The sequence below is a fragment of the Glacieibacterium frigidum genome (assembly GCF_007097155.1).
GTDB lineage: Bacteria > Pseudomonadota > Alphaproteobacteria > Sphingomonadales > Sphingomonadaceae > Glacieibacterium > Glacieibacterium frigidum.
Window position 1 is genome coordinate 1,063,697 of sequence record NZ_VJWA01000002.1, and the last position, 113,339, is coordinate 1,177,035.

Annotated in this window: 110 protein-coding genes and 4 tRNA genes (2 of these 114 running past the window's edge); 49 read left to right on the top strand and 65 right to left on the bottom strand. The window is 69.1% G+C overall.

The window, feature by feature from the left end:
• The 4 genes from leuS to FMM06_RS14645 form a co-directional block, all read left to right on the top strand.
• Positions 1-2,387, top strand: the 3' portion of a protein-coding gene (gene leuS / locus FMM06_RS14630; RefSeq protein ID WP_144335069.1) for a leucine--tRNA ligase. The gene continues 163 nt to the left of window position 1, outside the view; the window shows 2,387 of its 2,550 coding nt (coding positions 164-2,550); its start codon lies off the left edge, out of view; it ends in the stop codon at positions 2,385-2,387.
• A gap of 89 nt (positions 2,388-2,476) precedes the next feature.
• Positions 2,477-3,010, top strand: coding sequence for an LPS assembly lipoprotein LptE (lptE, locus tag FMM06_RS14635; protein ID WP_144335070.1), 534 nt, complete (start codon positions 2,477-2,479; stop codon positions 3,008-3,010).
• The gene (holA, locus tag FMM06_RS14640) at positions 3,007-4,038 is read left to right on the top strand and encodes a DNA polymerase III subunit delta (RefSeq protein WP_144335071.1); all 1,032 of its coding nucleotides are present in this window, start codon (positions 3,007-3,009) and stop codon (positions 4,036-4,038) included. The genes lptE and holA overlap by 4 nt, the downstream gene beginning before the upstream one ends.
• A gap of 26 nt (positions 4,039-4,064) precedes the next feature.
• On the top strand, positions 4,065-4,700 hold the full coding sequence (locus FMM06_RS14645; protein WP_144335072.1) for a cupin domain-containing protein: 636 nt from the start codon (positions 4,065-4,067) through the stop codon (positions 4,698-4,700).
• Here FMM06_RS14645 and FMM06_RS14650 read toward each other — a convergent pair.
• Together FMM06_RS14650 and FMM06_RS14655 are read right to left on the bottom strand one after the other, a co-directional pair.
• A complete protein-coding gene (locus FMM06_RS14650) occupies positions 4,697-5,026 on the bottom strand; it encodes a 2Fe-2S iron-sulfur cluster-binding protein (protein ID WP_144335073.1) in 330 nt (109 codons plus the stop codon). The genes FMM06_RS14645 and FMM06_RS14650 overlap by 4 nt on opposite strands.
• On the bottom strand, positions 5,023-6,156 hold the full coding sequence (locus FMM06_RS14655; protein WP_144335074.1) for a cysteine desulfurase family protein: 1,134 nt from the start codon (positions 6,154-6,156) through the stop codon (positions 5,023-5,025). Before FMM06_RS14655 ends, FMM06_RS14650 begins: the two co-directional genes overlap by 4 nt.
• A 61-nt stretch (positions 6,157-6,217) precedes the next feature.
• Between FMM06_RS14655 and FMM06_RS14660 the strand changes: the two genes are divergently transcribed.
• Entirely contained in the window at positions 6,218-6,853 is a 636-nt protein-coding gene (locus FMM06_RS14660; protein ID WP_144335075.1) for an alpha/beta hydrolase, read from the top strand.
• 57 nt (positions 6,854-6,910) lie between these two features.
• Here the strand turns inward: FMM06_RS14660 and FMM06_RS17280 are convergent, their stop codons facing one another.
• Together FMM06_RS17280 and FMM06_RS14670 are read right to left on the bottom strand one after the other, a co-directional pair.
• The gene (locus FMM06_RS17280) at positions 6,911-7,507 is read right to left on the bottom strand and encodes a PEPxxWA-CTERM sorting domain-containing protein (protein WP_235889332.1); all 597 of its coding nucleotides are present in this window, start codon (positions 7,505-7,507) and stop codon (positions 6,911-6,913) included.
• Between the two features lie 116 nt (positions 7,508-7,623).
• Entirely contained in the window at positions 7,624-8,238 is a 615-nt protein-coding gene (locus FMM06_RS14670; protein WP_144335076.1) for an FMN-dependent NADH-azoreductase, read from the bottom strand.
• 80 nt (positions 8,239-8,318) lie between these two features.
• Between FMM06_RS14670 and FMM06_RS14675 the strand changes: the two genes are divergently transcribed.
• Positions 8,319-8,711, top strand: a complete 393-nt coding sequence (locus tag FMM06_RS14675; RefSeq protein ID WP_144335077.1) for a winged helix-turn-helix transcriptional regulator — start codon at positions 8,319-8,321, stop codon at positions 8,709-8,711.
• On the opposite strand, the gene FMM06_RS14680 is transcribed toward FMM06_RS14675, so the two are convergent.
• Together FMM06_RS14680 and FMM06_RS14685 are read right to left on the bottom strand one after the other, a co-directional pair.
• Positions 8,708-9,247 carry a dihydrofolate reductase family protein gene (locus tag FMM06_RS14680; RefSeq protein WP_144335078.1) on the bottom strand — a complete coding sequence of 180 codons (540 nt, stop codon included), beginning with the start codon at positions 9,245-9,247 and terminating at the stop codon, positions 8,708-8,710. The two genes, FMM06_RS14675 and FMM06_RS14680, sit on opposite strands and share 4 nt — an antisense overlap.
• Positions 9,248-9,252: 5 nt before the next feature.
• The gene (locus FMM06_RS14685) at positions 9,253-10,335 is read right to left on the bottom strand and encodes an anhydro-N-acetylmuramic acid kinase (RefSeq protein ID WP_144335079.1); all 1,083 of its coding nucleotides are present in this window, start codon (positions 10,333-10,335) and stop codon (positions 9,253-9,255) included.
• A 42-nt stretch (positions 10,336-10,377) separates the two neighbouring features.
• On the opposite strand from FMM06_RS14685, the gene tyrS reads away from it, so the two are divergent.
• Positions 10,378-11,583 (top strand): tyrosine--tRNA ligase, encoded by a 1,206-nt coding sequence (tyrS, locus tag FMM06_RS14690; RefSeq protein ID WP_144335080.1) that lies wholly within the window; start codon positions 10,378-10,380, stop codon positions 11,581-11,583.
• Positions 11,580-12,074 (top strand): DNA-deoxyinosine glycosylase, encoded by a 495-nt coding sequence (locus tag FMM06_RS14695; RefSeq protein WP_144335081.1) that lies wholly within the window; start codon positions 11,580-11,582, stop codon positions 12,072-12,074. The genes tyrS and FMM06_RS14695 overlap by 4 nt, the downstream gene beginning before the upstream one ends.
• On the opposite strand, the gene FMM06_RS14700 is transcribed toward FMM06_RS14695, so the two are convergent.
• A complete protein-coding gene (locus tag FMM06_RS14700; protein ID WP_144335082.1) occupies positions 12,063-12,563 on the bottom strand; it encodes a tetratricopeptide repeat protein in 501 nt (166 codons plus the stop codon). The genes FMM06_RS14695 and FMM06_RS14700 overlap by 12 nt on opposite strands.
• A 20-nt stretch (positions 12,564-12,583) precedes the next feature.
• Positions 12,584-14,647: an ATP-dependent DNA helicase RecG gene (gene recG / locus FMM06_RS14705; protein WP_144335083.1), complete on the bottom strand. Its 2,064-nt coding sequence runs from the start codon at positions 14,645-14,647 to the stop codon at positions 12,584-12,586.
• Positions 14,648-14,723: 76 nt separating this feature from the next.
• Between recG and FMM06_RS14710 the strand changes: the two genes are divergently transcribed.
• Both FMM06_RS14710 and mfd read left to right on the top strand, forming a co-directional pair.
• Positions 14,724-14,993 carry an FAD assembly factor SdhE gene (locus tag FMM06_RS14710; protein WP_144335084.1) on the top strand — a complete coding sequence of 90 codons (270 nt, stop codon included), beginning with the start codon at positions 14,724-14,726 and terminating at the stop codon, positions 14,991-14,993.
• Between the two features lie 10 nt (positions 14,994-15,003).
• Positions 15,004-18,570 (top strand): transcription-repair coupling factor, encoded by a 3,567-nt coding sequence (gene mfd / locus FMM06_RS14715; RefSeq protein ID WP_144335085.1) that lies wholly within the window; start codon positions 15,004-15,006, stop codon positions 18,568-18,570.
• Here mfd and FMM06_RS14720 read toward each other — a convergent pair.
• Positions 18,567-20,273 carry a putative bifunctional diguanylate cyclase/phosphodiesterase gene (locus tag FMM06_RS14720; protein ID WP_185965204.1) on the bottom strand — a complete coding sequence of 569 codons (1,707 nt, stop codon included), beginning with the start codon at positions 20,271-20,273 and terminating at the stop codon, positions 18,567-18,569. The two genes, mfd and FMM06_RS14720, sit on opposite strands and share 4 nt — an antisense overlap.
• Before the next feature lie 150 nt (positions 20,274-20,423).
• Between FMM06_RS14720 and moaA the strand changes: the two genes are divergently transcribed.
• The 3 genes from moaA (at position 20,424) to FMM06_RS14735 (ending at position 22,351) form a co-directional block, all read left to right on the top strand.
• Positions 20,424-21,461 (top strand): GTP 3',8-cyclase MoaA, encoded by a 1,038-nt coding sequence (gene moaA, locus FMM06_RS14725; RefSeq protein ID WP_144335087.1) that lies wholly within the window; start codon positions 20,424-20,426, stop codon positions 21,459-21,461.
• On the top strand, positions 21,458-22,222 hold the full coding sequence (locus FMM06_RS14730) for an NAD kinase (RefSeq protein ID WP_144335088.1): 765 nt from the start codon (positions 21,458-21,460) through the stop codon (positions 22,220-22,222). Before moaA ends, FMM06_RS14730 begins: the two co-directional genes overlap by 4 nt.
• A 54-nt stretch (positions 22,223-22,276) precedes the next feature.
• Positions 22,277-22,351, top strand: a tRNA-Asn gene (locus tag FMM06_RS14735).
• 56 nt (positions 22,352-22,407) lie between these two features.
• Here the strand turns inward: FMM06_RS14735 and FMM06_RS14740 are convergent.
• The 7 genes from FMM06_RS14740 to FMM06_RS14770 all read right to left on the bottom strand — a co-directional run bounded on the left by FMM06_RS14740 (position 22,408) and on the right by FMM06_RS14770 (position 28,321).
• A tRNA-Leu gene (locus tag FMM06_RS14740) sits at positions 22,408-22,494 on the bottom strand.
• 12 nt (positions 22,495-22,506) lie between these two features.
• The gene (locus FMM06_RS14745; protein ID WP_144335089.1) at positions 22,507-22,788 is read right to left on the bottom strand and encodes an integration host factor subunit beta; all 282 of its coding nucleotides are present in this window, start codon (positions 22,786-22,788) and stop codon (positions 22,507-22,509) included.
• 155 nt (positions 22,789-22,943) lie between these two features.
• Entirely contained in the window at positions 22,944-24,683 is a 1,740-nt protein-coding gene (gene rpsA, locus FMM06_RS14750) for a 30S ribosomal protein S1 (protein ID WP_144335090.1), read from the bottom strand.
• A 99-nt stretch (positions 24,684-24,782) separates the two neighbouring features.
• Entirely contained in the window at positions 24,783-25,415 is a 633-nt protein-coding gene (gene cmk / locus FMM06_RS14755) for a (d)CMP kinase (protein WP_144335500.1), read from the bottom strand.
• Between the two features lie 43 nt (positions 25,416-25,458).
• Entirely contained in the window at positions 25,459-26,559 is a 1,101-nt protein-coding gene (locus tag FMM06_RS14760) for an NAD(P)/FAD-dependent oxidoreductase (protein WP_144335091.1), read from the bottom strand.
• Complete coding sequence (locus tag FMM06_RS14765; RefSeq protein WP_144335092.1) at positions 26,556-27,236, bottom strand: methyltransferase domain-containing protein; 681 nt, start codon at positions 27,234-27,236, stop codon at positions 26,556-26,558. Before FMM06_RS14765 ends, FMM06_RS14760 begins: the two co-directional genes overlap by 4 nt.
• Positions 27,233-28,321: a type III polyketide synthase gene (locus FMM06_RS14770; RefSeq protein ID WP_144335093.1), complete on the bottom strand. Its 1,089-nt coding sequence runs from the start codon at positions 28,319-28,321 to the stop codon at positions 27,233-27,235. The genes FMM06_RS14765 and FMM06_RS14770 overlap by 4 nt, the downstream gene beginning before the upstream one ends.
• An 80-nt stretch (positions 28,322-28,401) precedes the next feature.
• Between FMM06_RS14770 and FMM06_RS14775 the strand changes: the two genes are divergently transcribed.
• Positions 28,402-29,274, top strand: coding sequence for a P1 family peptidase (locus FMM06_RS14775; protein ID WP_144335094.1), 873 nt, complete (start codon positions 28,402-28,404; stop codon positions 29,272-29,274).
• On the opposite strand, the gene FMM06_RS14780 is transcribed toward FMM06_RS14775, so the two are convergent.
• A complete protein-coding gene (locus tag FMM06_RS14780) occupies positions 29,271-29,768 on the bottom strand; it encodes a hypothetical protein (RefSeq protein ID WP_144335095.1) in 498 nt (165 codons plus the stop codon). The genes FMM06_RS14775 and FMM06_RS14780 overlap by 4 nt on opposite strands.
• A gap of 79 nt (positions 29,769-29,847) precedes the next feature.
• Here FMM06_RS14780 and FMM06_RS14785 point away from each other — a divergent pair.
• Positions 29,848-29,924, top strand: a tRNA-Arg gene (locus tag FMM06_RS14785).
• A gap of 63 nt (positions 29,925-29,987) precedes the next feature.
• Here the strand turns inward: FMM06_RS14785 and FMM06_RS14790 are convergent.
• The 4 genes from FMM06_RS14790 to FMM06_RS14805 all read right to left on the bottom strand — a co-directional run bounded on the left by FMM06_RS14790 (position 29,988) and on the right by FMM06_RS14805 (position 34,929).
• A complete protein-coding gene (locus FMM06_RS14790) occupies positions 29,988-30,461 on the bottom strand; it encodes a hypothetical protein (protein ID WP_144335096.1) in 474 nt (157 codons plus the stop codon).
• Positions 30,462-30,463: 2 nt separating this feature from the next.
• Positions 30,464-31,774 carry an MFS transporter gene (locus FMM06_RS14795; protein ID WP_328591566.1) on the bottom strand — a complete coding sequence of 437 codons (1,311 nt, stop codon included), beginning with the start codon at positions 31,772-31,774 and terminating at the stop codon, positions 30,464-30,466.
• Positions 31,771-33,918, bottom strand: coding sequence for a TonB-dependent receptor (locus tag FMM06_RS14800; protein ID WP_185965206.1), 2,148 nt, complete (start codon positions 33,916-33,918; stop codon positions 31,771-31,773). The genes FMM06_RS14795 and FMM06_RS14800 overlap by 4 nt, the downstream gene beginning before the upstream one ends.
• Positions 33,919-34,020: 102 nt before the next feature.
• Positions 34,021-34,929: a LysR family transcriptional regulator gene (locus FMM06_RS14805; protein WP_144335099.1), complete on the bottom strand. Its 909-nt coding sequence runs from the start codon at positions 34,927-34,929 to the stop codon at positions 34,021-34,023.
• Between the two features lie 109 nt (positions 34,930-35,038).
• Between FMM06_RS14805 and FMM06_RS14810 the strand changes: the two genes are divergently transcribed.
• Positions 35,039-35,494 (top strand): hypothetical protein, encoded by a 456-nt coding sequence (locus FMM06_RS14810; protein WP_235889333.1) that lies wholly within the window; start codon positions 35,039-35,041, stop codon positions 35,492-35,494.
• 69 nt (positions 35,495-35,563) lie between these two features.
• Here the strand turns inward: FMM06_RS14810 and FMM06_RS14815 are convergent, their stop codons facing one another.
• Genes FMM06_RS14815 through FMM06_RS14825 form a run of 3 tightly spaced genes read right to left on the bottom strand, consistent with a single transcriptional unit; the run spans position 35,564 to position 38,739 of the window.
• A complete protein-coding gene (locus FMM06_RS14815) occupies positions 35,564-36,484 on the bottom strand; it encodes an SDR family NAD(P)-dependent oxidoreductase (RefSeq protein ID WP_185965207.1) in 921 nt (306 codons plus the stop codon).
• Positions 36,485-36,520: 36 nt separating this feature from the next.
• Positions 36,521-37,537 carry an NAD-dependent epimerase/dehydratase family protein gene (locus FMM06_RS14820; protein ID WP_185965208.1) on the bottom strand — a complete coding sequence of 339 codons (1,017 nt, stop codon included), beginning with the start codon at positions 37,535-37,537 and terminating at the stop codon, positions 36,521-36,523.
• Positions 37,534-38,739: an acetyl-CoA C-acyltransferase gene (locus FMM06_RS14825; protein ID WP_144335102.1), complete on the bottom strand. Its 1,206-nt coding sequence runs from the start codon at positions 38,737-38,739 to the stop codon at positions 37,534-37,536. Before FMM06_RS14825 ends, FMM06_RS14820 begins: the two co-directional genes overlap by 4 nt.
• Positions 38,740-38,846: 107 nt before the next feature.
• On the opposite strand from FMM06_RS14825, the gene FMM06_RS14830 reads away from it, so the two are divergent.
• From FMM06_RS14830 to FMM06_RS14855, 6 genes are all read left to right on the top strand, one after another.
• Positions 38,847-39,491: a TetR/AcrR family transcriptional regulator gene (locus FMM06_RS14830; protein ID WP_144335103.1), complete on the top strand. Its 645-nt coding sequence runs from the start codon at positions 38,847-38,849 to the stop codon at positions 39,489-39,491.
• 67 nt (positions 39,492-39,558) lie between these two features.
• Positions 39,559-41,169, top strand: coding sequence for a class I adenylate-forming enzyme family protein (locus FMM06_RS14835; protein WP_144335104.1), 1,611 nt, complete (start codon positions 39,559-39,561; stop codon positions 41,167-41,169).
• Positions 41,166-41,951: an enoyl-CoA hydratase/isomerase family protein gene (locus tag FMM06_RS14840; RefSeq protein WP_144335105.1), complete on the top strand. Its 786-nt coding sequence runs from the start codon at positions 41,166-41,168 to the stop codon at positions 41,949-41,951. The genes FMM06_RS14835 and FMM06_RS14840 overlap by 4 nt, the downstream gene beginning before the upstream one ends.
• Positions 41,952-41,963: 12 nt before the next feature.
• On the top strand, positions 41,964-42,419 hold the full coding sequence (locus tag FMM06_RS14845; protein ID WP_144335106.1) for a MaoC family dehydratase: 456 nt from the start codon (positions 41,964-41,966) through the stop codon (positions 42,417-42,419).
• Between the two features lie 103 nt (positions 42,420-42,522).
• Positions 42,523-44,667, top strand: coding sequence for a TonB-dependent receptor (locus FMM06_RS14850; RefSeq protein WP_144335107.1), 2,145 nt, complete (start codon positions 42,523-42,525; stop codon positions 44,665-44,667).
• A gap of 7 nt (positions 44,668-44,674) precedes the next feature.
• On the top strand, positions 44,675-45,940 hold the full coding sequence (locus FMM06_RS14855) for a spinster family MFS transporter (protein WP_185965209.1): 1,266 nt from the start codon (positions 44,675-44,677) through the stop codon (positions 45,938-45,940).
• Positions 45,941-46,007: 67 nt separating this feature from the next.
• On the opposite strand, the gene FMM06_RS14860 is transcribed toward FMM06_RS14855, so the two are convergent.
• From FMM06_RS14860 to FMM06_RS14870, 3 genes are read right to left on the bottom strand one after another with little or no spacing between them, the layout of a single operon-like run.
• Complete coding sequence (locus FMM06_RS14860) at positions 46,008-46,892, bottom strand: alpha/beta fold hydrolase (RefSeq protein WP_144335109.1); 885 nt, start codon at positions 46,890-46,892, stop codon at positions 46,008-46,010.
• Entirely contained in the window at positions 46,889-47,920 is a 1,032-nt protein-coding gene (locus FMM06_RS14865; RefSeq protein ID WP_185965210.1) for a zinc-binding dehydrogenase, read from the bottom strand. The genes FMM06_RS14860 and FMM06_RS14865 overlap by 4 nt, the downstream gene beginning before the upstream one ends.
• Positions 47,921-47,922: 2 nt before the next feature.
• Complete coding sequence (locus FMM06_RS14870; RefSeq protein WP_144335111.1) at positions 47,923-48,468, bottom strand: 2,4'-dihydroxyacetophenone dioxygenase family protein; 546 nt, start codon at positions 48,466-48,468, stop codon at positions 47,923-47,925.
• Positions 48,469-48,569: 101 nt separating this feature from the next.
• Here FMM06_RS14870 and FMM06_RS14875 point away from each other — a divergent pair, with 101 nt between their 5' ends.
• Positions 48,570-49,958: an NAD(P)-binding protein gene (locus FMM06_RS14875; RefSeq protein ID WP_144335112.1), complete on the top strand. Its 1,389-nt coding sequence runs from the start codon at positions 48,570-48,572 to the stop codon at positions 49,956-49,958.
• Positions 49,959-50,183: 225 nt separating this feature from the next.
• Here FMM06_RS14875 and FMM06_RS14880 read toward each other — a convergent pair whose 3' ends face one another.
• The 10 genes from FMM06_RS14880 to FMM06_RS14925 form a co-directional block, all read right to left on the bottom strand.
• A complete protein-coding gene (locus FMM06_RS14880; RefSeq protein ID WP_144335113.1) occupies positions 50,184-51,581 on the bottom strand; it encodes an efflux transporter outer membrane subunit in 1,398 nt (465 codons plus the stop codon).
• 11 nt (positions 51,582-51,592) lie between these two features.
• The gene (locus tag FMM06_RS14885) at positions 51,593-54,766 is read right to left on the bottom strand and encodes an efflux RND transporter permease subunit (protein WP_144335114.1); all 3,174 of its coding nucleotides are present in this window, start codon (positions 54,764-54,766) and stop codon (positions 51,593-51,595) included.
• A gap of 52 nt (positions 54,767-54,818) precedes the next feature.
• Complete coding sequence (locus FMM06_RS14890) at positions 54,819-56,087, bottom strand: efflux RND transporter periplasmic adaptor subunit (RefSeq protein ID WP_144335115.1); 1,269 nt, start codon at positions 56,085-56,087, stop codon at positions 54,819-54,821.
• Complete coding sequence (locus tag FMM06_RS14895; protein ID WP_144335116.1) at positions 56,084-56,461, bottom strand: hypothetical protein; 378 nt, start codon at positions 56,459-56,461, stop codon at positions 56,084-56,086. The genes FMM06_RS14890 and FMM06_RS14895 overlap by 4 nt, the downstream gene beginning before the upstream one ends.
• 306 nt (positions 56,462-56,767) lie before the next feature.
• A complete protein-coding gene (locus FMM06_RS14900) occupies positions 56,768-57,382 on the bottom strand; it encodes a TetR/AcrR family transcriptional regulator (RefSeq protein ID WP_144335117.1) in 615 nt (204 codons plus the stop codon).
• A gap of 228 nt (positions 57,383-57,610) precedes the next feature.
• Positions 57,611-58,225, bottom strand: coding sequence for a nitroreductase family protein (locus FMM06_RS14905; protein ID WP_144335118.1), 615 nt, complete (start codon positions 58,223-58,225; stop codon positions 57,611-57,613).
• A gap of 60 nt (positions 58,226-58,285) precedes the next feature.
• Entirely contained in the window at positions 58,286-59,038 is a 753-nt protein-coding gene (locus FMM06_RS14910; protein ID WP_235889334.1) for an SDR family NAD(P)-dependent oxidoreductase, read from the bottom strand.
• Positions 59,039-59,204: 166 nt separating this feature from the next.
• A complete protein-coding gene (locus FMM06_RS14915; protein ID WP_144335119.1) occupies positions 59,205-60,101 on the bottom strand; it encodes a LysR family transcriptional regulator in 897 nt (298 codons plus the stop codon).
• A gap of 547 nt (positions 60,102-60,648) precedes the next feature.
• Entirely contained in the window at positions 60,649-61,890 is a 1,242-nt protein-coding gene (locus FMM06_RS14920; RefSeq protein WP_144335120.1) for a hypothetical protein, read from the bottom strand.
• A gap of 178 nt (positions 61,891-62,068) precedes the next feature.
• On the bottom strand, positions 62,069-62,365 hold the full coding sequence (locus FMM06_RS14925; protein ID WP_144335121.1) for a DUF6894 family protein: 297 nt from the start codon (positions 62,363-62,365) through the stop codon (positions 62,069-62,071).
• A gap of 347 nt (positions 62,366-62,712) precedes the next feature.
• Here FMM06_RS14925 and FMM06_RS14930 point away from each other — a divergent pair, with 347 nt between their 5' ends.
• The gene (locus FMM06_RS14930) at positions 62,713-63,576 is read left to right on the top strand and encodes an NmrA family NAD(P)-binding protein (protein WP_144335122.1); all 864 of its coding nucleotides are present in this window, start codon (positions 62,713-62,715) and stop codon (positions 63,574-63,576) included.
• A gap of 197 nt (positions 63,577-63,773) precedes the next feature.
• Here the strand turns inward: FMM06_RS14930 and FMM06_RS14935 are convergent, their stop codons facing one another.
• The 5 genes from FMM06_RS14935 to FMM06_RS14955 form a co-directional block, all read right to left on the bottom strand.
• Positions 63,774-67,043: an efflux RND transporter permease subunit gene (locus tag FMM06_RS14935; protein WP_144335123.1), complete on the bottom strand. Its 3,270-nt coding sequence runs from the start codon at positions 67,041-67,043 to the stop codon at positions 63,774-63,776.
• The gene (locus FMM06_RS14940; RefSeq protein WP_144335124.1) at positions 67,040-68,251 is read right to left on the bottom strand and encodes an efflux RND transporter periplasmic adaptor subunit; all 1,212 of its coding nucleotides are present in this window, start codon (positions 68,249-68,251) and stop codon (positions 67,040-67,042) included. The genes FMM06_RS14935 and FMM06_RS14940 overlap by 4 nt, the downstream gene beginning before the upstream one ends.
• Before the next feature lies 1 nt (position 68,252).
• On the bottom strand, positions 68,253-69,467 hold the full coding sequence (locus tag FMM06_RS14945; RefSeq protein WP_328591567.1) for a TolC family protein: 1,215 nt from the start codon (positions 69,465-69,467) through the stop codon (positions 68,253-68,255).
• Positions 69,468-69,527: 60 nt separating this feature from the next.
• Positions 69,528-69,857 carry a hypothetical protein gene (locus FMM06_RS14950; protein ID WP_144335126.1) on the bottom strand — a complete coding sequence of 110 codons (330 nt, stop codon included), beginning with the start codon at positions 69,855-69,857 and terminating at the stop codon, positions 69,528-69,530.
• Between the two features lie 124 nt (positions 69,858-69,981).
• Entirely contained in the window at positions 69,982-70,656 is a 675-nt protein-coding gene (locus FMM06_RS14955) for a PIG-L deacetylase family protein (RefSeq protein WP_185965212.1), read from the bottom strand.
• Positions 70,657-70,658: 2 nt separating this feature from the next.
• Between FMM06_RS14955 and FMM06_RS14960 the strand changes: the two genes are divergently transcribed.
• Together FMM06_RS14960 and FMM06_RS14965 are read left to right on the top strand one after the other, a co-directional pair.
• Entirely contained in the window at positions 70,659-71,732 is a 1,074-nt protein-coding gene (locus FMM06_RS14960; RefSeq protein WP_144335128.1) for an acyl-CoA dehydrogenase family protein, read from the top strand.
• Positions 71,729-72,319, top strand: coding sequence for an SAM-dependent methyltransferase (locus tag FMM06_RS14965; protein WP_144335129.1), 591 nt, complete (start codon positions 71,729-71,731; stop codon positions 72,317-72,319). The genes FMM06_RS14960 and FMM06_RS14965 overlap by 4 nt, the downstream gene beginning before the upstream one ends.
• Here the strand turns inward: FMM06_RS14965 and FMM06_RS14970 are convergent.
• Positions 72,255-73,286, bottom strand: a complete 1,032-nt coding sequence (locus FMM06_RS14970; protein ID WP_185965213.1) for a glycosyltransferase — start codon at positions 73,284-73,286, stop codon at positions 72,255-72,257. The two genes, FMM06_RS14965 and FMM06_RS14970, sit on opposite strands and share 65 nt — an antisense overlap.
• A gap of 174 nt (positions 73,287-73,460) precedes the next feature.
• On the bottom strand, positions 73,461-74,117 hold the full coding sequence (locus FMM06_RS14975; RefSeq protein ID WP_144335131.1) for a PEPxxWA-CTERM sorting domain-containing protein: 657 nt from the start codon (positions 74,115-74,117) through the stop codon (positions 73,461-73,463).
• 215 nt (positions 74,118-74,332) lie between these two features.
• Here FMM06_RS14975 and FMM06_RS14980 point away from each other — a divergent pair, with 215 nt between their 5' ends.
• A complete protein-coding gene (locus tag FMM06_RS14980; protein WP_144335132.1) occupies positions 74,333-74,923 on the top strand; it encodes a sigma-70 family RNA polymerase sigma factor in 591 nt (196 codons plus the stop codon).
• Positions 74,920-75,603: an anti-sigma factor domain-containing protein gene (locus FMM06_RS14985; protein ID WP_144335133.1), complete on the top strand. Its 684-nt coding sequence runs from the start codon at positions 74,920-74,922 to the stop codon at positions 75,601-75,603. The genes FMM06_RS14980 and FMM06_RS14985 overlap by 4 nt, the downstream gene beginning before the upstream one ends.
• 5 nt (positions 75,604-75,608) lie before the next feature.
• Here the strand turns inward: FMM06_RS14985 and FMM06_RS14990 are convergent, their stop codons facing one another.
• Both FMM06_RS14990 and FMM06_RS14995 read right to left on the bottom strand, forming a co-directional pair.
• Positions 75,609-77,066 carry an LLM class flavin-dependent oxidoreductase gene (locus tag FMM06_RS14990; protein ID WP_235889335.1) on the bottom strand — a complete coding sequence of 486 codons (1,458 nt, stop codon included), beginning with the start codon at positions 77,064-77,066 and terminating at the stop codon, positions 75,609-75,611.
• Positions 77,067-77,193: 127 nt separating this feature from the next.
• Positions 77,194-77,266: transfer RNA gene (locus FMM06_RS14995), tRNA-Thr, on the bottom strand.
• 89 nt (positions 77,267-77,355) lie between these two features.
• Between FMM06_RS14995 and FMM06_RS15000 the strand changes: the two genes are divergently transcribed.
• The 3 genes from FMM06_RS15000 to xth are packed head-to-tail and all read left to right on the top strand — an operon-like array spanning position 77,356 to position 83,439.
• Complete coding sequence (locus tag FMM06_RS15000; RefSeq protein WP_144335134.1) at positions 77,356-77,898, top strand: hypothetical protein; 543 nt, start codon at positions 77,356-77,358, stop codon at positions 77,896-77,898.
• Between the two features lie 31 nt (positions 77,899-77,929).
• The gene (locus tag FMM06_RS15005) at positions 77,930-82,669 is read left to right on the top strand and encodes an NAD-glutamate dehydrogenase (RefSeq protein ID WP_144335135.1); all 4,740 of its coding nucleotides are present in this window, start codon (positions 77,930-77,932) and stop codon (positions 82,667-82,669) included.
• Complete coding sequence (gene xth, locus FMM06_RS15010) at positions 82,669-83,439, top strand: exodeoxyribonuclease III (RefSeq protein ID WP_144335136.1); 771 nt, start codon at positions 82,669-82,671, stop codon at positions 83,437-83,439. Before FMM06_RS15005 ends, xth begins: the two co-directional genes overlap by 1 nt.
• Here the strand turns inward: xth and FMM06_RS15015 are convergent.
• Genes FMM06_RS15015 through FMM06_RS15030 form a run of 4 tightly spaced genes read right to left on the bottom strand, consistent with a single transcriptional unit; the run spans position 83,436 to position 88,352 of the window.
• A complete protein-coding gene (locus FMM06_RS15015) occupies positions 83,436-84,572 on the bottom strand; it encodes an N-acetyltransferase (protein WP_144335137.1) in 1,137 nt (378 codons plus the stop codon). The genes xth and FMM06_RS15015 overlap by 4 nt on opposite strands.
• An 8-nt stretch (positions 84,573-84,580) precedes the next feature.
• Complete coding sequence (locus tag FMM06_RS15020) at positions 84,581-86,101, bottom strand: lipopolysaccharide biosynthesis protein (RefSeq protein WP_144335138.1); 1,521 nt, start codon at positions 86,099-86,101, stop codon at positions 84,581-84,583.
• The gene (lptG, locus tag FMM06_RS15025; protein WP_144335139.1) at positions 86,098-87,186 is read right to left on the bottom strand and encodes an LPS export ABC transporter permease LptG; all 1,089 of its coding nucleotides are present in this window, start codon (positions 87,184-87,186) and stop codon (positions 86,098-86,100) included. Before lptG ends, FMM06_RS15020 begins: the two co-directional genes overlap by 4 nt.
• A complete protein-coding gene (locus FMM06_RS15030) occupies positions 87,183-88,352 on the bottom strand; it encodes an LptF/LptG family permease (protein WP_144335504.1) in 1,170 nt (389 codons plus the stop codon). The genes lptG and FMM06_RS15030 overlap by 4 nt, the downstream gene beginning before the upstream one ends.
• Before the next feature lie 149 nt (positions 88,353-88,501).
• Between FMM06_RS15030 and FMM06_RS15035 the strand changes: the two genes are divergently transcribed.
• Genes FMM06_RS15035 through FMM06_RS15045 form a run of 3 tightly spaced genes read left to right on the top strand, consistent with a single transcriptional unit; the run spans position 88,502 to position 90,853 of the window.
• Positions 88,502-88,969: a DUF2141 domain-containing protein gene (locus FMM06_RS15035; RefSeq protein WP_207790296.1), complete on the top strand. Its 468-nt coding sequence runs from the start codon at positions 88,502-88,504 to the stop codon at positions 88,967-88,969.
• The gene (locus tag FMM06_RS15040) at positions 88,966-89,937 is read left to right on the top strand and encodes a diacylglycerol/lipid kinase family protein (RefSeq protein WP_144335141.1); all 972 of its coding nucleotides are present in this window, start codon (positions 88,966-88,968) and stop codon (positions 89,935-89,937) included. Before FMM06_RS15035 ends, FMM06_RS15040 begins: the two co-directional genes overlap by 4 nt.
• Positions 89,927-90,853, top strand: a complete 927-nt coding sequence (locus tag FMM06_RS15045) for a hypothetical protein (RefSeq protein ID WP_144335142.1) — start codon at positions 89,927-89,929, stop codon at positions 90,851-90,853. The genes FMM06_RS15040 and FMM06_RS15045 overlap by 11 nt, the downstream gene beginning before the upstream one ends.
• Positions 90,854-90,947: 94 nt before the next feature.
• Here the strand turns inward: FMM06_RS15045 and FMM06_RS15050 are convergent, their stop codons facing one another.
• A complete protein-coding gene (locus FMM06_RS15050; protein WP_144335143.1) occupies positions 90,948-91,142 on the bottom strand; it encodes a hypothetical protein in 195 nt (64 codons plus the stop codon).
• A gap of 72 nt (positions 91,143-91,214) precedes the next feature.
• Between FMM06_RS15050 and FMM06_RS15055 the strand changes: the two genes are divergently transcribed.
• Genes FMM06_RS15055 through FMM06_RS15075 form a run of 5 tightly spaced genes read left to right on the top strand, consistent with a single transcriptional unit; the run spans position 91,215 to position 94,916 of the window.
• Entirely contained in the window at positions 91,215-91,514 is a 300-nt protein-coding gene (locus FMM06_RS15055) for a YggT family protein (RefSeq protein WP_144335144.1), read from the top strand.
• 1 nt (position 91,515) lies between these two features.
• On the top strand, positions 91,516-92,400 hold the full coding sequence (gene folD, locus FMM06_RS15060; protein ID WP_144335145.1) for a bifunctional methylenetetrahydrofolate dehydrogenase/methenyltetrahydrofolate cyclohydrolase FolD: 885 nt from the start codon (positions 91,516-91,518) through the stop codon (positions 92,398-92,400).
• On the top strand, positions 92,397-93,059 hold the full coding sequence (locus tag FMM06_RS15065; protein ID WP_144335146.1) for a hypothetical protein: 663 nt from the start codon (positions 92,397-92,399) through the stop codon (positions 93,057-93,059). The genes folD and FMM06_RS15065 overlap by 4 nt, the downstream gene beginning before the upstream one ends.
• Positions 93,056-93,691: a MarC family protein gene (locus tag FMM06_RS15070; protein ID WP_144335147.1), complete on the top strand. Its 636-nt coding sequence runs from the start codon at positions 93,056-93,058 to the stop codon at positions 93,689-93,691. The genes FMM06_RS15065 and FMM06_RS15070 overlap by 4 nt, the downstream gene beginning before the upstream one ends.
• Positions 93,692-93,731: 40 nt before the next feature.
• Positions 93,732-94,916 carry a glycosyltransferase family 2 protein gene (locus tag FMM06_RS15075; protein WP_144335148.1) on the top strand — a complete coding sequence of 395 codons (1,185 nt, stop codon included), beginning with the start codon at positions 93,732-93,734 and terminating at the stop codon, positions 94,914-94,916.
• Position 94,917: 1 nt separating this feature from the next.
• On the opposite strand, the gene FMM06_RS15080 is transcribed toward FMM06_RS15075, so the two are convergent.
• On the bottom strand, positions 94,918-95,532 hold the full coding sequence (locus FMM06_RS15080; RefSeq protein ID WP_144335149.1) for a superoxide dismutase: 615 nt from the start codon (positions 95,530-95,532) through the stop codon (positions 94,918-94,920).
• 37 nt (positions 95,533-95,569) lie between these two features.
• On the bottom strand, positions 95,570-96,601 hold the full coding sequence (pspF, locus tag FMM06_RS15085) for a phage shock protein operon transcriptional activator (protein WP_144335150.1): 1,032 nt from the start codon (positions 96,599-96,601) through the stop codon (positions 95,570-95,572).
• Positions 96,602-96,790: 189 nt separating this feature from the next.
• On the opposite strand from pspF, the gene FMM06_RS16875 reads away from it, so the two are divergent.
• From FMM06_RS16875 to FMM06_RS15130, 10 genes are all read left to right on the top strand, one after another.
• Positions 96,791-96,931 carry a hypothetical protein gene (locus FMM06_RS16875; RefSeq protein ID WP_185965214.1) on the top strand — a complete coding sequence of 47 codons (141 nt, stop codon included), beginning with the start codon at positions 96,791-96,793 and terminating at the stop codon, positions 96,929-96,931.
• 82 nt (positions 96,932-97,013) lie between these two features.
• On the top strand, positions 97,014-97,682 hold the full coding sequence (gene pspA, locus FMM06_RS15090) for a phage shock protein PspA (protein ID WP_144335151.1): 669 nt from the start codon (positions 97,014-97,016) through the stop codon (positions 97,680-97,682).
• Positions 97,683-97,686: 4 nt separating this feature from the next.
• The gene (pspB, locus tag FMM06_RS15095; RefSeq protein WP_268900732.1) at positions 97,687-97,965 is read left to right on the top strand and encodes an envelope stress response membrane protein PspB; all 279 of its coding nucleotides are present in this window, start codon (positions 97,687-97,689) and stop codon (positions 97,963-97,965) included.
• 22 nt (positions 97,966-97,987) lie between these two features.
• On the top strand, positions 97,988-98,365 hold the full coding sequence (gene pspC, locus FMM06_RS15100; RefSeq protein WP_144335152.1) for an envelope stress response membrane protein PspC: 378 nt from the start codon (positions 97,988-97,990) through the stop codon (positions 98,363-98,365).
• Positions 98,366-98,392: 27 nt separating this feature from the next.
• Positions 98,393-98,689 (top strand): hypothetical protein, encoded by a 297-nt coding sequence (locus FMM06_RS15105; protein WP_144335153.1) that lies wholly within the window; start codon positions 98,393-98,395, stop codon positions 98,687-98,689.
• A 25-nt stretch (positions 98,690-98,714) separates the two neighbouring features.
• On the top strand, positions 98,715-99,005 hold the full coding sequence (locus tag FMM06_RS15110) for a hypothetical protein (RefSeq protein ID WP_144335154.1): 291 nt from the start codon (positions 98,715-98,717) through the stop codon (positions 99,003-99,005).
• A gap of 14 nt (positions 99,006-99,019) precedes the next feature.
• Positions 99,020-99,361 carry a hypothetical protein gene (locus FMM06_RS15115; protein ID WP_144335155.1) on the top strand — a complete coding sequence of 114 codons (342 nt, stop codon included), beginning with the start codon at positions 99,020-99,022 and terminating at the stop codon, positions 99,359-99,361.
• 9 nt (positions 99,362-99,370) lie between these two features.
• Positions 99,371-99,691, top strand: a complete 321-nt coding sequence (locus FMM06_RS15120) for a hypothetical protein (protein WP_144335156.1) — start codon at positions 99,371-99,373, stop codon at positions 99,689-99,691.
• 1 nt (position 99,692) lies between these two features.
• Entirely contained in the window at positions 99,693-99,941 is a 249-nt protein-coding gene (locus FMM06_RS15125; protein WP_235889336.1) for a hypothetical protein, read from the top strand.
• 23 nt (positions 99,942-99,964) lie between these two features.
• Positions 99,965-100,207 (top strand): hypothetical protein, encoded by a 243-nt coding sequence (locus tag FMM06_RS15130; protein WP_144335157.1) that lies wholly within the window; start codon positions 99,965-99,967, stop codon positions 100,205-100,207.
• Between the two features lie 182 nt (positions 100,208-100,389).
• Here the strand turns inward: FMM06_RS15130 and hemA are convergent, their stop codons facing one another.
• The 12 genes in view from hemA to bchB are tightly spaced (at most 21 nt apart) and all read right to left on the bottom strand, a layout consistent with a single transcriptional unit that may run on beyond the window.
• A complete protein-coding gene (gene hemA, locus FMM06_RS15135) occupies positions 100,390-101,622 on the bottom strand; it encodes a 5-aminolevulinate synthase (RefSeq protein ID WP_144335158.1) in 1,233 nt (410 codons plus the stop codon).
• A gap of 9 nt (positions 101,623-101,631) precedes the next feature.
• On the bottom strand, positions 101,632-102,432 hold the full coding sequence (gene puhE, locus FMM06_RS15140; protein ID WP_144335159.1) for a putative photosynthetic complex assembly protein PuhE: 801 nt from the start codon (positions 102,430-102,432) through the stop codon (positions 101,632-101,634).
• Positions 102,426-103,478: a magnesium-protoporphyrin IX monomethyl ester (oxidative) cyclase gene (gene acsF / locus FMM06_RS15145; RefSeq protein WP_144335160.1), complete on the bottom strand. Its 1,053-nt coding sequence runs from the start codon at positions 103,476-103,478 to the stop codon at positions 102,426-102,428. The genes puhE and acsF overlap by 7 nt, the downstream gene beginning before the upstream one ends.
• Positions 103,475-103,750, bottom strand: coding sequence for a hypothetical protein (locus tag FMM06_RS15150; RefSeq protein ID WP_235889337.1), 276 nt, complete (start codon positions 103,748-103,750; stop codon positions 103,475-103,477). The genes acsF and FMM06_RS15150 overlap by 4 nt, the downstream gene beginning before the upstream one ends.
• A complete protein-coding gene (puhC, locus tag FMM06_RS15155; RefSeq protein WP_144335161.1) occupies positions 103,747-104,205 on the bottom strand; it encodes a photosynthetic complex assembly protein PuhC in 459 nt (152 codons plus the stop codon). The genes FMM06_RS15150 and puhC overlap by 4 nt, the downstream gene beginning before the upstream one ends.
• Entirely contained in the window at positions 104,202-104,834 is a 633-nt protein-coding gene (gene puhB, locus FMM06_RS15160) for a photosynthetic complex putative assembly protein PuhB (RefSeq protein WP_144335162.1), read from the bottom strand. Before puhB ends, puhC begins: the two co-directional genes overlap by 4 nt.
• Positions 104,831-105,601: a photosynthetic reaction center subunit H gene (gene puhA / locus FMM06_RS15165; RefSeq protein WP_144335163.1), complete on the bottom strand. Its 771-nt coding sequence runs from the start codon at positions 105,599-105,601 to the stop codon at positions 104,831-104,833. The genes puhB and puhA overlap by 4 nt, the downstream gene beginning before the upstream one ends.
• Positions 105,602-105,622: 21 nt before the next feature.
• Positions 105,623-107,005, bottom strand: a complete 1,383-nt coding sequence (locus tag FMM06_RS15170; protein ID WP_144335164.1) for a BCD family MFS transporter — start codon at positions 107,003-107,005, stop codon at positions 105,623-105,625.
• Entirely contained in the window at positions 107,005-107,685 is a 681-nt protein-coding gene (gene bchM / locus FMM06_RS15175; protein WP_144335165.1) for a magnesium protoporphyrin IX methyltransferase, read from the bottom strand. Before bchM ends, FMM06_RS15170 begins: the two co-directional genes overlap by 1 nt.
• Entirely contained in the window at positions 107,682-108,581 is a 900-nt protein-coding gene (gene bchL / locus FMM06_RS15180; protein WP_144335166.1) for a ferredoxin:protochlorophyllide reductase (ATP-dependent) iron-sulfur ATP-binding protein, read from the bottom strand. Before bchL ends, bchM begins: the two co-directional genes overlap by 4 nt.
• Positions 108,582-108,589: 8 nt before the next feature.
• A complete protein-coding gene (locus FMM06_RS15185; RefSeq protein WP_144335167.1) occupies positions 108,590-112,207 on the bottom strand; it encodes a magnesium chelatase subunit H in 3,618 nt (1,205 codons plus the stop codon).
• Positions 112,197-113,339: the 3' portion of a ferredoxin:protochlorophyllide reductase (ATP-dependent) subunit B gene (bchB, locus tag FMM06_RS15190; protein ID WP_144335168.1), read on the bottom strand. The gene runs 396 nt beyond the window's last position; the window shows 1,143 of its 1,539 coding nt (coding positions 397-1,539); its start codon lies off the right edge, out of view — the gene reads right to left on this strand; its stop codon occupies positions 112,197-112,199. The genes FMM06_RS15185 and bchB overlap by 11 nt, the downstream gene beginning before the upstream one ends.

Genomic DNA, 113,339 nt, shown 5'->3' on the forward strand with positions numbered 1-113,339 from the left:
ACTACACGATGGGCGACGTCGTCGCACGCGTGCGCCGGATGCAGGGCATGGAGGTCCTCCACCCGATGGGTTGGGACGCCTTCGGAATGCCCGCAGAGAATGCGGCGATCGAGCGCGGCGTGCACCCCGGCGACTGGACCCGCGCCAACATCGCCGCAATGAAGGCGCAGCTGAAGGGCCTGGGCTTCGCCTTCGACTGGAGCCGCGAACTCGCGACCTGCGAGCCCGACTATTACGGGCATGAGCAGGCGCTGTTCCTCGACCTGCTCGCCGCGGGCCTCGTCACGCGCAAGCTGAGCGCGGTCAACTGGGACCCCGTCGACATGACGGTGCTCGCCAACGAGCAGGTCGTCGACGGCAAGGGCTGGCGCTCCGGCGCGACGGTCGAGCGGCGCCAGCTGAGCCAGTGGTTCCTGAAGATCACCGACTTCGCCGACGAGCTGCTCGACGGGCTCGGCACCCTCGAGCATTGGCCCGACAAGGTCCGGCTGATGCAGGAGAACTGGATCGGCAAGAGCCAGGGTCTGCGCTTTACCTTCCAGCTCGAGGCGTCGCCCGCGGTCGACGGCGGCCTGTCGGCCGAAAGCGGCATCGTGCTGCATGACGACGCGACCCCGCCCTCGAGCTTCGACGTCTTCACGACGCGCCCCGACACATTGTTCGGCGCGAGCTTCGCCGCGGTCGCCGCCGACCATCCGCTGGCGGCCGCCTGCGCCGCGTCCGACCCGGCGCTTGCCGAGTTCATCGCCGAATGCCGCGCCGGGGGCACCGCGACCGCCGACATCGAGGGCGCCGAGAAGCGCGGCCACGACACCGGCCTGTCGGTGATCCACCCGCTCGACCCGACGATCCGCCTGCCCGTCTTCGTTGCCAATTTCGTGCTGATGGACTATGGCACCGGCGCGATCTTCGGCTGTCCGGCGCACGACCAGCGCGACCTCGACTTCGCGCGCAAATATGCGCTTCCGGTGCCGCGCGTCGTCGCGCCCGAGGGCGAGGCCGACGCCCCGATCCACGACGAGGCCTACACAGGTCCCGGCACACTGGTGCACAGCTTCTGGCTCGACGGCATGAGCGTCGACGAGGGCAAGCGTGCCGTCATCGCGCGCGCCGAGGCGGAAGGCTGGGGCAAGGGCGTCACCGTCTGGCGGCTGCGCGACTGGGGCGTGTCGCGCCAGCGCTATTGGGGCACGCCGATCCCGATCATCCACTGCCCGTCGTGCGGCGCGGTGCCGGTGCCGAAGCACCAGCTGCCCGTCGTGCTGCCCGACGACGTGACCTTCGACAGGCCGGGCAATCCGCTCGAGCATCACCCGACGTGGAAGCACGTCCGCTGCCCGTCGTGCGACGAGCCGGCGCTCCGCGAGACCGACACGCTCGACACGTTCGTCAATTCGTCGTGGTATTTCCTGCGCTTCGCCAGCGCGCCGGGCGATGCGCCGTTCGATGCGAAGGTTGCCGATCAATGGCTACCGGTCGCGCAGTATATCGGCGGGGTCGAGCATGCGATCCTGCACCTGCTCTACGCGCGTTTCTGGACGCGCGCGCTGCACCGCATCGGGCGGACCGCCACGACCGAGCCTTTCGCCGGTTTGTTCACGCAGGGGATGGTGACGCACGAGACCTATCGCGGCGCCGACGGCCGCTGGCTGTCACCTGAGGAAGTGCCCGCCATCATCGCATCGGGCGAGGCGGTCACCACCGGCCGCGTCGAGAAGATGTCGAAGTCGAAGAAGAACGTCGTCGACCCCGCCAGCTGGATCGAGCGCTACGGCGCCGATGCCGTGCGCTGGGTGATGCTCTCCGACTCACCCCCTGAGCGCGACCTGGCGTGGTCGGAGTCGGGCATCGAGGGCGCGTGGCGCTTCGTCCAGCGGGTGTGGAAGCTCGCACAGTCGACCGGCGGCGAAGGCTCAGACGACGCGCTCACCCGCCTGACTCACCGTACCGTCGCGGCGGTGACTGCCGACCTCGACAAGCTGCAGTTCAACAAGGCTGTCGCCCGCCTGTACGAGTTGGCCAACGCCCTTGAGCGCGCAGCCCCTAGCGCGGCGCGGACCGAGGCGGTGCGCATCTTCATCCTGCTGCTGTCGCCGATGGTCCCGCACCTTGCCGAGGAAGCCTGGGCTGCGACGGGCGGCGCGGGCCTGATCGCCGACGCGCCCTGGCCGGTCGCCGACCCGGCGCTGCTGGTCGAGGACTCGGTCACCATCGCGGTGCAGGTCAACGGCAAGCTGAAGGACACGATCCAGATCGCGAAGGGGCTCGACCGCGACGCCGTCGAGGCGATTGTGCTCGACCTCGACAAGATCCGCCGCGTCCTGAACGGCGCGCCGCCACGCAAGGTGATTGTGGTCCCCGACCGTTTGGTCAATCTGGTCGCATGATGTTTCTGCGCTCCCCTTCCGGTTCGTCATGCTGGCGCACGCCAGCACCCACGGCTGTGCGAACGCGGAAGCCCGGGTATGGGGCAGCCATGGGTGCTGGCGTTCGCCAGCATGACGGCGGGAAAGTGGTGGCACTCGCCCTCCTCTCCCTGGTCGCCGGTTGCGGTCTGCAGCCCGTCTATTCGGGCGGCGGCAGCGGGCCCGTTGCGATGGCACTGAGCGACATCGCCGTCGCGCCGATCCCCGATCGTGCGGGCTTCCTGGTCGGCAACGCGCTGCGCGACCGGCTCGGCAACCCGGGCGAGACGCCGCGCCTGCGGCTCGAGGTCGAGCTTGACGATGCGATCACCGGCTTCGGTATCCGCGGCGACAATTCGATCGCGCGCGAGCGGCGGACGCTGCGCGCGCGCTACCGTGTCGTGCAGGTCGCCACCGGCGCGGTGCTGCTCGACGCGACCGCGGGCTCCGACGCCGGAATCGACCGCGTCAGTTCGGACTTCGCCGTCGTCTCGGCCGAGAACAGCGCGCTCGACCGCCTGTCGGTCGAGGTCGCGCGCCAGATCGCGGCGCGCATCGCCGAGGTCGCGCGCACCGGGCAGTTGTACCCCGCCGCGCCAAAATGAAGGCCGAGCGGGCCCGCATCGTCGCGGCCGCCGCGAAGCTCGACCCGGCGGTCCGCGCCGTCCTCTTGCACGGCGGCGACGAGTCGGCCTCGCGCGATCTCGCCGACCGCTTCGCGCGGCAATTCGCGGACAGCGGCAACCCGCTCGCGGTCGAGACCATTCCCGCGCCCGAGCTCGACAAGGACCCCGCCCGCCTCGTCGCCGCTGCAGGCGCGGTGTCGATGTTCGGCGACCGCACGCTGATCCGCGTCGACGGGGCGGACGACGATACCCTCACGGCGCTGACCCAGCTGCTCGACGGCCCGCCGGGCAACCCGGTGGTGCTGGTCGCGGGCACGCTGCGCAAGGGCTCCAAGCTGCTGACCGCGTGCGAGGCGCACAAGGCGGTGCTGTCCCTCGCCAGCTACGCCCCTTCGGCGCGCGACGCGGGCGCCGCGATCGACGAGATCGGTGCCGAGTTCGGGCTGACCGCCGGGCGCGGTGCGGCCGCCAAGCTGTTCGAGGCGTGCGCCGGCGACCGCGGCGTCCTGCGCCGCGAGGTCGAGAAGCTCGCGCTGTTCCTCGACGCGAGCCCAGCCGCACCCCAGGTCTTCGAGCTCGCCGACCTCGTCAGCATCGGCGCCGACGTCGGCGACGGCGAGGCGCAGGCGCTCGTCGCGTCAATCGCGCGCGGCGATGCAGCCGAAGTCGAGCGTCAGCTCGCGCAGCTCGGGGGCGGCAGCGCCGGCATCACCCTCCTGCGCGCCATGACCCGTCGCCTGTGGCAGCTCCTCGACCTGCGCCAGGCGGTCGACGGCGGCGCGAGCCCCGAAAGCGCCGTCGACGGCGCGCGGCCTCCGGTGTTCTGGAAGGAAAAGGCCGCGATGACGCAGGAGGTCGCCCGCTGGCGCACCCCCATGCTCCGCGCCGCGCTCGCCCGCCTGCTCGCGACCGAGCGCGCGATCAAGTCACCGGGCGGCGCGGGCGACGTGCTGGCGATGCAGGCGCTGCTGGGGATCGCGGTTCAGGCGGCGGGGGCGCGGCGGTAGGGTTTTTCGTGGATGAGGATGTAGCTGTGCTTGCACCGATCTTCCTGTTGGCCGCGGCGATGGCGCAGCCCGACGTGCCGCCCGTTCCCGGCCTGTGCACCGCCCCGGTGCCGGCAAACCCCGAGACGCCGGGCTGTTACCGCACCGGCCAGATCGACCTGACAAGTGCACCGTCCGAGATCTACTGGCAGATTCACGAGTTTCCGACCGAGGCGGCTGCCAGTGCAGAGGCGCGGCGACATCGCTGGGCCTCGGTCGCGCAGGCACATTCCAGGTCCTGGCTCTACGTGCTCGGCGGACCGTCCGAAGCCGTCGGCGGCGGCACGAGGCGCGCAATGATCGGGCCGCTCAAGGTCCCCGCGGGTGCAGTGACGGCGCATTTCGCCGAGGCCATCTTTCCGCCGGGCATGCAGACCCGCGTTCACTCGCATCCCGGTCCCGAGGCGTTCTACGTCGTCGAGGGCGAGCAGTGCATGGAGTCGCCGACCGACAAGCGCCTGATCCAGGCCGGGGGCACCTATATCGTCGAGGGCGGGCCGCACCTGCAGGCGGCACCCAAGGGACGGCGGAACCTCGTCCTGATCCTCGCGCCTGCGGGCCAGCCCCAAATTATCCCTGGCGGGAACTGGCAACCGACGGGCTTCTGCCGAACCGGCCGCTAGCGCATATCCACGCTGCCGCCCGGCATCCGCACCTCGAGCGAGGCGAGGCTTTCGCTCAGCCAGATCTGGCACGCGAGGCGCGAGGTGCGGGTCACGCCCCAGGCGAAGTCGAGCATGTCCTCTTCCTCGGCGCTCGCCTTGGGGAGGGTGGCGAAGTCGGCGGCCGCAATGACGACGTGGCAGGTCGAGCAGGCCATCGCGCCTTCGCACGTGCCTTCGAGCGGCTGGTCGTTGGCCTGCGCCAGATCGAGCAGGCGGGTGCCGGGCTTGCCCTCGACCTCGACCGTGGTGCCGCCGTCGGCGGAGATGAAACGGACGCGAGTCATGCAGCTTTCAACCTCAGGCGCGAGACGACGGCGTTGAGTTCGGCCGCCGCGGCGTCGATCTCGGCGACTGTGGTGAAGCGCCCCCAGCCGAGGCGCAGGCTCGACCGTGCGGCAGCGGCGTCGAGGCCGAGGGCGGCGAGAACGTGGCTGGCGCGCCCGCCCGCGCTGGCGCACGCCGATCCGCTCGATACCGCGATGCCGCGCAGCGCCGGCAGCAGCCGCGCGCCGTCGACGCCGTCGAACGACAGGTTGAGGTTGCCCGGCCAGCGCGCGTCCATCGACCCGTTGACCTGGTAGCCGCCGTCGAGCGCCGCGAGCAGCCGGTCGCGCAGCAGCGTGGCGTGCGCGGCATCCTCCGCCATCCGCGCGCCCGCAATATTCGCGGCCTCCCCCAGCCCGATGCACAGCGCAGGGGGCAGCGTGCCCGACCGCCCGTCCTCCTGCCCGCCGCCGTGGAGCAGCGGGGTCAGCGCGACCCCCGCCCGCCGGTACAACGCGCCGATGCCCTTCGGCCCATAGATCTTGTGCGCGGTCAGGCTGAGCAGGTCGACGCCCAGATCGTCGACGGCGCAGGGCAGCTTGCCGAAGCCCTGTGCGGCGTCGCAGTGCATCAGCGCGCCGGCGGCATGGGCGAGGTCGGCGATGGCACGCACCGGCTGCACCACCCCGATCTCGTTATTGACCAGCATCGCCGACACGAGCGCGACATCGTCACCGAGCGCCGCCGCGAGCACGTCGAGATCGACCAGCCCATCGGGCTTCACCGGCAGGACGGTCACCGCGCCGCCGATGCTCGCCAGATACTCGGCGGTCGCCAGCACGCAGCTATGCTCGGTCGCCAGCGTGACGATGCGGCGGCGGGTCTGGCCGAGTGCGGTCACCACGCCCTTCAGCGCCCAGTTGACCGATTCGGTCGCGCCGCTGGTGAAGCTTACAGCGTCGTCGGCGCACCCGAGCAGCGCCGCGACCTGCCCGCGCGCCACCGCCACCGCGGCATTCGCCTCGAACCCCCAGCGGTGCGGCGAGTGCGGGTTGCCGTAGCGCTCCACCCCCCACGGCCGCATCGCCGCATCGACCGCCGGGTCGAGCGGCGTCGTCGCGCCATAGTCGAGGTAGATCGGACGTTCCATCATTGTCGTTCGTGCCTATATAGCGGCACAAGCCCGTCTTTCAGCAAAATCGCGAGAACCAATGCCCGACGTCATCTTTACCGGCCCCGAGGGTCGCCTCGAAGGCCGTTACCAGCCGGGCCCGCGCCCGCGTGCGCCCGTCGCCATCCTGCTGCAGCCGCATCCGCAGACCAGCACGATGAACCACCCGATCGTCATCGCGCTGTATAACAGCTTCGTGCGGCGCGGTTTTGCGACGCTGCGCTTCAACTTCCGCGGCGTCGGGCGCAGCCAGGGCGTGTTCGACCAGGGCATCGGCGAGCTGAGCGACGCGGCATCGGCGCTCGACTGGATGCAGCAGTTCAACCACGAGGCGTCGCAGACCTGGGTCGGCGGCTATGCCTTCGGCGCGTGGATCGGCATGCAGCTGCTGATGCGCCGGCCGGAAGTGAAGGGCTTTATCTCGATCGCGCCGCCCGCCAACATGTATGACTTCACGTTCCTCGCGCCGTGCCCGTCGAGCGGGATCATCATCGACGGCGCGGAGGACGAGGTGGTGACCGGCGCCAGCGTCCAGAAGCTCGTCGACAAGCTCAAGACCCAGCGCCACATCACCATCGACCACGAGACGATCCCCGGCGCGAATCACTTCTTCGAGCACGAGATGACCGAACTGATGGCGGTGGTCGACGCGTATCTGGATAAGCGGGGGGTTTGAACCCTGAGCCCTCTCAGCACAGGGTTCAGTCGATGATCCGGGCAGCCACGGTGAACGTCAGCTAGCGAGAACGGATCGGCGCCGCCGCAGCGCGGCGCCGGCAACGCCGAACCCACCAAGCATCATCGCCCAGCTCGCGGGCTCGGGAACGCTGGTCGCCATATCGTATGCGATGTCATCGATCTGGAAGGATGGATTATATTGCAGGCTGAACGACAGCAGGGCTGTGCGATTGATCACGAAGCGCTCGAGGCCAGGGTTCAGGTCGAGGCGCAACACTTCCGAAAAGGTGCCTGACGCGTCAGTGAAGGACGCGTTGATGTATCCGGCGACCCCTTGATTGTAGACGTCCCCCAGCCGAAACGACGCGAGGTCGAACACACCGCCGCCGGTCTTCGTGACCGTCAGCCGGTCTCCATAGTTTGGCAGCAGCGTCGCACCACCGCGGTCACCGTTATACTCGCTGTCTTGGCCCCAGCTGCCAAGGGCGTCGCTTTCCGTGCGCGCGACGCTGAAGGTCAGTCCTCCCTCCGAATACGGCGAGGCGACTGCACTGAAGGTCGGACTGATAAGGGCGTCGAAGCCGACGACAGCCGCGCTCGCCTGGGACGCGCACAAGACCAGCAACCCCGCACAGAAACCTGCAACTTTCACGCCTATGCCCCTTTATAACAACGGTTTGACCGTAGCTTGCAGGGCGGTCTTGTCGAGGGATTTCGCAGCCCATCGGCGCGGGTCGCCAACGGGCTGCTTGCCGTGATGGATCGACCTTAGGCCGCCAGTGCCGCGATCCGCTGCCCGGCATCGGCGAGGGCCGCGGCCTTCTGCTCGGGACCGACCGCGAGGCCGTCGGCGGCGATGACCTCGATGTCGGTGATGCCGATGAAGCCGAGGGCGGCGCGCAGATAGCTCTCGCCGTGTTCGAAGGCCTCGCTCGGCTGGCCGGGGCCGTAGAAGCCGCCGCGGGCGAGTGCCAGCACGACGCGCTTGCCGCCCGCCAGGCCTTCGGGGCGGCCGTCGGGGCCGTAGCGGAAGGTCTGGCCGGCGATCAGGATGCGGTCGATCCACGCCTTGAGCTGGCTGGGCACGCCGAAATTGTAGAGCGGCACGCCGATCACCACCGTGTCGGCGGCCAGGAACTCGGCGAGCACCGCCTGGCCGGTGGCGAGGTCGGCGGTTATCGCGGCGTCGTGGCCCGACGGACCCGCCTGCGCCGCTGCCAGATAGGCGCCGCTGAGGTGCGCCACCGGATCGGCGGCGAGGTCGCGGTAGGTCACGGTGGTGCCGGGCGCGGCGGCGACGAGGCGCGCGACGACGTCGGCGGACAGGGTGCGGCTGACCGAATTGCCGCCGAGGATACTCGAATCGAGGTGAAGCAGTTTCATGGCAGATCTCCTTGGGTGGTATCGCTTTGTGACCTGGGCTATATGCATACCCGCCCACACACCGCCAAGGAGGCACATTGTTGAGCCCCGCGCACACCGCTGTAACCGCCGCCACCGAGATCGGCCTGCCCGGCGAATGCCGCGCGGTGAACACCGTGCTGACGCGCATCGGCGACAAATGGACCGTGCTGATCGTCATGATGCTGGCCGACGGTCCGCGCCGCTTCAACGAGCTGAAGCGCGCCATCGGCGGCATCTCGCAGCGCATGCTGACGCTGACGCTGCGCGGGCTGGAGCGCGACGGGCTGGTGACACGGACGGTCTTCCCGACCATCCCGCCGCGGGTCGACTATGCGCTGACCGACCTCGGCCATTCGCTGCTGGTGCCCGTCCGCGCGCTCGGCGGCTGGGCGTTCGAGCATATCCCGACGATCGAGGCGGCGCGCGACGCCTTCGACAAGCGCGACGACTAGGCGCGCGGGCGGTAGATCAGATACTGCAGCCCCGCACGCGTCGTCTGCGCCGAGACGAGGTCGAGCTGGACCGGCGTGTCGTGACCCTCGAGCAGGCGGCGGCCGCTCCCGGCGACGACGGGGACGAGGCAGAACTGCAGCTCGTCGAGCAGTCCGGCGACGAGCAATGACTGGATCAGGCGGATGCCGCTGACCCCGACCGTGCCGCCGTCGCTGGTTTTCAGTCGCGCCATCTCGCCGTCGAACGGGCCCGGCAGGATCGTCGTGCCCGGCCAGCCGGCATGGGTCAGCGTCCGGGACACGACGAACTTCGGCACGGCGTTGATGAAGTCCGCGAAGGGCTGAATGTCGCTCCCCGGCCAGAACGCCGACCATTCCTCGTACATCGTGCGGCCGAGCAGCACGGCGTCCTGCCCGGCGATCGACGCGGCGATCAGCGGATCGAAATCCTCGTACAGGTTGGGCCGGACGAACAGGTTGGGTGCCTCGACGACGCCGTCGAGCGAGATGAACAGGAAGGCCGTAAACTTCCGCATACGCGTCACCCCTCGCTGACGATGCCGCCGCTGGTCGGCTGCGGCACGCCCGTCGTTTCCGGCCAGCTCGTCGGCTTGCCGTCCAGCACCCGCACCGCCATCCAGGCGAAGGCCTGCGCCTCCAGCTCGTCGCCCTGCCAGCCGACCGCCTCGACGGGTTCGCAAGGGATCCCGGTGCGGCGTTCGAGCATCGCCATCAGCGTCGGGTTGTGCCGCCCGCCGCCGGTGACGAGCAGTCTGCGGGGCGGCGCGGGCACATGGTTCAGCGCCAGCGCCACCGTCGCGGCGGAGAAAGCGGTCAGCGTCGCCGCGCCGTCCGCCGCACTGAGCCCGCGCACCGCCTGGACGTTCCATGCATCGCGGTCGAGCGACTTGGGCGGCGCGAGGTCGAACCACGGCGTGTCAAGCATGCTATCGAGGACGCTGTCGTGCACCGCGCCCGCCGCCGCCAGCGCGCCGCCCTCGTCACGGGTCGCCCCGGTCTGCTCGCGAACCCAATCGTCGATCGGGGCATTGGCCGGGCCGGTGTCGAAACTGAGCCAGGCGTCTTCACCGAACCACGTCAGATTGCCGACGCCGCCGAGGTTGAGCACCCCCAGCGGCCGCTCGAGCCCGCCCGCCAACGCGCGGTGATAGCCCGGCGCGAGCGGCGCGCCCTGGCCACCCGCCGCGACGTCGGCCCAGCGGAAGTCGTGAACCACGCGGATGCCCGTGACCTGCGCGAGCAGTGCGCCGTCGCCGATCTGCCACGTCCAGCCACGCTCGGGCCGGTGCGCAACGGTTTGCCCGTGGAAGCCGATCACCCCGACCTCGTCGGGTGCGGTGCCCGTCGCCGCGAGCAGCGCCGCCACGGCTTCGGCATGCGCCAGCGTCAGGTCGCGCGCGATGGGATCGATGACCATGTCGGGCCCGGGCCGCTCGACCCCCAGCGCCAGCGTGCAGGCGGCGCGCAGCCGGGCGCGCATCGCCTCGTCGTAGGGGGTGAAATGGAAGCCGATGCGCACGTTCGCGCCCTCGCCGTCGGTGTCGATCAGCGCGGCGTCGATCCCGTCCATCGAGGTCCCCGACATCAGGCCGATCGCGAGCATCTCTTTCTCCCCACCGGTCGGGATGCTAACCCCCGCACCGCCATGACCTACACATCCGACTTCCTGCGCGTGCTAGACGAGCGCGGCTATATCCACCAGATCACCGACGCCGCCGCGCTCGACGCCGCGGCGAGCGCCGGGGTCGTGACTGCGTACGTCGGCTACGACTGCACCGCGCCCAGCCTGCACATCGGCAATCTCGTTTCGATCATGATGCTGCGCGCGCTCCAGCAGACGGGGCACCGGCCGATCGTGCTGATGGGCGGCGGCACGACCAAGGTCGGCGACCCCAGCGGCAAGGACGATGCGCGCCAGCTGCTCGACGACGCGCGGATCGAGGCCAACAAGGCGAGCATCCGCCGCATCTTCGAACGCTTCCTGAGCTTCGACGGGCCGAACGCGGCGATCATGGTCGACAACGACGACTGGCTGTCGGGGCTGGCGTACATCCCCTTCCTGCGCGACATCGGCCGGCATTTCAGCGTTAACCGGATGCTGACCTTCGACAGCGTGAAGCTGCGCCTCGACCGCGAGCAGCCGCTAAGCTTCCTCGAATTCAACTACATGATCCTGCAGGCGTACGACTTTCTCGAGCTGTCGCGCCGCGCCGGGTGCGTGTTGCAGATGGGCGGCAGCGACCAGTGGGGGAATATCGTCAACGGCACCGACCTGATCCGCCGCGTCGATGCCAAGCCCGCCTTCGGCCTGACGACGCCGCTGATCACCACCGCCGACGGTGCCAAGATGGGCAAGACCGCGAACGGTGCGATCTGGCTGCACGAGGATGCGCTGCCCAATTGGGATTACTGGCAGTTCTGGCGCAACACCCACGACGCCGATGTCGGCAAGTTCCTGAAGCTGTTCACCGACCTGCCGCTGGACGAGATCGCGCGGCTCGAGGCGCTCGAGGGGGCGGAGATCAACGCCGCGAAGGTCGCGCTCGCCAATGCCGCGACGGCACTGTGCCGGGGGGCGGAGGCTGCGGCAGCTGCGGCCGAAACGGCGGCGGCGACCTTCGCGGGCGGTGCGGGCGACGACCTGCCGGGCTTTGCGGTGGCGGGCCCGACCAACATCCTCGACGCGCTGATCGGGCTCGGCTTCGCGGCGTCGAAGGGCGAGGCGCGACGGCTGGTGGCGGGCGGCGGCGCCCGCATCGACGGCGAGGCGGTGGGCGAGGACGCGCAGGCGGGCCCGGGCGCGCGCATCTCGGCGGGCAAGAAGCGCCACGGGGTGCTGACGCAGGCGTGACGCTCAAAGCCTCGTTCGGCGCGGTGACCGACGCGCGCACACAGGTGTTGATCCTCGGCAGCCTGCCCGGCGAGCGCAGCCTCGCGGCTCGCGAGTATTACGCGCACCCGCAGAACCGCTTCTGGGAGCTTGTCGGCGCGGTCATCGACCGCGACCTGCGCGCGCTCGCCTATGCCGAGCGACTGGCGGCGCTCGGCGCGGCGGGCATCGGCCTGTGGGACACGGTCGCGACGGCGCGGCGCACGGGCAGCCTCGACAGCGCGATCCGCGATGCGGCCGCCAACGACCTCGCCAGCCTCGTCGCAACGCTGCCCGCCCTGCGCGCGGTGGCGTTCAACGGCGCAACCGCGGCGCGCATCGGCCGCGCGCAACTGCCCCCGGCACCCCCATTCGCGCTGGTCGACCTGCCGTCGAGCAGTCCCGCCCATGCCCGCATGTCGTTCGACGCCAAGCGCGACCGCTGGCGCGTGCTGGCAGGCTTACTCGGCTAGGGTCGCCCAGGGCCGCCACGCCAGCCGCTTGCGGTCGAGCCGCGCCAGCGTCGCCGCGTCCATCCTCGCCGCGAGGCTGGTCGCGAGCGCGCCCGCACGCTTTGCGGTCGGCGTATCGCCGTGCGTCGCCGCAAGCCGCGCCCAGACCCATGCGCGTTCGGCGTCGCGGCCGACCCCGCGCCCCTCCGCAAACGCTTCGGCCAATGCGAACTGCGCCGGCGGATAGCCGCGGTTGGCGGCGCGCAGCCACCAGGTCGCGGCGGTCGCGGCGTCGCGCGGCACGCCCTGGCCGCGCGCGTGCATCACCCCCAGCATCGTCTCGGCAATCGCCGAGCCCTCGCCCGCGAGGCGGCGGAAGTCATGCCGCGCGCGGGCATAGTCCTGCGCCCGGTGCGCCGCGAGCCCGTCGTTCAGCGTCGCCATCGCCCAGTCGGGGGCAGCGGCGGCAACGGGCGAGGCGATCAACAGCAGGAGGAGGACGCGCAGCATTCGTCGCGCGGCCTAGACCCTCAACCCGACCGCAACAACCCCACCGCCGCATCGCGCTCGAACAGATACAGCAGGTGGCGCGCCGCCTGCCCCCGCGGACTGTCGAGCCCGCCGTCTCGGTCGAGCAGCAGCCGCGCATCGTCGCGCGCGACGGCGAGGAACTTCGTCATGCGGTCGGGGTCCGCGAGCTGGAAAACCGGCTCGCCCGACTGGCGGGTGCCGAGAATCTCGCCAGCGCCGCGCAGTTTCAGGTCGGCCTCGGCGATGCGGAAGCCGTCGTTGGTTTCGCGCATCAATTTGAGGCGCGCCGTCGCGGTTTCGGTCAGGTCCATCCCCCGCAGCAACAGGCAGACCGACTTCGCCGCCCCACGCCCCACGCGGCCGCGCAGCTGGTGGAGCTGCGCGAGGCCGAAGCGCTCGGCGGCCTCGATGATCATCAGCGCCGCCGCGGGCACGTCGACCCCGACCTCGATCACCGTCGTCGCGACGAGGATCGGCAGCGAACCACCCGCGAACGCCGCCATCACTGCGTCCTTTTCGGCAGGCTTCATGCGCCCGTGGACGAGCCCGACCTGCGCGTCGCCGAAGCGCCCGCGCAGGAACGCGGCGCGGGTCTCGGCCGCCGCCTCGTCGCCGTACTCGTTGCCCTCGACCAGCGGGCAGACCCAGTACGCCTGGCCGCCGCCGGCGACATGGCGCGCCAGGCCGTCGACGACCTCCCCCATGCGCTCGAGCGCGATCACCCGCGTCTCGACAAGCGTCCGCCCCGGCGGCAGCGCGTCGATCGCCGACACGTCCATCTCGCCGTACGCGGTCAGCGCCAGGGTGCGCGGGATCGGCGTCGCGGTCATCGCGAGCAGGTGCGGCGTGGCTCGCGCCTTGGCGCTGAGCTGCAGCCGCTGATTGACGCCGAAGCGGTGCTGCTCGTCGATCACCACGAGGCCCAGGTCGTGATAGGTCACGCTGTCCTGGAAAATCGCGTGGGTGCCGATCAAAATGTCGATTTCGCCCGCCGCGAGTTTAGCCAAATAGGTTTCACGTGAAACACCCTTGTCGCGCCCGGTCAGCACCGCGACGCGCACGCCGGTCGGTTCGAGCAGCTTGGCAAGCGTCGCGTGATGCTGGCGCGCGAGGATCTCGGTCGGTGCGAGCAGCGCCCCCTGCGCGCCGCTCTCGACCGCGGTCAGCAGCGCGAGCGCGGCGACGAGCGTCTTGCCCGACCCGACGTCGCCCTGCAGCAGCCGCAGCATCGGCGACGCCTGCGCGAGGTCGCCTGCGATCTCGGCACCGACGCGGCGCTGCGCATCGGTCAGCGGCCAGGGCAGCGCCGCCAGCAGCCTGCCCGTCAGCTCCCCCGTCCCCGCCAGCGCCCGCCCGCGCCGCCGCCGCGTATCGGCGCGCACGAGCAGCAGCGCGAGCTGGTTCGCCAGCAGCTCGTCGTACGCCAGCCGGTCGCGCGCCGGGCCGTCGAGCGCGTGCGCCGCGGCGACGCTCTCGCGCCAGCCGCGCCAGCCGTGGCGCGCCAGCACGCTCGGCTCGATCCATTCGGCGAGGTCGGGGGCACGCGACACCGCGCCTGCGGCGAGGCCCCCCATGCGCTTGTTGGTGACCCCCTCGGTCAGCCCGTAGACGGGCTCGCGCGTCGGGATCGACCCGGCATCGGCGGGCACGACGACGAAATCGGGGTGCGCGATCTGCAGCATGTCGCCGAAGCGTTCGAGCCGGCCCGACACGACACGGGGCTGGCCAAGCGGCAGCAGCTTCTGCGCATACGCGCCGCCGCCGCCGAAATAGGCGAGGCTGATCCACGTACCCTGACCGTCGCGGCACTGCACCTTGAACGGCCGCCGCAGTGCGCCGGGCTCGTACGTCATCGGCGTGATCTCGACCGTCACCGTCCGGTCGACGTACGCGGCGTCGAGGGCGGCCAGCCGCACCCGGTCGATCGCCATCACCGGCAGGTGCCAGATCAGGTCGACGACGCGCGTCAGTTTGAGCCGTCCGAGCTGGCGCGCCAGTGTCGCACCCACCCCCTTCACGGCGATGAGCTCGACGAACAGCGGGTTGAGGAGTTCAGGCCGCATGACTACACACATGGCCTAGCACGACCCCCGCGCGCCCGGATACGGGTCGGCGCGGGTATCGGCGTTTGGAGTGACGATGACCGACGACCTGCGCCGCCGCCGCATCAAGTTCCGCGCGTGGCATCGCGGTACGCGGGAGGCCGACCTGATGATCGGCGGGTTCGCCAACCGGCACCTCGACAGCTGCGACGAAGGGGGCGTCGCATGGTTCGAAGCGATGCTCGAGGAGAACGAGGTCGACGTCATGGCGTGGGCGCTGGGCACCCGCGACGCGCCGGCGCGTTTCCACGGCCCGCTCCTCGATGCGCTGCGCCGCCTCGACTATGTTGCAAAGGTTTCGCGTTGAAGTTCGCCCATTGATCGATCCCCGTCATGTCGTCGAGGCGCGTCGCTCGCTCACTTTGAGCAGCGCGCCGCAGGGGTATCTGCCGTGGCTGATGGCCGACCTCGCGCGTGCCGCGAAGGGCCGCGCGGTGTTCGTCGCGGCCGACGATGCGAGCGCGCGGGCGCTGCTCGACGCGGTGACCTTCTTCGCGCCCGAGCTCGAGACGATCTATCTGCCGGCGTGGGACTGCCTGCCCTACGACCGCGCTTCGCCCTCGCTGCGGGTCGCCAGCGACCGGCTCGCGGCGCTCGCGGCGCTGGTCCACCCGTCGGCCAAGGCGCAGCTGCTCGTCACCACGGTCAACGCGATGCTGCAGCGGACGCTGACCCCGGCGCGCATCCGTGACACCACCGCGATCATCAAGCCGGGCGCGCGCTTCGACCGCGACAAGCTCAGCGCGCTGCTCCAGGCCAACGGCTATGTCCGCACCGATACCGTGGCGGACGCGGGCGAATATGCGATCCGCGGCGGGCTGCTCGACCTGTATCCGGCGGGTGCCGCCGACGCGCTGCGCCTCGACTTCTTCGGCGACGAGATCGAGACGCTGCGCCGCTTCGACCCCGCGACGCAGCGCAGCACCGCGCAGTCGGAAGGCTTCACTTTGCTGCCGGTCAGCGAGGTGCTGCTGACCGAGGACAGCATCCGGTCGTTCCGCAAGAACTACCTCGATGCGTTCGGGGCCACCGCGACGGGCGACCCGCTGTACGAGGCGATCAGCGACGGCCGGCGGCTGGCGGGGATGGAGCATTGGCTGCCGCTGTTCGAGCCCGAACTCGCGACGGTGTTCGACTATCTCGGGCCCGACGCGCTGATCGTTCGCGAGAGCGGTGCGACCAAGGCCGCCGGTCAGCGCTTCGAGGCGGTCGCCGACTATTACGACAACCGCAAGGCGGCGATGACCGGCAAGTCGGGCAGCTACCGCCCGCTGCCGACGACCGCGCTGTACCTCGACGAGGCCGAGTGGACGCGCGACCTCGCCGCTGCCCACGCGCACATCACCGCGCCGTTCGACGTGCCGGAGGGAACGCGCGACACGATCGAGTGCGGCGGCACCGGTCCGCGCGACTTCGCGCCCGAGCGCACCGCGGGTACCAACGTCTACGAGGCGGTGCAGGCGCACGTCGACGCACTCAAGAAGGCCAAGACCCGCGTCGTCCTCGCGAGCTATTCGAACGGCGCGCGCGAGCGGCTGCGCGGCCTGCTCGACGATCACGGCGTCAAGAAGCTGGCACTCGCCGACTCGTGGCAGGAGGCGCTGGGCACCGCCGCCAAGGGCAATGTCGCGCTCACCGTCGTGCCCTTGGATCACGGCTTCACGCTGAGCGACCTCGCGGTGCTGACCGAGCAGGACATGCTGGGCGACCGCCTCGTCCGCCGCCGCAAGTCCGCCAAGAAGGCCGACGCCTTCCTCGCCGAGCTCGCGATGCTGACGCCGGGCGACTTGCTCGTCCACGCCGACCACGGCATCGGGCGCTACGAGGGGCTGGTCGCGGTCGACATCGGCAAGGCGCCGCACGACTGCGTGATGCTCTATTACGAGGGCGGCTCGAAGCTCTACGTGCCGGTCGAGAACATCGACGTGCTGAGCCGCTACGGCAGCGAGAGCGAGGGTGTCGGGCTCGACCGCTTGGGCGGCGTCGCCTGGGCGGCGCGCAAGGCCAAGATGAAGTCGCGCATCCGCGAGATCGCGGGCGAGCTGATGGCAACGGCTGCCGCAAGGGCGCTGCGGCAGGCCGAGGTCGCGATCCCAGACGGCCATGCCTATGCCGAATTCGCTGACCGCTTTCCGTACTCGGAGACCGAGGACCAGCAGCGCGCGATCGACGACGTGCTGGCGGACCTTGCCAGCGGCACGCCGATGGACCGGCTGGTCTGCGGCGACGTCGGCTTCGGCAAGACCGAGGTCGCGCTGCGCGCCGCCTTCGCCGCCGCGCTGCAGGGCATGCAGGTCGCCGTCGTCTGCCCGACGACGCTGCTCGCGCGCCAGCATTACGCGGGCTTCCGCGAGCGCTTCAACGGGCTGCCGGTGCAGGTCCGCCACATCTCGCGCCTCGTCACCGCCGCCGACGCGAAGAGCGCGCGCGACGGGCTGGCGGACGGTACGGTCGATATCGTCGTGGGCACCCACGCACTGCTGGCCAAGTCGATCGAGTTCAAGCGACTGGGGCTGGTCATCGTCGACGAGGAGCAGCGCTTCGGCGTCGTCCACAAGGAAAAGCTGAAGAATCTCAAGGCCGACGTCCACGTCCTGACGCTGACCGCCACCCCGATCCCGCGGACGCTTCAGATGGCGCTGACCGGCCTGCGCGAGCTGTCGATCATCGCTACGCCGCCGGTCGACCGGCTCGCGGTGCGCACCTACGTCATGCCGTGGGACCCCGTCGTCATCCGCGAGGCGCTGCTGCGCGAGCATTACCGTGGCGGGCAGAGCTTCTTCGTCACCCCCAAGATCGCCGACCTGGCCGATATCGAGGCGTTCCTGCGCGACCAGGTGCCCGAGGTGAAGGCGGTCACCGCGCACGGCCAGATGGCGCCGAGCGAGGTCGAGGAGCGGATGAGCGCCTTCTACGACCGCAAGTACGACGTGCTGCTGTCGACGACGATCATCGAGTCCGGGCTCGATATCCCGTCCGCGAACACGCTGATCGTCAACCGCGCCGACCGCTTCGGCCTCGCGCAGCTGTACCAGATCCGCGGCCGCGTCGGGCGCGCCAAGATCCGGGCGTATGCCTACATGACGACGCCCGCCGACATGCAGATCACCGAAACTGCCGAGAAGCGCCTGCACGTGCTGTCGACGCTCGACTCGCTCGGTGCCGGCTTCCAGCTGGCGAGCCACGACCTCGACATTCGCGGCGCGGGCAACCTGCTCGGCGACGAGCAGTCAGGACATTTCCGCGAGATCGGCTTCGAACTCTACCAGACGATGCTGGAGGAGGCGATCGTCGAGGCCCGCATGGGTGCGCAGGGGCTCAAACCCCCGCCCGAGACCTTCTCGCCGTCGATCAACGTCGATGCGCCGATCCTGATTCCGGAGGATTATGTCCCCGATCTCAACCTGCGCATGGCGCTGTACCGCCGCATGAACGACCTCGCGGACCGTGCGCAGGTCGACGGCTTCGCGGCGGAAATGATCGACCGCTTCGGGCCGCTGCCCGAGGAAGTGTCGAACCTCGTGCAGGTCATCGAGATCAAGCAGTTCTGCCTGAAGGCGCGAATCTCGAAGCTTGAGGCGGGTAGCAAGGGTGCGCTCGTCAGCTTCCAGAACGACCAGTTTGCCCAGCCCGAGGCGCTGCTCGACTATATCGCGCGGCTCGGCACGCGCGCGAAGCTGCGGCCCGATTCGAAGCTGTTCATCGGCGGCGACTGGGGCACGGTGCGCGCCCGGCTGAACGGCGCGCTGAGCCTCGCCAAGGCCCTGTCGCGCCTCGCCAGCGGGACCGCGCTCAAGCCCGCCGCGCCGTCGATCGCGCCCAAGGCCAAGCCGCTGCCGCCGCGTCCGTCGGTGTTCCGGTCGAAGGGCGCCGTTGGCCGCTAGAGCCGGCTGTTCCAGTCGATCGTGAACGCCGCGAGCGCCGCCGAGTCGAGCGCGGGCGCGCACAGATAGCCCTGATAGCAGTCGCACAGCGCCGCCTTGACGCGGTCGAGGTCGGTCTCGGTCTCCACCCCCTCCGCCGTCACACGGATGCCCAGCGCGCGGGCCATGTCGACGATGCCACGCACGATGATGCGGTCGCGCGCGTTCCCCGCGAGGTCGCGCGTCAGGCGCTTGTCGAGCTTCAGGCAGTCGAGCGGCAGCGACTTGAGATACGACAGGCTCGAATAGCCCGTGCCGAAATCGTCGAGCGCGATGCGGATGCCGCTCGCCTGCGCCGCGGCCAGGGTCGTGCCTGCCGCGTCGAGGTTCTCGATCAGGTCGCTCTCGGTGATCTCCAGCGTCAGGCGGCTGCGTTCGAAGCCGCTCTCGTTCAGCGCCGCGTCGAGGTCGCGGTTGAAATCGGGGGCGGCGAGGTCGCCTGCGGTTACGTTGACCGCAAGCTTGAGGTCGGCCAGCGCGGCGGGCCACTTCGCCGCCTCGGCGATGGCACGGGCGCGGATATGGACGCCGAGCCGCGTACCGTATTCGGATGCCGCCGCGACATCGAGCAGGGTCTCGACGGGCAGCGCGCCGAATTCAGGGTGGGTCCAGCGCACCAGCGCCTCGACCCCCGCGATCTTCCCGGTGTCGAGCGACACCTGCGGCTGGAAATGCACGTCGAGCCCGCCGTCGGCGATGGCGCGGCGCAGGTCGGCCTCCAGCGCAGCACGGTGCGCCAGCGGATCGGTGTCGAGGATGTCGGTGTTGATCTCGATCTCGCCGGGCGCCCCCGCACGCGCCCGCGACAGCGCCGCTGCTGCCCGGCGGAACAGCGCGTCGGCGCCGTCGCCCGCCCCACCGCTGGCGATGCCGACCCGGACGCCGAGATAGACGACGCGGCCGCCCGCGGCGAAGGGTGCCTCGCACGCCGCGACGATGCGGCTGGCGAGGCGGCCGGCGTCGGCAAGCGTCACCGGACCCGGCATGACGACGGCGAACTCCGCGCCGCCCATGCGCGACACCAGCCGCGCCCCCGCGTCGCCGCCTTCGGCGATCTCGTCCTCGGCGACGTGGCGCACCAGCCGCTCGGCGACCGCCTGCAGCAATGTGTCGGCGACGATCGCGCCATAGGCCGAATTGATCTGCCCGAAGCGCCCGACCGCGATGCGCATCACCACCGCCGCCGGCGATTCGGTGCCGTCGGCGAGCAAGGTCGCGACCCAGGCAAGCGCATGGTCGGCGGTGGCGAGCCCGGTCAGTGCGTCGCGCCGTGCGTCCGCGGGCAGCATCGAGACGCGCCCCGCCAGCGCCTCGTCGAGCCGGTCGACCGCGCGTGCCGCCAGCCGCAGTGCATCGGCCAGTTCGGCCGCCCCGAACGGGCTGGCGAGCACGTGCGTCGCACCGGCGGCAAGTGCCGCAGCAGTCGCGCCCGCCTCGCCGCGCCCGACCAGCGCGAGCATCGCGCCGCGCCGCTCGGCGACCTGCGCCCCGATCTCGTGCGCGGCGATTGACGCGGTGGCGAGCGCGCCGCGCAGGTCGATCAGTGCGACCCGCGCCTTGGTCCGCGCGAAAGTGGCCGCGGCAGCGTCGGCACGCACGACGAGTTCGTAGGTTACGGCGTTGGCGTCGAGCTGCGCGCGCAGGTCGCGCGCGTAGCGCGGCACGACCACGAAAAGTTCGGGAATCGAAATGACTTCAGCCTGTCTGACCTCAACCAAAGTCATAGACGGTCGCGCCGTACCGGGCCAGCCTTCGCAGGCGCGCGCCTGTGCACAATGGACTTTGACGCCGGGGGCAGCCATCGTCGGCACCGCATGATGATCGTCCCCCCGCCCGTCCGCCTGCCCGTCGCCGGCGCCGGCATGGCCGCGCCACTCGTCGACAATTATGGACGCACCATTAATTACTTACGTGTGTCGGTGACCGACCGATGCGACTTCCGCTGCGTTTATTGCATGTCCGAGACGATGACCTTCCTGCCGCGCAGCGAAGTGCTGAGTTTGGAAGAAATCGACACGCTTGCTACCGCCTTCGTGCGTCGCGGCACGCGCAAACTGCGGCTGACCGGCGGCGAGCCGCTGGTCCGGCGCGGCATCATCGACCTGGTGCGCAGCCTGACACGGCATCTCGGCAACGGCCTCGACGAACTGACCCTGACGACCAACGGCTCGCAGCTGGCGCGCCACGCCGCCGACCTGCACGCGGCCGGCGTCCGGCGGATCAACGTCAGCCTCGATACGCTGTGTCCGGACAAGTTCGCGGCCATCACCCGCTGGGGCAAGCTGGCGCCCGTGCTGGAGGGGATAGCCGCCGCGACGCGCGCGGGCCTGCACATCAAGATCAACATGGTCGCGCTGAAGGGCGTCAACGACGGCGAGATCGGCGACATGCTGGCGTGGTGTGCCGCCGCGGGCCACGACCTCGTGCTGATCGAGACGATGCCGCTGGGCGACGTCGAGGGCGACCGGCTCGACCGCTATCTGCCGCTTAAGACCGTGCGTCGCGATCTGGAGCGCCGCCTGACTTTGGTCGACCTGCCCGATTCGACCGGCGGCCCGGCGCGCTATGTCCGCATCGCCGAGACCGGGCAGCGGCTGGGCTTCATCACGCCGCTGACGCACAATTTCTGCGAGACCTGCAACCGCGTGCGGTTGACCGCGACGGGGATGCTGTACCTGTGCCTGGGGCAGGACGACGCCGCCGACCTGCGCGCCGTGCTGCGCTCGGGCGGCGACCTCGACGCCGCGCTCGACGAGGCGATGACGCGCAAGCCCAAGGGCCACGACTTCGTCATCGACCGCCGCGCCGCGCGCCCCGCCGTGGCGCGCCACATGAGCGTCACCGGCGGATGAAGCTCGCTTTGCTCGCCTCGCCGACGCCGCCGGCCGAAGCCGCCGCGGCCGAGCTCCGCGCGGCGTACGAGTGGGGCCCGATCGCCGATGCCGAGGTGGTGGTGGCCTTGGGCGGGGACGGCTTCCTGCTCCAGGTCCTCCACGCCGCGCTCGACGCGAAAGCGCCCAAGCCGATGTTCGGCATGAACCTCGGCACGGTCGGCTTCATGATGAACGAATACAGCGCCGAGGGGCTGGTCGAGCGGGTCCGCGCCGCCAAGGCGTTCAAGCTCAACCCCCTGCTGATGACCGCGACGACCGTGTCGGGCGAAGTCGTGCGCTCGCCTGCAATCAACGAGGTGTCGCTGCTGCGCGAAACCCGCCAGGCCGCCAAGATCGAGATCAGCATCGACGGGCGCGTCCGCATGGCCGAGCTGGCGTGCGACGGCGTGCTGGTCGCGACGCCTGCGGGCTCGACCGCGTACAACCTGTCGGCGAACGGCCCGATCCTGCCGCTGCAGAGCGACCTGCTGGCGCTGACGCCGATCAGCCCGTTCAGGCCGCGGCGCTGGCGAGGCGCGCTGCTGCCCCAGGCGTCGATGATCGAGTTCCGCGTACTGGAGGCCGCCAAGCGCCCGGTGAGCGCGGTCGCCGACCAGCTGGAGGTGCGCGACGTCGCGCATGTCGCGGTGACCAGCGACAAGTCGGTGGTGCTCGACCTGTTGTTCGACCCCGACTACGCCCTCGACGACCGGATCGTCATGGAACAGTTCCTAAGCTGAGTTAGGGGTTGGCGATGCGGCAAGGGGTTGCTATAGCCCCGCCCCTGCTGCTGTTCCTCGGTAGCTCAGCGGTAGAGCATTCGACTGTTAATCGAATGGTCGTAGGTTCGAATCCTACCCGGGGAGCCATTTTCCAGCATGATTGCCGGCGAGCGCGATTTCGCGCCGCACCGATCAATCGACATTGGTGCCCGCGGCCGGAATCGAACCGGCATATCCGTGAGGATGAGGGATTTTAAGTCCCTTGCGTCTACCGGTTCCGCCACGCGGGCACGGGTCAGCCTTTAGCCGACGTTGAGGCGCTCGCGTAAGTCCTTGCCGGGTTTGAAATAGGGGACGCGCTTGGCGTCGACCGCGACCGCGGTGCCGGTGCGTGGGTTGCGTCCGGTACGGGCCTCACGCGCGCGGGTCGAGAAGGCCCCGAAGCCGCGCAGTTCGACGCGCCGTCCGGAGGCGAGCGCCGTGACGATCTCGTCGAAGATCGTGCCGACGATGCGTTCGACGTCGCGTTGCGTCAGGTGGGGGTTCGCGGCACCGACCGCCTGCACCAATTCCGACCTGATCATCCACAGTCCTTCCGCGCCAACTTGCCGCACGGTATTTTCTTACGAGTGCGTAACGAGACGTCAAGCATCCCAGGTTAGTGTATCGTATTTAGCCCCGAAACGAAACACCCCGCCAGTCACGGCGGGGTGCATAACGTCATGGTCGGTTTGGCGCCTTAACCCTTATCAGTATCGTCGCCGGCCTTGGCGCGGTTGAGCGCCGCACCCAGGATGTCGCCGAGCGAAGCGCCCGAGTCGGACGACCCGTACTGCGCCACGGCCTGCTTCTCCTCGGTGATCTGCATCGCCTTGATGCTGAGCGTCGGCTTCTTGTTCTTCTCGAAGCCGATGACCATCGCGTCGACCTTCTGGCCGACCTGGAAACGCTCGGCGCGCTGCTCGTCACGGTCGCGCGACAGGTCGCCGCGCTTGATGAACGCCAGCGGGCCGTCCTCGCCGACCTGGACCTCGATGCCGCCGTCGCGGGCCTCGATAACCGTCGCGGTGACGATCTGGTTCTTGCGATAGTCGCTGCCGCCCGCGGCCGTGGTGCCGCCGGTCGCGCCGCCCTGGACCTTGGTCTCGTCGAGCTGCTTGATGCCGAGGCTGATGCGCTCCTTCTCGACGTCGATCTCGAGGACGACGGCGCGGACGCGCTCGCCCTTGTGATGCGACGCGAGCGCCTGCTCGCCGGTCAGGCCCCAGGCGATGTCCGACATGTGGACCATGCCGTCGACGTCGCCCTCGAGGCCGACGAACAGACCGAACTCGGTGGTGTTCTTGACCTCGCCCTCGACGATCGTGCCGACCGGGTTCTGCTCGGCGAAGACCTCCCACGGGTTACGCTGCGCCTGCTTGAGGCCCAGCGAAATGCGGCGCTTGTCCTCGTCGACCTCGAGGACGATGACCTCGACCTCCTGACTGGTGCTGACGATCTTGCCCGGGTGGACGTTCTTCTTGACCCACGACATCTCGCTGACGTGGACGAGGCCCTCGATGCCCGCCTCCAGCTCGACGAACGCACCATATTCGGTGATGTTCGTCACGCGGCCCTTGTGCTTCGAATCGACGGCGTAGCGCGTCGCGGCGGTCGTCCAGGGATCGGCCTCGAGCTGCTTCATGCCCAGGCTGATGCGCTGCGTCTCGCGGTTGATGCGGACGATCTGCACGCGCAGCACGTCGCCGATGTTGAGGACCTCACTCGGATGGCCGACGCGCTTGTAGCTCATGTCGGTGACGTGGAGCAGGCCGTCGATGCCGCCGAGATCCACGAACGCGCCGTAGTCGGTGATGTTCTTGACGGTACCGTCGACGATCTGGCCCTCGGCGAGGCTCTGGATCAGGCCGGTGCGCTGCTCGGCGCGGCTCTCCTCGAGGATCGAGCGGCGCGACACGACGATGTTGCCGCGCTTGCGGTCCATTTTCAGGATCACGAAGGGCTGCGGAAGGTTCATCAGCGGGGTGACATCGCGCACCGGGCGGATGTCGACCTGCGAGCCGGGCAGGAAGGCCACGGCGCCGCTGAGGTCGACGGTGAAGCCGCCCTTGACGCGGCCGAAGATGACGCCCTCGACGCGCTCGCCGGCGGCGTACTGCGTCTCGAGCGTATCCCACGCGGCTTCGCGGCGGGCTCGGTCGCGCGACAGCATCGCCTCGCCCATCGAATTCTCGACGCGGTCGACGAACACCTCGACCTCGTCACCGACGCTGATTTCGGCCTTCACGCCGGGGGCTGCGAACTCGCGCAGCGGCACGCGGCCCTCGCTCTTCAAACCGACGTCGATGACTGCGAGATCGTTCTCGATCGCGGTGACGCGACCCTTGACGACGCGTCCCTCGAAGCTCTGGTTCTTGCCCAGCGAGCTCTCGAGCATCGCGGCGAAATCATCACGCGTCGGTTGTGCGGCAGAAGCCATAAAGTCGTACGTCCCATATTCGCGAGCCGCACCATGCGACCCGTTCCACGCCGTTCGCGCCGCACCATGCGAGCGCGCCCAATGTCCAACGATTGAGGTTTAGCGGTTCCGCAGCGTCGCCGCTGCCACCAGCGCGATCGCCCGTTGAACGGCGGCGTCTATAGCCAGTTCGGTGGTATCGAGCAAGGCAGCATCGTCGGCACGGTGGAGCGGCGCCGCCGCGCGGTTCGAGTCACGGGCATCGCGCGCGGCGATGTCGGCCAGCACGCTGAGCAGGTCGCGGGTGTCGCCGGCACGTGCAAGCTCGGCATGGCGGCGGCGGGCGCGCTCCTCGGGGCTGGCGGTGACGAACAGCTTGGCGTGCGCGTGCGGCGCAATGACGGTACCGATGTCGCGCCCGTCGAGGACCGCGCCGCCGGGCTGCGCCGCGAACGCGCGCTGGCGGTCCAGGAGCACAGCGCGGACGCCGGGGTGGGCCGAGACGATCGAGGCGCTTTCGGCGTTCGCGCTGCTCATCAGGTCGGGCTCGTCGAGCAGGGCCGGGTCGAGGGCCTGGGCATGGCGCTCGGCGACCGCCGGATCGGCGGGGTCGCCGCCGGCGCGGCGGACCGAAAGGCCGACGGCGCGGTACAGCTTGCCGGTGTCGAGGTGGGGCAGGCCGTATTCGCGGGCGAGCGCGCGGGCGATGGTGCCCTTGCCGCTGGCGGCGGGGCCGTCGACGGCGATGATCAGGGGGGTGTGGTGCATCGCGCACCCCTTATGCGGCGAGGCGGGGTCAGGCCACCCCCGCGCGCGCCAAGGCCGGCGCGCTGACCCGCGTCCACGCCGCGGCGCGCGCCATCGACGACGGGGCGAGGGTCAGGCCCGCGAGCAGCACGGCGCGACCGGCGCGCGACCAGCCGAAGCGCTGCAGCCAGGTCGCGCGCCCGATCTGCGCAGCGATGTCGGCGCGTAAGCGCCGGTGGTAGGCGGCGGCATCCGCCCCTTCCAGCACGGCGCGCGCCGCGACCGCCGCGCTGTGCAGCGCGATCGACATGCCGTCGCCCGAGAAGGACGGGATAACCCCCGCCTGGTCGCCGAGGCGGTAGGCGCCGTCGTCGCCGCGATGGACGAAGCCATAGGGCACGCCCGAGATCGTCAGCGGCCGGTCGAGCATCGGCTGCGCGTCCCCGAGCCGCGCGCGCAGGTGCGGCTCGCGCAGCAGTTCGGCGAACAGCGTCGGCCAGTCGCCCGCGGCGGCATAGCGCTCACGCGATACGAGCAGGCACAGGTTGGCGATGCCGCCCTCGACGAGCTGAAGGCCAGCATAGCCGCCATCGAAGAGCGCGACGTCGATGTGCTGCTGAAGCGCCGTCGTAGTGCGCGCCGACACGCGGAAATATTGCTTGAAGCCGATCAGCCCGTCGATCGTGCCGCGCGTATCGCGCTTCACGCCCCGGACGTCGTGCTTGCCGGTGGCGAGCAGCAAGCGGCCGGCATCGATCGCGCCCGCGCTGGTTTCGAGTGCCGTGCCGTCGATCTGCCGCACGGCGACCCCGCGCTCGGCCTTCGCGCCCGCGGCGACCGCATGGTCGAGCAGCGCCTCGTCGAGGATGCGGCGGCTGACACCCACCCCCCGGAACGGCAGGCGGGTCTCGATGCGACGCGTGCCCGCGACCAGCCGCAGCCGGTCGATCGGCGCCCCACCCAGCCGCGGAAGATCGAAGCCGATCGCCGCCAAATGGGCCTGCGCCTCGGTCGACAGGAATTCGCCGCAGATCTTGTCGTGCGCACCCGACGAGCGTTCGAGCAGCAGCGGGCGCTCGCCCCCCTGCGCCAGCCGCGCCGCCGCCGCGGCTCCTGCCAGCCCGCCGCCGACGATGATGGTGCCGCTCACTTGCGCCGCCCGACGCACAGGCGGAACGGCAGATGCCAGCGGATCGTGACGACGTCCTTGGCGACGCCCGCCGCGCTGAGCAGCCGCTCCCAGTCCGCGCGGCGGAAAGCGCGCGTCACCGACACCGCGCCGTCGTGGCGCACGAAATCGTGCCAGCGCGCCGCCCAGGCCAGCGCCGAGAACCCCCGCCACGCGATCCAGTGGCGGTGCAGGTCGTTGACGAACCAGCCCTTGACCGACGACGCCTCCATCCAGCGCAGGAACTCGATCACGCCCGCATCGTCCATGTGGTGCGCGGTCAGCGAGCTGATGATGAAATCGAATCGCTCGGTCAGCGCGAAGGCGTCGCCGGTGCGGTAATCGATACCCCCGCCCGGCGTCGCGGCAGTCGCGGCGGGCTTGCTGCGCGGGTTGATGTCGATCCCCGTCAGCCGCGCCCGCTCGCCGAACCGCGCGTGAATCGCGCGCAGCATGTCGCCGTCCCCGAAGCCGACGTCGAGAACACTGAACGGCCGCCCGTCGGCGGTCGCCCGCGCCAGCCAGTCGAGCGTCGGCGGCCGCGCCCGCGTTACCGTGTTGACCCGCGCGAGATCGTGCATGACCGCCGCGAAGGTCGCGGGATCGACGTCGTCGGCGTCCATCCACTCGGGCGTGGCGGCGCGCGCCGCCAGGGTCACGCCGCCAGCCGCCTGAAGCGGAAGCTCTCGGCCGCCAGTCCCGGCCCGAACGCGACGCCGAAGCCGTCGGCGGCCTCGGTGGTGCCGCGCATGATGCGGTCGAGGACGAACATCAAAGTCGCCGAGCTCATGTTGCCAAAGTCCCGCAGCACCGACCGCGACCAGTCGAGCTTGCCCGCCGCGAGCTCGAACCCGGTCTCGACCGCATCGAGGATCGTGCGTCCGCCCGCGTGCACCGCCCACAGGTCGAAGTCCGCCGGGCGCTGGCCGCGCAGCAGCCCGCCATCGTCGTTGCGCTCGTTCTCGTACTTCAGCGCACGCGCGATCTTGCCCGGCACTTCGCCCGACAAATGCATGTCGAACCCCTGGTCGCCGATCCGCCAGGTGATCGCCTCGCCCGAATCCTCGATCGTCGCGGCGCGGAAGTCCTTGAGCGCGATGCCGCTCTCGTCCGCCGTCACGAGAGCAGCGGTGCAGCCGTCGCCGAACAACAGCATCGACAGCAGCCGCTCGAGATCGGCGGTCTGCTGGAAATGCAGCGTGCACAGCTCGAGGTTGACGACCAGAACCCGCGCCGACGGCTCCGAGCGGACGAAGTGATGCGCCAGCCGCAGCGAGTTGACCGCCGCATAGCACCCCATGAAGCCCACCGCGGTGCGCTCGACCGACGGATCGAGCCCGGCCAGCTTGACGATCAGCTGATCGACACCTGGCGCGATATGTCCGGTGCACGACGCGACGACGAGGTGCGTGATACGCTCGCGCTCGCCGTCGAGGTTCAGCGCGTCGATCGCCTGCATCGCGAGGCCCGGCGCGGTCTTCTCGAACCGCGCCATCCGCGCCGCGGTCGAGGGAAACTCGCCCGGCGTGTAGAAGCCCTCGGTATCGGCGACGAAGCCGTCGGGGTTCTCGACCGGCTCGAAGTAGGAATAGCGGTGCGAAATGCCCGAGCGGCTCTCCATCCGCTTGAAGATCAATTGATCGCGCCGCTCGGTAATGAAATGACCGACGAAGCGCACGAAAGCATCGTGAACGTCGTGCCCGGGCACTGCGGTGCCGATGCGGTTGATATGCGCCTGCGCCATGAACGAAACTCCCGGGCGCAACTCTACGCTGCGCCTTCAACCCGCGACAGTGGCGAAAGTTCGCGCTAGCGTCGCAGCCCATGCAGGACCGCTTTACCGATGTCCCCGGCCTGAACGTCGGCCACGCAAGCGATGCCGTCGCGCGAACCGGGGTCACTGTCGTCCTGCCCGACGCCCCGGTGACGATGGGCGTCGCGGTGCGCGGCGGGGCGCCGGGCACGCGCGAGACCGACGCGCTCGCCCCCGACACGCTGGTCGAGCGCGTTCATGCGCTGGTCTTGAGCGGCGGTTCGGTGTTCGGGCTGGCAGCGGCGGACGCGGTGGCGGTTGAACTGTCGCGGCTCGGCATCGGCTTGGATGCGGGCCCGCTCAAGGTACCCGTGGTGCCGGCGGCGATCCTGTTCGACCTCTTCAACGGCGGCGCCAAGGACTGGGCCGAGCCGCCGTATCGCGCGCTGGCCCTCGCGGCGCTCGACGACGCGACCGACATGTCCGGACAAATCGGCGCCGGCGCAGGCGCGACGGCGGGCAGCCGCCCGGGCGGCATCGGCACGGCATCGACGCGGCATGGTGGCTACACCATCGGCGCGCTGATCGCGGTCAACAGCTTCGGCGAAGTCTATGCCGGCGAACCCCCGTCAGGAGATGTGCCGCTGCCCAAGCTGCGCGCCGGCCAGGGCCTCGCGGGCCGCGAGAACACCACGATCGGCGCGATCGCCACCGATGCGCCGCTGACCCGCGCGCAGTCGACGCGGCTGGCGGGCATGGCGCACGACGGGCTGGCGCGCTGTATCCGGCCGATCCACACGATGTTCGACGGCGACTGCCTGTTCGCGCTGTCGACCGCACCCGCCGGCGAGCCGCCGGTCGACGCCGTGACTTTGTCGATCCTCGGCACGCTGGCCGCCGACATGGTGGTGCGGGCCGTTCGCCGAGCGGTCTTCGCGGCCTAGCGCGGCGTCCGCAGGGCCTCGACCCGGTCGATCGCAGCGCCAAGACGCTTCAGCGGTGCCGACACGTCCTCGCCCGCTGCACCGCGCCGCGCCAGATCGCCCGCCAGCGCATCGAGCCGGTCGCGCAGGTCGCCCGCCTGGCTCGCGAGCCGCGCCGCGCGGGTCGCCTCGACCTCGGCGGTCGCGCCCGCTTCGGTCGATGCCGCCTGCCCGCCCGCGGCCGATGTCGCCGCCGTGCTCGCTTTACGCTGTGTCGCGATGCGCGCCGCGAGCGCGGTGATGTCGCGCTCGAGGCTCGACAGGCGCGCCTCGGCATCGCTCGTCGCCGCGCTGCGCGGTGCGGGGGGTGCTTCGGCAGTGGCGGCGGTGATCGCGGGCCGCTGCACCAGCGGCTGCACCTCGCCCGGCCGCGTCGCCAGGCTGGGCCAGCTTTCATTGCCCGAGGACGCACAACCGCCGAGCGCCAGCAGCAGGATCAGGGAGCGATGGATCATGCCCGACTTCGTAGAACCGCACCCAGCCCCCGGCAACCGCTTGCATCGCACGCGAATGCCGCGTAACGGCAGCCGCCACGCGCCCGTAGCTCAGCTGGATAGAGCATCAGACTACGAATCTGAGGGTCGGACGTTCGAATCGTTCCGGGCGCACCATTTTCCCTGAAAACTAATGCTGCTGTCGGATGCCCACAGGGCTCCGACGGCATGCCCAGACGGCTAGCGCCCGCGCCTCACCCCGTTCGCCAGCATGCCGATCGTACTCGCGACGAGCAGCACGTTCAGCGTCATCGCCACGATGACCGCGACCCAGCCGATGGCTTCCGACTGGATCCCGCACAGGTTGCGCACATCCCACAGGCGTGGCTCTAGGCTCTGGTTGAAGGCCCACATCGCATATTGCATCTGCGGCGTTTCGATCTGCGCATGGGCGTAGAGAGTGAGTGCGGTGCCGAGGACCAAGCCCGTCCAGCGCAGCCAGTAGAGGCGCGCGGGGCCGAGCAGCGCGAAGATCAGGATCGGGTAGGCGATCAGGCTGAAGGTGAAGGGGGTCACGTCGGGGCGGAACGGCCAGCCGCTATGGTCGACGCGCAGGACGTGATCGATATGGTGGAGCAGGCCGACGGCGATCGTCGCCATCAGCAGGCGGGCGGTCAGGGGCGCCAGGCCAGTGCCCGCATCGATCCGATGCATCGTCATGCCTCCCCTCGCTTCCCAGTGTTCGCCCGCGCCGCGCGACACACCAGCATGGCCGCGATCGGCTGCACCACCCCGCAGACGATCGACAAAGAATAGCCGAGCGCCTTCGGATCGCCGAACAGCGTGTCGGTCAGTAGCGCGACCGACAGGGGACCGAGCAGCAGCCCGATTAGGCCGATGCTGAGATAATAGAGCGCGGCGACCTGGCCGCGCAGCTGGTTGGGCGTGACGTGCTGGATTGCCGCGATCGACGCGCCCGTCGGCAGCGCGAAGCAGAAGGCGACGGGGCCGAGCAGCGCCAGCACCACCCAGGCGTTGGTGGCAAGCGGCGCGACGATGCCGAACGGGATCAGCGCGGTCACGCCGATCGCCGCGACGCGTAGATTATAGTTGGCGACGCCCCGCTTCGCGAAATGGGCCGCGAGCCGCCCGCCCGCGACCGCGCCGCTGCTGCCGAACACGATGAACAACAGGCCGTAGCGCAGGCCGACGTCCGCCGCGCTCCAACCGTGCAGGCGGGTGAACAGCGCCGGCACCCAGCTGAGGATCGCGTACGACACCAGCCCGAACAGCGCGATACCGGCGAACTGGTTGCCCAGCTGGACGCGCTCGCGCCACAGGAAGGCGAACAGCTCGCCGCGCGTCGCGAGCCGGGTGGCCGCGGCTTCGCGCCGGGCGGGCTCGGGCAGCAGGAGGATTGCCAACGCGACGACCAGCCCGCCAAGGCCCACGAGCAGCAGCACCGCCTGCCACGGCGCTGTCGGCCCGATCAGCGGCAACACGAGCGGCCCGGCGCGGCCGATCAGGCCGATCACCAGCCCGCCCGCGAGCAGCGACAGCCCGACGCCGAACGACGCCCCCATCGCATAGACTGACATCGCCAGCGCCCGGCGTTCGGGCGGGAACAGGTCGGCGATCAGCGACGCCGCCCCCGGCGACAGCGCCGCCTCGCCGACGCCGACGCCCAGCCGCGCGGCGAACAGCTGCGCGAAGCTGCCCGCCAGCCCGCACGCCGCGGTCATCAGGCACCACAAAGTGCACCCCAGCCCGATGATCCATTTGCGCGAAAATCGGTCGACCGCCCAGCCGAAGGGCACGCCGAGCAAGGTGTAGAACAGCCCGAACGCCGCCCCCTGGAGCAGCGCGATCTGGGTGTCGCTGATCTGCAGGTCGGCCTTGATCGGCTCGATCAGCAGGCTGAGAATCGTGCGGTCGACGAACGACACGAGATAGGCGAGGTTGAGGACCGCGACCGTGCCCCACGCCTGCAGCGGCGCGGGCCAGCGGTCGGGCGGCGCGGCGGTCAGAAGCTCGCTTTCAGCGTCAGCGCGATTGTGCGCGGCTCGCCGAGGTAGCGGCCCAGCGTCGAGACGCCCTGCGTGACATAGACCTTGTCGGTCAGGTTCTGGCCGCTGAGCAGCAGCTTCCATTTGCCGTCGCTGGCGCCGAAGCCGATCGACGCGTCGAGCAGCCCGTACGAAGGCGCCAGGATATTCAGATTGTTCGCGGTGTTCCGGTAGATCTCGTCGGTCCAGCGGTAGTTGGCGACGAGATAGGCGCTCAGCCGCTCGGTGACCGGCGTGTCGAAGCTGCCGCCGACCTTGAATTGCGCGCGCGGCGCATGCTTCAGGCGGATCGCGGTCGGGATGCCCTGCGGCTGGCGCGTCCATTCGTCGTGGAGCAGCCCGAGCAGGCCGTAGAGGCTGAGGCCCCGGGTCGGGCGCACCGTCGCCTCGACCTCCGCGCCGTAGAATTTGGCGTCGCCCGACACGACGGTGAAACTGCCGTTGCCGCCGAGCACGCTCGACTGCAGGTTCGAATAATTCGCCAGGAAGACGCTGCCGTTCAATGTCGCGACGCGGTCGAACAGTTCGCTCTTGATGCCCGCCTCGTAGCTGTTGACCGTCTCCGACGAGAACTGGCCCGAGACCTGCGCGACGCTGGTCGGGCGCGCCGCGGCGAACCCGCCCGCCTTGTAGCCCTTCGACCAGGAGGCGTAGGCCAGGACGTCGGGACCCAGCTTGTAGTCGATGCCGATCTTGGGCGTGAACTTGCTGTCGGAGAACCGGTTGTCGCCCGTCGCGTCGTTGAGCACCACCGAGGGCACGGTGGCGGTCGGCGTCAGGAAGAACTGGCGGTCGATGCGCTTTCGGTCCTTGCTGATCCGCGCGCCCAGCGTGATCGTCAGCCCGTCGAGCGGCTTGGCATAGACCTCGGCATAGGCGGCATAGCTCTGCGCCTTCTGCGTATCGAAGTTGCGGAAGCCCGAGAAGGTCGCGTCCTGGTCGATCTTCTCGTTGAAATAATAGACGCCGGTGACGAAATCGACCGACCCGCCGAGGTCGGAGGCGAACTGCACCTCCTGGCTGAACTGGCGCTGGTCGAGATACTGGATCAGGTTGAAGGGTGCCGCCGGATTGCCCGACAGGTCGATCGCGACGTCGTCGCTGAACGTCCGGTAGCCGGTGATCGCGCGGACCGAACCCTTGCCGGTGTCGTACTCGATCGTCGCGTTCGACCCGAACCCGCTGAAGCGGTTGATGTCGGGAGCGCCGAAGCCGGTGCGGCGCGGCCCAAAGCGGTACGGGCAGACGACGGTGATCGCGGTGACCGGCGGGACGATCAGCCCGGTGCAGTTGGTCGAGATGATCGCCTGCGGCCCCGACCGGTTCCGCGACACGTCGGCGCTGAGGTAGATACTCAGCGCGTCGTCGGGGGCATAGAGCGCCGACAGCCGCGCCGACTGGCTGTCGATGCCGTTGGCGCGGCGGCCGGTATCGGCGCCGGTCGCATCGACGAGGCGGGCCCAGCCGCGCTGGTCGCGCGACCCGCCGTCGGCCTTGATCGCCAGCTTGCCGTCGATCAGCGGCACCGACGCCGTCGCGGTCACGTCGAAGCGGTCGTAAGTGCCGAAGGTCACCGCGCCCGACACGCTCATGTCGTTCAGGTCGGGCCGCCGGGTCACATACTTGATCGCGCCGCCCGAGGAGTTGCGGCCGTATAGCGTCCCCTGCGGCCCGCGCAGCACCTCGATCCGCTCGAAGTCGAGCACGTCGAGGACGCCGCCGATCTGGCGCCCGATATAGACGTCGTCGAGGTAGATGCCGATCGACGGCTCCCCCGTGAACGAGCTGTCGTCCTGCCCGACGCCGCGCAGATAGACCTGCGCCCCCGTCGTCGTGCCGGTGTTGCGCACCACGGTCAGGTTGGGCACGCCGAGGTTCAAGTCCTCGAGGTCGACGACCTGCTGGCGCTCGAACTCGGCCTGGCCGAAGGCGGTGACGGCGAGGGGCACGTCCTGGACGCTTTCCGACCGCCGCCGCGCGGTGACGACGATGTCGCTCTGCTCGGTGCTCGCGGTTTCGGGCGCGACGGGGGCGGTCTGCGCCGCCGCCGGTGCAGCGAGCGATGCGAGCAGGATCGCGGTTCCGGCCAGATGAATGTGTTTCACGTCGCGTCCCCCCGCGGCGAGCATCGCCGTTTGTGACAGTCAGGCTATGGCGAGCGGCGGTGCGACTCGACTAACCAGCGGGTGAAAGTGAATAGCTGTTGGTTATCGTGCCGTGTCGGCGGCGCAGACGCTGCGGACGATCTGGATCATGTTGCGCGCCGCGAGCTGCAGCGGGCTGCGCTTCCGCGTCGTGATGAACGCCGGGCGTACATCGCCGAACCCGGCAAGCGGGATTTCGAACAACAGCCCGGCTTCCGCCTCCATCGCGTACAGCTCGCGGCCCAGCAGGCAGACGAACGGCCCGGTGTTCAGCAGTCCCTTCGCGAGCAGCTCGGAATCGGTGTTGACCACGTCGGTCGGCGGCGGCAGCCCCGCGGCGAGATAGCTGCCGCGGATATAGTCCCACAGGCCGCTGCGCCCCGACACCAGCCAGGGATAGCCCGCGACGTCGGCGAGCGACTGGGGCCGCTGCGCGATCAGCGGATGGCCACGCCCGACGACGATCGAGTCGACCTCATCGAACAATTTCTCCTGCGCCAGGTCGCCATCGACCGACAGCGCCAGCGGCGGCGCGCTGACGACGAAGTCGTATTCGCCGTTCTGCAGCGCCGGGAACAGCACCCCCGACATGCCGACGTCGACCGAGACCGAAATGCCCGGCCAGCGCCGGCGATAGCGCTCGATCGCCAGCGGCAGGATGCGCGACGCGAAGCTGATCCCCGCGCCGATCGCCAGCCGACCTTTTCGCGCGCCGCGCATCGCATCGAGTTCGGCCCGCGCCAGCCGTCCCTCCGCGAGCATCAGCTTGGCGCGCGTCGCGAGGCGCAGCGCATAGCGCGTCGGCTCGGCGCCGAACTGTCCGCGCTCGAACAGCCGGACGCCGAGATCGTCCTCCAGCGCCTTGATGCTCTTGCTGACTGCTGGCTGGCTGATCCCCAGGCTCTGCGCGGCGCGCGCGAAATGCCCGGTCTCGAGCACCGCGAGGAAATATTTGAGCTTGACCAGATCCACGGGCACCCCTCCCCGCTCAATACCGCGCGGTTATCGAACTTATGCAAGCGGTGATTGGTCGGTTCGGGCACTCGCGCGCTAGTGCGGACGGCGAAGCGGAGAGACGAAGATGCAGAGTGCGTTGGCCCAGGCGATGCCGTCGATGGCGCGGCATGAGGGCGTCTGGGAGGGCATCTACCGCCACGTCGATCTGGACGGCGTGCTGCTCGACACGCACCGCGTCACGGTGCGCTGCGAACTGCCCGACGACGGGCCCTACCCCTATATCCAGCACAACCACTTCGTCTGGGAAGACGGCCGCGAGCATCGCGCGACGCTGCCCGGCATTCTGCGCGACGGGCGGCTGTGGTGGGACGTCGAGACCTTCCACGGCTACTCGTGGGAGACGCTCGACGGCATCCTGATGCTCAACCTGACCCGCAAGGACGAGGCGGGCGCGAACTTCTTCGAGATGATCACGCTAGGGTCGACGGGCGAGCACCGGTCGCGCACGTGGCAGTGGTTCCGCGACGGCAAATTGTACAAGCGCACCTTGTGCGACGAGCGCCTGGTGTCACGGTCCTGACGTGGCGACCGAGGCCCAGCCGAAGGCGATCTTGCCAGGGAGTGGGGGCTGCTGGGGATACGCGACATCCTAGCCGAGGCTGATGCCTGCCGCGGCGGCGGCCTTGCCGACGAACTTCATGACCTGCGCGCCGCCGTTCTCGTAGACCTTCTGTCCGGCGGGGTCGGAGATTTCGGCCCACGCCGCGGCGACCGCCTCGGCGGTGCAGTTCGCCGGATCGAGGTGGATGCCCTCGGTCTCGTTGATCAGGGTCCGCGAGAAACCGCCGGCGGTGGCGCACAGGATGGCGCGCGAAGGCGCGTCCTCACTGACGAGGTACAGCAGTCCCGGCGTGACGCTGCGCGCGTCCATCAGGTCGATCAGCGCAGGCGGCAGCAGGTCCTGCGTCATCCGCGTCGCGGCGCCCGGCGCGAGGGTGTTGACGCGGATATCATTCTTGATGCCCTCAATATGCAGGACGTTCATCAGTCCGATCACCGCCATCTTCGCCGCGCCGTAGTTCGACTGGCCGAAGTTGCCGTAGAGGCCCGACGACGAGCTGGTCATGACGATGCGGCCGTAGTTCGCCGCCTTCATGTGCGGCCAGACCGCCAGCGTGCACACCGCCGCGCCGGTCAGATGGACACGGACGACAGCGTCCCAGTCCGCCAGCGTCATCTTCGAGAACGTCCGGTCGCGCAGGATGCCGGCGTTGTTGACCAGAATGTCGACCCGCCCCCAATCGCGCATCGCCTTGTCGACCATGTCGGCGACCTGCTCGGCATTGGCGACGTCGGCGCCGTGCGCGAAGGCGGTACCGCCCGCCGCCTCGATCAGCGCGACGGTCTCCTCGGCAGGCGCGGAGGATCCGCCCGCCCCGTCGAGACCACCGCCGAAATCGTTGACGACGACCTTGGCACCGCGTGCCGCGAGCCCCAGCGCATGTTCGCGGCCGAGCCCCGCGCCGGCACCAGTCACGATCGCCACGCGGTCGTCGAAACGGATCATCACAGGCTCCCCAGGTCGATCAACTAAACAGATGTTCAGTTATAGGCGCGCGCGGCAGGTGTCCAGAGTGGCGGCCTGCCGGTAGCCCGCGCGGATCTCGCCCAGCGCATCCTCGTAAGTGACGCGCGGCTGCCAGCCGAGCTCGCGGCGGATGCGTGACGCGTCGATGCGGTTGTCGAAGCCGACGAGGTTGAGCCCTTCGAGCGACGGCAGCGCCGGGTCGCGCGGCTCGACCAACTCGGCTGGGTCCTCGTTGGCGGCGACGGCGGCCAGCATATCGGCGAGCGGGATCGCCGGCGGCGGCGGCCGGTCGACGATCGCCGCCATGTCGTCGGCGAAGCGCTGCCACGTGACGCCGCTGCCGTCGCAGACGTTGTAAGTCCGCCCGACGGCGGCGTCGCTGGTGCCTGCGAGGAACAGCGCGTCGGCGAGGTTCTCGACATAGACGAGGCCGGCGTCGTTGCGCTCGGCTGCGCCGAACACCGCCCCGCCGGTCGCGGCGAAGGCGTCGAGCAATTTGTCGCCCCAGGCGCTCGCGCCGCCGACGCCGTAGACGTTGGCCGGGCGGACCAGCGTCAGCGCCATGCCGGTCCGCGCAGCGATTTCGAGCGCGATCTGCTCCTGCCCCTGCTTGGCTCGGCCATAGGCCCCCGCCCAGGGGCCGTGCCCGTCGTCCTCGCGGCACGTCCGGGTCTGGATCAGCGTGCCGTAGACCGCGATCGACGAGGCGACCACGGCCCGGCCGCCCTGCGCCGCGACGGCCTCGCAGACATGCCGTGTGCCCTCGACGATCGTGTCCCATTGCCATTGGTAGCGGCCCGCGACGCCGACCGGGGCGGCGAGGTGAATGGCCAGCTCGCAGCCCCTGGCAGCATCGGCGACGGCGGCGCGGTCGGCTAGGTCGCCGTGCACCATGCGCACCGGCGCGCTCCAGCCCGCGATCGGCGGCTCGCCGGGCAGCGAAAAGCTCGTGACGTCCCACCCGGCACTCAGGAAGCGCTGCACGACGCGCCGGCCGATGAAGCCCGGCCCGCCGGTGACCAGGACGCGGCTCACGCGATCTCGAGCAGTCCGGCGGCGCCCATGCCGGCGCCGACGCACATGGTGACGACGGCGTAGCGGACGCCGCGGCGCTTGCCCTCGATCAGCGCGTGCCCGACGCAGCGCGCGCCGGTCATGCCATAGGGATGCCCGACCGAGATCGCGCCGCCGTTGACGTTGTAGATCGCCGGATCGATGCCCAGCCGGTCGCGGCTGTACAGGCACTGGCTGGCGAAGGCCTCGTTGAGCTCCCACAGCCCGATGTCGGAGACCTTCAGGCCGTGGCGCGCGAGCAGGCGCGGCACCGCGAAGACCGGGCCGATCCCCATCTCGTCGGGCTCGCAGCCCGCCGTCGCGAAGCCGCGGAAGAAGCCGAGCGGCTGGATCCCGCGCTGCGTCGCCGCATCGGCGGGCATCATGATCAGCGCGCTGGCACCGTCGGACTGCTGGCTAGCGTTGCCGGCGGTCACCGTTCGGCCCTCCGCCATCGTCATGCCGTTCTTAAGGACGGGCTTTAGGTTGGCCAGCGTCTCGTAGCTGGTGTCGGGCCGGTTGCACTCGTCGCGGTCGGCCACGACCTCGACCTCGCTGACCGTACCGCTCGCCTTGTCGACGCTCTTCCACATCGTGCGCAGCGGGACGATCTCATCGTCGAACCGGCCCGCTGCCTGCGCCGCGGCGGTGCGTTGCTGGCTTTCGAGCGCGTAGCGGTCCTGCGCTTCGCGCGTCACGCCGTAGCGCTCGGCGACCAGCTCGGCGGTTTCGATCATGCCCATCCACAGCGCGGGCTTGGCCGCGAACAGCGCCGGGTCGGTCGCCTTGTGGGTGTTCATGTGCCCCGAGAGCTGGACCATCGAGATCGACTCGACACCGCCCGCCGCGATAACCGGGACGCCTTCGTTGACGATCCGGCCGGCAGCGATGGCGACCGCCTGCAGGCCCGACGAGCAATAGCGGTTGACCGTCAGGCCGCTCGTTTCGACCGGGCAGCCCGCGGCGATCGCGGCGTTGCGCGCGATGTTGAACCCGGTCGCACCTTCGGGGTGGCCCGAGCCGAGCACGACGTCCTCGACCTCGGCCGGGTCGACACCGGCGCGCGCGATGGCGTGGCGCAGCGCGTGACCCGCCAGCGTGATCGGATGCGTGTCGTTGAAGCTGCCGCGCAGCGACTTGGCGAGCGCAGTGCGGGCGGTGGCGACGATGGCGATGTCGGTCATTTCGGTCTCCCGGCGAAGACGATCCGACTAAACGTCTGTTCAGTTCGGCGCAAGCCGATAGCGATGGCGCGGGCCTGCTGCTACTGCGGCGGCGGAAGGGGCATGACATGGCAAAGGCCGCCGAGATCGTCGAGTTCGCCAAGGGCAAGGACCGGCTCATCCGCACCGCGATGGCGCTGTTCGCGGAGAAGGGCTTCGACGGCGTAACCGTGCGCGACCTCGCCGCGGCGGCCGAGGTCTCGGTCGGCCTGATCAACCATCACTTCGGCTCCAAGGAGGGCCTGCGCGAGGCGGTCGACCGCTATTTCCTCGCGCAGTTCGAGGAGGCGATCACCGACCGCCCGCTCAACGCGCGCGACGCCGAGACGCGCGGCATGGACGCCGTCGTCGAATGGACCGAGCAATGGATCGACCGCCACGTCGGCGACTGGGACCTGTCGAAGGCCTATATGCGCCGCGCCCTGCTCGAGGGCAGCGACTGGGGTGCGCATCTGTTCGAACGCTTCTACCAGGTCGCGCGCACGACCGTCGACCGGATGGACGCCGAGGGCCGCCTGCGCCCCGAAGTCGACCGGCTGTGGCTGCCGCTGCTGATCATCTACATGGAGCTCGGGACGCTGATGCTCGAGCCCTTCGTCGAGAAGGTGCTGGGGCGGTCGGGCTATGACCGGGCGCTGTGGCGGCGGCGGTACCTCGCCTACATCGACCTGATCGCCCGCGGCACCCGGCCGGACCCGGCACCGGAAAACTAAACATTTGCTCAGTGGCGTTGCTGTCGCTTATGGTGGCCCTGCCGCCGGGCGGGAGTGAACAGCCGAGATGACGCGAATTGCCGAGATTGCCGACGCCAATCGCGCGCGATTTGCCCGGCAGCTGGCCTGCACGCGCATCCACGACCTGCTCGCCAGCCACGCCGCCGCGCTGCCCGACGCCGAAGCCGCGATCGATGGCGAGTTGCGCCTGCCCCACGTCGAACTCGCCGCGCGGGTCGACGCGGTCGCGCGCGCACTGGTTGCGTCGGGGATTGCGCCGGGTGACCGCGTCGCGACGATGGTGCCGCCCAGCCTCGACTATTGGCTGACCTACCTGGCGACCGTGTCGATCGGCGCGGTGTGGATGGGGCTCAACCCGCGCTACCAGCTGCCCGAATACCAGTATCTGCTCGACGATGCGGCACCGTCGCTGGTGTTCTGCCGGATCGAATACGAGGGCCGCGCCTACGGCGCCGAGCTGCAGTCGATCGGCGGCGCGGTCGGCACCTTCGTCGCGCTTGGCGATCCGGTCGGGCGCGCGGTGGCGCTCGACACTTTCATGGCGCGCGGCGCGTCGGTCGACGACGCGACGCTCGCGGCGCGCCGCCTTGCCGTCGATCCCGAGGACATCGCGGTCATCGTCTATACCTCGGGGACGACTGGCAAGCCCAAGGGCGCGATGCTGTCGCACCGGGCGATCATGGCGGCGGCGTTGTGCAACCTGTGCTGGATGGCCGACGGGCTCGCCAGCACGATCAGCGTCGCGCCGATCAACCATGTCGGCGCGCTCAACAACGTCTGCATGAACGTCTTCGCCTTCGGCGGCAAAATCGTCTTCCACCACCGCGTCGACCTCGATGCCATCGCACGCATCACCGTGCGCGAGCAGCTGACCTATCTCGTCGCCAGCCCGACGAGCTTCGCGATGTTCGCCGCCCAGCCCGACAACGGCCTGACGCGGCTCGGCAATTACAAGCTGATCGTGTTCGGCGGCGGCGCGACCGCCGAGGCGCTGCTGACCCCCGTCGTCGCCACCGGCGTGCCGATGTACAACGTCTATGGCCAGACCGAGACGTGCGGGATCGTCACCGCGACCGACCGCGGCGCAAGCCCGGCGATCATGGCGGAGACCTTCGGACGCGCGCTGCCCGGCGCCGAAATCCGCATCGCGAATGCTGCCGGCGAGGCGCTGCCGATCGGCGCCACCGGCGAAATCCAGGTTCGCGGTCCCTATTGCATGACGGGCTATTTCGGCCGGCCAGAAGCGACCGCGGAAGCTTTCACCGCAGATGGTTTCCTGCGCACCGGCGACCTGGGCGTCGAGCGCGACGACGGCAATTTCACCTTCGTCGGCCGGCTGAAGGAGATGTTCAAGTCGGGGGGCTACAACATCTACCCGATCGAGATCGAGCTGGCGCTGAACGAGCATCCGGCGGTCGCGATGGCCGCCGTACTGCCCGTGCCGCACCCGGTGTTCCAGGAGGTCGGACACGCCTTCATCGCAACGGCGGACCCGGCGCTCGATGCCGATGCGCTGCGCGACTTCCTCAAGGCGCGGCTGGCCAACTACAAGATTCCAAAGACCTTCAGCTTCGAGGCCGAGCTTCCGTATCTGCCCAACATGAAGATCGACAAGCAGGCGCTGAAACGGCGGCTCGAGGAAAAGCAGGCGGCATGAGCGACGGTCATTTTCGCGAGACGCGCGACGGCGCGGTCGTCACCATCACCCTCGACCGGCTGGAGAAGCGCAACGCGCTGACACCCGCCAGCCTGAAGCAGCTGCAGACCATGGCCGAGGGGCTCGCCGACCGGCCCGAGGTGCGGGCGGTGATTATCCGCGGCGAGGGGCACGACTTCAGCGTCGGTGCGGACATCGGCGGCATGGGCGGCGAGGCGCCGCCGACCGTACAGATCCGGCGCACCGCCGAGCTCGGCGCGCGGCTGATGCGCGCCATCCGCGAGATCCACCAGCCGACGATCTGTGTGATGCAGGGCATCGCGACCGGCGGCGCGACGTGCATCGCGACTGCCTGCGACTTCCGCATCGGCGCACCCGACGCGCGGGTCGGCTACGGCGAGGTCAAGCTGGGCATCAACCTGATGTGGAACGCGCTGCCGCTGGCGATCCACACCGTCGGGCTGGCGCGCGCCAAGCGCATGGTGATGACCGGCGAACTGTTCGACGCGACGACCATGCTCGCCTGGGGCTTCTTCGACGAACTGGTTGAGGCCGGCGCGCACGACGACGCGGCGCGGGCGATGGCCGAGCGCTACGCCGCGCTGCCGCCCGTCGCGGTGCAGATGATCAAGCGCAGCGCCAACGCGGTGGCGGGCGCGCTCGACCAGGCGATCATGCACGCCGACGCCGACCAGTGGCTGCTTGCGACGCGAACGGGCGATTTTCGCGAAGGCGTCGCGGCGTTCTTCGAGAAACGGCCGCCGCGCTTCAGCGGCGCGTAAAGGACCAGCCCCATGCAGAGCGTCACCCCAGCCACCGTGCAGTCGCTGGTCGGTAGCGACCTCGGCGCGTCCGACTGGCTGCTCGTCGACCAGCCGATGGTCGATGCCTTTGCCGAGCTGACCGGCGACCGGCAGTTCATCCATGTCGATCCCGAGCGTGCGCGCTCGACGCCGTTCGGCGGCACGATCGCGCACGGCTTCCTGACGATGTCGCTGATCGCGACGCTGATGCCCGACGGCGTGCCGGTGTTCGAGGGGCTGAAGATGGGGGTCAACTACGGCTTCGACCGCGTCCGCTTCCTGTCCCCCGTGCACGTCGGCAAGCGCGTGCGTGCCCGCCACACGCTGCTCGCGGCCGAGGACAAGGGGGGCGGGCGCTGGCTGACCACGACGCGCGTGACGATCGAGATCGAAGGCGGCGACCGGCCTGCGCTGACCGCCGACTGGCTGGGAATGCAGTACATCTGATCCTCCAACGGGCAAAACAAATGTTCAGTCTTGCATCGGACTGAACAGACGTTTAGTCCTGCGACGTGAGCCGAAACAATTCGGCCGGTTGGGGAGGGCGGTCATGCGGTTCGATATATTGAGGCTTCTCCTGTCGGGCGTGGCGCTAGCGGCGCTCGCCGGCCCCGCGCTGGCACAGACTGCAGCCGAGCCGGAGGACGACGGCGAAATCGTCGTCACCGCGCTCAAGCGCGAGCAGACGCTGCTCAAGGTGCCCGTCTCGATCCAGGCCTTCTCGGGCGCGCAGCTCGAGGAGCAGGGCGCCAAGGAATTGAATGACCTCATCGAATCGATCCCCGGCGCGTCGAGCGTGTCGCGCACCGCACCGGGCTTCGAGACGATCCAGATCCGCGGCATCGCCAGCGGCACCACCGGCGACGCGACCGTCGGCTATTATGTCGACGATGTGCCGTTCAGCGTTCCCAACCTGCAGCTCGCGCCGCCGTCGCGGCTGTTCGATCTCGAGCGCGTCGAGGTGCTGCGCGGGCCGCAGGGCACGCTGTACGGCCAGGGCGCGATGGGCGGCACGATCCGCCTGGTCACCGCCAGCCCCGATTTCGACGAGATCCTGGGCCGCGCCCAGGTCGAGGGCTCGCTGACCGCGGGCGGCGAGCCGAGCTATGCTGTCGACGGCGTGGTCAACGTGCCCGTCGCGCCGGGCGTCGCCGCACTGCGGGTCAGCGGCGGCTATGAGAGCGTCGGCGGCTTCGCCGACCTCGCGCGGCCCAGCGGCACCGGCTTCGCGGTCACCCGCAAGGACGTCAACGACCAGGAGTCGTGGAACATCCGCGCCAAGCTGGGCATCAAGGCGTCGGACGACGTCGGCATCGAGCTCGGCGCGTGGCGTGTCGAGAACACGCTCGACTTCCGCAACACGATGGATACGGCCGATCCGCCCCGGTACAACGACACCACGGGCCCCGACGGCCGCCCCAATTTCGTTAATTCCAACCTGACCCTGTTGTCGGGCGTGATCAACGCCGATCTGGGCTTCGCCAAGCTGACCAGCTCGACGTCGTACATCGACAGCCTGCTCGATTTCGACGCCTCGTTCCTGACCGCGCCGGGGCTCGGCAGCGGCTATCTGCGCAACATCTCGCGCTTCAAGTCGACCGCGTTTACGCAGGAAGTGCGCCTCGCCTCGTCGAGCGACGGGCCGTTCGGCTGGCTGGTCGGCGCCTATTACAGCGACGGCGAAATCGAGAGCGACATCTGCCTCAGCGTCTTCCTGCCGTGCAGCACGGTGTTCAGCGTCAACATCAACAGCTTCGGCACGATCAAGACCAAGGCATGGGCAGTGTTCGGGGAGCTGTCGTACAAGCTGTTCGACGACCGGCTGACCCTGACCGCCGGCGGCCGCCAGTTCCGCGATCGCCGCCGCCTGACGGGCCTCGACCGCAACACCAATGTCCAGACCGCGCAGGGCGACGTCTTCAAGACGTTCAACCCGCGCTTCAACGCGGCCTTCCAGGCCAGCGACAATTTCCTGGTCTATACCAATGTCGCCAAGGGTTTCCGCAGCGGCTCGTTCCAGTCGGCCTCGCAGGCTGCCGCGGCGTCGGCTGCGCTCGGCGTGCCGGTCGACGAGGCGATCCAGCCCGACAAGGTGTGGAGCTACGAAGTCGGCGCCAAGGGCAAGCTGTTCGACGGCTTGGTCTCGCTCGACGCCGCGATCTACCAGATCGACTGGTCGGACATTCAGCTGCAGTCGACAATCTCGGGCGTCGCGACGCTGTCGAACGGCGGCAATGCGCGCAGCAAGGGCATCGACCTGGGCCTGATCATCAAGCCGGTCGGCGGACTGACGCTGCAGCTCGTCGGCAATATCAACGAGACCGAGTTCACCTCGGTCCTGCCGACGATCGTCGCGATCAACCCGCTCGCGGCCCCCGGCTCGCGCATCCCGAACGTGCCCAAGAGCAGCGTGCAGGTCTCGGCCAACTACGCCCACGACCTCACGGCGTGGGACGCCAAGGGCTTCATCAACGGCAGCTATAGTTTCCGGAACACCCAGCTCGATTCGAGCGGGCTCGAATCGGACGAGCTCAACGAGTTCAAACTGCGCGCCGGGATCAGCAAGGCGGGCTGGAAATTCCAGTTGTTCGCCGAGAACCTGACCAACACGCGCGTCGCGCTGACGCGCGCGGCGCTCGGCATCCAGCCCAATTTCCCGCGCCGGCTGGGCGCGCGCTTCAGCATCGATTTCTGACCGGCGCGTGGTGAAGCCCGGCGGCGCCGCGTCGGCGAACTATGCGCTGGTGCTGCTGTCGCTGGTCAGCCTGCTCAACTATCTCGACCGCATGATCATCGCGGTGCTGGTCGAGCCGATCAAGCGCGACCTGAACCTGTCGGACACGCAGGTCGGGCTGGTCGCCGGCTTCGCCTTCGCGCTGCTCTATGCGCTCGCCGGCCTGCCGCTGGCGCGCATCGCCGACCGCGGGTCGCGCGTCGCGCTGGTGTCGGCCTGCCTCGTGGTGTGGAGCGCGATGACTGCGCTGACGGGCTTCGCGCGCAACTTCGTCGAGCTGTTCCTGGCGCGCATGGCGGTGGGGATCGGCGAGGCCGGCTGCGTGCCCGCATCGCACTCGCTGATCGGCGACCTGTTCCCGCCGCATCGCCGCGCCCTCGCCATCGGCATCTTCCAGGCGGGCGGGCTGATCGGCCTGAGCTTCGGCCTCGCCGGCGCGGGCTGGCTTGCCGAACGCTACGGCTGGCGCGTCGCGCTGATGGCGGCGGGGGCGGCGGGGCTACCGCTGGCGCTGCTGCTGTTCCTGACCATGAACGAGCCCCCGCGCGCCGCCGCCGATCCGGCCCCGGCGCGGGAGTCAGCGTTCGCGACGGTGCGCGCACTGTTCGGCCATCCGGCCTTCGTCCACCTCGTCGTCGGCATCTCGATCGGCGCGTTCGCCACCTACGGCATGTCGCAGTGGATTTCGGCCTTCTTCATCCGCAGCCACGGGCTGGGTCTGGCCGAGGTCGGGCTGTACGGCGGGCTCGCGGGCGGCGGCGGCGGGATCGCCGGGGCTATCGCGGGCGGGCTGGCGATGACGCGCCTGCGCCGCCGCGACGAACGCTGGGAACTCTGGCTGCCGGCACTCGCCTATGCAGGCGCCTGGCCGCTGTTCGCCGGGGCGTTCCTGGTGCCGGGCACGCTCGCCGCCTTCACCTTCCAGTTCGCGGCGACCTTCGTCGCGGCGTCGGGGGGTGCCGTCGCGCTCGCCGCGATCCAGAGCTTCGCCGAGCCGCACCGCCGCGCGACCGCCGTGGCGATCATGCTGATGCTCTCCTCGCTGATCGGGCTGGGGGTCGGGCCGGCAGCGGTCGGGGTGGTCAGCGATGCGCTCGCCGCCTCGGCCGGCGTCGACAGCCTGCGCTACGCCCTAGCGCTCGCGACGGCGTTTCTCGGCTGGGCGGCCCTCCACTTCGTCCTCGCGGCGCGCGCCAGCGAGACCGCGTCTGCGCAGCTGGCCAGCGACATCTGAGGCAGTCGCCTTGGCCTGTGGGCCGAAGCCGATCGCCGAGCGCACCACGATGCGCCCGACGCCCTCCTCAGGCAGGATGGTGCGCAAGCCAGTCGATGAGCGCGGCGTTGACGACGTCCGGCTGCTCGCGGTGGACGAAATGGCCGGCCCCGGCGACGCGGCGCACCGACAGGCCGTTCGGGAAATCCTCCTCGCGCATCGCCTGCTCGAACACGTCCGCCGCGATGCAGCCGTCACCGGCACCGCAGATGCCCAGCGTCGGCACCGGGACCGGACCCGCGAACAGCGCCCCCGACGCGACGCCTGCCGCCGACACCGTGTCCATCGCCTGCCGGTACCAGGCGAGCGCCGCCGCCCCGACGCCGCCTCGCGCGAAGCTCCGCTTCATGTCGGCGAGCAGCGGCGCGGGGACTGTCCAGCCCGGCGACCAGCTGCGCCACAGGTCTTCGAGATAGCGCCAGTCGTCGCGCGCGATCGCCTCGTCGGCTTCGGGCTGCTGGAAGAACAGGATGTACGACGAGCGCGCGAGTTGCGCCGGATCGCCGGCGAGGGCGGCGGCGAAGCGCCCGGGATGCGGAACCGCCATGGTGACCAGCGACGCGAGCCGGTCGGGCAGCTTCGCCGCGACGGCATAGGCGATGGTCGCGCCCCAGTCGTGGCCGACGAGGTGGACGCGGCCGCCGCCCAACTGATCGATCCACGCCGCGACATCCTCGACCATGCGGATCGCGTGATAGTCGCCGTCCGCCGGCTGCGCGGCAGGCTCGTAGCCGCGCATCGTGACCGCAACCGCACGATACCCCGCCGCGGCGAGCGCGGGCAGCTGGTCGTCGAAGGTCCGCAGGCTGTCGGGGAAGCCGTGGAGGCACAGCACCACCGGCCCGTCGCCCAGCGCGCGCGCCGAAAAGCGCAAGGGCCCGTTCGACAGCGTCAGCGCCGCCGCCTCGCTCACAGGCGGGCGTCGCTCGACGGATCGATCATGATCTTGGCATGCGCCTCCGGGTCCTCGAGCGCAGCGAATGCGCCGGCGATGCCGTCGAGCCCGACCGTGCCGGTGACCAGCGGCTGCCAGTCGAGCTGGCCCGCCGCGACCGCGTCGAGCGCCGCGGCGAACTCCTCGGGCGCATAATAGAGCACGAACTGCAGGTTGAGCTCCTTCGCGATGGCGATCATCGGGCTGAAGCTCTCCTCGCCCTGCGGGATGCCCGCGACGACGATCTGCGTGCCCACGGGCACGTCGCGGATCGCCTGGGCGAGGACGCCGCGCACACCCGTACAGTCGAACACGACGACCGGCCGGCCCGCGGACAGCGCGGCGAAGGGTGATGCCTCGCGCGGGTGGACCGCGAGGGTCGCCCCCATCTGGAGCGCCAGCGCGCGGCGGCGCGTCGAGAAGTCGGACGCGACGATCGTCTCGACGCCCCGCATGCGCAGCACGGCGGCGACCGCGAGGCCGATCGGCCCGCAGCCCAGGACCACCGCGGCATGGCTGTTGCCGTCGATCCGCGACTTCGCGACCGCGTGAATGCCGATGCCCAGCGGCTCGACCAGCGCCGCCGCTGCGTCGGGCACGCCGTCGGGGATGCGCAGCAACAGCGCCTCGGTCCCCAGGAAATACTCGGCATAGGCGCCGTCGATCTCGACATTGGCGCCGATCGGCGCGGGCGCGCCGTTCTTGAGCAGGAAGGGCACCGAGCAGACCCGGTCGCCGATCTTCAGCGCCTGCGCGGTGCCGGGCCCGAACGCCGCGACCTCGCCGACATATTCATGCCCCAGCACCAGCCCCTTCGTCAGGTCCTGCGCCGGCGCTCCGAGCTCCTCGCCCAGCCTGGCGATCTCGGCGGCGTGCTTGAACAGGTGCAGGTCGGACCCGCAGATGCCGCACAGGCGCGTCTTAAGCAGCACCTCGCCCGGCCCCGGCACCGGCATCGGCCGGGTCTCGACGCTGAAGCTCCGGTCGCGCAGGACCGCCGCGCGCATCGTCATTCGCCGATCACGATCAGCGCGTCGTAGCGATGCCCCATCGCGTCGCACCAGCCGCGGTAGATATCGAGCACCGCGCGCGCATCGAACACCGACAGGATATTGCCGTCGGCGTCGAGATTGACGTTGGCGCCGTGCACCGCGAACCACGCGATCGTGTCGCCCTGCTGATCGGCCGGCGTGCACAGCGTGTGGACCGATCCGGCGGGCTCATAGAGGTACGACCCCGGGCTGTTCATCGCCTCGGGGCTTTCGGCATAGAACCAGCGGCCCTGGTGCGTCACGGCATAGACCTGGCCGGTGTGGTAATGCTTGATCACCTTGTAGCCCGGCGGCAGGCGGTTGTTGGCGATCCAGATGCCCTGGTTCAGGTCGACATGGAGCAGCTGCAGCGCGCTGCCATCGCCCGCCTCCAGCCACGGCAGGTCGCCGATCCCGACATGCAGGGTCTGCTGATCCGATGTCGCCGGGACGACCGGGCGCGCCGCCATCTTGGCCGCGAACACGGCAAGCGCGGGGGGAATCTGCGGATCGGCATCGGCCATCTTCGAAGTCCTTGGTCATCGAACCGGATGAGCCAAACTAAACAACTGTTCAGTCGAGGGCAAGCGCGATATGAGTGCCCGCAACGAACATGGGGCGGCGCATGATGGATCTCGAAACCAACTATCTGGTCATCGGCGCCGGCGCGATGGGCCTCGCCTTCGCCGACACGCTCGTCGCCGAGACTGGGGCGAGCGTGACCATCGTCGACCGTTACGACCAGCCCGGCGGTCACTGGACGCGCGCCTATCCGTTCGTCCGCCTGCACCAGCCGTCGGCGGGTTACGGCGTCAATTCGCGGCCGCTGGGCAATGATGCGATCGACAGCCACGGGCCTAACGCCGGCCTGCTCGAACTCGCCGGCACCGGTGAGATCTGCTCCTATTTCGACCAGGTCATGCAGCAGACGCTGCTGCCCAGCGGACGGGTGCGCTATCTGCCGATGACCGAGCATCTCGGCGGCGGGCGCTGCCGCTCGCTCGTCACCGGCGAGGCCTTCTCAGTCACCGCCAGCCGCCGCATCGTCGACGCGACCTACCAGAACGTCACCGTCCCCGCGATGCGGACGCCGCCCTACGCGATCGACCACGGCGTGACCTGCGTACCGCCCAACGCGCTGACCGCACTCGGCGGCGCGCCCGACCGGTTCACTGTCGTCGGCGCGGGCAAGACCGGCATCGACACCTGCCTGTGGCTGCTGCGCCGCGGCGTCGATCCGCAGCGCCTGACGTGGATCATGCCACGCGACTCGTGGCTGATCGACCGGACGCTGACCCAGCCCGGCCCGGCCTTCGCCGACCGCATCGTGCCCGTGTTGATCGGCCAGCTCGAAGCGGTCGCCGCCGCGACGTCGGTCGAGGACCTCTACACGCGGCTGGAGGCGTGCGGCCGCCTGATCCGGGTCGATCCCACGGTAAAAGCGACGATGTACCGGTGCGCGACCGTCTCCCAGAGCGAACTGGTCGAGCTGCGCCGGATCGAGGACGTCGTCCGCCTCGGCCGCGTCCGCCGCATCGGCGCGACGGCGATCGAGCTGGATGGCGGCTCGGTGCCGACGACCGCAGCGACGCTTCACATCGACTGTTCGGCCGACGGCCTCGAACGGCGGCCCGAGGTGCCGGTGTTCGACGGCGGCGCGATCACGCTCCAGTCGGTACGGACCTGCCAGCAGGTGTTCAGCGCCGCCTTCATCGCCCATGTCGAGGCCGCGTACCCGGACGACGCCGTCAAGAACGACCTCTGCCGCCCGATCGCGCACCCCGACACCGACCTGGATTTCCTGCGCACGACAGTCGCCGACGACGCCAACGAGCGCCGCTGGGCCGAAGACCCGGCGCTGCAATCCTGGCTCGACGGCGCCCGCCTGAACTGGATCCGCCACGTCGGCCCGGCGCTCCCCGAGGAGCCAGCCGCACGCGCCGAGGCCCTCGCCATACGGCGCGCCGTCGTTGCTGCGATGGCGGAAAAGCTGAGGTCGCTGATGTCGACTTAAGAACGAGATCAGTGCAGGCAGGATGCGTAAGCTATTCGGCCCGGGCCGCTGGTGCAGCATTGGTCGAGGGGTTCACGTCATCGAAAGACGCGATCCCGGAACACGTCGACCTTTGCCGGCAACACACGGACGCACCCCAAGAAGCAGGTTCGGCAGATCGCGGACGGCATCGAGCGGTTCGGATTTCCCAACCCGGCACTCGTGGCTGACGTCGCCGCGTCGCGCTCAGGTCGTGACCCAGCTTCCGCCCAGCGCGCGAAAGACGTCGATCTGGGCGCGCGCGATCTGGGCGTCGGCGAGTGCGAGGGCGGCCTCGGTGTCGGCGAAGGTGCGCTCGGCATCGAGTTGCGCCAGGCTGTCGATCTGGCCTTCGCGCTGCTGGGCGCGGGTGATGCGTGCGGCGACGCCGGCTTGGTCGCGCGCTGACTGCAGCGCGGCGCGCCGCTTGAGCACGCCCGCATAGGTCGACAGCGCAGTCTCGGTCTCCTCGAGCGCGGTCAGCACGCGGCCGTCGAAGGTCGCGAGCGCCGCCCGGCTGCCCGCCTCGGCGCCTGCAATCCGCGCGCGAGACTTGTCGAAGTTGAGGTTCCAGCTGATCAGGGGGCCGAGCAGCCAGTTGAGCGGACCGGCCCCGAACAGGCTGCCGACCCCCGTGCCGGTCGACCCGATCGACCCGCCCAGCGTGATCCGCGGATAAAGGTCCGCAGTCGCCACGCCGATCCGTGCGGTCGCCGCCGCCAGCCGCCGCTCGGCAGCGCGAACGTCGGGGCGGCGTGCGAGCAGCGCCGCGCCGTCGCCGACCGGGATGGGGACCGCGAGGCGCAGTGTCTCGCTGCGCTGTGCGGCGATCGGCGGCAGGTCGCGGGGGGTGCGGCCGGTCAGCGTCGCAAGGCGGAACAGCGCCGCCTGGCGCTCGGCGGCGATCGTCGGCACCTCGGCCTGGCGCTGGTCGCGCAGCGCCGCGATGCGCGCGGTGTCGAGGCCGGTGGTCAGCCCGACCTGCGCCCGCCGCTGGGTAACGCCGAGCGACCGGTCGAGCAGCGCGACGATGCGCTCGGCCACCGCGAGCTGCTCGGCGCCGGCTGCCGCGTCGGCATAGGCGCGCGTCGTCTCGGCGACGATCGCGACGCGCACCGCGTCGGCATCGGCTTCCGCCGCACCCGCCTCGCCGCGCGCCGCCTCGACGCCGCGCGAGACGCGGCCGAACAGGTCGACCTCGTAGGCGACGTCGAGCCCGGCATCGATCGTCCACGCCTGACGGTCGCCGCCGGGCGCGCGCTGGATTTCGGACGACCGGCCGTAAGTCGCGCCCGCCCCGGCGCTGGCCTGCGGCAGGCGGTCGCCGCGGACTTCGCGCAGGGTGGCGCGCGCCTGCGCCAGCCGTTCGACGGCGACGCGGATATCCGTGTTGGCCGCGAGCGCGTCGGCGATCAGCCCGTCGAGCACGGGGTCGTTGTACAGCCGCCACCAGTCGTCGGCGGCAGCGGCGGTGCTGACCGCCGGGCTGAGCGACACGAACGGCGCCTGTGCGGCAGCCGTTGCCGCCGGGCGAACGTAGTCGGGTCCCGTGGCGCAGGCAGCGAGTACCAGAGCCGAGACGGAAGCGACGAGCAAGCGGACCATGTGCGTCCTCCTCATTCTGCAGGCTGGAGCCGGGCGTCGGCGACCGGGCGACGGCGCGACAGGCGGTCGCCGAGTGCACGGCACACGACATAGAAGGTCGGCGTGAACAGCAGCCCGAACCCGGTGACGCCGAGCATGCCGAAGAACACCGCGGTGCCGAGCGCCTGGCGGAGCTCAGCGCCCGCACCGCTGGCGATGAGCAGCGGCACGGTGCCGAGGACGAACGCGAAGCTCGTCATCAGGATCGGCCGCAGCCGGTCGCGCGCCGCCCGCACCGCGGCCTCGACGGGGTTCAGCCCGTCCTGCTCCTCGGCCTGCTTGGCGAACTCGACGACCAGGATCGCGTTCTTGGCCGCGAGCGCGATCAGCACGACCAGCCCGATCTGCGTCAGCACGTTGTTGTCCATGCCGCGCAGGTTCACGCCGATCATCGCGGCGAGCAGGCACATCGGCACGATCAGCACGATCGACAGCGGCAGCACGACGCTTTCGTACTGCGCCGCAAGCACCAGGAAGACGAACACCACGGCTAGCGCAAAGACCACCGCCGCGGTGCTGCCCGCCGCCTTTTCCTGGAAGGCAATGCCCGTCCACTCGGTGCCGTAGCCCGCCGGCAAAGTCTCGGCCGCGAGCTTCTCCATCGTCGTCAGCGACGCGGCGGACGAGTAGCCGGGGGCCGTATCGCCGTCGATCTCGACCGCCGGGAACAGGTTGTAGCGCGTCACGCGGTACGGCCCCGTCCGGTCCTCGAAGGTCGCGACCGAGCCGATCGGCACCATGTTGCCCGAGGCCGACCGCGTCTTCAGGTTGGCGATGTCGGCGGTCGTCTCGCGGAACGGCGCGTCGGCCTGCGCAGTGACGCGGTAGGTGCGTCCGAGCAGGTTGAAGTCGTTGACGAACGAGCTGCCGAGATAGACCTGCAGCGCCTCGAAGACCCGCGACGGCGGCACGCCGAGCATGTCGGCCTTGGCCCGATCGATGTCGGCGAAGACGCGCGGTGTCGAGGCATCGAAGAAGGTGAAGACCTGCGCCAGCCCCTCGGTCTGGTTGGCCTTGCCGAGCAGCTTTCCCGTCTCGGCGGCGAGCTGCTGGTAGCTGCCGCCGCCGCGATCCTGGACGATCATGCGGTAGCCGCCCGCCGAGCCGATACCTTGGATGAGCGGCGGCGGAATGACGAGGATCCGCGCTTCGTCGATGTCGGCAGTCGCCTTGCGGGCCGCTTCCATGATGCCTTCGAAGGTCACGCCGAGCTTGGCGCGCTCCTCGAACGACTTGAGCGGGATGTAGGCGGCGGCGGCGTTCGGGGCGAGCGTCTGCGACGGGCCGTCGAAGCCCGCCAGCATCACCGCGCCCTTGACGCCCGCGAGCGGCAGGATGCGATTGGCGACCTTGCGGACGGCGGCGTCGGTCCGCTCGACCGAGGCACCGGCGGGCAGCTGCACGACGGTCAGGAAATAGCCCTGGTCCTGCGCCGGGATGAACCCGGTCGGCGTCGCCCAGAACAGTGCGGCGGTCGCGGCGATCAGCCCGGCATAGCCGATCATCATGCGCTTCGGGCGCACGACGAGCCGCGCCGTCAGCCGGGCATAGCGCTCGCTCAGCCGTTCGAAGGCACGGTTGAAGCGGTCGCCTGCGGTCCCGATGATGCGGGTCAGGCGGTTCCCGGGACCGCTCGCCGCGTGCGGCTTGAGCAGGATCGCCGCGAGTGCCGGCGACAGCGTCAGCGAGACGACCAGCGAGATCACCGTCGCCGTCGCGATGGTCACGGCGAACTGCTGGTAAAACGCCCCCGACAGGCCGGTCAGGAACAGCGTCGGCACGAACACCGCGCACAGTACCAGCACGATCGCGACCAGCGCCCCCGACACCTCGTCCATCGAAGTCTGCGCCGCCGCGAGCGGGGTCAGCCCGCGCGTCAGGTTGCGCTCGACATTCTCGACCACGACGATCGCGTCGTCGACGACGATACCGATCGCCAGCACCAGGCCGAAAAGCGACAGCGTGTTGAGCGAATAGCCGAGCGCGGCGAGCACCGCGAAGGTGCCGACAAGCGAGACGGGGATCGCGACGATCGGGATGATCGCCGCGCGCCACTTCTGCAGGAAGACGAGGATGACGAGAACGACGAGCAGCATTGCCTCGAACAGCGTCGTGATCACCGCGTCGACGGACTGGGCGATGAACTCGGTCGGATTGTAGATGACGCGGTACTCCAGGCCCTTGGGAAAGGTCTTCGACATCGCCTCCATCTCGGCGCTGACCTGTTCGGCCGCCGCGAGGGCATTCGAGCCCGGGCGCTGGAACACCGCCGCGATCACCGTCGGTTGTCCGGACAGATAAGTGTTCGAGGCGTAGTCGGCGGCACCGAGCTCGACGCGCGCGACATCCGACACGCGAACCTGGCGGCCGTCGGCGTCGGTGCGGATCACGACATTGGCGAACTGCGCCGGGTCGGTCAGCCGGCCCTGCGTCTCGACGTTGAGCTGGAAGGCATTGCCCTGGGCGTACGGCGGCTGGCCGAGCGTACCGGCGGCGACCTGGACGTTCTGCGAACGCAGCGCCGCGACGATCTCGCCGGCGGTCAGGTCGAGTGCGGCGGCACGCGTCGGGTCGATCCATACGCGCATCGCATAGTCGCGGCTGCCGAACAGCCGCACGTCGCCGACGCCCTCGATGCGCGCCAGCCGGTCGCGCACCTGCGTCAGCGCATAGTTGGAGATATACCCGCGATCGAGCGAGTTGTCGGGCGAGATCAGGTTCACGACCATCAGGAAGTCGGGCGAGGTCTTGCGCGTCACGACGCCCAACCGCTGCACATCCTCGGGAAGGCGCGGCACGGCGACCGCGACGCGGTTCTGCACGAGCACCTGCGCCGCATCGAGGTCTGTGCCGATCGCGAAGGTGACGGTGATCGTCAGATTGCCGTCACCCGTCGACTGCGACGACTGGTACAGCATGTTGTCGACGCCGTTGATCTCCTGCTCGATCGGCGCGGCAACCGTCGCCGCCACCGTTTCGGCCGAAGCGCCCGGATAGGCCGCGCTGACGGTCACCGTCGGGGGCACGATGTCGGGATATTGCGCGACGGGGAGCCGCGTGTAGGCCAACGCACCGACCAGGATGATGACGATCGCGATGACCGCCGCGAAGATCGGACGCGTGATAAAGAAGCGAGACAGGCGCATGGGGGGCTCCCCGGATGGAGGATCGAAGGCAGGCGGCGATGTAGCGGTGGCGTCAGCGGGAGAAGGTCGCTCCGCCGCTGGTCGCATTGCTGCCGGGCGGTGCCCCGGCGAGCTGCACCGCCGGCGCGATCCGGCCGGCGCGGGTCTGCACCTTGGTGCCCGGCATCGCCATCTGCGTGCCGCTGATGACGACGCGGTCGCCGGGCGCGAGGCCCGACCGGACGACGCGCAGGCCGTCCAGCACCGGGCCGAGCTCGACAGCCTTGGCGCTGACCGAACCGTCGGTAGCGACGGTCAGCACGGTCTTGCGGGCCTGGTCGGTCTGGATCGCGGCATCGGGGACGAGCAGCGCGCGGGTGCTGCCGCCGCTCGACAGCCGCATGTTGCCGAACATGCCGGGCGTCAGGAACAGGTCGGGATTGGCGAGCACCGCGCGCCCCCGCACCGTTCCCGACCGAGGGTCGAGCCCGTTGTCGGTGAAGTCGAGACGCCCCGACCGGCGATAGTCGGTTTCGTCCTGCAGCTTGACCTCGACCGGCGACGGCCGCCCGCCCGATTGCTGCGCACGCTTGGTCTTGAGGAACAACGCCTCCGACGCATCGAAGGCGAAGTAGATGGGATCGAGCGCGTTGATCGTGGTCAGCAGCGTGCCGGTCGTATCGCCCGCAGCCACGAGGTTGCCGGCGTCGATGCGGCGGTCCGAAATTCGCCCGCCGATCGGCGCGCGGACGCGGGTGAATTCGATGTCGAGCTGGCGCGCTCGCACCCGCGCTTCGCTCGCTGCAAGGGCGGCGCGGGCAGCCCGGACGCGGGCGGTCAGCTGGTCGATGTCGCTCTTCGAAACCGCATCGTCGGCAACGAGCCGGTTGGCGCGGTCGAGGTTGGCCTGCGCCAGCGCGACATCGCTCTGCGCGCTCGCCAGCCCTGCGCGCGCCTCTGCCAGCGCGGCGGCGAACGGGCGCGGGTCGATGGTGAATAGCAGCTGCCCGGCGCGGACGACGGCACCGTCGGTGAAATGCACCCCGGTGATGGCGCCCGAGACGCGCGGACGCACCTCGACCGAGTTGCTCGCCTCGAACCGGCCGACATATTCGTCCCACTCGCTGATCTCGCGAACCAACGGCTGGGCGATGGTCACCATCGGCGGCGGCGGCGCGGCAACGACGGGCGCATCGTTCGAATAGACGATCGCTGCCGTGGCAAGCAGTGCCGCGGGAATGGCTACCAGCGCGACGCGCCCGACCATCGAGCGGCGCGGCTTCGTCGGGTCGGGGGCGACCGCGGCGTAATCACCGGGTTCGATCTTCGTCATCATGTTCATGCGCGTGCACCCTGGGCGCGCGCCGCGCTGATACCGGTCTGCATCAGCTCGTACTGATCGGCCGAAAAGCCCGCCGCCTGAAAGGCGCGCAGGTCACCCGTGGGGATGGTGTAGCCGTGGTGCCAGCTGAGTACCGCGGTGCGGCGCAGCGCCTCGAGTCTGGGGTCGGCGAGCACCGGGCTCGCGCGCTTGCCGAGCAGCAGGTTGAGCGCCTTCGACACGCCGCCCCCGCCACGCAGCGACGACATGCGGTCATTGCGCGCGAGCCGGACCACCGACCATTCGAGCGGGCTGAGCGTCGCTTCCGGCGACGGGGCGACCGGGGGCCGTGCAGCGACGGCAGGTCCGGCTGAGTGAAAATCGACAAAAGCCATGATGGCCTCCTTCGTCGCGACAAGGCGTGAGCGGTCGGACGGCCGGAGGACTATTCTCTGGCCGCGGTGAATTCGGGCGCACGAGACCGACCGCGTCCAGGGACGTGGCGAAACGTGATCAACGATGTGATTTGACGGGTGGCCGGACTAACGTCCGGTCCGGACCCTTTCGATGTGGGTGTATCGCATGACGAGTGCCTCCGGCGATCCGGGGGCCGCGACGGCACCCGCTGCTTCTGTACTAACCGGTATATAAACTTCGTTGCGGCGCGTCAATGCCTTCCATACCGATCGGTAGAAAAAAATCTATCGCCCCGGCCACATCATCAGGCTCATGTCGACGACGCGTTCCAGATCGGCGCGCGTCGCACCCGATCCCGCCTGCACCGCCATGCCCTGCAGCAGCGCGAACAGATAGGCGGTGAGATCGGTCACCTGGACATGATCCGGCAGGTCGCCCTCGCGCTTGGCTCGCTCGAAGCGCTCGACAAGCGCCGCCTGCGACGACGAGCGGCGCGCGATGACGTCGGCCTTGATCGACTCGGCCTCCGACCCGCACGCGACCGAGTTGATGACGCCCATGCAGCCCTTGGGTCCGGAGGAACTGGTCTGCGCATCGACCGCGCCGCGCATGAAATACTCGGCAACGGCACGGGCGGTCGGCTGCTTCAGCGCCTCGCGCGTATAGTCGAGCTTCTCGGCCTCGTAGAGATCGAGAGCCTTGTGAAACAATGCTTCCTTGTTGCCGAACGCCGCGTAGAGGCTGGGCTTGGTAATTCCCATCGCCGCGGTCAGGTCGGCCATCGACGCGCCCTCGTACCCCTTCGACCAGAACACACCGAGTGCAGCCGCGAGTGCCGCATCCACGCAGAATTCGCGCGGACGTCCCTTATTGGGCACAGCGGTTGCAGCACTTTCCATAACGCCCGGTATATAATTGATCGCCGGACAATGTCCAGTGAGCCAGACAGCCTGCGCGCTGGAGCTGCCACCACGCCCGGCTCACATGGCCAAGGAGCCATCCCCGGGAAATTTGACCAGTCGATCGTGGAGCGCCGCCGCCACGCCAGCCGCCATAACGCGCTTGTTCTCGTCGCTGTGTCCTGAATAAGACATGACGACCACGTGCGGCGTCGAGCCGCTCTTTAATCAGACGATGCTGAGAACGTCCTGGACAGGACGGCGCGGCTTCTGCGGCCAGTTTTCCGGCGTACCGTAGCCGACGGCCACGAGAACGACGGGCACCTCGTTTTCGCCCAGCCCGAACTCACGCGCGACGCCTTCGGGATCGAAGCCGATCATCGGCCCGCTTCCCAGACCCATCGCATGTGCGGCGTAGAACAGCGTCGCGGCACCAAAAGAGGCCGAGCGTACGGCCTCGTCGCGCTGCCGCCAGGGCTGACCGGCGTAAAGGCTGGCGGCGCCGGCCACCCACCCGTCGACCATTGCCGCGGGCATCAGGCCGGCCTGGACGGCAGGCGCGAGCCGATCAGGTAGCGTCGTCTCGTCGGCCATCTGACCGACGATGATGAAGGTGACGGCCGCCTCGGTGATCTTCGCCTGGTCCCATGCGACCGCACGCAGCCGCGCCTTCGCGTCCGGACTGTGAACGGCGATGAAGCGCCAGTTCTGCAGATTGAAGGCCGTCGGCGCCCGCGTCGCGAGGCGGACGAGCTCGGTGATCTGTTCGTCGGAGACATCGCGCGTACCGTCATAGAGGACGGTCGTGCGGCGCTCCTCGATGGCGGCGATGACATCGGCCATTTTATTTCCTCCTGTCAGGGATTTTGGTATTCGGTGATCCCGCCCCTCAGGGGGCGACGGTCACACAATGCTGTCGACGACGCCTCCATCGACGCGCAGCGCGGCGCCGGTCGTCGCGGAGGCCTGCTTCGAGCTGATGTAGACGATCATGTTGGCGACCTCTTCGACCGTGGCGGCACGCCGGATGATCGACGAGCTCCGATGCGCGGCGACGAAGTCATCTGCGATCTTCTCGACGCTGTCGCCCGACGTGTTGCCGGCCTTGAGCATGCTGGCGACGCCTTCGGACAGCGTCGGTCCCGGCAGCACGGCGTTGACGGTGACTCCAGTGTCCGCGAGCCGCTTGGCCAGACCGCGCGAGATCGCCAGCTGACTGGTCTTGGTGAAGCCGTAGTGGATCATGTCGGCCGGAATGTTGATCGCCGATTCTGAGGAGACGAAGACGATCCGGCCCCAGCCCCTGTCGGCCATCCCCGGCGCATAGGCGCGGGAGAGGCGAACGCCCGACATCACGTTGGTCTGGAAGAATTGGTCCCAGACCTCATCCGGCGTCTCGAAAAAGTCCTGGGGCCCGTAGATGCCGAGATTGTTGATCAGCACGTCGAAGTTCGGATGCCGCGCGACGAGCCGCTCGCAGGCCTCGGCCATGCTCAGGTCGCCGGCGAACCCCTCGACGGTCGGCCCCACCTCGCGAAGGCTCGCGACGGCGGCCGCGACGCTCTCCTCGCTTCGGCCATTGACGACGACGCTCGCACCAGCGGCCAGAAAGCCTTTCGCGGCGGCGAAGCCGATGCCGCCGGTCGAGCCGGTCACGAGCACGCGCTTGCCGTTAAAGTCGATGTTCATCTTGTCACCTCGGTCGTTGCCCGCCCGATGTGCCGTGACAGCGCATGAATGATAATCCCGGCCATTTCGAATTGATCTTTCGAAAATGTCGAACGGTCGGGAGCCCTTCTGGAGATTGAGTGCGCGGTAGGAATCAGGGCTCGGCCGGACCGTCGCGCAGGGCATCCGCGAGAAACTCGATCAGCGCTGCAACCCGCCGGCTCGTCGGCGCCGCGGCATGCACCGCGAACAGATCGACCTGCCACGGCACGAAGTCGTCGAGAGCGGTCGTCAGTGTGCCAGCGGCGAGTTCCTCCCGGACATCCCATTGGTTCTTGAAGATGACCCCTGCCCCTGCCACGCCCCATTCGCGGAGGACGTCGCCGTCGCTTGCCTGCCTATCGCCGCGCACCTTCATATTGAGGATCTTGCCGTCGACACGAAACGCCCAGGTCGACAGCGGCGCGCCCGGCCGAGCGAGCACGATGCAATTGTGGTTTGCGAGTTCGCTGGGGTGCGCCGGCATACCCGCCCGGCGCCAATAACGCGGCGACGCGCAGACGACGCGCGGCCCCCGGATCAACACCCGTGCCCGCATCGTCGAATCAGGCAGCGGCCCGCTCCGGATCGCGAGATCGATATGCTCCTCGATCAGGTCCACGGGGCTGTCGCTCAGCAGAAGGGCAATGTGGACCCCCGGCTGGCGTTCCTGGAAGGCATCGAGAAGCGGACGCAGCCGGAACCTGCCGAAGTCGTTTGTGGCGGTAATCCGGATCGGTCCGCTAAGGGGTCCGTCGTCGCGCAGAGTGCTGAGAGCGGTGTCCCAATCGGACACGATGCGGCGCGCATCCGCCAGCAGGAGTTCGCCCTCGTGCGTGAAAACCAGCTTTCGCGTTGACCGCGCCATGAGCCTGACGCCGAGTTCCTGTTCGAGCTGACTTACCGCGAGCGCGACGGTGGACGTGGCAATCGCACGCTGCCGGGCGACACTCGAGAAGCTGCCGGCTTCCGAAACGTCGAGCAGCAAGCGCAGCGCGTCGATCCGGTCCATGCTCGAATCCCTTATGAACCGATCTTGCAGCGGTCGCGATCGTCTCAAAGGCAAGGTACATTTTAATGCGACACTGGGTAGTTTCATCCTCTACCCACTGACGATCCTCGCGACGCGTGTTCACGAGAGGCCACGGTACGGTGATCGAGCGCTCTGCCCCGACACCCGACCGTGCCGCACCGCCCCTTTTGGTCAGCTGACTCGAGCGCAGCTGCGCGTGATTGCATCGATCAAGCTGCGGAAGTGCGTCGTGCACGCACGCCTGTATCACGACGCACGTGCACGACGATTTTGGCGGAAGCGCCCTGCCACACGCTACGAGCGGGAATGATCGACGAGTCGCCTTCACTCGCGTTCAGTCGCGCGGTCCAGATCGACAGCGCCACGCTTGGCGGCGGCGGACGAAGCCATGGACGAAGCGTTTCGGGAACGGCCGTCAACTTTGCTGGCCGGGCTTGTCGACCTAACGCGGATCCGTCGGAGTCAGCATCAAGCCTGACATCCTATGATTCACACTTGCGGTGCCGCTGTGAGACCCGGCACGCCGTCAAGCAGGACTGAGTTTAAGCCCGTCGACGTGCTGCAGGAAGTTGAGGTTACCGCTCTTGTCGTCCTCATAGTCGACGATGATCTGCGCCACGCCCGCGGGCCAGACATATTTGTCGGCGACGATACCGAGTTCCTTCAGCTTTGCCGCCAGGTCACGACGCATGTTGACGCGGAACCGGACGCAGCCCTCGCCAAATCCGCACTCCTGACGCTTCACACCAGTGTAGCCGACATCGTTAAGGATCAACCGATAGGCGCCCGCCCCGAACCCCGACGGCACAACCTTGTGGTAGCCTTCCAGCTTGAAGCTCACCGTCTTCACACCGCCCTGCACGGTGACCACTGGCTTATAGCGTATGAAGGCGAGCACCAGGCTCTGACCGTTGCGCAGACGCTTCTCGATATCGGCATTGCCGAACGTCGTCTGGTCGGTGACGGTATCGGCCCACTGGAAGAAAGAAGCGCCCGTGAAGATGTTCGTGGCCGTCGCGCAGCTGTTGGGCAGGTAGGGGTTGCAATTGGGCCCGGCGAGCCCCTCCATGACCTGTCCAGCACCGGTATCGGCGATCAGCTCGGCAGGCCCGAGGCCGTAGGCCGTACGTTGCGACAGCTTGCCTTCGGCGACCAGCTTGTCCTGCAGCTGCGATGCGCGGACCAGCTTGTAGTAATAGTTCAGCTGGCGGACTTCCTTCGGCGCACCACCTTCCGCCGGGATCGACATCAGCATCGACGTGCGGCCGACCGGCTTTATGCCGGCGTTGCGGTTGTTCAGCTGGGTCAGCATGATCGTGAGCAGCGAGGTGTCGTAGCAACCCACGCCGGCCCATGGCGCCAACGCTGCGTCGATCCGAGGATCGGTCTGCTCGATGAGCGGCATGTTGCGCGTCATGCACTGCTCACCCAGAACCCTGCCCCGGAACAGCGTCTGCTCGCAGTCGAGGATTCCCGCCTTGACCGTCGCCTTGGTGGTCTTCAGCACCAGAGGCCGCGCGAGGTCGGCCCGTGTCGGGGCCATCAGTTCGCGAGGAACCGTGAGCTGAGCGTTGCGGGCGGCGCTGATCGGGTCGGCGGACCCCGGCGCGGCAACCAGAGTTGCCGCCGCAATCATTACAGCCGGCAGGGTCCGTCCGATACGCCTGCCGTGACCGACGGCAGGGCGGCGGGCGGCGCCGGGTCCACGAATGTCCGACCGTGTATCGGACGTAATTTGGATGGTGAGGGCAGGCAAGAAACGAGGCATCGATAAGCTCCCTGTTGGCTTGGGGGCCTATAGCCAGAGCTCGACACGCAACGCAGTGGCAGCGTCGGGCGCCGCGAGGCGCATCCGCCTGCACGACGGTGCAACGAGAGTTGCAGCAATTACCGCGAGTTCTGGGACGTTTGCCTCCAACGGCAACGATTGCTGTTAAAGGGCAGACTTAGGCGCGGCGCTTCTTTCTACTGAAAGTCTCCGCGCTCGACCTGAACGATGCGGGCTGCCCCGCGACGGCTGCAGCGTCGATGCCGAATGCGACGATCGTAAACAGCACCAGCTGGTTCGCATCGGTAACTTCGACCCGAACCTCGTCGCCAGCCCATACTGCATCGGGGTGGTCGCTGATCACGCCGCTTAGAAACCGTGCGGCTTCCAGGCGAGCTTCGTTTATCGTTGCAATCTCGACGCCCTCAACATCGGGATTATAAATTGCCCCCGCGAGGTTGAAAAAACACTTCATAGTTTTCCCGATACCAGGTCAGATCGCTGCCATAACTGCTGACGGCGTACGACAGCTACCTACCTAATGCGCTTCGCAGGCGATTGATGTATATCATCCGTATCGGCCGCAACCATTTGTGATAGCTGAACGGCACGGCGTTTTGCGAGGCCGTGCAAGGCGCGCTCGTGGATGGAGGTGCCTGCTTCACACGGGCGACCGAGACAGGTGTGCGCTTCGAATGCGCTGCCGGCAATCGTCCCTTCATCCGATACCGGACGCTCATGGGGGAGTTGCGGCTTCACGCATTGGGCTTGTGGCGTAGAGCCTGCGTAACGGGCGATTGGCGCGGATGAAGGAGCGGCGATATGTTCATCGTAATGGGTGCGACGGGAAACGTCGGGGCGGCAGTGGCCGACGAGCTTCTCGCCCATAACGAGGAGGTGACGATCCTTACGCGTCACCCTGAAGATGCAGACGCGTGGACCAAAAAGGGTGCGATCGTCGCTAGGGCCGACGTGAACGATATCGCATCTCTCCGGGAGGCGTTCCGGAGAGGTAGGCGCGCATTCCTACTCTATCCACCAGCCGACCCGAGTGGCAACACGGACGCTACCGAAAGGCGCAGCATCGCGAACATCCTTGCGGCATTGGCGGGTTCGGACCTGGAGAAGGTCGTGGCTGCATCGACCTACGGCGCGCAACCAGGCGAGGCGATCGGCGACCTGTCTACGCTGTGGGAGGTGGAGAAAGGGTTGCAATCGCAGCCGATCCCCGCGGCAATCAACCGTGGCGCCTACTACATGACCAACTGGCTCAGCTTTACCGAAACTGTCCGTGAGACTGGCACCCTGCCAAGCATGTTTCCTGTCGACACCCAGATGCCGATGGTTGCTCCAGCAGACTTGGGGAAAGCAGCGGCAACGCGGTTGCTAGGGTCAGTCGGCGACACCGGCATTCGATATTTTGAAGGTCCTAAGCGCTACACGCCGCAAGACGTCGCCAACGCTTTTGCGATGACGCTCGGCAGAGAGGTTCGTGTGGACGTTGCACCACGCACGACATGGGAAGCTGCCTTCGAAGGCGCTGGCTTTTCGCCTGAAGCTGCGAGCGCTTACGCGCGAATGACGGCGGTCAGCCTGGACAGCGGCTTCGATAAGCCTGCGTCACCTAGCCTCGGCGCAACCGATCTCCATACCTTCATTGCCGCAGCAGTGGCCTCGAAGGCGTAGCTCCCGCTGAGCGGGTCGATCCCGGTAGGCTCAGACGCGAGAATTCAGGCTCCTCGGCCGTCAGGTTGCGGCAGGAACGACCCGATCCCGGCCACTCAATGTCCGTCGACACGCTCCCAAAATCGAACGCTCATTAATGCTTGTTAGCGATGATGGGCCGTCGATGCCGTGACCGTAACCGGCGCGGTCGCGTGCCGTCAGTGCGATGCCTCAATTGCCTGAGCCCCGAGCGAGCCCGACGTCGGGATGGCAGTTGCAGGATGGTTGCACTCGACGCGACGCTCGGCCTCGAGCACGAGGCGGGCAAGTGCCGGAAGCACGAGCAGCGTCAAGGTCGTAGCGGAGATCAGCCCGCCAATTACGACGGTTGCGATCGGCTGCTGAACCTCTGCCCCTGTACCGGTTGCCAGCGCCATCGGCACAAAGCCAAGCGAGGCGACCAGTGCGGTCGTGACGACCGGGCGCAGCCGTGCAAGGGCGCCTTCGCGGATGGCATCAGACACCGGACGACCATCTTCGATCAATCGCAAGATGCTCGACATCATCACGAGTCCATTGAGCACCGCGACGCCCGACAGCGCGATGAAACCGACCGCCGCCGAGATCGAGAACGGCATGTCGCGCAGCCAGAGCAGCACGACGCCGCCGGTCAGCGCGAGCGGCACCGCCGAAAACACCATCGCCGCGCGCCGCCACGAGCCGAGCGCGAGAAACAACAACCCGAAGATTGCGGCGAACACGGCGGGCACGACGAGTGTCAGTCGCGCCTGCGCGCGCTGCAGGTTCTCGAACGCACCGCCCCATTCAAGCCAAGAGCCTGCCGGCACCTGCACATCCCGCGTCACCCGGTCTCTTGCATCAGCAACGAACCCGCCGAGATCGCGACCGCGTACATTGGCTTGCACGACGATGCGCCTCTTGCCCTTGTCGCGGCTGACCTGGTTTGGGGCATTGCGGACGACGAACCGCACCAGCTGACGAAGCAGCATGACGCGGTCATCGCCCTCGCTGGTGTGCAGCTTCACGGGCAGTGCACCGAGCGCATCGAGGTCGCGGCGCAGCGTGTCGGGCATTCGCACGACGATGTCGAACCGCCGATCCCCTTCGAAGATCTGGCCGGCGGCGCGTCCGCCGAGCGCGACCTGCACGGCGTCGGCGACTTCGCGCACCGTGAGGCCGGCAGCGGCGATTGCGGCCCGGTCGAACTCGACGCTGAGTGCGGGCACGCCCTCGACCTGTTCGACGCGCACGTCTGCACTGCCGGGGGTGGCACGCAGGCTCGCCGCGACGCGTTCGGCGACGGGCAGCATCGACGCGAAGTCGTCGCCGTAGACACGTACCGCAACGTCGGATCGAACGCCGGCAATTAGCTCGTTGAAGCGCAGCTGGATCGGCTGGCTGAACTCGAAGTTGTTACCGGGTACGCGCGCCAGCCGCGCCTCCAGACCCTCGACGAGCTCGGACTTCGGCAAGCCGGGGTCGGGCCATGCGCTGCGTGGCTTCAGGATCACGAACCCGTCGGTCACGTTCGACGGCATCGGGTCGCTGGTCACCTCGGCGGTACCCGTCTTGGCGAACACCAGCGCGACCTCGGGTGCCGCCATCAGCGCGCGCTCGACCTGCGCCTGCATCGCCGTCGACTGGTCGAGCGAGATCGACGGGATCCGCACCGCCTGTACCGCGATGTCGCCTTCGTCGAGCGTCGGGATGAATTCGCGGCCCAGCGTCGTGAACAGCGCAAGCGCGACCCCGAACGCCGCCGCCGCGCCGCCGATGAAGAGCCACGGCATTGCCAGCGCACGATCGAGCGCGGGGGCGTACAGGCGCGACGCGCCGGCCATGACCGCGCTCTCCTTTTCCGCCACGGGCCTGGTCATGAGGATAGCGACCATCGCCGGGACCAGCGTCAGCGACAGGACGAATGCCGCAACGAGGGCGAGCACGACCGTCGTCGCCATCGGCGCGAACATCTTGCCCTCGACCCCCTGGAACGCGAACAGCGGCAGATAGACGAGGATGATGATGCCCTGCCCGAACAGCGCAGGCCGCACCATCTCGCGCGTCGCGTCGCGGACGACCTTGAGCCGTTCGGCGAGCGGTAGCGCCCCGTCGCGGCCATGCTGGCGCTCGGCCAGGCGGCGCAGGCAGTTCTCGACGATGATCACCGCCCCGTCGACGATCAGCCCGAAGTCGAGCGCGCCCAGCGACATCAGGTTAGCCGACGTCCCCGTCTCGACCATGCCGATCGTCGCGAGCAACATCGAGAACGGGATGACGAGTGCGGTGATGACGGCAGCGCGGATGTTGCCGAGCAGCAGGAACAGTACCACGACGACGAGGAGCGCGCCCTCGGCGAGGCTCTTGGTCACGGTGTCGATCGTCGCGTCGACAAGCTTCGACCGGTCGAGGGTAACGCGGATCTTGACCCCGGGCGGCAGCGCGCGACCGATCTCGTCGAGCTTCGCGACGGTCGCCTGCGCGACGGTGCGGCTGTTCGCGCCGGCCAGCATCAACGCAGTTCCGATGACGACCTCGCGTCCGTTCTCGGTCGCCGAACCGGTGCGGACCTCGCGGCCCAGGCTGACAGTGGCGACGTCGGCAACGCGAAGCGGAGCGCCGCCGCGGCTGGCAATCACGGTCTCGCCGATAGCCGAGCCTTCGGCGATCCTTGCGTCGGCGCGAACCGCCAGACCTTCGCCGCCGCGATCGACGGTGCCGGCACCGAAGCCGAGGTTCGCGTTCTGCAGCGCCTCGACGAGATCGGTCATCGACAGGCCGAGCGCGGCCAGACGCGCCGGATCGGGCGTCACCGCGTACTGCTTCACGTAACCGCCGATCGCATCGACGCCGGCGAGGCCGGTCACCTGCCGCAGCTGGGGCCGGACGATCCAGTCGAGGACTGTGCGCAAATAGGTCACGCGCGCCGCCTCGTCGGCCAGCTTCTCGCCCTCGGGCGTCAGGTAGAAACCCCCGGCCTGCCAGCCCTGCCGCCCCGCCATACGCGGCGCGCCCCGGCCGCCCGGATGTTCGAACTCGACCGTGAACATCACGATCTCGCCGAGGCCCGTGGTGATCGGCCCGATCACCGGCTCGACGCTGGCGGGCAGCGCGTCGCGCGCCTGCGCCAGCCGCTCGGCGACCTGCTGGCGGGCGAAGTAGATGTCGACGCGGTCCTCGAACACCGCCGTGACCTGGGCATAGCCGTTGCGCGACAGCGAGCGCGTGGTCTCAAGGCCGGGGATGCCCGACAGCGCGGTCTCGATCGGAAAAGCGACCTGCTTCTCCATCTCGACCGGCCCCAGCGCCGGGTCGGCGATGTTGATCTGGACCTGGCGATTGGTGATGTCGGGCACGGCGTCGACCGGCAGCTGCGTCAGCATCGACGCACCGTAACCGGCGGCAACGACCGCGAGCACGACGATGTGCCAGCGGCGCGCGACGGCGAAAGCGAGGAGGCGGTCGATCAATGGTCGTGCTCCGCTTCGCCCTTGCCGAGCTCGGCACGCAGGATGAAGGCGTTTGCGACGGCGATGCGCTCGCCGGGCTTGAGCCCCGACAGCACGGCGGTGCGTGCGCCGGTGCCCGGTCCCCGCGTCACCTCGCGCGGCGTGAAGCCCCTTTGGGTCCGCACGAAGACCAGCGACTTGCCGTCAACCTCCTGCACCGCGTCGCGCGGCACGCTCAGCGCGCCCCGTGTCGCCGAGCCGCTCCGCGACGCGATTCGCGCAGTGACCAGCTTGCCGACCGCCAGTTCGCCGTTGGTGTTGCCGATCTCGACGATCGCGGTCGCAGCACCCGTCGCCGGGTCGATCGTCGGGCTCAGCGACTTGATCCTGCCCGTGTGGCTATGGCCCTCGCCCTGCGCCTCGAGCGTGGCGCGGCCGCCGACGGCCACTCGCCCGAGTTCGCGCGCCGGCACGAGCAGTTCGGCCCAGACGATGCGCTGATCGGCGATGCGGAACAGTGCCTTGGCGGCATCGACCGTCTCGCCGGCGCGCGTATCGACGGCCACCACCGCGCCGGCGATCGGCGCGGTCAGCGTGAAGGTGCGGCTGCCGCTGCTGCCTGCGGACACGCCGAGGGCGCGCAGGTTTTCGGCAGCGAGGCGCGTGTCGACGCGCGCAGCATCGCGCGCCGCCGCCGCTTGCTGATACTCGGCCTGCGCCGTCACGCGCTTGCGATACAGGGTCGCCTCACGTGCAAAGGTCGCGTCGGCGAGGGTCTCCGAACGTGCCGCACGCGCATGGGCAGCCCGCGCCTCGGCGACCTCACGGCTGTCGATGACCGCGAGCGGAGTGCCGACGCGAACGCGGTCGCCCAGCTTCGCCACGAGGCGCACGACGGTCCCCGCCACCCGCGCCGTCGTCTGGGCTTCGGCGTTGGCGGCGGGAACGATGCGTCCGCTGGCGGTGACCTCGCCGGCGAACATGACGTCGCTGACCGCCTCGACCTCGATGCCCGAAGCGCGGATCTGCGCGGCGTCGAGGACGAGTTCGGCAGGCGCATCGTTGTGCCTTGGTTCGGCCTTATCGGACGCGGCTTTAGCCTCGGCCTGGGCAGGCTCGGCGACAGGCCTCAATTGGCCGAGCCAATAGCCTCCAGCGCCCGTCGCGAGCGCCAGCGCCGCCGCACCGCCCAGGATGAGCCAGCGCGGGATTGCGGTCATCTCGACCATCTCAGTTCTCCTCGCGGGCGTCGGCGCGGAATAGCGCGGCGAGCGCGCGGGCCCGGTCGAGCCGTGCGTCGATCAGGGCGCCGCGTGTCGTGTTGTAGGCCGTCTGCGCGTCGATCAGCTCGATCAGCGTGAACTTGCCCGCCTGATAGCCACGCCGGGCAATGCGCAGCGCCTCCTCCGCCTGTACCTGTCCAGCGCCACCCAGCGCTGCCAGCCGACCGTCTGCGGCTGCCAGCCGCGCCGCCGCGTCACGCCGGGCGCGCATCGCGTCGATCCGAACCTGGGCGAGATTGGCGTCCGCCACCAGGCTGTCCGACCGAACAGCGGCGATGGTGTCGGTGTTGCGATTGCGGATCGGCAGCGGGATCGACACGCGGGCGACGAAGGCCGTGTTGCGCGTTTCCGAGAAGCGCCGGAACCCGCCACCGAGCACAGGATCGGGAACGCCGTCGCTGCGCGCAAGGTCGATCCGCGCGCGCGCCGCGTCGCGTTCGGCCGCCGCTATCCGCTCTCCGATACCGGGAGAATCGATCGGCGCCAGCGGCGGGCGCTCGTCCTGGCTCTGCACCGCATACAGTCCCTCGCTGTCGACCCCGGACAGTGCCGCCAGTGCCCGTTGGGCCGTGCTCAATTCACCTTCAGCCGCCGCGCGTGTCGCGGTCGCATCGGACAGCAGCGCATCGGCACGAAGCTTGCGCAGCGGCGGCTCCTTGCCCGTGTCTACGAGCAAGCCCATCGTGCGAACCAGTTCGCGGGCGCTGCGGATAACGTCGTCGGCAAGTGTCAGCCGCGCCTCTGCCGCTGCCAGCGCCGCGTGCGCGTCCCGAACATCGCGGGCGATGTCGGCGCGGGTCCGCACCAGGCCGAGCCGCGCAACTTCGACTTCGCCGCGTGCAACGCGCACCCGCGCACTGCGCTTGCCGCCCATTTCAAGTCGCTGGCTGACCTCTAAGGTCGTCTCGGTCGACCGAAAGTCCCGGTAGGGACCGGTGCCGCCAAGATTTTCGAAGGTCAGCCCAACCTCGGGATTGACCGACACGCGTGCCTGACGCGCCCGCGCCGTGGCGGCCTCGAGCTGTTCTCGAGCTGCAGCCAGTCGAGGCGAGGCATCGGCACGTGTAAGCGCGTCTATCAGCGTAACGGGCGCGGCCGATGCAACACCGCTCCACGCGAGAGTAGCGAGGGCGATCGACGCCCGTCGCATTACGAATATCATTGAATGTCTCCTGATCCGCAGAGACGGCACGTGACAGGTCACGCACCGGCGAGAGGCGGGTCAGGCTGTCGGCGGCTGCGTCGGTGGGGCCTGCGAGCGCGAAGAGAGGCTTGCGCTGCGAGACAGAGGCAAGCGCTGCGCGACAACCATCATATCACGTACGACGGTCCCCGTGCGCGACTGGAGCGCGTGGGCGCAATGATGGTGATGCGAGCCCGGCGCGTCGATAGGCTGGCGGTCGGCACCATCCAATCCGGCCGCATCGCAATGCTCGTCGGCGGCGGTGACGGCACAGCCGTGCGCGGCATCGAACGCGCCTGCCATCGCCGGCACGCCAAGACCGGCAAACAGCGCGACGATAATCGTCAGCAGGGCAAGGGTCCGGCGCACGATGGCAGCATAGCACCGCATGCCCGAGTCACCAATGCGCCCGACTACCGTTACCGTTAGCTCGTACCTGCGTCGACGGTCTCATCCACGTGGCCCCGCTCGCGCCGCCCGACACGTGCATTGCTCACCGAAATTGCTCGCGACCGCCGACGAGGTTCGCCATTGCCGTCGACGACAGGCGAAAGCCGGCAGGGTCGTCGGCGATGTATCCGCCGACCTGGCTGCGGTGCGCCGCAATCGCCCACCGCTTTACAGCACGGTAGCGACCGGCGACTCGCACAGCGCGATCGGCGCGCGACCAGACTGCATAACGGATCAGCGGCAGGCCAAGCCGGCATGTTGCCAAACTGGCGAGAGTAAACGCCGCCTTGTGATCGGGGTGGTGATCTGCGTCCGAGGTGACGAGCACGACGCCGGCCTTCAGCGCGACCAGATGACGGCTTAACTGGATCGCCTTCCCGTGCTCCAGAACCTGGCTATCGCTCCAGCCCAGACGGCGCAGCGGCGCATTACTCGCTCCGAGCCGCGCCATGGACCGCTTGAGCTCTGCGATCCGAAGACGACCAAGCGCAGCTGGCGGCCAGCGTTTGGATCTCGGGTGCGACGCGTCCCCGTCGGTCAACACGATCACCGCGACCTCCGTACCGCGTCGCATGGCATGCGCGATAAGGCGGCCGCACCCAAGCGTCTCGTCGTCGGGATGCGGAGCGATGACGACAAGGCGACGACCGGCGGCGCAGCGCAGGATGGCCTCGACATCGATCGACCGGAACGAGGCAGCGCGGCAGGGGTTCGACACGGATGCGGAATGCCTGGCTGCCGAGCGACGTTCCAGATCCCGATCATGCGCTGGAGGCCGTCGCCGTGCGCATCTGGCAGCGCGCGGCCGCAGTCGATGCGGCGGCAGCCTTTCCTGCCAAAGATATCGCCGACCTCGTGACATCGGGAACGATCGCTGCGTGCGCCGATCTGCTCGATGACAACGCGTTGCCCATCCTCTCGACAATCGGCGCGGCGAGCCTGACCGTCGGACGGCTGTTCGAGGGGCATCTCAATGCGGTCAAGCTTGCCAATCGCTACGGCGATGCCGAGGCCACTGACATCGTCGCTGCCGAGATCGCAGCCGGGCGCATCTTGGGCGTGTGGAATGCGGAGCGTGGCGGCGGCGTTACCGCCACGCGCATCGACGGCGGCTATCGCCTCGACGGCGGCAAGGTGCACTGCTCGGGGGCAGGTACGATCCGCAGGCCTGTCGTGACCGCAAGCCTCAATGGCGACACGCAGATGTTTCTGCCCGATCTCGTCAGTCCCCGGGTCGGCATCGATCTCGCGATCTGGCGAGCGGCTGGGATGCGGGGCACCGCGACCGGCAGCGTCACTTTCGACGGCCTCGAAGTCCCCGACGCGGCGGTGCTGGGGAGCCTCGGCGATTACTACCGCAGCCCGTGGTTCTCGGGCGGAGCGTGGCGGGTCATCGCAGTTCAGCTCGGCGCGCTCGACCGCATCATGGCGCTGCACGCTGACCGGCTGCGCGACGATCCCGTGGCGCGGGCGCGCTTCGCCGCGGCGGCGGGCGCCCACGAGGCAGCGCGTCTCCACGTTCGCGAGGCCGCACGGCGCGCCGAGACGCCCAACAGCAACCCGGAAGAGATCGACGCCTATGTCGATCTCGCGCGCGGCACGTTTGAAACCGCAGCACTGACGATCATCGAGGCGACGCGACGTAACGTCGGACTGTCGAGCTTCATCGCCCCCGATCCGCTCGACAGGTGTCTGCGCGACCTTGAGACCTACCTGCGCCAGCCATTCCTCGATGCATCGCGCGATCACGCGGCGCGCTGGCTCGCGGCACGCGGTGGGCGGTTCTCGGCATGACCGGCGACGCGCGCGATCCCGGCTATTTCGATGCGCTTTATGCCGCCAATGCCGATCCATGGCGCTTCGAAACCAGCTCGTACGAAGCGCAGAAGTACGCCGAGACGATCGCCGCCTTGTCCCGGTCGCGCTATGCTGATGCGGTCGAGGTCGGTTGCTCGATCGGCGTCCTGACCGAGCAGTTGGCGTCACGAGCCGACCGGCTACTCGGCGTAGACGTCGCGCAGGCAGCGCTCGACAAAGCTGCAGCACGATGCGCGGCGCTACCGCACGTCCACTTCGCCAAGCTGCGCGTGCCCGACGATGCTTTGCCGGGGCGCTATGACCTGATTGTCCTGTCGGAGGTGCTCTACTACTTCGACCAGCCGACGCTGTTGCGAGTGTCGGAGCGGCTGCGTGCCACAGCGATGCCGGGCGCCGATCTTGTTCTCGTGCACTGGCTCGGCGAGACTCCCGATTATCCGCAGACCGGGGACGAGGCGGTCGAGGCCTTCATAACCGCGATTGGCGATTGGGCCGTGGTCACGCGGCAAGAACGACGCCAGGACTATCGGCTCGACGTGCTGCGCGCCGCTCCAGCAGACTGATAAGCTGCTCGGCGCGTCGAACTTCTTCGGTCAGATCGGCGGGGCACAAGCGTCGCCGCGCCAATTGCGGCGACAGCGCTTCGGCCTGCGCCCATGCTTCGGAAAAATCTCTGCCACGTTCTCGACGAGTGCGTGCGCGGAGCAATAGACGACGGACGAGCACCCGCGTGGGCTCGAGCGCGGCGTCGCATGGCGCGGTCGTGCCGGCATGGCTCGCGAGCAGATCTGCAAAGCCGCCCGGCGCACGGCCGATGCGGCGTGACGAGGTGAACACCAGCGGCGCATGACTGCGACGCAGGCGCAGCCCCGCGCGCTCCACTGCGTCGGCAAGTGCACGATCCTCGGCAAGCGCGACCGAGGGGACCCCGCCCACCGCGCGATAGGCGTCCACGGTTAGCGCAAGGCTCGCCCCCCAAGCCCAGATGTGACGCGGCCACGGATCGTGCGGGCGGGGATCGATAAGATGTTCGAGGCGCGCGTGGAGCGAGGCGAGATGCCATTCTGCTGCGCGGTGAAGCAGTGCGGGCAGCGTCGCGCGCGCCGCCGCATCGAAGGTAATGATGCCTGCGACCGCATCTGCGCCGCCAGCGATCTCGCCGAGATTGCTTGCGATCCAGTCGATGTCGACCCGGCTATCGGCGTCAGTGGTCATGACAACGCCGCCGGCGCCGGCGAGGTCAGCGGCCCGGTCCATGACATAGCGCCGGGCGCCGCCCGCGTGCGACTGTTCGGGGGGCAGTGCGACTTCATCGACGATGATCTTCGACCATCGAGCAACGTATGACCGGGCCGTAGCAGCAGTCGCGTCGGAACAATTATTGGCACTGACAACGATCGTGACCGGGCCGGCAGTGCGTCCCGCCGCGTCGTCGAGAGCGGCAAGACACTGCAGTATATCCGCCGCCTCGTCGCGCGCAGGCACTCCGACGACGACCCGCCGTAGCTCTCCGGCCGGCAGCGTTGGCAATCTCAGATTGTCACGGGAAAGCCACATCGCCTTCGCAACGATCCCGACGGCAACTGGTTTCGCGCCGCCGGCGTAGACAACGACGGGGGACCGGCTCCTCCGAGTACGTGCCTATTTGCGGCGCGCGCGGAACCGGCGCGCACCGCTGTCGTGCGATGCGCGCCGGTGTCGGCGTCAGACAGTCTGCAGAGGCCTCGCGCGCGTCCGCCGCGCTAGTGCCCCCACGGCGCCGAAGCCGATGATCAGCATTGCCCATGTGCCGGGTTCCGGCACCGCGGCGATCGCCGGAGCGGTCGCGGCGTTGCCGAGCGTCGCGCCGGTCAGGTCGCCGACGCCGAACGCCGCGGTCAGCGCGCCCGCCGCGGTCGAGGTCAGCTGCAGACCGAGCAGCGGATTGTCGAGGTCGGTCAACTGCGCGACGCTGATCGACGTCAGGTCGAAGCCGAACAGTGCCAGATTGGTGCCGAGAGTGGTATCGTTAAGCGCCGCATCGCCGAACAGGATGCTGGCGGTGGTGTCGATGACGAAGTTGCCGAGCGCCAGCGTGTTGGTGCCGTTCGACAAGGTGATGCCCGAGCCATCGTGGCGGATCTGGCCCGCCAGTGCCGCGTCGAGGAAGCCGCCGATGATGGGGAAATTGACGGTTAGGCCCGGTCCGGTGACCGTTGCGCCGCCGGTCACGCCGGCGGTCAGGCCAGTGAGTGCGCCGGCGTTGAACGCAACGCGCGTATCGCCGCCGGTCACCGTCAGTGCCGATGCGAGGGAGGGCACGAACAGCGCGGCCGCGACAAGAGCGGCGCGGATCGAGCGGGTTCTGGCAGATACAGTCATGGGGGGCTCTCCTGTCTCTGATTGACCGGCTAAGGCCGGGCGTGGGCTCACGCTGGGCGGTTACGACGCGTCCCGCCGAAAGACGCATCCGTTACGGAGCCGATAAGTGTATTGCGCGAGGTAGAAAGTCTTTGCGGTAACGTACTGGTCAGCTGCGCAGCATCTCGGGCATATTCGAGCGGCCCGGTGGCCTTCGATCAGGATATCTGTTGCAAGTGTCGCAATCCGACCTGCCCGACGCGATCGAGCCCCGGATACGTCTCGTGGTCTCGCAGCCCGACGACGGGCTGACCAACGATATGATGAAGGTCGCCGCTGGAGACAGGGAGGCGCTGCGCCGTGTCTATGCAGCCACGATGCCGCGCCTGCGGGCCATTGCCTTGCACTTTCTTCGCGATCACCATGATGCCGATGATGTCATTCACGACGTGTTCCTGACGGTCTGGCAGAAGGCCGGACAGTACCAGCCCGGCATGGCGCAGCCACTGGCCTGGCTGGCTGTCGTGACGCGCAACCGCTGCATCGACAGGCTGCGTCGCAAGGCGCGGCAGGGCACCGAAACGCCGGTCGACGATCATCTCCACGCCGTCGCCGTCGATGGCCACCACGATGCCTTCGCATCCTCCGACATGCTGCTGCGCTGCCTCGGCGAGCTCAACACCACGCAGCGTGCCGCGATCGAAACCGCTTTCTTCGAAGGCCTGACCTACGAAGACATCGCCGCCCGTCACGGGGCGCCGCTCAGCACGATCAAGAGCCGGGTGCGCCGCGGCCTTGAGAAGCTCCGTATCTGTCTCGAACCATGAGCCGCGAACCCGACAAGACCTGGCTGCCGCCACTTGAAGCCCATCTCGGGCTGACCGGTCCTCTGGCGGGCGATCCCGACCGGCCCGACGCGGCGACGCTCGGCTGGGTGCGGCGGCTGCTGCCCCTGTACGAGCGGCTGCCTGCGGCACCGGTCGACATGGCGATCTGGGAACGGATCGACCGGTCGCTGTCCCCTGCGGCGGTACCCCAAGCGCGGCCGGAGCGGCGGTGGCAGATTGCGACCGCGGCCTTCGCGGCGCTCGCCGCCGGGCTCGCCGCGATCTTGATCCTCGGCCGGCCCGCCAGCATCATCGCTCCCCCGGCCGCGCCGCAGCAGCTTCTGCAGCCATTGACCGCCGCCCTGCTCGGCGAGGGCGGCGGGGCGGCCCGGCCGGCCTTCGTCGTCGCGACGACGCCGGGCGGGGGGGCGCTGCGCAGCAACCCAGGCAGTGCGCCCGAGGTTCGGGGTCACAGCTATCACCTCTGGGCCGTCACCCCGGGCGGCCATGTTTATCTCGGCACAGTCAGCCCGAAGATCTCGCATTCGCTGATAGTGCCCGATCAGGCTCGGGCACTGCTGCAGAACGGCGCAGCGCTGGTGATCAGCCTCGACCCCGCCACCAAGCCGCCGGCGCAGCCCGGTCGCGTCGTCGCCGAAGGGCAACTCGCCCGGCTTTGACGCTGCTAGGCCGCAACGAGCCGGTCTGAGGCGGGAAAGAAGCGATTGGCCGGGCGCGCCAGCCCAAGATGTTCGCGCAGCGTCGTTCCCTCATACTCGCGGCGGAACAGGCCGCGGCGCTGCAGTTCGGGCACGACGCGGTCGACGAAGTCATCGAGGCCGCCTGGTAGCCATGGGAACATGACGTTGAAGCCGTCCGAGCCGCGTTCGACAAGCCACTCTTCCATACCGTCGGCGATGGTCTCGGGTGTGCCCACAAAGGCAAGGCCGGCGTAACTGCCGGCGCGAGCCGCCAGTTGGCGGATCGTCAGGTTCTTCGCGCGCGCCGCCTCGACGATGCGCTCGCGACCGCTGCGCCCGGCGTTGGTCTCCGGAATCTCGGGAAGCGGACCATCCGGATCGAAGCCCGATACGTCGTAGCCAAGCTGGCTCGACAGCGAGCCGATGCCGCTGTCGTAGTGGACGAGGCTGTCGAGGTGTGCACGCCTGGCCCGTGCCTCCTCGTCGGTGTCGCCGACCACCACGAAGGCCGCGGGCAGGATCTTGATGCCGCTCGGGTCACGACCGTACCAGCGCATCCGGTCATGGATGTCGGCATAAAAAGCCTTGCCTGCCGCTAGCGTGCTCTCGGCGCCGAAGATCACATCGGCAGTCTCGGCGGCGAGCTGTCGCCCGGGGTCGGACGCGCCCGCCTGCACGATCACGGGCCAGCCCTGCACCGGTCGCGCGATGTTGAGCGGCCCGCGCACCTTCAGTTCCGGTCCCTTGTGGTCGAGGACATGCATCCGTGCGGGATCGAAGTAGAGGCCATTGTCGACGTCGCGAATGAAAGCATCGTCGGCGAAACTGTCCCACAGGCCGGTGACGACGTCGTAGAACTCGCGCGCCCGAACGTAACGCGCGTCATGATCGAGATGGCTGTCGTAGCCGAAGTTGAGCGCGGCATCGGGGTTGGCGGTCGTGACGATATTCCAGCCGGCGCGACCCTCGCTGATATGATCGAGCGACGCGAAACGCCGGGCGATGTGGTAGGGCTCGTCGAAGGTTGTCGACGCGGTGGCGACCAGCCCGATGCGCGTCGTAGCGCCCGCAAGCGCCGACAGCAGAGTGAACGGCTCGAATGAGGTGACGGTATGGCTGCGCTTGAGCGCGTCGACCGGCATGTTGAGGACGGCGAGATGGTCGGCCATGAAGAATGCGTCGAACTTCGCGGCTTCCAACCGCTCGATATAGCGGCGGATCGCGGCGAAGTTGAAGTTCGCGTCGGGGAGGGCGCCGGGATAGCGCCATGCGCCGGTGTGGATGCTGACCGGGCGCATAAAGGCGCCCAAATGTAATTGACGGGTCGCGGCCATGGCCATCTCCGTTGCGAGTTTCACGCAGATTAGCCGAGCACCACAGGCACCGCTGCGAAGGACTTCGCTCAGGCGGGCAATCTGAACTTTCGAGCCACCGATAAGCACCCACCTGCTGGGCAGACCTGCCTGTCTCTCCGCTGGAGCTTCTCAAAGCACCAGGAAGGCCTAGCCAGGCTTCCCTACGGAAGGGCCTTTCAGTTTGAAGATTAGCGATATCGCTATGGAAGACCGGTGCCGCTTAGGTGACTCGAACACCTGACCCCATCATTACGAATGATGTGCTCTACCGGCTGAGCTAAAGCGGCGTACCCGGGAGGCGGGGGCTTAGCAGCGTGTTGGCGGGGCCGCAAGCGCGGGCGTGTGCGGCCGTATGCTGTGGCCGAGGGAGCCCGCCATGCACCACGTCACGCCGCCGCCACTGCCCGCCGAGCCGGCCTTCGAGGCACCGCCGCTGCTGGCCGCGGGCTCGGAGCGGCGGCTGACGGCGCGCGCGGCGCTTCGGCGCGGGGGGAGCCACGAATACCGCGACAATGCGCTGACCCTGGGCTTCGGCGTGGAAGGCGTGCACGTCGTCACGGTCGGCGACGCGGTGGCGGCAGCGTTCGGGCTGGCGCCCGGTCCGCTGCGGCGCGGCGACGACGATCTGGCGGGGCGGCTGCACGATGCGTGCGCGGCGTGCGTCGCGTCGGGTGCGGTCGTCGGGTTCGAGGCGGCTCTGCGCACGCCCGCGTCGGCGTGCGTGCTGCTGCGCGGCGTGCTGTTGCCGATCCGCGGCGGTGCGGAGGCGGTGCTGAGCTGGAAGGAGGTGCTGGGCCGCGAGGCGACGGCGCGGCTGCGTGGCGAACTGCGCGCCGCGATGGTGCCGCCGCCGGGCCCGCGGCCGGATCCGTTCGCCGATGCGCGCATGCCTTGCCGGGTCGCTGCCCGCGCCGCATAAGGCGCCCCGCGGCTGGGGACGGAGCGTAAGCATGGCGACCAACGTAGCGGCGGCGACCGATCGGACGCCAGCGCAACCCACTGACGCGACGGCCGAACGCCTGGGCGATGCGCTGTTCGGATCGGCGCTGCCGGGGGAGGCCGACGGCATCGACGCGGCGACTCGCGCCGACATCATCGCCTTCGTCGCCGACGCCGCGCGGGTGCGCGTGCCCGGTCGCGCCGCGCTGTCGCTCGACACCGCGCCGGCGGGTTCGCAGGCCGGCCGCCGCCGCCTGGCGCTGGCGATCGTCAACGACGACATGCCCTTCCTAGTCGACTCGGTCTCCTCGGCGATCACTGCGGCGGGGCTCGGCATCGACCGGCTGCTCCACCCGATCGTCGACGTACGCCGCGATGCCGACGGCACGCTGGTCGAGGTCGTCGGGCTGGCGCACGGCGCGGCCGGTGCGGCGACACGCGAGTCGCTGATCTACATCGAGCTCGAGCGTGCATCGGCGAAGGCGCGGGTCGAGCTGCTCGAGGCGGTCGAGGGCGTGCTCGCCGATGTGCGCGCCGCGGTCGCCGACTGGCCGGCGATGCTGAGCGCGCTACGCGGCGCGGCGCGCGGGCTGGCCGAGAACCCGCCCCCGGTCGTGCCGCACATGGCGGCGGAGGCGATCGCCTTCGTCGACTGGCTCGCGGCGGACAATTTCACGCTGCTCGGTGCGCGTCATTACGAGATCGACGGCGATCTCGACGATCCGATGTTCGTCCCCGTCGGCGACGCCGGGCTGGGGCTGCTGCGCGATCCCGACTACCCGCTGTGGGACGGCGATTCGGCCGCCGTGCCGCAGGCGCTGCGCCGCGAGCTCGCCAGTCCGGAGCCGCTGCTGATCACCAAGTCGGGGGCGCTGTCGACGGTTCACCGCCGCGTCGCCGCCGATCTGATCGCGGTCAAGGGCTTCGACCATGCGGGGCGCGTGGTCAGCGAGACGCGCTTCCTCGGCCTGTTCACCAGCGCCGCGCTGGCGACGTCGCCGCGCCAGGTGCCGCTGCTGCGCCGCAAGGTCGGCGAGGTCATCGACGCGCTCGGCTTCGCCAAGGGCGGGCATACCGGCAAGGCGCTGGTCCACGTCCTCGAGGCCTTCCCGCGCGAGGAATTGTTCGAGGCGAGCCCTGAACGCCTGAAGACGATGGCATTGGGGTTGCTGTCGCTGCTCGACCGGCCGCGCCCCAAGCTGTTCGCGCGTGCCGATCCGTTCGGGCGCTTCGTCTCGGTGCTCGTCTATGTGCCGCGCGATGCCTACACCAGCGGCGTGCGCGAGGCGGTCGGCAAGATGCTGACCGCGGCGCTCGGCGGCAGCCTGACGCGCTATGAGGTCGAGCTGCGCGCCGAGGGGCTGGCGCGCGTGCATTACGTGGTCGACACCACCGGCGACGCGCACGGCTTCGACGAGGCCGATCTCGACCGGCGCCTGAACGCGCTGGTGCGCGGCTGGGACGAGGCGCTGGAGACTGCGCTGCTCGACGCCAGCGGCGGCACGCGCGCGGCGCGGCTGACGCTGACCTACGGCAAGGCCTTCTCCGCCAGCTACCGCGCGCAATATTCTGCGACCGAGGCGGCGGGCGACGTCATCCGCCTGTCGGAGCTGGGCGGCGAGGATGCACGCGCGGTCGACCTGTACCGCCGTGCCGACGATGCACCGAACCAGCTGCGCCTGAAGATCTATCGCCTCGGCCAGATCATCGCGCTCAGCGACGCGGTCCCGGTGCTCGAGAATTTCGGCTTCCGCGTCATCGAGGAGTTTCCGTTCGATCTCGGCGGCGGGCGGCTGGGGTGGATCCACGACTTCCTGCTCGAGGTGACGGGCACCATCGCCTTCGACGACGCCGTGCAGCTGCGCGTCGAGGCGGCGCTGACCGCGGTGCTGACCGGCGCACAGGAGAACGACGCGTTCAACGCGCTGGTCATCGGCGCCGGGCTCGACGCCGAGCGCGTCAACTGGCTGCGCGCCTATTTCCGCTACCTGCGCCAGACCGGCGTCGCCTACGGCGTGCAGACCGTCGTCGATGCGCTGCGCCGCTACCCCGCGCTGACCGACACGCTGGTCGCGCTGTTCGAGGCGCGCTTCAACGGCAAGAGCGACGAGGCGGCGCTGGGCGCGGCGTTCGAGGCTGGGTTGGCGGACGTGTCGGCGATCGACGACGACCGGATCCTGCGCCTGTATCGCAGCGTCATCGTCGCGACGCTGCGCACCAACGCCTTCGTGCCCGGCGGGCCCGAGGCGCTGGCGTTCAAGCTCGACAGCCATGCCGTGCCCGACCTGCCGCCGCCGGTGCCGTACCGCGAGATCTGGGTCTTCTCCCCCCGCGTCGAGGGCATCCACCTGCGCGCCGGACCGATCGCGCGCGGCGGGCTTCGCTGGTCCGACCGCCGCGACGATTTCCGCACCGAGGTGCTGGGGCTGGTCAAGGCGCAGATCGTCAAGAACACCGTCATCGTGCCGACGGGATCGAAGGGCGGCTTCTATCCGAAGCAGCTGCCCGCACCGTCGAACCGCGACGCCTGGCTGGCGGAAGGGACCGAGGCGTACCGCATCTTCATCCGCGCGCTGCTGTCGCTGACCGACAATCTCGATGCCGACGGCGGCGTCATTCCGCCCGACGGCGTCGTCTGCCACGACGCGCCCGACCCCTATCTGGTGGTCGCCGCCGACAAGGGCACCGCGACCTTCTCCGACACCGCCAATGCGATCTCTGAGCGCCACGGCTTCTGGCTCGGCGACGCGTTCGCGAGCGGCGGCGCGCAGGGGTACGACCACAAGGCGATGGCGATCACCGCCAAGGGTGCGTGGATTTCGGTAGCACGCCACTTCCGCGAGCTCGGCGTCGACGTGCAGAGCGACCCGATCCGCACCGTCGGCTGCGGCGACATGTCGGGTGACGTGTTCGGCAACGGCATGCTGCTCAGCCGCTCGATCCGGCTGCTCGCAGCGTATGATCACCGCCACATCTTCCTCGATCCGAATCCCGACGCGGAGGCGAGCTTCGTCGAGCGCGAGCGGCTGTTCGGCCTGCCCCGCTCGTCGTGGGACGACTACGACAAGACGCTGATCTCGAAAGGCGGCGGCGTCTTCGCGCGCAGCCTGAAGGCGATTCCCCTGTCGCCCGAGGTGCAGGCGGCACTCGGCATCACGGCCGCGAGCCTGTCGCCGTCGGAACTGATCACCGCGATCCTGAAAAGCCCCGTCGACCTGCTGTGGTTCGGCGGCATCGGCACGTACGTGAAAGCGGCGAGCGAAAGCAGCGCGCAGGTCGGCGACCGCGCCAACGACGCGCACCGCATCAACGGCAGCGAGGTCGGTGCAAAGGTCATCGGCGAGGGCGCGAACCTGGGTCTGACACAGGCCGGGCGCCTGGAATTCGCAGCCAAGGGCGGGCGGCTCAACACCGACTTCATCGACAACTCGGCCGGCGTCGACTGCTCGGACAACGAGGTCAACATCAAGATCGCGCTTGGCGCGGAGGTCGCCGCGGGGCGCCTGACGATGGAGGATCGCAACGTCCTGCTCGCCGCGATGACCGACGATGTCGCGGCGCTCGTGCTGCGCGACAATCATCTGCAGACCCAGGCGCTGAGCATCGCCGAGCGTGGCGGTGCCGCGAGCCTGCCGGGCCATATCCGGCTGATCCAGACGCTCGAGGCGTCGGCTGCGCAGCTGAACCGCGCGGTCGAAGGGCTGGCGTCGGACGATGTGCTCGTCCAGCGCGGCCGCGCCGGGGGCAGCCTCGAACGGCCCGAACTCGCGGTCGTCATGGCCTACGCCAAGATGGCGGTCTACGACGCGCTGGTCACGAGCAAGCTCGTCGACGACCCGCTGCTCGTCGCCGACCTGCACCTCGCCTTCCCCAAGGCGATGCAGGAGCGGTTCGCGCCCGCGATCGACGGCCACCGGCTGCGCCGCGAGCTGATCGCGACCAAGCTGGCCAATGCCGTCGTCAATCGCGGCGGGCTGACCTTGCCGTTCGAGCTCGCCGAGGAAATGGGCGTCGGGCTCGATGCGGTCGCCAGCGCCTTCGTCGCGGCGCGCGCGCTGTTCGATTTCCGCGCGCTCTGGGGTTCGATCGAGGCGGCGGCGGTGCCGGGGCCGGTGCAGCTCGACCTGCACGTCGATGCGGTCGCGGTGCTGCGCACGCAGATGGCCGACCTGCTGCGCTCGGGCGGCGGGCTGATGCCGTCGGACATCGTCGCGCGGCTGCGCCCCGGCATCGACAAGCTGGGCGACGGGGTGTTCGACCTGCTGCGCCCCGAACCGCGCGCGCTGATCGAGGCGGCGCGGACGCGGCTGACGACGCTGGGTGCACCGGCGGAGGTTGCAGACCGGCTGCTCCGCATCAACGCGCTCGACGGCGCGGTCGGCGTCGGGCTGCTCGCGGCCGACCTGGGGCTCGACCCCGCAGCCACCGCGGCGGCCTACACGCGGCTGGGCGAAGCGCTGGGCCTCGACTGGGCCAAGGGTGCGGCAGCGGCACTGACACCGGCGGACCCTTGGGAGCGGCTGCTCCAGGCGGGGCTGGTGCGCGATTTCGAGCATCTGCGCCTCGACCTGATGCGCCGCGTCGTGCCGCAAGGCGGCGATCCGCTGGCGGGCGTCGAGGACTGGCTCGCGGCCGACGCAGACCGGACGCTGCGCATCGCCGGGCCCGTGGCGCGCGCGCGCAGCGGCGGCGCGGTGACCACGGCGATGCTCGCGCACCTCGCGGGCCAGGCACGCGGCGTGCTCGCCTGATGCGTATCGCGACGTTCAACATCAACGGCATCAACGCGCGCCTGCCGCGCCTGCTCGACTGGCTGGGCGAGGCCAAGCCCGACGTCGCGTGCCTGCAGGAGCTGAAATGCCCCGACGAGCGCTTTCCGCACGCCGAGATCGAGGCGGCGGGCTATCATGCCCTCGTCCACGGCCAGAAGAGCTGGAACGGCGTCGCGATCCTGTCGAAGCACGAGGCCGTCGAGACGCGGCGCGGCCTGCCCGGCGGCGATGACGACGAGCAGTCGCGCTACCTCGAGGCGGCGGTCGACGGCGTGCTGATCGGCGCGCTGTACCTGCCCAACGGCAACCCGATCCCCGGCCCCAAGTTCGACTACAAGCTCGACTGGATGGCGCGCCTCCACGCGCACGCGGCCAGCCTGCTGGCGACCGAGATGCCGGTCGTGCTGGCCGGCGATTATAACGTCTGCCCGACTGCGGAGGACGTGTTCAGCGAGCGCGCGATGGCCGACAACGCGCTGTACCAGCCCGAAAGCCGCGCCGCGTTTCGCGCGCTCCTCGCGCAGGGCTGGACCGACGCGATCCGCGCCATCCAGCCGACAGGGCGGGCGTACACTTTCTGGGATTATACGATGGGCGCCTGGCCGCGCGACCTGGGCCTGCGCATCGATCACCTGCTGCTGTCGCCCGTCCTCGCCGACCGCCTGGTCGATGCGGGCGTCGACCGCCAGAACCGCGCCGCCGAAAAGGCAAGCGACCATGCGCCGACGTGGATCGAGATTCGGGGCTAGAGCGCCTTCTCGTACACCCGGTAGGTCCGCGTGATTTCGGCCCCGATGATCTCGGCGATCGACCGCATCGGGCCGTTGTCCTCGAGGATCCAGCCGATCTCGGCGCGTGTCGCGCCATAGTTGCGGACCGTCGCCTCGCGGATCAGCTCGATCAGCAGGAAGGCCATCAGCGACGCGTTGCGCGTCCCCTGGAACGCCTTGCGCACCCCCATCAGCGGCACGCGGATGCGCTTCACCTTGGGTTTGCGCAGCCGCCACAGCAGCTTGGCCCAGCCGGACGGGAACAGGTCACCGTGCAGGTCGCGGAGCTTCTCGTTGAGGTCGGGCAGCGCGATCATGAAGGCGACGGGCACGCCGTCGTATTCGGCGATGCGGATCAGGTCGGGATAGACGATGGGCTTCAGCTTCTTGCCGACGAACGCAACCTCGGCATCGGTCAGCGGGACATAGCCCCAGTTGGTCGCCCAAGCGTCGTTGAGGATGTCGAGGATCAGCGCTGCCTCGTTGGCGAAGTCGGCCTTGACCACCTCGCGGATGCGGATGCGCGAGGCCTTTGCCGCCGCCCCGACGATGCGCTGCACGGCGGCCGGGAAGGGGACGGTGTCAACCTCCCAGGTGTGCAGCTCCTTGATCCCGGCATAGCCGGCGCGCTCGATCAGCGGGGCAAGCCACGCGCGGTGGTGCGCCATCATCACCGTCGGCGGACCGTCGAAGCCGGAGACCAGCACCCCGGGCTCGTCCCAGATCGACAGGCTGAACGGCCCCTGCGCGCGCACCATGCCGCGGTCACGCAGCCAGTTTTCCGCGGTCGACAGCAGCAGGTCGGCGACGGCCTGGACGTCGATGCATTCGAACATGCCCCAGTGGCCGGTGCCCGCACCCATGTGCGTCAGCACCAGTTGGTCGACCTGCGCCGAGATGCGGCCGACGACGACGCCGTCGCGCTCCGCCAGCCAGAAGGCCGCCTCGGCGTGGAGGAACCAGGGGTTGGATTTCGCGCCCGAGATCAGCGCCGTCGCATCCTGCTTTAGCGGCGCGACCCAGTGCGGATCGTCGGCGTAGAGGCTGAACTGCAGCGCGACGAACGCGCGGCGATCGGCGGCGGTCGTTACAGGGCGGATCGAAAGGGCCATGGGCCGCGCTACCGGATATCGGGCGCGACACGCAAGCGCCGCCCGGCCCCGCCCAGCGCCGTGCGGTCGGCGGTCGACAGGCCGAAGCGCAGCGCGAGCCACGCCACCGCCAGCGCGGCGGGCACGACGAGCCATTCGCCGTGCGGCAGCGCGCCGAGCGCGACGACGCTCAGGCTGCCGGCGCCTGCCACGGCGAGGGTGCGCGCGAACGGCGCCGCGAAGGGCGCGAGGCCGTCGAGCAGCGCGAGCTCGGCAACCGCCAGCCAGGCGTTGACGATCACCGCCGCACCCACCGCCGCCGCCATCCCCGCCGCGCCGAAGCGCGGGACGAGCAGCAGCGCGAGGCCCGTCCACACCGCGACGCCGACCACGGCGTTGATCGTCGGGCGCGCGCGATTGCCGACGGTCTCGATGATCGCGCTGGCGGGCCCCGCCACGGCCTCGGCAGCGCGCGCCGCGACGAGCACCACGACGAGCGGATAGGCAGCGGTCGCCCCGGGGGCGAAGCCGCGCAGCAGGACATCGCCGAGGCCCACCAGCAAGGCCGACAGAGGCAGCGCGAGTGCGGTCGCAAGGCGCGTCGCGAACCCATAGAGCGGCGCGATCGCGGCGCGGTCGTGCGCGGCCTGCGTCGAGGCGAGCGGCGCCATGACATAGGCGAAAATTGTCCGGACAAGTTGCGGGATGCTGCTGAGCTTGCGCGCGATGCCGTACAGCCCCGCGGCGGTCGCGCCGCCTACGCCGGGCAGCCAGCGGTTGAGCAGGATCGGCGGCAGGTCGGTCAGCGCACGGCGCAGCGCGTTGGCGGGGATCAACGCGACACCGTAGCCCAGCATCGCCCTTGCCTGCGCCCCCGTCAGCGGTGCCGCAATCACGGTCCGCCAGTCGTAGAAGCGCGCGACGAGCCGCAGCGACAGGCCCGCGACCACCAGGATCGACCCGAGGTGCGCGACCGCCAGCGCCAGCGCCGCACCGCCCCAGCCGCCGCGCCATGCCAGCCACAGGATGCCCGCGAGGCCGAGGCGCACGAGCTGCTCCCAGAAGACCCGCAGGCGGATTTCCGGCCCGAAGGCGTGGCGCGCACGGGCGGCAGCGGTCGACACCTCGACCAGGCTGGTCAGCGGCAGCACCCAGGCGAAGATCGTCACCGCGAGCGTCAGCGTCGCGCGGTCGGCGGCGGCGGCGTTGACCTGGCTCCCCAGCCACGGTGCGAGGACGGTGACCGCAGTCGCGACCGCGATGCTGGGCAGCACGCCGAGGATCAGCGCCCATTTGACCGCGGCGTGCGCCTGCCCCTCGTCCTTCGCCTGCGGCACGACGCGCTGCAAGACGCTGGGCATCGCGAGGTCGATGCTGCCCGAACACAGGGTCACCGCGGCGGCGAGGACGGTGTAGACGCCGTAGGCTGGCACGCCGAACAGCCAGGTCAGCGCCGGCGTGGTCAGCACCTCGATCACCGCGCCGAGGCGGGCGAGCGAACTGGTGCCGGCCGCGCGCGCCACGTCGGCGGTCGAGACGGCTCGGCTCATTCCTCGGTTCGGAACAGCACCGTCTCGCCGATCAGGAAGAACAGCAGGAACGGCGCCCAGGCCGCGAGCACCGGCGGTACCGTGCCGAAACTGCCCATCGCCGCCATGAAATTATCGGCGACGAAGAAGGCGAAGCCGAGCAGCATGCCGATCACCGCGCGCACGAACAATTTGCCCGACCGCGCCAGCCCGAACGCGGCGACCGCGCCGAGCAGCGGCATCAGCACCGTCGACAAGGGCCCCGAGATCTTGTGGTTCGCCGCCGCGACGAGGGCCGCGACGGGTTTACCGGCGGCGCGCTGCTGCGCGATGTCGCCGAGCAAGTCCCAGAACGGCACGTGATCGGGATCGATGCTCGTCGTCGTGAACTGGCGCGGCTCGACCTCGCTGCTGAAGTCGAGGGTCGCGGACCTGGTCTCGACGCCGCGCGCGACGTCGAAGCTGCGTGCCTGGCTCAGTTCCCAGCCACCCGGGATCGGTCGCGCGCTCGCGGCGCTGACGATGCGCGTCAGCTTGTTGCCGACCCGGTCGTAGATCACCACGCCGTTCAGCCGCGTTGCGTCGCCGCGCCCGATCACCGTGTCGGCGTGGAACAGGTCGTCGCCGCCGCGCACCCATTGCTCGGCGACCATGCCGCGCGCCGTCTTGACCGGGGCGTAGTTGTTCGCCTGCCAGACATCGAGCGTCGCGGTGGCGCGCGTCGTGATGCGCTCGTTGATCGCGAAGTTGACCACCGCGAGTCCGAATGCCGCGACGATCAGCGGCGCGAGGATCTGGTGGGCGGAGATGCCGCTCGCCTTGAAGATCGTCACCTCGCTGTTCTGGTTCAGCGTCGACAGGGTGATCAGCGTGCCGAGCAGGACCGAGAATGGCAGGAGCAGCTCGATCTGCTGCGGCACGCGCAGCGCGACGTATTGCCAGATGTCGGCCTCGGTGTTGCCTGCCACCGCGAGGATGCGACCCGACTCGCCGAGCACGTCGAGCGTCTCGAGCACGACGATCAGCCCGCCCAGAAAGGCCAGGCTGCGCACGATGAACAGGCGCGCTGTGTAGAGCGCGATGGTGCGCGACGGGAACATGCTCATTCGGCGGGCACCAGATCGCGCGCCGCCTTGGGCCGCATCAGTTTTGCGACGGCGGCGCCCAGCTTGCCGAACCAGCGGTCGAGGAAGCCGATCGGCTGGCCGCCCGGGCGATAGGCGAGGACATAATACATCCACAGGCACAGCGCGCTGAACAGCACGAACGGCACCCATTGCGCGAGCACCGGGTCGACGCGCCCGATGGCGCCCATGCGCTCCCCGTACTCGGTGATCTTGTGATAGGTCACGAGCATCACGATCGCGACAAAGACGCCGAGCGCCGAGGTCGATCGCTTGGGCGGCACCGCCAGCGCCACCGCGAGGAAGGGCAGCAGGAACATCACGACGCACTGCACGATGCGGCGGTTCAACGTCGCCTCGCTCTGCAGCTTGTCGGCGGCGGTCGTCTTGGGATCCGCCAGCACGCGCGTCAGCTCGGGGATGGTGAGTTCGAGGTTGCGGTCGCCGCGGACGCGGAAGCTCTCCATCGACGGCAGGTTGATCGGCAGGTCGTGCTGGTCGAACGACAGTACGCGCGGCAGCTGGTCGGCGGCGTTGCTGTGCACCAGCGTGCCCTTCTGCAGGCGCAGCAGGATGACGTCGGGGTCGTCGGTCGACAGGAAGGTGCCGGTATCGGCGGTGACTGCCAGCGTCTTGCCGTCCTTCGCCTCGGCGCGCACGAACAGGCCGAACAGGTCGCGGCCCTGGTTCTCCGACCGCTCGACGCGCAGCGTCATGCCCTTGCCCAGCTTGGCGAACTCGCCGACCTTGATGCTCGCCCCCAGCGCGCCCGAGCGCAGCTCGAAGCGCAGCCCTTCGTAGGCGTAGCGCGAATAGGGCTGCAGGAATCCGACGATGCCGAGGTTTACCAGCGCGAACACGAAAGCGAAGATGAAGGGCACGCGGAGCAGCCGGTTGTAGCTGATGCCGACCGCGCGCAGCGCGTCGAGTTCGCTCGACAGGGCAAGCTGTCGGAAGCCCAGCAAGATGCCGAGCAGTACGCCGATCGGGATGCCGAGCGACAGATATTCGGGGATCAGATTGCCCAGCATCCGCCACACGACGGAGACGGGGCCGCCCTCGTTCATCACGAAGTCGAACAGCTTGAGCATCTTGTCGAGCAGCAGCAGCATCGCCGCGATGACCAGCGACGCGACCAGCGGCACCATGATCAGGCGCACCAGATACCGGTCAAAGCGCGCCAGAAACGCCAAATCCTGCCCTTCCGCCGCCTAAATTCAGCCGCACATCGCGACCATCACCGTCGCTCGTAGTCAGCGCGCTATACGGCGGCAGGCAAGGAAGGTCATCGATAAAAGTGCGGCGCGGTTTGGCGGTCATCGGTATTGCGGCGGGACTTGCAGCAGCGATGCCTGCGAGCGCGCGCGGTGTCGGCCCCGACGCGGCCGCGTGCGCAGCCAGCGCGGGCGGCACGGCGCTGCTCGTCCGCATTCACGGCTTCGACGATCGCGACGGCAGCGTGCGCGTCTCGACCTATCGTGCGACCGAGGAGGATTGGCTGGTGCGCGGCAAATATGTCCGCCGCATCGACCATGACGTGCCCCGGTCCGGCGACCTGGAGCTGTGCGTCGCGCTGCCCGGCCCGGGCCGCTACGCCGTCGGGGTCCTCCACGACCGCAACGGCGACGGCAAGCTGAACCCGTTCCGCGACGGCTACGGCGTGTCGAACAACCCCAGCCTCGGCCTGTCGAAGCCGAAGGTCCAGCGTGCCGCCTTCGCCGCCGGCACCGGCGTCACCGCAATCGCCATCAAGGTCAGCCGATGAGTACCGCGCCCTGCATCGCCCTGCTGTCGAACCCGCGTTCGACGGGTAACCTCGCGATCCTGCCGCAGGTCCGCAGCTTCGTCGCCGCGCACCCCAGCATCTTCCATTACGAGGTCGAGAGCGTCGACGACGTGCCCGAGGCGCTGCGCACCATCGCGCGCATGAAGCCCGTCGTGCTGGCGATCAACGGCGGCGACGGTACCGTGCAGGCGGCGCTGACCGAGATGCACCTGGGCGGCCATTTCGACGGCAAGATCCCGCCGGTCGCGGTGCTGCCGAACGGCAAGACCAACCTGATCGCGCTCGACCTGGGCGCCCACGGCGACGCGCTTGGCGCGCTGCGCCAGCTGCTGCAGATCGCCGAGACGGGGATGGACCCGCACGTCGTGCGCCGGCAGCTGATCGCGCTGACCACGGGGCAGGACAACGACCGCCCGGTGCTCGGCATGTTCCTGGGCGGTGCGGGACTGGCGGAGATCATCCTGTTCTGCCGCCACCGCATCTATCCGCTGGGCCTGCCCAACTCGATCAGCCATTTCCTCGCCGCGCTCGCGCTGGTGTTCGGTACGCTGCTCGGTATCCGTGCGCGCTGGTTGCCCGCCAAGCAGCCGCGCATGCGCCTGACGCGCGGCGATGGCCGGCAGGAGGGCAATTTTCTGCTGGTCATGGTGACGACGCTCGAGCGGATCGCGCTCAACATCCGCCCCGGCGCAGTCGGCGGCGCGCTCCGCATGATGGCGATCGAGCAGAACCCGATCACTCTCGTGCGCCTCGTCTACGAGGTGCTGATCGGCCGTCTCGGCCGCCGCCCCATCGGCGGGCTGCACCTGCAGGGCGGCGACACGATCCGCATCGAGGGCGGGCAGCCCAGCGTCGTCATGGACGGCGAACTGTTTCAGGCGGCAAACGGCGGGTCGATCACGCTGACCACGACGCCGCCGGTGTCGTTCGTCCGCCTTGCCGCCTGAGGCGTCGCGCGACGACCTGCGGACCCTCGTCGCCGCCGAACTGGCGGTGCCCATCGACCCCGCCGCCGCTGACTTCGCGGCGCATGTCGCGACCATCCTGCCGGGCACGAACGCCGTGCTGTTCTACGGCTCGTGCCTGCGCGAGGCGCGGCTCGACGGGCTGATGCTCGATTTCTACGTCATCGTCGACGACTATACCCAATCCTATGGCGACTGGCGCGCGCGCGCCAACCGGCTGATCCCGCCCAACGTCTTTCAGATCGCGCACGACGGCCTGCGCGCCAAGTACGCGGTGCTGAGCAGCGCCGATCTCGCGCGGCTGTGCAGCAGCGCGACGTCGAACCCCAGCGTCTGGGCCCGCTTCGCACAGCCGTCGCGACTGGCGTGGGTGCGCGACGACGACGCCCGCAACGCGGCCATCGCGGCGGTCGCCGGGGCCGCACCCGCCCTGCTCGCTGCCGCCGCGCCGATGCTGCCGCCTGTGCTGTCGGTCGAGGCGCTGTGGACCGGCGCCTTCGCGCTGACCTTCGGCGCCGAACTGCGCACCGAACGCGCCGGGCGCGGCAACAGCATCGTCGCCGCCGACCCGGCGCGCTACGCCGCCTTCACCGCGCCTGCACTGGCGGCGGCAGGACTGGCTGCGACGGTCGATGGCGACCGCGTCGAGATCGCCGGCGGCGACCGCGCCGCCGCGCCCGCCGCCTGGGCGCGCCGCCGCCGGGCGGGTAAAGCGCTATCCGCCGCGCGGCTGGCGAAGGCAGCGTTCACCTTCGACGGCGGCCTCGACTATCTGGCGTGGAAGATCCAGCGCCATGCCGGCGTGCCGGTGCCGGTTTCCGCGTGGATGCGCCGCTGGCCGCTGCTCGGCGGCATCGCCCTGCTGCCGCGCCTGTTGGCGCGCGGCGCGGTGCGCTAGCCCAGCAGTGCGGTCAGCGCCTGCATCGCCGCCGCGAACCCGGCGATCAGCGCGACGATGCCTGCCGCACAACGTGCCGCACCTCCGCCGCGCGTCATACCGCGGTGCTGACCAGGGTGACGACCAGCCCGAGGGCCAGCGTCGCGAGGAAGATGAGCGTGATGGGCGCACGCGCGCCGAGCCAATCGATCATGGCACCAAAATATGCCTGCGCACCCGCCCCTGCCATGCGCGGACGCACGGTGATGATGCCGCAGCCGCATAAGGACGGCATAAAGGCGAGCCTCACCGGTCAGCGCCTCAATTGCGCCGCGGCACGACCGTCCCTAGATGACGGCCACGCAACCCGAAGGACGATCACATGACTCCCACGCTGGCGGTGCTCGCCGGATTCGTCGTGCTGCTGCTCGACATCCTCAAATGGACGGTGATCGTCCAGGCGATCCTCAGCTGGCTGGTGGCGTTCAACGTCGTCAACACCCAGAACCGCTTCGTCCGCGAGGTGCTGCGTGTCCTCGACCGGCTGCTCGAGCCGCTGTACCGCCCGATCCGGCGCATCCTGCCTGATTTCGGCGGCATCGATCTGTCGCCGATGGTGGTGCTGCTGGTCATCCTGCTGATCCAGAAGCTGATCGTCGTCAACGTTCCGAACTATCTCTGACGTGAGCGCGGTGATCATCGACGGCAAGGCGTTCGCCGCCGGCCTGCGCGGGCGGGTCGCTGACGCCGTACCGGCTTTCGTCGCGGCGACGGGACGCGCGCCCGGCCTGTCGGTCGTGCTGGTCGGCGACGATCCTGCCAGCCACGTCTATGTCCGCAACAAGGGCATCGCGACGACGGGCGCGGGCATGGTGTCGGTCGAGCACCGCCTGCCCGCCGACGTATCGGAGGCCGAGCTGCTGGCGCTCGTCGCGGCGCTGAACGCCGACAATGCAGTCGACGGCATCCTCGTCCAGATGCCGTGCCCGAAGCATATCTCCGAGGCGCGCGTCATCGCCGCGGTCGATCCAGCGAAGGACGTCGACGGCTTCCACCCGGTCAACGCGGGGCGCCTCGCGAGTGGCCTGCCCGGCCTCGTGCCGTGCACGCCGTCTGGCTGCCTGATGCTGCTGCAGGACGCCCTCGGCGACCTGTCGGGCAAGGAGGCGCTGGTCATCGGGCGTTCGAACATCGTCGGGAAGCCGATGGCGGCGCTGCTCGTCGCGGCGAGCGCGACCGTGACTGCCGCCCACTCGCGGACGCGTGATCTCGCCGCCCATGTCGCGCGTGCCGACATCGTCGTCGCAGCGGTCGGCGTGCCCGAGCTGGTGCGCGGTGACTGGCTCAAGCCCGGCGCGTGTGTCATCGATGTCGGCATGAACCGCATCGCGCTTCCCGACGGCAAGACGAAGCTCGTCGGCGACGTGAACTTTGCCGAGGCGCTTGAAACCGCCGGCTGGGTCACCCCCGTCCCTGGCGGCGTCGGCCCGATGACGATCGCCTGCCTGCTGCGCAACACGCTGCTCGCGGCGCACGCGCGCACCGGACTGGCGGCACCCGCGCTGTGATCGCGCTGCTCGCCCTTGCGGTCGCGAGCGGTTCGGTCGCCGACGCGGAGCGGGCGTTTGCCGCGCAGGCGGCACGCGAAGGTCAGTGGACCGCCTTCCGCGCTACTGCGAGCGCCGACGCGGTGATGTTCGTGCCCGGCATGGTCCGCGCGCAGGACTGGCTGAAGAGTCGCGCCGACCCGCCGGTGCCGTATAAATGGTGGCCCGACCGGACGCTGACGGCGTGCGATGCGAGCGCAGGCTTCTCGACGGGTGGCTCGATCGACGCGGCCGGCACCCACGGTCGCTTCCGCACGATCTGGACGCGGACGCCGGATGGCTGGCGCTGGGTCCTCGACGAGGGCGCGCCGCTGACCATGCGTCCCGCAGGCGCGCGTCCGCTCGCCGCCGAGACCGCGTCGTGCACCGCGGCTGCACAGGCGCGCGCGGCGCTGCCGCACCTGACTGCCCCGGCTCGTTACGCGCAGGCCGATGCCATGCTCGACGGCCAGGCGGCAGCGATGTTCGCGCTGCCGGCGATCGTGTCGGGTGCGTCGGATGACGCGACCCTGGCGTGGCAGGTGCGCGGCGACGCCGCGACCGGGCGCCGCGTGCTGCTCGTTTGGGCGTGGACCGGAACCGCGCATGACCTGCGTGCGGCGCAGGTCACCCTGCCATGATCGAACTCTTCATCTCGGCCTTCGTCACGCTGTTCGTCGTGCTCGACCCGCCGGGTTGCGTGCCGATCTTCTCGTCGCTGACCAGCGGCGGCGCGGCCGCCTATCGGCGCAGCATGGCGCTGCGCTCGACGGGGATCGCGGCGGTCGTGCTGCTGCTGTTCGCGCTGTTCGGCGAGGATTTCCTGACCGCGCTCGGCATCACTTTGCCTGCCTTCAAGCTGGCGGGCGGCGTCATGGTCTTCCTGATCGCCATCGACATGGTGTTCGAGACGCGCACCCAGCGCCGCGAGGAGCGCGCCGAGGCGGTCAAGAGCGAGGCGCAGGGCGAGGCCGACGACATCTCGGTCTTCCCGATGGCGATCCCGATGCTCGCCGGCCCCGGCTCGATCGCCGCGGTCATGCTGCTGATGTCGCGCGCCAACGGTATCGAGCAGAGCCTGACCGTGCTGGCGGCGCTCGCCGCGGTGCTGCTGCTAACGCTCGGCGCGCTGCTCGCCGCGGGGCCGCTGATGCGCCTGATGGGGCACAAGATCGAGGCGATGATCACGCGCCTGCTCGGCGTCATCCTTGCCGCGCTCGCCGCGCAGTTCATCATCGACGGCATCCGCGAGAGCTTCGGGCTGGGCGGCTGAGCCCGGATTAAGCCGTAATCTCATGGCAGGGCACTTGCCCATGCAGACCGCGACCGCCGAGATCATCCCGCTCGTCCCCGCCGACGGGCAGGTCGAGATGTCGATCGTCATGCCGTGCCTCGACGAGGCCGAGACTCTGGGCATCTGCATCGCCAAGGCCAACCGCTTCTTCGCCGAGAACGGCGTCGCGGGCGAGGTCGTCATCGCCGACAACGGCTCGACCGACGGCAGCCAGGCGATCGCCACGTCGCTGGGCGCGCGTGTCGTCGCGGTGCCGGTGCGCGGGTACGGCGCGGCGCTGGCGGCGGGCATCCTCGCGGCGCGCGGGCGCTTCGTCGCGATGGGCGACAGCGACGACAGCTATGATTTCCTCGGGCTGATGCCCTTCCTCGCACGGCTGCGCGACGGTGAACAGCTGGTCATGGGCAACCGCTTCCAGGGTGGAATCGCCAAGGGCGCGATGCCGCCGCTGCACCGCTATCTCGGCAATCCGGTACTCAGCTTCGCCGGCCGCCTGTTCTACAATGCGCCGATCGGCGACTTTCACTGCGGCCTGCGCGCCTTCGACCGCGCGGCGATCCTGGGCCTCGGCCTGCGCACGACGGGCATGGAGTTCGCGAGCGAGATGGTCGTCAAGGCGCAGCTGGCCGGGCTGCGGCTGGCGGAAGTGCCGACCACCCTGTCGCCCGACGGCCGCTCGCGACCGCCGCACCTGCGCAGCTGGCGCGACGGCTGGCGCCACCTCAAGTTCCTGCTGACCTTCGCGCCCAAGGCGCTGTTCTTCTACCCTGGCGTCGTGCTGGCGCTCGCGGGCCTGATCGGGCTGCTCGCGCTGCTCCCGGGCAGCGTCTCGCTCGGCTCGGTCCGCCTCGGCGTCACAACCCTGTTGTTTTCGGCGGCGAGCGTCATCATCGGCGCGCAGCTGATGAGTTTCGCGGTCGTCGCGCGCCTGTTCGGGGTGCGCGAGCGGCTATGGCCGACCAGTCCGCGCACCGAGCTGGCGCGGCGCTGGTTCAGCATCGATCGCGGCTGCGTCGCCGGCGGCGTGATGCTCGTCAGCGGCATCGTGCTGGCCTTTGCCGCTGTCCTCGGCTGGGCGGGCAGCGGCTATGGCGACATGGACACCGACGCGCTGATGCGCGTCGCCATCCCCTCGGTCCTGCTGTGCGCACTCGGTGTGCAGGCGCTGGTGACCGGCTTCTTCACCGCGCTGCTCACCGAATAGTTCAGGCTGCCAGCCGCGTCTCGTCGGCGAAATTGGCGCTGGCGAAATCCCAGTTGACCAGCTCGCCGAGGAACGCGCCGACGTAGTCGGGACGCGCGTTCTGCCAGTCGAGGTAATAGGCGTGCTCCCATACGTCGAGCGTCAGCAACGGCGTCTGGCGCGTGTGGGCGATCGGCGTGTCGGCGTCATGGGTCGTGACGATCTTGAGCGCGCCGCCGTCGCGGACCAGCCACGCCCAGCCGCTGCCGAACTGCCCGACCGCCGCGGTCTTGAAGTTCTCCGCGAACTTTTCCATGCCGCCGAGGTCGGTGTCGATCGCAGCCTTCAGCGCGCCGCTCGGGGCGCCGCCGCCGCCCGGCATCATGCTCTGCCACAGGAACTCGTGGTTCCAGGCCTGCGCGGCGTTGTTGAAAAGCTTGTCGTTGCCGTCGGCCCGGGCGCGGCGGATCACCTCGACCGCCGACAGCTGCGCCAGCGGAGTGCCCGTGATCAGCTCGTTCGCCTTGTCGACATAAGCCTTGTGATGCTTGCCGTGATGAAAGTGCAGCGTCTGCGCCGAGATATGGGGCGCGAGGGCATCGTCGGCATAGGGCAGCGGCGGCAGCGTGAAGGGCATAGCGGATCTCCGGGTTTCGCCCGTTGAACGCACTGCCTTAGGTTGGGGTCCGTTCGAGCATGTTGTGACGCTTCAGCGCATGGCGCAGCTGGTCGTAGGTCAGTGCGAGCGCGGTCGCGGTGGCGCGCTGGTTGTGGCGGCACTTGGCGAGCGCGGCCGCCAGAATGTCGCGCTCGTGGTTGGCGACCGCGGCGCGCAGGTCGGAGCAGTGCGAAAGATCGACCGGTGCGGGCGCCAGCGACTGCGGCGCCGCGGCTGTCAACGGCGCGGGCGCGAGCACACGCGTACCCGGCCGCCACGGCGAGTCGAAGGCGTCGAACACGATATGCCCGACCGCCTGCGTCGCCTCCCCCCAACGGTACAGCGAGCGTTCGACGACATTCTTGAGCTCGCGGACATTGCCCGGCCAAGGGTGGTTCAACAGCGCATCCGCCGCCGCGCGCGTGAACCCCGCGAAGCCAGGCCAGCCGAGCTCGACCGCCATGCGCCGCCCGAAGTGGCCTGCGAGCAGCCCGATATCCTCGAGCCGTGCGCGGAGCGGCGGCAAAGTGACGACCTCGAAGCTCAGCCGGTCGAGCAGGTCGGCGCGAAACTTGTGCGCGTCGGCCAGCGTCGGCAGGTCCTCGTTCGTTGCCGCCACGATGCGGACGTCGACGCGGATCGCGCGGTTCGACCCCAGGCGAGTCAGCTCGCCGTATTCGACGACGCGCAACAGCCGCTCCTGCGCCGCCGGCGACAGGGTCGCGATCTCGTCGAGGAACAGCGTCCCGCCGTCGGCATCCTCGAATCGCCCCGGCCGCCCGCGAGTCGCGCCGGTGAACGCCCCGGTCTCGTAACCGAAGAGTTCGGCGTCGATCAGGTTCTCAGGGAGCGCCGCACAGTTGATCGCGACCAAGGGGCCGCCCCAGCGCGGGGACAGGCGATGCAGCCGCTCGGCGATCAACTCCTTGCCGGTGCCGCGCTCGCCGATCACCAGCACCGGGCGGTTGAGCGCCGCTGCCGCCGACGCGCGCTCGACCGCGTCGAGGAACGCCGACGACTGGCCGACAAGTGTGGCTGGCGACTGCATGGACCGAAGATTGGCATATTTCACCAACTCTCGGCAATCCTGCATTCATCGGGGGCGCAACATTTCCAGTCCTGCGCAACAAGATCAATGGGTTAGCAAATCCCATCCACTTGGCACGCCTTATGCAATGCAGTTGGCATGGGGCGCCGGATGATCCGGAGCCCGGCACGGAAACAGGAGAAGGACCCAATGATCAACTTTCAGACCCTCGCGCGCAACGCCTTCGCCGGCGTCGCCTCGCTCTTCCTCGCAGTGGCTTTCGTCGCCGCCGCGACTGCCCCGGCGCTCGCGCCACTCGCTGCCCCCCAGGTTGCGACGCTCAGTGCCTAATCCCCAGGCCTTGCGTCGCGTGGCCGGAACGGTAACCCCTCTCGTTCCGGCCACCCCCTTTCGCCTCCAGGAGTTCGTGCCCATGGGCATTTTCAGCCGCACCCGCGACATCATCGCCGCCAACATGACCGACCTGCTCGATAAGGCGGAAGACCCGGCGAAGATGATCCGGATGATCATCATGGAGATGGAGGAAACCCTCGTCGAAGTTCGTGCCGGCGCCGCCCGCACGATTGCCGACCAGAAAGAGATGCGCCGCGCCGTCGTGCGCGCCGAAGCAGCGCAGGCAAGCTGGGCCGAAAAGGCCGAGCTCGCGCTGTCGAAGGGCCGCGAGGATCTCGCGACCGCGGCCTTAGTCGAGAAGTCCAAGGCGAAGAGCTTCGCCGATGCGACGGCCCACGACATCGCCGCGCTCGACGAGAGCCTCGCGGCCAACGAAGTCGATATCGCCAAGCTGGAGACGAAGCTGCGCGAGGCGCGCCAGCGCCAGAACGCGCTGATCGCCCGCATCGAATCGGCCAACAGCCGCGGCAAGATGCGCGAGATGTACAAGGGTCCGCGCATCGAGGACGCCTTCTCGAAGTTCGAGATCATCGAGCGTCGCGCCGACCTGGCCGAAGGCCGCGCCGACGCGGTGCTGCTCGGCGGCCCGCCGCGCACCCTCGACGAGGAGATCGCCGACCTGCGCGCGAACGACTCGATCGCCGCCGAACTCGCCGCGCTCAAGGCGCGCCTCAACAAGGAGGGCTGACGCCGTGGATATCGATCTGACCGCCGTACTGATCTGCGGCTTCCTGTTCGTCGGGATGCCCTGGCTGTTCCTCCATTATTCGTCGAAGTTCCGCGCCGCCAAGGGCATCAGCCAACAGGACGAGCAGCTGCTCGACGACCTGTACTCGGCCGCACGCCGCCTCGACGCGCGTCTCGAATCGATCGAGCGGATCATCGCCGCCGACAACCCCAACTGGAAGGAGAGCGCGCTGCCGCACCAGCGGACCCGCGAGCTCGAAGACCGCCGCGAACACCATCGCTAGTCTCTGGCCAAGGAGCCCATCAATGTCTGCCCGCACGCGCTACTACCGCGACAAACGCAACGGCAAGTTTCTGGGCGTCCTCGCTGGTGTGGCTGACTACGTCGGCTGGGATCCGCTCTGGGTTCGCGTCCTCTTCGTTGTCGGCACTCTGTCGGGAATGGGCTTTCTGCCGCTGATCTACTTCACGATGGCATGGTTTGCCTCCGACAAGCCTGCGGAGTTGCGCGAGGAAAGCCCGGAGGACCGGAAGTTCTACGCCAAGCTGCGCGTCGCCCCGCAGCGTTCGATCCGCGACACCCGCGCGATGTACCGCGACGTCGACCGGCGCCTGCAGGATGTCGAGGCATACATGACCTCGTCGAACAGCCGCCTCAGTTCGGAAATCGACGCGCTGCGCTAGCCGCGACGCGTTCAGGGGGAAGCAGAAATGGCCGAGAACATGACCGTCGTCGCCGCCGACGGCACCATCACCACCTACCAGCAGCCGAACGAGACCCTGGACGGCGGGTCGTTCTTCGCCGGGATGTTCGTCGCGGTCGCCGCGATGCTGGCAGCGAAGATCGTCAAGCGCCGCAAGGCGCGAGCTGCGGCCCGGCGCGACGACCGCGACGGTGCACGTTTCGGCGACGACTATGCCGCGCTGGCGCAGCGTACCGCGACGCTTGAACGCATCGTTACCGAACCCGCGACCCGCCTCGACCGCGAGATCGAAGCGCTGCGCTAGGCATCACACGAGGGGAACAACCATCATGTCGCCCGACAACGCCTTCGCCTTCATGGCGCTTTCCATCCCGATCATCGCCATCGTCGGCGGCATCGGCAGCGGGATCTTCAAGCGCTGGATCAAGCTGAAGGAGAAGCAGATGGAGCTCGCCGCGACCACCGCGGGTGAGCAGGCGGCGCAGTACGCCGCCAAGATCGAGCGGCTGGAGGCGCATGTCGCGACGCTCAACCGCATCGTCACCGACCGCGGCGTCCATCTCGCCGACGAAATCGAGGCACTGCGCGGCCCGGCCACGCCGCCCGCCAAGCTGAACTGAGGGGAACAGCGACCATGATCACGCCCGAAAAAATCCAGTTCTTCCAGGCGGTCTCGCCGATCGTATCGACCGCCATCGTCGCCGGTGTCGGCGGCTGGGTGATCACCACCTGGATGCGCATCAAGAACGGCTATCCGCTCGAGGGCTCGTGGGGCCAGACGATCAAGCCGATCACGACCAACGAGGACAAGGAGCGCATCAAGCTGATCGGCAGCGAGAACGCCCAGCTGCGGGCCGAGCTGGCGGGCGTCAAGGACCGCCTCGCCGTCCTCGAGCGCATCGCCACCGACTCGGGCTCGCGCCTGTCGCAGACCATCGACGACCTGCGCGATCCGCGCGACGTCGCCGTCAACTAGGAAAACCCGATGTCCTGGAACTCACCTTTGTTCGTCCTCGCGCTGATCGCCATCAGCACGATCGGCTGGATCCTGACCACTGCGATCCGCGCGCGCCACGGCTATCCGGTCGAGGGCGAGTGGGGCGGCAAGGTCGATCACCCCGACGCCGCCCGCGCGGCGCAGCTGCTCGAGGCCGAGAACGAGATGCTGCGCGGCAAGCTCGGCCGCGTCGAGGAGCGGATCGCGGTGCTCGAACGCATCGCCACCGATCCCGCCAAGCGCCTGTCGAGCGAGATCGAAACGCTGCGCGACGCCGACACCGGCCGCGCACCCTCGGAGACCAACTGAGATGTTCGGAGAAATCGGCGTGTTCACGATGGTGGTGCTGATCGTTCTGATCGTCACCATCGGGCGCACCTACCGCGAACGCTACAAGGCGATGGGCCGCGAGCCCGTCGGCGACAGCGACGAGGCACTGCGCCTGCGCGGCGAGGTCACCCGCCTCAACGAGCGCATCGCCGTTCTCGAACGCCTCGCCACCGATCCCGCCAAGCGCCTGTCGGACCAGATCGACGCGCTCGACGACAACCGCAAATAGAAATCAAGGAAGGACCCGACGCCATGTTGCCCATCGACTCGCTCGTCGTCCTCTCAGGCACCGGCCTGCTGGCGCTCAGCATCGTCACTGCGGTGGCGGCGTGGAGCTGGCGCGGGTGGCTGGAGCTGCAGCACCACCGCTTCGAACATGGCGCCACCGGCCCCCGCGCACAGGACCTGCCCGCAGTGGGTGCGCGGATCGACCTGGCGGACATGAAGGAGCGGATCAAGAAGCTCGAGGCGATCGCTGCGGGCGTAGATATGTAAAGCGACACCCCCTCGCCGCGGGGAGGGGCGAGAGACGGCGCAGCCGGCCCGGGGGTGGGTCTAGCCAAGGGCAGCTCGCTCGCAGCGGAACTCCCTTCGAAACGCGCCGCGCTCGAAACTTCCACCCCGGAGCCACGCTGCGCGGTGTCTCTCCGACCCTCCCCACTGGGGAGGGTGAGTGATCAGGCGGCCATGCTGACCCGCGCCAGCGCGCACTGCGACCAGATCTCGCTCAGCGCGCTGACCAGCCGGTCGACATCGCCATCGGTGTGCACCGGCGACGGCGTGATGCGCAGCCGCTCGGTGCCCTTGGGCACGGTCGGGTAGTTGATCGGCTGGACATAAATGCCGTGCGTGTCGAGCAGCCAGTCGCTGATCATCTTGCAGTGGTGCGGGTCGCCGACCATCACCGGGATGATGTGGCTGGGGTTGTCCATCATCGGGATGCCGATGGCGTTCAGGCGGCGGCGGACCTTGGCGACGCGCTCCTGGTGCGCCTCGCGCTCGACGCTCGAAGCCTTCAGATGCTTGATCGACGCCGTCGCGCCCGCGGCAAGCGCCGGCGGCAGTGCGGTGGTGAAGATGAACCCGCTGGCGAAGCTGCGGACGAAGTCGCACATCGCGTGGCTGCCGGCGATGTAGCCGCCCATCACGCCGAACGCCTTGCCGAGCGTGCCCTCGATGACCGTGACGCGGTCCATAAGCCCTTCGCGCTCGGCGATGCCGCCGCCGCGCGGGCCGTACAGGCCGACCGCATGGACTTCGTCGAGATACGACATCGCGCCGTACTTCTCGCAGGTGTCGAGAATCTCGGCGATCGGGGCGATGTCGCCGTCCATCGAATAGACACTCTCGAACGCGACGAGCTTGGGCACGTCGGCAGGCAGCGAGGCGAGCAGCCGGTCGAGATCGGCGACGTCGTTGTGCGCCCACTTCAGGCACTTGGCGCGGCTGTGGCGGATGCCCTCGATCATCGAGGCGTGGTTACCCGCGTCCGACAGCACGACGCAGCCCGGCAACTTCGACGCTAGCGTCGAAAGCGCGGCCCAGTTCGAGACATAGCCGCTGGTGAACAGCAGCGCGGCCTGCTTGCCATGGAGGTCGGCGAGCTCGCGCTCGAGCACGACATGACTGTGCGTGGTGCCGCTGATGTTGCGCGTGCCGCCGGCGCCGGCGCCGCAGCGGTCAAGCGTCTCATGCATCGCGCCCAGCACGTCGGGGTGCTGGCCCATGCCGAGATAGTCGTTCGAGCACCAGACGGTGACGTCCTGCGTGCCCGTCTCGCCGCCTTCGCCGTCGAAACGCTTCGCCTGGGGGAAGTTGCCGGCCTTGCGCTCGAGCTCGGCGAAAATGCGATAGCGGCCCTCGGTCTTCAAACCGTCGAGCTCCGCCTGGAACAATGCTTCGTAGTCCATGATCCCCCCTTACTCTGCCGCCCCGGTGGTCCGATAGGCGTTTTCCGGCATTTTATGCCTGTTGGCCCAGCGCCACAGCGCCGCATCCTTCGTCGGTAGTATGAGAAACAGATGTTCGAGCAGCCCGAGCGCCACAAGCGCGAAGATCAGGCTGGCACCGACCGCCGCTCCTCCGGTTGCATCCACCGCGCGGTCACCCAGCAGAATAGCGCCGCCGACCAGACAGGCAAGGCTTAAAACCATCGTAAATCCAATGGGTCCGCGCCGGAAATACGTGCCGAAATAGGCGAGGTGCGGCGGCAGCATCGCAGTATCGAAGTGGGGCACGCCCGCGAAGATGTTGAGCTTCGTCGACAGGCGCATCGCGAACAACAGCCCGAAGGTCTGCGCCGCCACGGCGTTCGGCGATCCCCAGCTGAGCCCGACCAGCAGCAGCAGCGTCAGCGCCAGCGCGATTTCGTGGTGGATCAGCGTCGCGGCACTGAGGCGGAAACGGGTCCACCCCTCAGCACCGGCGGGCAGCGGCTCGCGGCGCGGGCCTGTCGCGGCACCGGTCAGGAAGGCGAGCTCGTGCCAGCCCCAGATGGTCAGCGCGGCAGTGAACGCGGCATAGGCCGCGAACGGCGAGGTGTCGCCGACCGTCAGCGCGATGACCGCGAGCGCGGCGCAGGCGAGGATGCCAGTGACGATCAGGCTGGTGCGAAAGCTGGTGCGCGCACGGCTGTCGAGCGCCAGCACCGCGCCGGTGGCGACGAACCACAGCCCGCCGGCATAGACCAGCGGCCAGCCATGTTCGGCCCAGTTCACCATGCCGGCTCGAGCCGCACGGTCGCGGGCAGTGCGTTCGACGGCGCGCGATACAGGAACAGGCGCGCGAAGGTCACGGCGACCCCCGCCGTCAGCCCGAGGCGCTTGACGCGATTGGCGAAGCCGCCCTCCTTCTTCGCCTGGGCAATGCCGTCAGCCAGCACGCGCATCTTCTCGAGCAGCGCGCGGAATCCCGGCGCATCGGTGTCGAGGGTCAGCGGGAACACCTGGCGGGTGATCTGCGAGGTGATGCGGAAGACCTCGAAATCATATTCGGTCGGATCTATGCCCATTGCGGCGTGGAACACCGGGCGATTGTGATCGCGCACGTACATCGTCGCGTAGACCGCAACGAGGAAGAAGCGGATCCACAGCTTGTTGACGCCGCTAAGCAGCTTCGGGTCGGCGCGCATCAGCAGCGCGAACGCCTCGCCGTGACGGAACTCGTCGTTGCACCACAGCTCGAACCACTGGAAGATCGGGTGAATGCGCAGGTGCGGGTTTGCGGCCAGGTGGCGGTAGATGGTGATGTAACGCGCATAGCCGATCTTCTCGCTGAGATAGGTCGCGTAGAAGATGAACTTCGGCCGGAAGTACGTGTATTTCTTGGTCTTCGTGAGAAAGCCCAGGTCGATGCCGATACCGGCATCCTTCAGGCTGTCGTTGATGAAGCCGGCGTGGCGGCTCTCGTCGCGCGCCATCAGGCGGAACAGCGCCTTGACGTCGGGATTCTTCGCGCGCTTGGCGATCTCGGCATAGAGGATGCAGCCCGAGAACTCGGACGTCATCGAGCTGACGAGGAAGTCGGTGAACTCCTGCCGCAGCGCGGGCTCGAGACTTTCGATGACGCCATCGAACTCGTTGGTGCGCTTGAAATGCCGCTTGTTCGGATCGGCGGTCATCTCGGCGATCAGCGCATCCCACTCCCCGCGCACGCTCGACACGTCGATCGCGTCGAGCGCGGCGAAGTCGGTCGTGTAGAACCGCGGGGACAGGACGGTGTCCTCCTGCGCGATCCGGAGCGTCGAATGATCGACGGGTGCGTTCATCGAATGGCTCCGGTGAAGCTGACTTCGTACAGCTCGGTCAGCGCAAAATGTCCGGACAACTTCGTCCACGTCCGGCGCAGCCAGCCCGCGCGCTCGACCGTCGCCATGCGCCGATAGCTGCGCACCTCGCCGATGCGCGCGCGGATCGGCTCGCCGTGGACGCGGACGCGGTCGCCCGGACCCATCGCGAGGTTGCCGTCGAGCAGCACGTCGGCACGGCAGCGCTCGGCACTGACCTCGACGTGCACGGTGCAGGCGACGTCGAACTTCACAGCAGCGCCTGGAAGGATGCGCGATTCGTCTCGCCGAAGGCGCCGAGCTCGATGATCCGGCCCGTTGCGCTGTCGGTCAGCGTCAGGTCGCCGTTCGACCATTGCGTCAGGCGGAACGGCTTGGTGCCGTCGAGCCCGCGGATATGCCGGTCGCGTGCCAGCCCGCGCATCACCCCGCGGATGAAACCCGTCTTGCTGCCGGCCGCAACCGCGGTGTCGACCTTGCCGGTCACCACGTCGCGCACCGCGACGTCGCCCGCGGCGGTGTCGATGAACACCAGGTCGCGCGACTTGACCGCGACGGCCTTGGCCGCGACGCGCTCGCCGACCGGCGATGCGGCGGGCGGGACCAGCCCGATGCGGACCGCGCCGACGAGCAGCAGCGAGACCGCGACGAGGCCGCCCATCGCGATGAGCGCGCCGCGCGGGACGTTGGCGTCGTGGCTGTGGCTCATGCCGCCACCGCCGGGCCGAAGTCGGCGACGTCCTCGGTTACTGCGAGACGCCGGCCGCCCGGCACTGCCTTGGCGCAGGCGTCGGCGAGCAGCGCCGCGACGCTTGCCACGTCGGGCAGCGCGCGCATCATCGGCTCGGGTTTCGCGAGCTGCCACGGCCGCGCGTGCGGCCACAGGGCGGCATAGCCCAAGACCTTTGCCGTCATCGCGAGCGCGATGTCGCCGGTGCCGTCCTTGTTGACCGCCAGCCGCGCGTCACCGACCTGCGCGAACGGCAGGTTGACGCATTTGGGCAGCGCGATGCCGAAGCGCAGCACGACGCGCTTCGAGGTAATCGAATAGACCGTCGTGCGCGCCGACAGCCAGGCGAGGCCGTAGAGCAGCCCGAGCCCGGCGACAGCCACGGCGCCGGTCGCGGCAATGCCGATCGGCGACGCGGCACCGCCCGGCGACACCGCATCGATCACCGCCCAGACGAGCAGCACGCCGAAATAGGCCGCGACGAGGTAGGTGTGGAAGGCATCGCGCGCCAGCCGCCGCCAGTCCGGCGAACCCTGCCACAGCAGGGTCTCGCCGGGCGGCAGGCGGCCGGGCAGGCCGCGAACCTCCTCATGCCCGTACTCGTTCACAGGAACGGCTCGGCACGATCAGGCGTCGCGAACAGATAGCCCGCGCCGAAATAGGCCTGGACGCGCTCTTCCTCGTTCAGCGAGATGGTGTTCGACACCGGCGTCGCGGGCGCGTTGTCGAACTGGCGGCCGCACACCGCGTCGATCTCGATCGCGCGACGCTTGCGGTCGACCGACGCCATGAACATCGGCGCCAGCACCGACTTGCCCGACGGCAGCGCGACCTCGATGTACCGCACCAGGCGGTCGGCGGTGTCGATCCAGATGTCGCTGACCGTGCCGGCGACGACGCGGTCGGCGCCGACGACGGTGAAGCCGCGCGGGTCGGGATCCTTCGCCGCGATGAAGAAATCGGGCTGGACGCGCAGCGGCACGATACGCGGATGGCCTTCCATGTTCATGTCGGGATGGTCCGAACGGTCCGCATAGGCGCCCGGCCCGATACCCGCCAGCAGCGGATCGCCGACCGGCTCGGACGGTGCGCCGTTCCATGAACCGGTGCGGCGCCCCTTGTACATGTTGCCGGTACGATCGTTCGCGCGCGGCACCTGCACGCTGCCCTGGCCGAAGGGCAGGTGGAAGGTCTTGGGCGAGGGATCGAAGAGCAGGCTGCGGGTCGCGATGCGACCGCCGACATCGTCTTCCATCGGATAGCCTTCACGATGGTCCTCGCGGCGCAGGTAGACCACCAGCCCCAGGAAGAAGAGGAAGAACGCCCACAAGGCAAGCTCGGCAACGTCGAGACCGGCGGTCAGTTGATAGCCCATGTCGTCCTCCCAAAATTCATCTTAGCCGGGAAACTCGGCGAGTCCGAAGCGCCCACTTGTGGTGTCCGTCTCGCGGCGCGCCAGTGGGCCGAGCGCCACGAGAGTTATGAAGAGCAGCGCGATCTCGAGCGCATAGACGGTGCTGTAGCCGGCACTCGCGCCCGACACCGCACCAACCGCGTCCTTGAGCAGGCCGCCGACGAGGATCGCGACTCCCGCGCACGTCGCCTGCACAGCGCCGTAGGCACCGAGCGCCAGGCCCGCGCCGCGTGCCGATGCCAGCCCCATCGCCGCCGTCAGCGTGCCGACCGCGAACAGCCCGCCGCCGAAGCCGAGGACCATCGCGCCCGCACGCAGCAGCGCGGGCTCGACGACCGCGCCGGCGAAGATGATGAGCGAAAAGGCAAAGGTGCCCGCCACTGCGCCGAAACCGGCGAGGCGGTGCGGATCGGTATCCTTCGCGAGCAGATGCGCGGCAAGGCCGAGGCCGCCGAGCGTGCCCGTCGCCCATAGCGCCGTCAGCACCGTCGTCGCGCCGACGCCGAGGCCCAGCACCTGGCCGCCAAAGGGCTCCAGCAGCACGTCCTGCATCGCGAATGCCGCCGCGCCGAGGCCGACCGCGACCAGCAGGCGGCGGTGCCGCGGGACCGAGACGAATTCGCGCCACGTCGCGCGGAAGTCGGGGGCCGGCGGTGCGTCCGCGGCAGCGCGCGGGCTGCGCGCCTCCTGCTTCCACAGCGCGATCAGGTTGAGCACCATGGTCAGCGCGCCCGCACCCTGGATGACCTGCACCAGCAGGGTCGGCGAATAATCCTGCAGCAGCCCGCCGATGACGAGGCTCGACACCAGCATGCCGACGAGCAGCATGACGTAGAGCAGCGCGACGACGCGCGGACGCGACTCCTGCGGCGCGAGGTCGGTGGCGAGCGCGAGGCCGGCGGTCTGGACGCTGTGCATGCCGGCGCCGATCATCAGGAAGCCGACGACCGCGAAGATCTCGCCGAAGATCGCCGGGCCATCGCCCTTGCCGGTCATCACCAGCAGCGCGAACGGCAGGATGGCAAAGCCGCCGAACTGCAGCAGCGTGCCGAACCAGATATAGGGCACCCGCTTCCAGCCGAGCACCGACCGGTGATGGTCGGACTTGTGGCCGATCAGAGCCCTGAGCGGGGCGAACAGCAGCGGGATCGACACCATCGCCGCGACGAGCAGCGACGGGAAGCCGAGCTCGACGATCATTACGCGGTTGAGCGTGCCGGTCAGCAGCACTGCGGCCATGCCGCACGACAGCTGGAACAGCGACAGGCGGAGCAGGCGGCCGAGCGGCAGCTCGGGTGTCGCCGCGTCGGCGAACGGCAGGAAGCTCGTGGCGACCTTCGTCCAGCGGGCGGCGAGCCTGCTCATCAGCCGCGCACCATTTCGATGGCGTGCGACTTGTAGAAGGCGGTCGAGGTGCGGGCGTCGCGGCCGGCGGTCCAGCCATTCTGCGCAAGGTCGCGCATCAGGCGGGCGGGCGACGCGGGAATGATCGCGGGCGAGCGGTCGCTGCGCGGGAACAGCTTGCCGATGCCCTGGAACGCCAGCAGCAGCGGGGTGCGCGGCGCGACGGTGAATAACAGGGTGCCGCGGGTCCGCGCCTGCAGCCGCGCCGCCGCCGCGACGATGTCGGCGAAGCGGTAGTGGATCAGCGAGTCCATCGCGACGACATGGTCGAACTCGCCGTGGTCGCCGAGCATGTCGCCGGCGCGGAAGTCGATGTCGAGCTCCGACGGCAGCCGCTCGCGCGCCAGGTTGACGAGCTGCGCCGAGACATCGACGGCGACGACGCTCGCGCCGCGCTTTGCTGCCTCGACCGCCAGTGCACCGGTGCCGCAGCCGGCATCGAGGATGCGCTTGCCCGTCAGGTCGGCGGGGAGCCAGTCGAGCAGGCGGGTGCGCATCTCGTCGCGACCGGCGCGTACCGTCGCGCGGATGCCGCTGACCGGCGCGTCGCTGGTCAGCTTTGCCCAGGCGTCGAACGCGGTGCGGTCGAAGTAGGTCTCCAACCGCCCGCGATACGCGTCGTATGTCGCGCCGACGCTCATTCGAAGCCCAGGAACTCGAAGATGTCGCGGTCCTTCATCGGCATCGCGTCGAGGGCATCGGTGCCCGCGTACAGCTGCGCGGCGAGGCGCATGTACTCGAGCTTCACCGCCTCGAGCGCCGGCGTCGAGTCCATCTCGAACACCGTGCACTTCTTGAGGCGCGAACGGCGGATCTCGTCGAGGTCGGGGAAGTGCGCGAGGCGCTTCAGGCCCGTCGCGGCGTTGAAGCGGTCGATCTCGTCGGTCGCCGCCGAGCGGTTGGCGATGACGCCCGCCATGCGGACCTCGTAGTTCTTCGACTTCGCCTTGATCGCGGCGACGATGCGATTCATCGCGAAGATCGAGTCGAAGTCGTTCGCCGCGACGACGACAGCGCGCTCGGCATGCTGCAATGGCGCCGCGAAGCCGCCGCACACTACGTCGCCGAGCACGTCGAAGATCACCACGTCGGTGTCCTCGAGGAGATGGTGCTGCTTGAGCAACTTGACCGTCTGGCCGACGACATAGCCGCCGCAGCCGGTGCCCGCGGGCGGTCCGCCCGCCTCGATGCACATCACGCCGTTGAACCCGGTGAAGCAGAAATCCTCGGGCCGAAGCTCTTCGTGGTGGAAGTCGACCGTCTCGAGGACGTCGATGACCGTCGGCATCAGCTTCTTGGTCAGCGTGAAAGTGCTGTCGTGCTTGGGGTCGCAGCCGATCTGCAGGACGCGCTTGCCGAGCAGCGACAGCGCGGCGCTAAGGTTCGAGCTGGTCGTCGACTTGCCGATGCCGCCCTTGCCGTAGACGGCGAAGACCTTGGCGTTGCCGATCTTCTCATTGGGGTCGAGCTTGACCTGCAGAGATCCCTCGCCATCGGGGCGGGTGGCCTTGGGCCGATCGAGTTCAAGTACAGACATAAAAATTCCTAAGCCGCCATTGCCGTCACGCCTTCGAGGCGGTCTTCGAGATCATCGTGCGCGGCGCGCAATGCCGCAAGCGTTGCCGCATCGGGGCGCCACAGGTCGCGCTCACAGGCTTCGAGCAGCCGCCCGGCGACGCGCATCGACGCCTTGGGGTTCAGCTCCGAAATCCGCGCGCGCATCGCGTCGTCGAGAACATAGGTCTCGCTGATCTTCTGATAGACCCAGGGGTCGACCTGCCCGGTGGTGGCGCTCCAGCCGAAGGTCGTCGTCAGCTGCCCCTCGATCTGGCGCACGCCCTCGAAGCCATGCTTCAGCTGCGCCTCGTACCATGCCGGGTTGAGCATCCGCGTCCGGGTCTCAAGGGCGACCTGCTCGTTCAAGGAGCGGACCTTGCCCGCCCCCTGCGTCTGGTCGCCGATATAGACCGGGGCCGACTCGCCACCCTTGGCGCGCGTGATCGACCGGCTGATGCCGCCGAGCGTGTCGACATACTGGTCGATGCTGGTGATGCCGAGTTCGAGCGATTCGAGGTTCTGATAAGCGAGGTCGACCGATTTCAGCGTCGATTCGAGCAGCTTGGCGTGGCGAACCGGGGCGCCGGTGCGGCCGTACGCATAACCCTTCTTGTTCTCGTACGCGTCCGCCAGCTCGTCGGGATCGCTCCACACGCCCGAGTCAATCATCGCGTTGACGTTGGCGCCGTACTGGCCTTCGGCGTTCGAATAGACGCGCAGCGCTGCGGTCTCGAGGTCGCAGCCGTGCGCCGCCATGTGCGCGAGGCTGTGCTTGCGGACGAAATTCATCTCCGACGGCTCGTCGGCGCTCGACGCGAGCCACGCCGCCTCGGCGAGCATGCGGGTCTGCAATGGCAGCAGGTCGCGGAAGATACCGCTGAGCGTCGTCACCACGTCGATGCGCGGGCGGCCGAGGTCGGCGAGGTCGATCAGTTCGGCGCCCGCGAGGCGGCCGTACGAGTCGAACCGCGGGCGGGCGCCCATCAGCGCGAGCGCCTGCGCGACCTGCGCGCCCTCGGACTTCAGATTGTCGCTGCCCCACAGCACCATCGCGACCGACTCGGGCAGTTTGCCGCTGTCCTGGACGTGGCGCGCGATCAGCCGCTCGGCCTGCGCGCAGCCGTCGGCGACGGCGTAGTTCGACGGCAGGCGGAAGGGATCGAAGCCGTGGATGTTGCGCCCGGTCGGCGCGATCTCGGCGTTGCGCAGCACGTCGCCGCCCGCGACCGGGCGGATATAGCCGCCGTCGAGCGCGTGGATCAGCGCGGGGGTCTCGTGGTCGACGCCGAGCAGCGCATCGAGCGCGGCGAAGTCGCGGCCGTCTTCCTGGTCCATCGCGGCGATCATGCCGGCACGCTCGGCGGCCGACGGCGGCGTGCCGATGACGTGCAGGCCGTGCGGGATCATCTGCGATTCGAGTTCGTACAGCTTTGCCGCGAGGCTGCTCGGGTCCGACCCGTCGAGGTCGAGCGCCGCGGCCTGTTCGGCGATCACGGGCAGCAGCAGCGCGCGCTCGTCGTGCGCATCGGGGTCGGTGCTGCGCCAGCGATCGACCGACGCCTTGAGGTCGAGCAGCCCCTTGTACAGCCCGGCCTCGGCGATCGGCGGGGTCAGATAGCTGACGAGCGTCGCGCCCGACCGGCGCTTGGCGATCGCGCCCTCGCTGGGGTTGTTCGCGGCGTAAAGATAGATGTTGGGCAGGTCGCCGATCAGCCGCTCGGGCCAGCAATCTGCGGTCATCCCGACCTGCTTGCCGGGCATGAATTCGAGCGCGCCGTGGGTGCCGAAGTGCAGCACCGCATGCGCGCCGAAATCCTCGCGCAGGTAGCGGTAGAAGGTCGAAAAGGCGTAAGTCGGGGCGAACTGGCCCTCGAACAGCAGTTTCATCGGGTCGCCCTCGTAGCCGAAGGCGGGCTGGACGCCGACGAGGACGTTGCCGAATGCCGCACCCATGACGAAGACGTTGCTGCCGTCGCTGAGCGCCTTGCCCGGGGCCGGGCCCCACGACGCTTCGATCTGCGCGAGGTGCGGCTCGCGCGCGACGATATCGTCGGCAGAGACCTTGGCATGCACGTTGGCGTCGGCGCCGTAGCGCTCCGAATTGCCCTTCAGGATCGCGTCGCTCAGCGTCGCGACGCTGTCGGGGACATCGACCGAATAGCCGGCGCGGGCGAGCGCGTGGAGCGTGTTGAACAGCGATTCGAACACCGCGAGGAAAGCCGCGCTGCCGGTGGCACCGGCGTTGGGCGGGAAGTTGAACAGCACGATCGCCAGGCGACGCGCGGCGCGCTCGGTGCGGCGCAGCTCGGCGAGCTTGAGGACCTTCGATGCCAGCGCCGCGGCACGCTCGGGGCACGAGCGCATCTCGCGCACCAGCCCGCCGCCGGGGAATACGCAGCGGTTGGCGCAGCCGGTGCACGGGGTGCCGGTGCCGTCCGAGCGGCCGCCGAAGACGTGCGGGCCGGTCGCGCCGTCGAGCTCGGGCAGCGCCACCATGATCGTCGATTCGAGCGGCAACAGGCCCTGGCGGCTGCCGCCCCACTGCTGCAGCGTCTGGAATTCGAGCGGGTGCGCGGCAATGTAGGGCACGTCGAGCGAAGCCAGGACTTCCTCGGCGGCGCTGCTGTCGTTGTAGGCGGGGCCGCCGACGAGGCTGAACCCGGTCAGCGAGACGAGCGCGTCGATGGCGACGACGCCGTCCTTCATGAAGAATTTCTCGATGGCCGGACGCGCGTCGAGGCCGCTGGCGAACGCCGGGATGACCTTCAGGCCCTTGGCCTCGAACGCCGCGATGACGCCGTCGTAGTGCTCGGCATCCTTGCCCAGCACGTAGGAGCGCAGCAGCAGCAGCCCGATCGTGCCGTTCACGACCTGCGGCGACGGCAGCACGTCGGCGATCTCGCTCATCCGTGCCGGGAGCGACGGGTGATAGACGCCGACCTCGGGATATTCCTGCGGGGCGGCAGCCTTGGTGCGGCCCTTCAGCGCGATACGGTCGCCGGCGGCGTAGCGGTCGACGAGCGCGCGGACCATTTGCACGACGTTGTCGTCGCTGCCCGCGAGCCAATACTGCAGCGTCAGGAAATACTGGCGGACGTCCTGCGCCGCGCCGGGGATGAACTTGAGCAGCTTCGGCAGGCGCCGCAGCATCTTCATCTGCTTCTCGCCGGCGCTCGCGCCCTGGCCGGCACCGGGCTTGCCGCGCAGTTTCTTCAGCTGCGCCATCAGCCCCTTGGCGGGCGCATCCATGCGGTAGCTGCCCATGCGCGTCAGCTTGACGATCTCGGGCGCCGACATCAGGCAGATCATCGCGTCGCAGCTCTCGCGGCGGTCGCTCAGCGCGCCGTGGACGGCGTGGATATGATCCTCGAGGAACAGCATCGACGACAGGATGATGTCGCCCTGTGCGATATCGGCATGGACCGCCTGCAGCGCGTGATCGTGCGCGCTGAAATCGGCGGCGGCGTGGAAGGCGAGGTCGATGCCGTCCTGCGCCAGGGCGACCGCGGCACGCTCGGCTGCACCCGACAGATGATTGTCGAGGGTCACGATGACCACCCGCACGCGCGGGGTCGCCTCGCCGGTGGCCAGAGGGTCAGCGCGCATGGTGCGCCTTCGCGTCGTAGAGGGTTTCGAGCGTGATCGACGGCAGGCCCTTCATCGCGGCGAACGCCTCGGTGTTGCGGCGCGCCTTGCCGCGCACGAAGAACGGGATCTTCATCAGCTCGCGCTCGGCCTCCGCGGTCCAGCCGCCCGGCTGCACCGGGGCGGCAACTTCGGGCTCGGCTTCGGCGACCGGAGCCGCAGCGCCATGCCCGCCTAGGTGGCTCGATCCGGCCGCGTCGTTGAACTCGAAATCGTCGCGGAACATGGTGAGGAGGTGCTCCTCCAGCCCCATCGCCAGCGGGTGGATCCAGGTGTCGAAGATAACGTTCGCGCCTTCGAACCCCATCTGGGGCGAGTGGCGCGCCGGAAAATCCTGGACGTGGACGGGCGACGAGATCACCGCGCACGGGATGCGAAGGCGCTTGGCGATGTGACGCTCCATCTGCGTGCCGAGCACCAGCTCGCACGCCGACGCAGCGATGGCATCCTCGACCGCGAGATAGTCGTCGGTGATCAGCGGCTCGACGCCGTAGAGCTTCGCAGCCTCGCGGACGTCGCGCGCGAATTCGCGGTTGTAGCAGCCGAGCCCCACGACCTCGAACCCCAGCTCGGTCGAGGCGACGCGGGCGGCGGCGACGGCGTGGGTGGCGTCGCCAAAAATGAAGACGCGCTTGCCGGTCAGATAGGTCGAGTCGACCGACTGCGACCACCACGGCATGCGCGAGTCGGCGGGCACCGACGGCACGGGCAGGCCGGCGAGACCGCAGACCTCGGCGATGAACTCGTTGGTTGCGCCGATGCCGATCGGCACGGTGCGCGTGTACTTCTGGCCCAGCGTCTTTTCGAGCCAGCGCACCGCGGTGTCCGACGTCTCGGGGTACATCGAGACGTTGAAATCGGCCTCACCCAGCCGCGCCAGGTCGGCGGGCGTCGCACCCAGCGGCGCGACGACGGCGACGTCGACGCCGATGTCGTTGAGCAGGCGCGTGACCTCGACGACATCGTCGCGGTGGCGGAAGCCGAGCGCGGTGGGCCCGAGCAGGTTGGCACGGGGGCGGCGGCCCTCGCGGGGTGCGGGCTTGAGGTTCTGGTCGGTCAGCGTGCGGACCAGCTGGTAGAAGGTCTCGCTTGC

Coding starts and splice junctions, on each gene's coding strand:
- lptE (WP_144335070.1), top strand. CDS start 2,477: ATGGGTGCTGGCGTTCGCCAGCATGACGGCGGGAAAGTGGTGGCACTC.
- holA (WP_144335071.1), top strand. CDS start 3,007: ATGAAGGCCGAGCGGGCCCGCATCGTCGCGGCCGCCGCGAAGCTCGAC.
- FMM06_RS14650 (WP_144335073.1), bottom strand. CDS start 5,026: ATGACTCGCGTCCGTTTCATCTCCGCCGACGGCGGCACCACGGTCGAG.
- FMM06_RS14655 (WP_144335074.1), bottom strand. CDS start 6,156: ATGGAACGTCCGATCTACCTCGACTATGGCGCGACGACGCCGCTCGAC.
- FMM06_RS14660 (WP_144335075.1), top strand. CDS start 6,218: ATGCCCGACGTCATCTTTACCGGCCCCGAGGGTCGCCTCGAAGGCCGT.
- FMM06_RS14670 (WP_144335076.1), bottom strand. CDS start 8,238: ATGAAACTGCTTCACCTCGATTCGAGTATCCTCGGCGGCAATTCGGTC.
- FMM06_RS14680 (WP_144335078.1), bottom strand. CDS start 9,247: ATGCGGAAGTTTACGGCCTTCCTGTTCATCTCGCTCGACGGCGTCGTC.
- FMM06_RS14685 (WP_144335079.1), bottom strand. CDS start 10,335: ATGCTCGCGATCGGCCTGATGTCGGGGACCTCGATGGACGGGATCGAC.
- tyrS (WP_144335080.1), top strand. CDS start 10,378: ATGACCTACACATCCGACTTCCTGCGCGTGCTAGACGAGCGCGGCTAT.
- FMM06_RS14700 (WP_144335082.1), bottom strand. CDS start 12,563: ATGCTGCGCGTCCTCCTCCTGCTGTTGATCGCCTCGCCCGTTGCCGCC.
- recG (WP_144335083.1), bottom strand. CDS start 14,647: ATGCGGCCTGAACTCCTCAACCCGCTGTTCGTCGAGCTCATCGCCGTG.
- FMM06_RS14710 (WP_144335084.1), top strand. CDS start 14,724: ATGACCGACGACCTGCGCCGCCGCCGCATCAAGTTCCGCGCGTGGCAT.
- moaA (WP_144335087.1), top strand. CDS start 20,424: ATGATGATCGTCCCCCCGCCCGTCCGCCTGCCCGTCGCCGGCGCCGGC.
- FMM06_RS14730 (WP_144335088.1), top strand. CDS start 21,458: ATGAAGCTCGCTTTGCTCGCCTCGCCGACGCCGCCGGCCGAAGCCGCC.
- FMM06_RS14745 (WP_144335089.1), bottom strand. CDS start 22,788: ATGATCAGGTCGGAATTGGTGCAGGCGGTCGGTGCCGCGAACCCCCAC.
- rpsA (WP_144335090.1), bottom strand. CDS start 24,683: ATGGCTTCTGCCGCACAACCGACGCGTGATGATTTCGCCGCGATGCTC.
- FMM06_RS14770 (WP_144335093.1), bottom strand. CDS start 28,321: ATGGCGCAGGCGCATATCAACCGCATCGGCACCGCAGTGCCCGGGCAC.
- FMM06_RS14775 (WP_144335094.1), top strand. CDS start 28,402: ATGCAGGACCGCTTTACCGATGTCCCCGGCCTGAACGTCGGCCACGCA.
- FMM06_RS14780 (WP_144335095.1), bottom strand. CDS start 29,768: ATGATCCATCGCTCCCTGATCCTGCTGCTGGCGCTCGGCGGTTGTGCG.
- FMM06_RS14790 (WP_144335096.1), bottom strand. CDS start 30,461: ATGCATCGGATCGATGCGGGCACTGGCCTGGCGCCCCTGACCGCCCGC.
- FMM06_RS14810 (WP_235889333.1), top strand. CDS start 35,039: ATGCAGAGTGCGTTGGCCCAGGCGATGCCGTCGATGGCGCGGCATGAG.
- FMM06_RS14825 (WP_144335102.1), bottom strand. CDS start 38,739: ATGACCGACATCGCCATCGTCGCCACCGCCCGCACTGCGCTCGCCAAG.
- FMM06_RS14830 (WP_144335103.1), top strand. CDS start 38,847: ATGGCAAAGGCCGCCGAGATCGTCGAGTTCGCCAAGGGCAAGGACCGG.
- FMM06_RS14835 (WP_144335104.1), top strand. CDS start 39,559: ATGACGCGAATTGCCGAGATTGCCGACGCCAATCGCGCGCGATTTGCC.
- FMM06_RS14840 (WP_144335105.1), top strand. CDS start 41,166: ATGAGCGACGGTCATTTTCGCGAGACGCGCGACGGCGCGGTCGTCACC.
- FMM06_RS14845 (WP_144335106.1), top strand. CDS start 41,964: ATGCAGAGCGTCACCCCAGCCACCGTGCAGTCGCTGGTCGGTAGCGAC.
- FMM06_RS14850 (WP_144335107.1), top strand. CDS start 42,523: ATGCGGTTCGATATATTGAGGCTTCTCCTGTCGGGCGTGGCGCTAGCG.
- FMM06_RS14865 (WP_185965210.1), bottom strand. CDS start 47,920: ATGCGCGCGGCGGTCCTGCGCGACCGGAGCTTCAGCGTCGAGACCCGG.
- FMM06_RS14870 (WP_144335111.1), bottom strand. CDS start 48,468: ATGGCCGATGCCGATCCGCAGATTCCCCCCGCGCTTGCCGTGTTCGCG.
- FMM06_RS14875 (WP_144335112.1), top strand. CDS start 48,570: ATGATGGATCTCGAAACCAACTATCTGGTCATCGGCGCCGGCGCGATG.
- FMM06_RS14880 (WP_144335113.1), bottom strand. CDS start 51,581: ATGGTCCGCTTGCTCGTCGCTTCCGTCTCGGCTCTGGTACTCGCTGCC.
- FMM06_RS14885 (WP_144335114.1), bottom strand. CDS start 54,766: ATGCGCCTGTCTCGCTTCTTTATCACGCGTCCGATCTTCGCGGCGGTC.
- FMM06_RS14890 (WP_144335115.1), bottom strand. CDS start 56,087: ATGAACATGATGACGAAGATCGAACCCGGTGATTACGCCGCGGTCGCC.
- FMM06_RS14895 (WP_144335116.1), bottom strand. CDS start 56,461: ATGGCTTTTGTCGATTTTCACTCAGCCGGACCTGCCGTCGCTGCACGG.
- FMM06_RS14900 (WP_144335117.1), bottom strand. CDS start 57,382: ATGGAAAGTGCTGCAACCGCTGTGCCCAATAAGGGACGTCCGCGCGAA.
- FMM06_RS14905 (WP_144335118.1), bottom strand. CDS start 58,225: ATGGCCGATGTCATCGCCGCCATCGAGGAGCGCCGCACGACCGTCCTC.
- FMM06_RS14915 (WP_144335119.1), bottom strand. CDS start 60,101: ATGGACCGGATCGACGCGCTGCGCTTGCTGCTCGACGTTTCGGAAGCC.
- FMM06_RS14920 (WP_144335120.1), bottom strand. CDS start 61,890: ATGCCTCGTTTCTTGCCTGCCCTCACCATCCAAATTACGTCCGATACA.
- FMM06_RS14925 (WP_144335121.1), bottom strand. CDS start 62,365: ATGAAGTGTTTTTTCAACCTCGCGGGGGCAATTTATAATCCCGATGTT.
- FMM06_RS14930 (WP_144335122.1), top strand. CDS start 62,713: ATGTTCATCGTAATGGGTGCGACGGGAAACGTCGGGGCGGCAGTGGCC.
- FMM06_RS14940 (WP_144335124.1), bottom strand. CDS start 68,251: ATGGTCGAGATGACCGCAATCCCGCGCTGGCTCATCCTGGGCGGTGCG.
- FMM06_RS14945 (WP_328591567.1), bottom strand. CDS start 69,467: ATGATATTCGTAATGCGACGGGCGTCGATCGCCCTCGCTACTCTCGCG.
- FMM06_RS14960 (WP_144335128.1), top strand. CDS start 70,659: ATGCGGAATGCCTGGCTGCCGAGCGACGTTCCAGATCCCGATCATGCG.
- FMM06_RS14965 (WP_144335129.1), top strand. CDS start 71,729: ATGACCGGCGACGCGCGCGATCCCGGCTATTTCGATGCGCTTTATGCC.
- FMM06_RS14975 (WP_144335131.1), bottom strand. CDS start 74,117: ATGACTGTATCTGCCAGAACCCGCTCGATCCGCGCCGCTCTTGTCGCG.
- FMM06_RS14985 (WP_144335133.1), top strand. CDS start 74,920: ATGAGCCGCGAACCCGACAAGACCTGGCTGCCGCCACTTGAAGCCCAT.
- FMM06_RS15000 (WP_144335134.1), top strand. CDS start 77,356: ATGCACCACGTCACGCCGCCGCCACTGCCCGCCGAGCCGGCCTTCGAG.
- FMM06_RS15005 (WP_144335135.1), top strand. CDS start 77,930: ATGGCGACCAACGTAGCGGCGGCGACCGATCGGACGCCAGCGCAACCC.
- xth (WP_144335136.1), top strand. CDS start 82,669: ATGCGTATCGCGACGTTCAACATCAACGGCATCAACGCGCGCCTGCCG.
- FMM06_RS15015 (WP_144335137.1), bottom strand. CDS start 84,572: ATGGCCCTTTCGATCCGCCCTGTAACGACCGCCGCCGATCGCCGCGCG.
- FMM06_RS15020 (WP_144335138.1), bottom strand. CDS start 86,101: ATGAGCCGAGCCGTCTCGACCGCCGACGTGGCGCGCGCGGCCGGCACC.
- lptG (WP_144335139.1), bottom strand. CDS start 87,186: ATGAGCATGTTCCCGTCGCGCACCATCGCGCTCTACACAGCGCGCCTG.
- FMM06_RS15030 (WP_144335504.1), bottom strand. CDS start 88,352: ATGGTGCCGCTGGTCGCGTCGCTGGTCATCGCGGCGATGCTGCTGCTG.
- FMM06_RS15040 (WP_144335141.1), top strand. CDS start 88,966: ATGAGTACCGCGCCCTGCATCGCCCTGCTGTCGAACCCGCGTTCGACG.
- FMM06_RS15055 (WP_144335144.1), top strand. CDS start 91,215: ATGACTCCCACGCTGGCGGTGCTCGCCGGATTCGTCGTGCTGCTGCTC.
- FMM06_RS15070 (WP_144335147.1), top strand. CDS start 93,056: ATGATCGAACTCTTCATCTCGGCCTTCGTCACGCTGTTCGTCGTGCTC.
- FMM06_RS15075 (WP_144335148.1), top strand. CDS start 93,732: ATGCAGACCGCGACCGCCGAGATCATCCCGCTCGTCCCCGCCGACGGG.
- FMM06_RS15080 (WP_144335149.1), bottom strand. CDS start 95,532: ATGCCCTTCACGCTGCCGCCGCTGCCCTATGCCGACGATGCCCTCGCG.
- pspF (WP_144335150.1), bottom strand. CDS start 96,601: ATGCAGTCGCCAGCCACACTTGTCGGCCAGTCGTCGGCGTTCCTCGAC.
- FMM06_RS16875 (WP_185965214.1), top strand. CDS start 96,791: ATGATCAACTTTCAGACCCTCGCGCGCAACGCCTTCGCCGGCGTCGCC.
- pspA (WP_144335151.1), top strand. CDS start 97,014: ATGGGCATTTTCAGCCGCACCCGCGACATCATCGCCGCCAACATGACC.
- pspC (WP_144335152.1), top strand. CDS start 97,988: ATGTCTGCCCGCACGCGCTACTACCGCGACAAACGCAACGGCAAGTTT.
- FMM06_RS15105 (WP_144335153.1), top strand. CDS start 98,393: ATGGCCGAGAACATGACCGTCGTCGCCGCCGACGGCACCATCACCACC.
- FMM06_RS15110 (WP_144335154.1), top strand. CDS start 98,715: ATGTCGCCCGACAACGCCTTCGCCTTCATGGCGCTTTCCATCCCGATC.
- FMM06_RS15115 (WP_144335155.1), top strand. CDS start 99,020: ATGATCACGCCCGAAAAAATCCAGTTCTTCCAGGCGGTCTCGCCGATC.
- FMM06_RS15120 (WP_144335156.1), top strand. CDS start 99,371: ATGTCCTGGAACTCACCTTTGTTCGTCCTCGCGCTGATCGCCATCAGC.
- FMM06_RS15125 (WP_235889336.1), top strand. CDS start 99,693: ATGTTCGGAGAAATCGGCGTGTTCACGATGGTGGTGCTGATCGTTCTG.
- FMM06_RS15130 (WP_144335157.1), top strand. CDS start 99,965: ATGTTGCCCATCGACTCGCTCGTCGTCCTCTCAGGCACCGGCCTGCTG.
- hemA (WP_144335158.1), bottom strand. CDS start 101,622: ATGGACTACGAAGCATTGTTCCAGGCGGAGCTCGACGGTTTGAAGACC.
- puhE (WP_144335159.1), bottom strand. CDS start 102,432: ATGGTGAACTGGGCCGAACATGGCTGGCCGCTGGTCTATGCCGGCGGG.
- acsF (WP_144335160.1), bottom strand. CDS start 103,478: ATGAACGCACCCGTCGATCATTCGACGCTCCGGATCGCGCAGGAGGAC.
- puhC (WP_144335161.1), bottom strand. CDS start 104,205: ATGAGCCACAGCCACGACGCCAACGTCCCGCGCGGCGCGCTCATCGCG.
- puhA (WP_144335163.1), bottom strand. CDS start 105,601: ATGGGCTATCAACTGACCGCCGGTCTCGACGTTGCCGAGCTTGCCTTG.
- FMM06_RS15170 (WP_144335164.1), bottom strand. CDS start 107,005: ATGAGCAGGCTCGCCGCCCGCTGGACGAAGGTCGCCACGAGCTTCCTG.
- bchM (WP_144335165.1), bottom strand. CDS start 107,685: ATGAGCGTCGGCGCGACATACGACGCGTATCGCGGGCGGTTGGAGACC.
- bchL (WP_144335166.1), bottom strand. CDS start 108,581: ATGTCTGTACTTGAACTCGATCGGCCCAAGGCCACCCGCCCCGATGGC.
- FMM06_RS15185 (WP_144335167.1), bottom strand. CDS start 112,207: ATGCGCGCTGACCCTCTGGCCACCGGCGAGGCGACCCCGCGCGTGCGG.